The organism is Paraburkholderia sp. A1RI_3L (assembly GCF_048957895.1).
Lineage (GTDB): Bacteria > Pseudomonadota > Gammaproteobacteria > Burkholderiales > Burkholderiaceae > Paraburkholderia > Paraburkholderia kururiensis.
The window spans coordinates 1-100,605 of sequence record NZ_JARCHA010000018.1 but is presented as its reverse complement, the minus strand read 5'-3'; the positions used below and the strand labels follow the sequence as shown (position 1 = coordinate 100,605).

General features: G+C 67.7%; 93 protein-coding genes and 1 pseudogene. 48 read left to right on the top strand and 46 right to left on the bottom strand.

Annotated features, from left to right (window positions below; all coding sequences use genetic code 11):
- From PXJ20_RS29990 to PXJ20_RS29975, 4 genes and pseudogenes are all read right to left on the bottom strand, one after another.
- Positions 1 to 440 (bottom strand): T6SS effector phospholipase Tle3 domain-containing protein (locus tag PXJ20_RS29990; protein ID WP_421057464.1); only part of this gene is annotated, 440 nt, incomplete at its 3' end.
- A gap of 3 nt (positions 441 to 443) precedes the next feature.
- Positions 444 to 758, bottom strand: a complete 315-nt coding sequence (locus PXJ20_RS29985) for a hypothetical protein (protein ID WP_421032694.1) — start codon at positions 756 to 758, stop codon at positions 444 to 446.
- A gap of 55 nt (positions 759 to 813) precedes the next feature.
- A pseudogene (locus PXJ20_RS29980) lies at positions 814 to 1,212 on the bottom strand (DUF2345 domain-containing protein); the annotation flags it as partial.
- A 577-nt stretch (positions 1,213 to 1,789) separates the two neighbouring features.
- The gene (locus PXJ20_RS29975) at positions 1,790 to 2,254 is read right to left on the bottom strand and encodes a universal stress protein (protein ID WP_199541857.1); all 465 of its coding nucleotides are present in this window, start codon (positions 2,252 to 2,254) and stop codon (positions 1,790 to 1,792) included.
- Between the two features lie 535 nt (positions 2,255 to 2,789).
- On the opposite strand from PXJ20_RS29975, the gene PXJ20_RS29970 reads away from it, so the two are divergent.
- The 4 genes from PXJ20_RS29970 to fnr all read left to right on the top strand — a co-directional run bounded on the left by PXJ20_RS29970 (position 2,790) and on the right by fnr (position 7,144).
- The gene (locus tag PXJ20_RS29970) at positions 2,790 to 4,880 is read left to right on the top strand and encodes a PAS domain S-box protein (protein ID WP_421032267.1); all 2,091 of its coding nucleotides are present in this window, start codon (positions 2,790 to 2,792) and stop codon (positions 4,878 to 4,880) included.
- Positions 4,877 to 5,524, top strand: coding sequence for a response regulator (locus PXJ20_RS29965; protein WP_017775735.1), 648 nt, complete (start codon positions 4,877 to 4,879; stop codon positions 5,522 to 5,524). The genes PXJ20_RS29970 and PXJ20_RS29965 overlap by 4 nt, the downstream gene beginning before the upstream one ends.
- Positions 5,525 to 5,920: 396 nt before the next feature.
- Positions 5,921 to 6,328: a response regulator gene (locus PXJ20_RS29960; RefSeq protein WP_026121649.1), complete on the top strand. Its 408-nt coding sequence runs from the start codon at positions 5,921 to 5,923 to the stop codon at positions 6,326 to 6,328.
- 9 nt (positions 6,329 to 6,337) lie between these two features.
- A complete protein-coding gene (fnr, locus tag PXJ20_RS29955) occupies positions 6,338 to 7,144 on the top strand; it encodes a fumarate/nitrate reduction transcriptional regulator Fnr (protein ID WP_413214913.1) in 807 nt (268 codons plus the stop codon).
- Positions 7,145 to 7,363: 219 nt separating this feature from the next.
- Here the strand turns inward: fnr and PXJ20_RS29950 are convergent, their stop codons facing one another.
- Together PXJ20_RS29950 and PXJ20_RS29945 are read right to left on the bottom strand one after the other, a co-directional pair.
- Complete coding sequence (locus PXJ20_RS29950; protein WP_421032266.1) at positions 7,364 to 8,158, bottom strand: DinB family protein; 795 nt, start codon at positions 8,156 to 8,158, stop codon at positions 7,364 to 7,366.
- Positions 8,159 to 8,317: 159 nt separating this feature from the next.
- Entirely contained in the window at positions 8,318 to 9,100 is a 783-nt protein-coding gene (locus PXJ20_RS29945) for a YkgJ family cysteine cluster protein (RefSeq protein ID WP_421032265.1), read from the bottom strand.
- Positions 9,101 to 9,433: 333 nt separating this feature from the next.
- Between PXJ20_RS29945 and PXJ20_RS29940 the strand changes: the two genes are divergently transcribed.
- The 4 genes from PXJ20_RS29940 (at position 9,434) to PXJ20_RS29925 (ending at position 13,430) form a co-directional block, all read left to right on the top strand.
- On the top strand, positions 9,434 to 9,976 hold the full coding sequence (locus PXJ20_RS29940) for a helix-turn-helix transcriptional regulator (RefSeq protein ID WP_421032264.1): 543 nt from the start codon (positions 9,434 to 9,436) through the stop codon (positions 9,974 to 9,976).
- Complete coding sequence (locus PXJ20_RS29935) at positions 9,973 to 10,389, top strand: VOC family protein (RefSeq protein WP_421032263.1); 417 nt, start codon at positions 9,973 to 9,975, stop codon at positions 10,387 to 10,389. The genes PXJ20_RS29940 and PXJ20_RS29935 overlap by 4 nt, the downstream gene beginning before the upstream one ends.
- Positions 10,390 to 10,604: 215 nt before the next feature.
- The gene (locus tag PXJ20_RS29930) at positions 10,605 to 11,801 is read left to right on the top strand and encodes an MFS transporter (RefSeq protein ID WP_421032262.1); all 1,197 of its coding nucleotides are present in this window, start codon (positions 10,605 to 10,607) and stop codon (positions 11,799 to 11,801) included.
- A 195-nt stretch (positions 11,802 to 11,996) separates the two neighbouring features.
- The gene (locus PXJ20_RS29925; RefSeq protein WP_421032261.1) at positions 11,997 to 13,430 is read left to right on the top strand and encodes a tetratricopeptide repeat protein; all 1,434 of its coding nucleotides are present in this window, start codon (positions 11,997 to 11,999) and stop codon (positions 13,428 to 13,430) included.
- Positions 13,431 to 13,513: 83 nt separating this feature from the next.
- On the opposite strand, the gene PXJ20_RS29920 is transcribed toward PXJ20_RS29925, so the two are convergent.
- Positions 13,514 to 14,500 carry a zinc-dependent alcohol dehydrogenase family protein gene (locus PXJ20_RS29920; RefSeq protein ID WP_199541852.1) on the bottom strand — a complete coding sequence of 329 codons (987 nt, stop codon included), beginning with the start codon at positions 14,498 to 14,500 and terminating at the stop codon, positions 13,514 to 13,516.
- 178 nt (positions 14,501 to 14,678) lie between these two features.
- On the opposite strand from PXJ20_RS29920, the gene PXJ20_RS29915 reads away from it, so the two are divergent.
- The 3 genes from PXJ20_RS29915 (at position 14,679) to PXJ20_RS29905 (ending at position 16,704) form a co-directional block, all read left to right on the top strand.
- Positions 14,679 to 15,710 (top strand): Acg family FMN-binding oxidoreductase, encoded by a 1,032-nt coding sequence (locus PXJ20_RS29915; protein ID WP_017775727.1) that lies wholly within the window; start codon positions 14,679 to 14,681, stop codon positions 15,708 to 15,710.
- A 216-nt stretch (positions 15,711 to 15,926) separates the two neighbouring features.
- Complete coding sequence (locus PXJ20_RS29910) at positions 15,927 to 16,301, top strand: c-type cytochrome (protein WP_421032260.1); 375 nt, start codon at positions 15,927 to 15,929, stop codon at positions 16,299 to 16,301.
- A gap of 34 nt (positions 16,302 to 16,335) precedes the next feature.
- The gene (locus PXJ20_RS29905; protein WP_017775725.1) at positions 16,336 to 16,704 is read left to right on the top strand and encodes a DUF3564 domain-containing protein; all 369 of its coding nucleotides are present in this window, start codon (positions 16,336 to 16,338) and stop codon (positions 16,702 to 16,704) included.
- A gap of 128 nt (positions 16,705 to 16,832) precedes the next feature.
- Here PXJ20_RS29905 and PXJ20_RS29900 read toward each other — a convergent pair whose 3' ends face one another.
- Together PXJ20_RS29900 and PXJ20_RS29895 are read right to left on the bottom strand one after the other, a co-directional pair.
- Entirely contained in the window at positions 16,833 to 17,153 is a 321-nt protein-coding gene (locus tag PXJ20_RS29900) for a hypothetical protein (RefSeq protein WP_421032259.1), read from the bottom strand.
- A gap of 65 nt (positions 17,154 to 17,218) precedes the next feature.
- Positions 17,219 to 17,458, bottom strand: coding sequence for a hypothetical protein (locus tag PXJ20_RS29895; protein WP_421032258.1), 240 nt, complete (start codon positions 17,456 to 17,458; stop codon positions 17,219 to 17,221).
- Between the two features lie 16 nt (positions 17,459 to 17,474).
- On the opposite strand from PXJ20_RS29895, the gene PXJ20_RS29890 reads away from it, so the two are divergent.
- The 7 genes from PXJ20_RS29890 (at position 17,475) to arcC (ending at position 27,180) form a co-directional block, all read left to right on the top strand.
- Positions 17,475 to 18,392, top strand: a complete 918-nt coding sequence (locus PXJ20_RS29890; protein WP_421032257.1) for a TIGR00730 family Rossman fold protein — start codon at positions 17,475 to 17,477, stop codon at positions 18,390 to 18,392.
- A 143-nt stretch (positions 18,393 to 18,535) separates the two neighbouring features.
- Positions 18,536 to 21,601, top strand: a complete 3,066-nt coding sequence (locus PXJ20_RS29885) for an AMP-binding protein (protein ID WP_421032256.1) — start codon at positions 18,536 to 18,538, stop codon at positions 21,599 to 21,601.
- A gap of 187 nt (positions 21,602 to 21,788) precedes the next feature.
- On the top strand, positions 21,789 to 22,097 hold the full coding sequence (locus tag PXJ20_RS29880; RefSeq protein ID WP_277598235.1) for a hypothetical protein: 309 nt from the start codon (positions 21,789 to 21,791) through the stop codon (positions 22,095 to 22,097).
- A gap of 255 nt (positions 22,098 to 22,352) precedes the next feature.
- Positions 22,353 to 23,843 (top strand): arginine-ornithine antiporter, encoded by a 1,491-nt coding sequence (gene arcD, locus PXJ20_RS29875; RefSeq protein WP_026121645.1) that lies wholly within the window; start codon positions 22,353 to 22,355, stop codon positions 23,841 to 23,843.
- A 15-nt stretch (positions 23,844 to 23,858) separates the two neighbouring features.
- The gene (locus PXJ20_RS29870; RefSeq protein WP_421032255.1) at positions 23,859 to 25,076 is read left to right on the top strand and encodes an arginine deiminase; all 1,218 of its coding nucleotides are present in this window, start codon (positions 23,859 to 23,861) and stop codon (positions 25,074 to 25,076) included.
- A 130-nt stretch (positions 25,077 to 25,206) separates the two neighbouring features.
- Positions 25,207 to 26,205, top strand: coding sequence for an ornithine carbamoyltransferase (argF, locus tag PXJ20_RS29865; protein WP_017775717.1), 999 nt, complete (start codon positions 25,207 to 25,209; stop codon positions 26,203 to 26,205).
- A gap of 66 nt (positions 26,206 to 26,271) precedes the next feature.
- Positions 26,272 to 27,180 (top strand): carbamate kinase, encoded by a 909-nt coding sequence (gene arcC, locus PXJ20_RS29860; protein WP_126877113.1) that lies wholly within the window; start codon positions 26,272 to 26,274, stop codon positions 27,178 to 27,180.
- A gap of 133 nt (positions 27,181 to 27,313) precedes the next feature.
- Here the strand turns inward: arcC and PXJ20_RS29855 are convergent, their stop codons facing one another.
- The 3 genes from PXJ20_RS29855 to PXJ20_RS29845 form a co-directional block, all read right to left on the bottom strand.
- The gene (locus PXJ20_RS29855; RefSeq protein WP_017775715.1) at positions 27,314 to 27,763 is read right to left on the bottom strand and encodes a CBS domain-containing protein; all 450 of its coding nucleotides are present in this window, start codon (positions 27,761 to 27,763) and stop codon (positions 27,314 to 27,316) included.
- Between the two features lie 612 nt (positions 27,764 to 28,375).
- Positions 28,376 to 28,669 carry a hypothetical protein gene (locus tag PXJ20_RS29850; protein ID WP_017775714.1) on the bottom strand — a complete coding sequence of 98 codons (294 nt, stop codon included), beginning with the start codon at positions 28,667 to 28,669 and terminating at the stop codon, positions 28,376 to 28,378.
- Between the two features lie 158 nt (positions 28,670 to 28,827).
- Positions 28,828 to 29,478 (bottom strand): BON domain-containing protein, encoded by a 651-nt coding sequence (locus PXJ20_RS29845; protein WP_017775713.1) that lies wholly within the window; start codon positions 29,476 to 29,478, stop codon positions 28,828 to 28,830.
- Positions 29,479 to 29,957: 479 nt separating this feature from the next.
- Between PXJ20_RS29845 and PXJ20_RS29840 the strand changes: the two genes are divergently transcribed.
- The gene (locus PXJ20_RS29840; protein ID WP_017775712.1) at positions 29,958 to 30,617 is read left to right on the top strand and encodes a nitroreductase family protein; all 660 of its coding nucleotides are present in this window, start codon (positions 29,958 to 29,960) and stop codon (positions 30,615 to 30,617) included.
- 256 nt (positions 30,618 to 30,873) lie between these two features.
- Here PXJ20_RS29840 and PXJ20_RS29835 read toward each other — a convergent pair whose 3' ends face one another.
- Positions 30,874 to 31,842, bottom strand: coding sequence for an acetyltransferase (locus tag PXJ20_RS29835; protein WP_421032254.1), 969 nt, complete (start codon positions 31,840 to 31,842; stop codon positions 30,874 to 30,876).
- A gap of 71 nt (positions 31,843 to 31,913) precedes the next feature.
- Between PXJ20_RS29835 and PXJ20_RS29830 the strand changes: the two genes are divergently transcribed.
- On the top strand, positions 31,914 to 33,053 hold the full coding sequence (locus PXJ20_RS29830; protein ID WP_421032666.1) for a ribose-phosphate diphosphokinase: 1,140 nt from the start codon (positions 31,914 to 31,916) through the stop codon (positions 33,051 to 33,053).
- On the opposite strand, the gene PXJ20_RS29825 is transcribed toward PXJ20_RS29830, so the two are convergent.
- From PXJ20_RS29825 to PXJ20_RS29805, 5 genes are all read right to left on the bottom strand, one after another.
- The gene (locus PXJ20_RS29825; protein WP_421032253.1) at positions 33,014 to 34,132 is read right to left on the bottom strand and encodes a hypothetical protein; all 1,119 of its coding nucleotides are present in this window, start codon (positions 34,130 to 34,132) and stop codon (positions 33,014 to 33,016) included. The two genes, PXJ20_RS29830 and PXJ20_RS29825, sit on opposite strands and share 40 nt — an antisense overlap.
- Before the next feature lie 110 nt (positions 34,133 to 34,242).
- On the bottom strand, positions 34,243 to 36,078 hold the full coding sequence (gene polX, locus PXJ20_RS29820; protein ID WP_421032252.1) for a DNA polymerase/3'-5' exonuclease PolX: 1,836 nt from the start codon (positions 36,076 to 36,078) through the stop codon (positions 34,243 to 34,245).
- Positions 36,065 to 38,089: an ATP-dependent zinc metalloprotease FtsH gene (gene ftsH, locus PXJ20_RS29815; RefSeq protein WP_413215940.1), complete on the bottom strand. Its 2,025-nt coding sequence runs from the start codon at positions 38,087 to 38,089 to the stop codon at positions 36,065 to 36,067. Before ftsH ends, polX begins: the two co-directional genes overlap by 14 nt.
- Positions 38,090 to 38,175: 86 nt before the next feature.
- Positions 38,176 to 38,688 (bottom strand): BCAM0308 family protein, encoded by a 513-nt coding sequence (locus tag PXJ20_RS29810; RefSeq protein ID WP_017775706.1) that lies wholly within the window; start codon positions 38,686 to 38,688, stop codon positions 38,176 to 38,178.
- Positions 38,689 to 38,862: 174 nt separating this feature from the next.
- Positions 38,863 to 39,513 carry a BON domain-containing protein gene (locus tag PXJ20_RS29805; protein ID WP_026121643.1) on the bottom strand — a complete coding sequence of 217 codons (651 nt, stop codon included), beginning with the start codon at positions 39,511 to 39,513 and terminating at the stop codon, positions 38,863 to 38,865.
- Positions 39,514 to 40,136: 623 nt separating this feature from the next.
- Between PXJ20_RS29805 and PXJ20_RS29800 the strand changes: the two genes are divergently transcribed.
- The gene (locus PXJ20_RS29800) at positions 40,137 to 40,982 is read left to right on the top strand and encodes a polysaccharide deacetylase family protein (RefSeq protein ID WP_421032251.1); all 846 of its coding nucleotides are present in this window, start codon (positions 40,137 to 40,139) and stop codon (positions 40,980 to 40,982) included.
- Positions 40,983 to 41,037: 55 nt separating this feature from the next.
- On the opposite strand, the gene PXJ20_RS29795 is transcribed toward PXJ20_RS29800, so the two are convergent.
- Complete coding sequence (locus PXJ20_RS29795) at positions 41,038 to 41,340, bottom strand: hypothetical protein (protein WP_421032693.1); 303 nt, start codon at positions 41,338 to 41,340, stop codon at positions 41,038 to 41,040.
- Between PXJ20_RS29795 and PXJ20_RS29790 the strand changes: the two genes are divergently transcribed.
- The 3 genes from PXJ20_RS29790 (at position 41,255) to PXJ20_RS29780 (ending at position 46,869) form a co-directional block, all read left to right on the top strand.
- Complete coding sequence (locus PXJ20_RS29790; RefSeq protein WP_240658987.1) at positions 41,255 to 42,493, top strand: putative glycoside hydrolase; 1,239 nt, start codon at positions 41,255 to 41,257, stop codon at positions 42,491 to 42,493. The two genes, PXJ20_RS29795 and PXJ20_RS29790, sit on opposite strands and share 86 nt — an antisense overlap.
- Positions 42,494 to 42,612: 119 nt before the next feature.
- Positions 42,613 to 45,096, top strand: coding sequence for a serine hydrolase (locus PXJ20_RS29785; protein ID WP_421032665.1), 2,484 nt, complete (start codon positions 42,613 to 42,615; stop codon positions 45,094 to 45,096).
- A 72-nt stretch (positions 45,097 to 45,168) separates the two neighbouring features.
- On the top strand, positions 45,169 to 46,869 hold the full coding sequence (locus PXJ20_RS29780) for an AAA family ATPase (RefSeq protein ID WP_421032250.1): 1,701 nt from the start codon (positions 45,169 to 45,171) through the stop codon (positions 46,867 to 46,869).
- Between the two features lie 69 nt (positions 46,870 to 46,938).
- Here the strand turns inward: PXJ20_RS29780 and PXJ20_RS29775 are convergent, their stop codons facing one another.
- The 8 genes from PXJ20_RS29775 to PXJ20_RS29740 form a co-directional block, all read right to left on the bottom strand.
- Positions 46,939 to 47,223: a DUF1488 domain-containing protein gene (locus tag PXJ20_RS29775; RefSeq protein ID WP_277598244.1), complete on the bottom strand. Its 285-nt coding sequence runs from the start codon at positions 47,221 to 47,223 to the stop codon at positions 46,939 to 46,941.
- Between the two features lie 294 nt (positions 47,224 to 47,517).
- The gene (locus tag PXJ20_RS29770; RefSeq protein WP_026121642.1) at positions 47,518 to 48,981 is read right to left on the bottom strand and encodes an efflux transporter outer membrane subunit; all 1,464 of its coding nucleotides are present in this window, start codon (positions 48,979 to 48,981) and stop codon (positions 47,518 to 47,520) included.
- Positions 48,959 to 50,056: an HlyD family secretion protein gene (locus tag PXJ20_RS29765; RefSeq protein ID WP_421032249.1), complete on the bottom strand. Its 1,098-nt coding sequence runs from the start codon at positions 50,054 to 50,056 to the stop codon at positions 48,959 to 48,961. Before PXJ20_RS29765 ends, PXJ20_RS29770 begins: the two co-directional genes overlap by 23 nt.
- Complete coding sequence (locus PXJ20_RS29760) at positions 50,053 to 50,751, bottom strand: ABC transporter ATP-binding protein (RefSeq protein ID WP_413214934.1); 699 nt, start codon at positions 50,749 to 50,751, stop codon at positions 50,053 to 50,055. The genes PXJ20_RS29765 and PXJ20_RS29760 overlap by 4 nt, the downstream gene beginning before the upstream one ends.
- Positions 50,752 to 50,760: 9 nt before the next feature.
- Positions 50,761 to 51,897 carry an ABC transporter permease gene (locus tag PXJ20_RS29755; RefSeq protein ID WP_413214935.1) on the bottom strand — a complete coding sequence of 379 codons (1,137 nt, stop codon included), beginning with the start codon at positions 51,895 to 51,897 and terminating at the stop codon, positions 50,761 to 50,763.
- Positions 51,898 to 51,939: 42 nt separating this feature from the next.
- Complete coding sequence (locus PXJ20_RS29750; RefSeq protein ID WP_026121641.1) at positions 51,940 to 52,131, bottom strand: DUF2964 family protein; 192 nt, start codon at positions 52,129 to 52,131, stop codon at positions 51,940 to 51,942.
- A 68-nt stretch (positions 52,132 to 52,199) separates the two neighbouring features.
- Complete coding sequence (locus tag PXJ20_RS29745; RefSeq protein WP_126877127.1) at positions 52,200 to 52,673, bottom strand: universal stress protein; 474 nt, start codon at positions 52,671 to 52,673, stop codon at positions 52,200 to 52,202.
- Positions 52,674 to 52,728: 55 nt separating this feature from the next.
- A complete protein-coding gene (locus PXJ20_RS29740; protein ID WP_421032248.1) occupies positions 52,729 to 53,775 on the bottom strand; it encodes a universal stress protein in 1,047 nt (348 codons plus the stop codon).
- A 306-nt stretch (positions 53,776 to 54,081) separates the two neighbouring features.
- On the opposite strand from PXJ20_RS29740, the gene PXJ20_RS29735 reads away from it, so the two are divergent.
- Complete coding sequence (locus PXJ20_RS29735) at positions 54,082 to 54,888, top strand: DUF72 domain-containing protein (protein ID WP_421032247.1); 807 nt, start codon at positions 54,082 to 54,084, stop codon at positions 54,886 to 54,888.
- Here PXJ20_RS29735 and PXJ20_RS29730 read toward each other — a convergent pair.
- Positions 54,872 to 55,582 (bottom strand): TetR/AcrR family transcriptional regulator, encoded by a 711-nt coding sequence (locus PXJ20_RS29730; protein WP_421032246.1) that lies wholly within the window; start codon positions 55,580 to 55,582, stop codon positions 54,872 to 54,874. The genes PXJ20_RS29735 and PXJ20_RS29730 overlap by 17 nt on opposite strands.
- A 287-nt stretch (positions 55,583 to 55,869) precedes the next feature.
- On the opposite strand from PXJ20_RS29730, the gene PXJ20_RS29725 reads away from it, so the two are divergent.
- The 3 genes from PXJ20_RS29725 to PXJ20_RS29715 all read left to right on the top strand — a co-directional run bounded on the left by PXJ20_RS29725 (position 55,870) and on the right by PXJ20_RS29715 (position 58,182).
- Positions 55,870 to 56,649 (top strand): amino acid ABC transporter substrate-binding protein, encoded by a 780-nt coding sequence (locus PXJ20_RS29725; protein ID WP_017775688.1) that lies wholly within the window; start codon positions 55,870 to 55,872, stop codon positions 56,647 to 56,649.
- Positions 56,650 to 56,740: 91 nt separating this feature from the next.
- On the top strand, positions 56,741 to 57,415 hold the full coding sequence (locus PXJ20_RS29720) for an amino acid ABC transporter permease (RefSeq protein ID WP_421032245.1): 675 nt from the start codon (positions 56,741 to 56,743) through the stop codon (positions 57,413 to 57,415).
- The gene (locus PXJ20_RS29715; protein ID WP_413214940.1) at positions 57,415 to 58,182 is read left to right on the top strand and encodes an amino acid ABC transporter ATP-binding protein; all 768 of its coding nucleotides are present in this window, start codon (positions 57,415 to 57,417) and stop codon (positions 58,180 to 58,182) included. The genes PXJ20_RS29720 and PXJ20_RS29715 overlap by 1 nt, the downstream gene beginning before the upstream one ends.
- Positions 58,183 to 58,400: 218 nt before the next feature.
- Here the strand turns inward: PXJ20_RS29715 and PXJ20_RS29710 are convergent, their stop codons facing one another.
- On the bottom strand, positions 58,401 to 59,876 hold the full coding sequence (locus PXJ20_RS29710; protein ID WP_421032244.1) for an RNA polymerase factor sigma-54: 1,476 nt from the start codon (positions 59,874 to 59,876) through the stop codon (positions 58,401 to 58,403).
- Between the two features lie 333 nt (positions 59,877 to 60,209).
- On the opposite strand from PXJ20_RS29710, the gene PXJ20_RS29705 reads away from it, so the two are divergent.
- The gene (locus tag PXJ20_RS29705; RefSeq protein ID WP_277598251.1) at positions 60,210 to 60,554 is read left to right on the top strand and encodes a BON domain-containing protein; all 345 of its coding nucleotides are present in this window, start codon (positions 60,210 to 60,212) and stop codon (positions 60,552 to 60,554) included.
- Positions 60,555 to 60,722: 168 nt separating this feature from the next.
- Here PXJ20_RS29705 and PXJ20_RS29700 read toward each other — a convergent pair whose 3' ends face one another.
- From PXJ20_RS29700 to PXJ20_RS29685, 4 genes are all read right to left on the bottom strand, one after another.
- Positions 60,723 to 61,163: a ferritin-like domain-containing protein gene (locus PXJ20_RS29700; RefSeq protein WP_421032243.1), complete on the bottom strand. Its 441-nt coding sequence runs from the start codon at positions 61,161 to 61,163 to the stop codon at positions 60,723 to 60,725.
- A gap of 145 nt (positions 61,164 to 61,308) precedes the next feature.
- Positions 61,309 to 61,884, bottom strand: a complete 576-nt coding sequence (locus PXJ20_RS29695; RefSeq protein ID WP_017775681.1) for a glycine zipper family protein — start codon at positions 61,882 to 61,884, stop codon at positions 61,309 to 61,311.
- A 159-nt stretch (positions 61,885 to 62,043) separates the two neighbouring features.
- Positions 62,044 to 62,331, bottom strand: coding sequence for a DUF1488 domain-containing protein (locus PXJ20_RS29690; protein WP_017775680.1), 288 nt, complete (start codon positions 62,329 to 62,331; stop codon positions 62,044 to 62,046).
- 69 nt (positions 62,332 to 62,400) lie between these two features.
- Positions 62,401 to 62,955 carry a type 1 glutamine amidotransferase domain-containing protein gene (locus tag PXJ20_RS29685; RefSeq protein ID WP_421032242.1) on the bottom strand — a complete coding sequence of 185 codons (555 nt, stop codon included), beginning with the start codon at positions 62,953 to 62,955 and terminating at the stop codon, positions 62,401 to 62,403.
- Between the two features lie 280 nt (positions 62,956 to 63,235).
- Between PXJ20_RS29685 and PXJ20_RS29680 the strand changes: the two genes are divergently transcribed.
- Both PXJ20_RS29680 and PXJ20_RS29675 read left to right on the top strand, forming a co-directional pair.
- On the top strand, positions 63,236 to 64,039 hold the full coding sequence (locus PXJ20_RS29680; RefSeq protein WP_421032241.1) for a superoxide dismutase: 804 nt from the start codon (positions 63,236 to 63,238) through the stop codon (positions 64,037 to 64,039).
- A 125-nt stretch (positions 64,040 to 64,164) separates the two neighbouring features.
- The gene (locus PXJ20_RS29675; RefSeq protein ID WP_421032240.1) at positions 64,165 to 64,443 is read left to right on the top strand and encodes a hypothetical protein; all 279 of its coding nucleotides are present in this window, start codon (positions 64,165 to 64,167) and stop codon (positions 64,441 to 64,443) included.
- A 143-nt stretch (positions 64,444 to 64,586) separates the two neighbouring features.
- Here PXJ20_RS29675 and PXJ20_RS29670 read toward each other — a convergent pair whose 3' ends face one another.
- The gene (locus tag PXJ20_RS29670; RefSeq protein ID WP_277598254.1) at positions 64,587 to 65,651 is read right to left on the bottom strand and encodes an aldo/keto reductase; all 1,065 of its coding nucleotides are present in this window, start codon (positions 65,649 to 65,651) and stop codon (positions 64,587 to 64,589) included.
- 542 nt (positions 65,652 to 66,193) lie between these two features.
- On the opposite strand from PXJ20_RS29670, the gene PXJ20_RS29665 reads away from it, so the two are divergent.
- The 4 genes from PXJ20_RS29665 (at position 66,194) to PXJ20_RS29650 (ending at position 75,226) form a co-directional block, all read left to right on the top strand.
- Complete coding sequence (locus PXJ20_RS29665; protein WP_421032239.1) at positions 66,194 to 71,035, top strand: Lhr family helicase; 4,842 nt, start codon at positions 66,194 to 66,196, stop codon at positions 71,033 to 71,035.
- Positions 71,036 to 71,296: 261 nt separating this feature from the next.
- On the top strand, positions 71,297 to 72,664 hold the full coding sequence (locus PXJ20_RS29660; protein WP_421032238.1) for an Nramp family divalent metal transporter: 1,368 nt from the start codon (positions 71,297 to 71,299) through the stop codon (positions 72,662 to 72,664).
- 175 nt (positions 72,665 to 72,839) lie between these two features.
- Entirely contained in the window at positions 72,840 to 73,577 is a 738-nt protein-coding gene (locus PXJ20_RS29655; RefSeq protein WP_421032237.1) for a DUF3455 domain-containing protein, read from the top strand.
- Positions 73,578 to 74,095: 518 nt separating this feature from the next.
- Complete coding sequence (locus tag PXJ20_RS29650; protein WP_421032236.1) at positions 74,096 to 75,226, top strand: response regulator transcription factor; 1,131 nt, start codon at positions 74,096 to 74,098, stop codon at positions 75,224 to 75,226.
- A gap of 71 nt (positions 75,227 to 75,297) precedes the next feature.
- Here the strand turns inward: PXJ20_RS29650 and sctC are convergent, their stop codons facing one another.
- From sctC to PXJ20_RS29595, 11 genes are all read right to left on the bottom strand, one after another.
- Positions 75,298 to 77,157, bottom strand: a complete 1,860-nt coding sequence (gene sctC / locus PXJ20_RS29645) for a type III secretion system outer membrane ring subunit SctC (protein WP_421032235.1) — start codon at positions 77,155 to 77,157, stop codon at positions 75,298 to 75,300.
- 125 nt (positions 77,158 to 77,282) lie between these two features.
- The gene (locus PXJ20_RS29640) at positions 77,283 to 78,749 is read right to left on the bottom strand and encodes a helix-turn-helix transcriptional regulator (protein ID WP_199541827.1); all 1,467 of its coding nucleotides are present in this window, start codon (positions 78,747 to 78,749) and stop codon (positions 77,283 to 77,285) included.
- A gap of 163 nt (positions 78,750 to 78,912) precedes the next feature.
- Positions 78,913 to 79,731, bottom strand: a complete 819-nt coding sequence (sctT, locus tag PXJ20_RS29635; protein WP_126877139.1) for a type III secretion system export apparatus subunit SctT — start codon at positions 79,729 to 79,731, stop codon at positions 78,913 to 78,915.
- On the bottom strand, positions 79,728 to 80,321 hold the full coding sequence (locus PXJ20_RS29630) for a type III secretion protein (protein ID WP_421032234.1): 594 nt from the start codon (positions 80,319 to 80,321) through the stop codon (positions 79,728 to 79,730). The genes sctT and PXJ20_RS29630 overlap by 4 nt, the downstream gene beginning before the upstream one ends.
- A 55-nt stretch (positions 80,322 to 80,376) precedes the next feature.
- Positions 80,377 to 81,750, bottom strand: a complete 1,374-nt coding sequence (gene sctN / locus PXJ20_RS29625; RefSeq protein WP_017775667.1) for a type III secretion system ATPase SctN — start codon at positions 81,748 to 81,750, stop codon at positions 80,377 to 80,379.
- Positions 81,747 to 82,613 carry a type III secretion system stator protein SctL gene (sctL, locus tag PXJ20_RS29620; protein WP_421032233.1) on the bottom strand — a complete coding sequence of 289 codons (867 nt, stop codon included), beginning with the start codon at positions 82,611 to 82,613 and terminating at the stop codon, positions 81,747 to 81,749. Before sctL ends, sctN begins: the two co-directional genes overlap by 4 nt.
- Entirely contained in the window at positions 82,598 to 83,395 is a 798-nt protein-coding gene (locus tag PXJ20_RS29615) for a type III secretion protein HrpB4 (protein WP_421032232.1), read from the bottom strand. The genes sctL and PXJ20_RS29615 overlap by 16 nt, the downstream gene beginning before the upstream one ends.
- Positions 83,396 to 83,483: 88 nt before the next feature.
- Positions 83,484 to 84,350: a type III secretion system inner membrane ring lipoprotein SctJ gene (gene sctJ / locus PXJ20_RS29610; RefSeq protein ID WP_421032231.1), complete on the bottom strand. Its 867-nt coding sequence runs from the start codon at positions 84,348 to 84,350 to the stop codon at positions 83,484 to 83,486.
- Positions 84,351 to 84,352: 2 nt separating this feature from the next.
- Positions 84,353 to 84,736 (bottom strand): type III secretion protein HrpB2, encoded by a 384-nt coding sequence (locus tag PXJ20_RS29605; protein ID WP_017775663.1) that lies wholly within the window; start codon positions 84,734 to 84,736, stop codon positions 84,353 to 84,355.
- A 119-nt stretch (positions 84,737 to 84,855) separates the two neighbouring features.
- A complete protein-coding gene (locus PXJ20_RS29600; protein ID WP_026121634.1) occupies positions 84,856 to 85,440 on the bottom strand; it encodes an HrpB1 family type III secretion system apparatus protein in 585 nt (194 codons plus the stop codon).
- Positions 85,441 to 85,738: 298 nt separating this feature from the next.
- Positions 85,739 to 86,737 carry an alpha/beta hydrolase family protein gene (locus PXJ20_RS29595; RefSeq protein ID WP_421032230.1) on the bottom strand — a complete coding sequence of 333 codons (999 nt, stop codon included), beginning with the start codon at positions 86,735 to 86,737 and terminating at the stop codon, positions 85,739 to 85,741.
- A 327-nt stretch (positions 86,738 to 87,064) separates the two neighbouring features.
- On the opposite strand from PXJ20_RS29595, the gene sctU reads away from it, so the two are divergent.
- The 11 genes from sctU to PXJ20_RS29540 all read left to right on the top strand — a co-directional run bounded on the left by sctU (position 87,065) and on the right by PXJ20_RS29540 (position 97,626).
- On the top strand, positions 87,065 to 88,141 hold the full coding sequence (gene sctU, locus PXJ20_RS29590) for a type III secretion system export apparatus subunit SctU (RefSeq protein WP_017775660.1): 1,077 nt from the start codon (positions 87,065 to 87,067) through the stop codon (positions 88,139 to 88,141).
- A gap of 18 nt (positions 88,142 to 88,159) precedes the next feature.
- Positions 88,160 to 90,334 (top strand): FHIPEP family type III secretion protein, encoded by a 2,175-nt coding sequence (locus tag PXJ20_RS29585; RefSeq protein ID WP_421032229.1) that lies wholly within the window; start codon positions 88,160 to 88,162, stop codon positions 90,332 to 90,334.
- A gap of 29 nt (positions 90,335 to 90,363) precedes the next feature.
- Positions 90,364 to 91,044 carry a type III secretion system protein SctP gene (gene sctP / locus PXJ20_RS29580; RefSeq protein WP_421032228.1) on the top strand — a complete coding sequence of 227 codons (681 nt, stop codon included), beginning with the start codon at positions 90,364 to 90,366 and terminating at the stop codon, positions 91,042 to 91,044.
- Between the two features lie 104 nt (positions 91,045 to 91,148).
- Positions 91,149 to 92,681 (top strand): type III secretion system cytoplasmic ring protein SctQ, encoded by a 1,533-nt coding sequence (gene sctQ, locus PXJ20_RS29575; protein WP_421032227.1) that lies wholly within the window; start codon positions 91,149 to 91,151, stop codon positions 92,679 to 92,681.
- The gene (gene sctR / locus PXJ20_RS29570; protein ID WP_199541819.1) at positions 92,665 to 93,315 is read left to right on the top strand and encodes a type III secretion system export apparatus subunit SctR; all 651 of its coding nucleotides are present in this window, start codon (positions 92,665 to 92,667) and stop codon (positions 93,313 to 93,315) included. The genes sctQ and sctR overlap by 17 nt, the downstream gene beginning before the upstream one ends.
- 22 nt (positions 93,316 to 93,337) lie before the next feature.
- Positions 93,338 to 93,601 carry a type III secretion system export apparatus subunit SctS gene (gene sctS / locus PXJ20_RS29565; protein WP_017775655.1) on the top strand — a complete coding sequence of 88 codons (264 nt, stop codon included), beginning with the start codon at positions 93,338 to 93,340 and terminating at the stop codon, positions 93,599 to 93,601.
- Positions 93,598 to 94,749, top strand: coding sequence for a hypothetical protein (locus tag PXJ20_RS29560; RefSeq protein ID WP_421032226.1), 1,152 nt, complete (start codon positions 93,598 to 93,600; stop codon positions 94,747 to 94,749). Before sctS ends, PXJ20_RS29560 begins: the two co-directional genes overlap by 4 nt.
- 255 nt (positions 94,750 to 95,004) lie before the next feature.
- Positions 95,005 to 96,459: a secretion protein gene (locus tag PXJ20_RS29555; RefSeq protein ID WP_421032225.1), complete on the top strand. Its 1,455-nt coding sequence runs from the start codon at positions 95,005 to 95,007 to the stop codon at positions 96,457 to 96,459.
- Between the two features lie 10 nt (positions 96,460 to 96,469).
- Complete coding sequence (locus PXJ20_RS29550) at positions 96,470 to 96,712, top strand: hypothetical protein (protein WP_017775652.1); 243 nt, start codon at positions 96,470 to 96,472, stop codon at positions 96,710 to 96,712.
- 145 nt (positions 96,713 to 96,857) lie between these two features.
- On the top strand, positions 96,858 to 97,049 hold the full coding sequence (locus tag PXJ20_RS29545; RefSeq protein WP_413214958.1) for a hypothetical protein: 192 nt from the start codon (positions 96,858 to 96,860) through the stop codon (positions 97,047 to 97,049).
- Positions 97,050 to 97,161: 112 nt separating this feature from the next.
- On the top strand, positions 97,162 to 97,626 hold the full coding sequence (locus PXJ20_RS29540; protein WP_017775650.1) for a CesT family type III secretion system chaperone: 465 nt from the start codon (positions 97,162 to 97,164) through the stop codon (positions 97,624 to 97,626).
- Positions 97,627 to 97,783: 157 nt separating this feature from the next.
- On the opposite strand, the gene PXJ20_RS29535 is transcribed toward PXJ20_RS29540, so the two are convergent.
- Positions 97,784 to 98,383 carry a hypothetical protein gene (locus PXJ20_RS29535; RefSeq protein ID WP_421032224.1) on the bottom strand — a complete coding sequence of 200 codons (600 nt, stop codon included), beginning with the start codon at positions 98,381 to 98,383 and terminating at the stop codon, positions 97,784 to 97,786.
- Positions 98,384 to 98,631: 248 nt separating this feature from the next.
- On the opposite strand from PXJ20_RS29535, the gene PXJ20_RS29530 reads away from it, so the two are divergent.
- Together PXJ20_RS29530 and PXJ20_RS29525 are read left to right on the top strand one after the other, a co-directional pair.
- Entirely contained in the window at positions 98,632 to 99,249 is a 618-nt protein-coding gene (locus PXJ20_RS29530; protein ID WP_421032223.1) for a GNAT family N-acetyltransferase, read from the top strand.
- A gap of 273 nt (positions 99,250 to 99,522) precedes the next feature.
- Positions 99,523 to 100,605: winged helix-turn-helix domain-containing protein (locus PXJ20_RS29525; protein WP_421057463.1), on the top strand; the 1,083-nt coding region annotated here is incomplete at its 3' end.

Here is a 100,605-nt window from a genome sequence, read left to right as displayed (position 1 = left end):
GGTTCGGTACCCGAAGCCGCGCTGTAACCCCAGTAGAAGCGGATCACGGGCGAATGTCCGCGCTTTGTCGGATCGAGCTGGCGTGGAATGGGGCGACCATCGGAGTCCGCAGTGATATACGCATTCGCCTTTAGCTTCGTTTCTTCTGTTCGGTGCAGACGATCATTCAGTCCGGCGCACAACGCCTTTTCCGCCGCGTCATACCACTCGCCCGTGGAATTGACGCCATGCACGAAGATGATGACGCCCGGCATGTGCGGCGGTATCAGGCACTCGGCGCGCACCTCGAAGCTCGACGGCGTGTGATAGGACTCCCAGTACGGCCGCCCCAGGTGATCGCGTTGCATCGGCACCACGCGCGTGGCGATTGAATGCCGGTAGGGTTTCGGCGCATCGGCACTGTCTGCCGCGCTATCGTGCGGATTGGTCTTGTCGTTCATGAATCAGACTTCCTTGTGGTTCGGCAGGGTCAGCTTGAGTCCCTGGGCAACGTCCTTGCGGCTCAGCGAGGTCTCGCCCTGCTCGCCGGTGACGCCCTCAACGATCTGCCCATCGGCAAGCTCGATCCGGTAAGGGCGGTTCGCGACAGGGCGGCCCGTAATGCCGTCGCTCAGGATGAACCGCTCGTCGTTCGCGATATCCATCCGCCCCAACTTCGGCACCGGCAGCGACAGCGCCCCCGGCCCCTGCTTGCTGATGTCCGGCACCTTCAGGATCAGGCTGCCAGCCCCGCCGATCTCCACGTGGTCGCCGTGCACCGTGCACCTTGATATAGGCCGTGCCGCCGCCGCTCAACACCACACCATTGGCCGCATTGACCGTAGCCGTGCCGTCCGCACTCGTGATCTGCACGTTTTTCTGCGCCACCAGTTCCATCGCATCGGACTGCGCCTGTATCTGTACCTTCCCGCGCGCCGCGAACATCCTGATGCCGAGCCGGTGCGCGAACAGCGACAGCACCTCGCCCGCCGCAACCGCCACGTTGCGCAGCGCCGTGACGTTGAACCGTGAATCGCTACGCGACAGGTCGTGCCGGGGATGGGTGAACTGGATCGTGTACTTCGTCGGCTCGCCGATGCCGCGCTCGCCGTCGAACGCGTAAGCGTCCGCGAGCGCTGCGGCTGGTGTGCCCTTCAGGTCCAGGCTGTAGAACGGGTGGATGTTGATGCCCGCGCGTGCGGCGGCATCGGAATACGCTGTTGCAGGAGTCAACGGTGCTCTCCCTGTCCGGCAGGAAATGAATGACAGATCAGCTGCCAGTCATACCGGAGCAGGTGCGGGGGTGTCTATGGCCGCTAACCATCTTTGACAAAGACGGCGCCCGTTGCATCGGACGGCGCGCCATCGGGACGCATGGTCCGTTCGCGGGGAAAGGCGGAAGACGGCCTGGCTCCCTCGCAGCCCCATGCGTCAGCGCGGGGCCTCGCGGTCAGCCAGGTCGCAGGCCAGCCGTATCAGGTCCGCGCGTGCCGCCTGAATCTGCTCATGCAGTTCATCCGTGGAGAGGGAGGCCCCGTCAGGCGCAGCCGGACTGGCCGGAATGCCGGGGATGGGTAGTCCCCTCTTTGATTTGTATGGGTCGTAACCGAGTCGCTTCGCGAAGCGACGGCGGCGCCGAGCGTTCGGCCCCACGTCGCGGCTCAAGTTAACGATCGATTCGTCTGAGGCCTTAATCAACCTAATCAACCTAATCAACCGCCAAAGCCGGGGAGGCCCACCCTGCTCACATCTCCCGAAACGCGGCCCCCATCAGCCGCGTTCCACGCACCATCCGCCGTCCTGCACACACTCAACGGCTGGCCTCCGCCTCCGCGTCATACCGCACCACCAGCACCGGCCTGTCCACGGTCCTCAGCACCGCCTCGGCCACGCTGCCCAGCAGCAGGCGCCGCAAGCCGTGCAGCCCGCGCGTGCCCATCACGATCAGGTCCGCCTCGGTTTCATCCGCGGCGCGGCGCAGCACCGTGGCCACGTCTTCGCCGTAGGCGTCCACGGCGCGTGCCGTACCCTGCACCTTCTGCTGGCGGAAGCGTTCTTCGGCGTCCTCGAGCGCGGCCGTTGCCGAGCCCCCGCGCGTATCCGCCGGCACGTCCTCGGCGAACGGCGTGTTGACGTCCACGAGTTGCGCGTGGTGTTCCGCCACATAGACGGCCGCCACCACGGCCCCGCTCGCCTGAGCAATCTTCACGGCCTCGTCCAGCGCCCGCCGCGCGCTGCGGCTGCCGTCGATCGCTACCAGAATCCGCTTGTACATCTTGCCTCCCGGGCCAGGCCCTTGACGGTGAATGCAGAGGGCGCGTCGCATCTCTCATCACGACGCGATGATGCGCAGTGCGCTTAACGAGCAGTCTGGCGATGGGGCCGGCCGCGTCGTTGACGAGGATCAAGCGGCAAGAGGGGTCAAGGCCCTCGCGTGCAGCCCGCAACGAACCAGAACAGAAATGCGGCAGATATGTATTCCCTATGCATCCGCTTTCCGGCAGACCGCCGGCGCGCCCCCGCGCAAAGTGCGCCGGAAGCCTGCGAAAAGCCGCCCGATCTCCCGCTGACCGGCGCGGGGCGGCCTTCGGACTGGCGCAAGCCGTGTAAAACAGTCACAATTCGCTCACAATTTCCTTGATCGAAGCGGGTATTGCATTCGCAAACCCGCGAAGACGTACATTCACACCGCATCCAGACATGAGACTGCGTCCCTATGAGCTCGATACGGCGGGAATCACATGACCGCTAGTCCCCAATCCGCCGGCCCCGCGGCGGCCAGAAACGGCCCGCGGTTGTCGCGGCAACCCATGCTGGCAGCCACCGTGGCACTCGTGGCGGGGCTGCTCGCTACGCTCGCGACCTTGTGGGTCGTGCAGCAGGAACTCTCGCATGCCGGAGAAACGCGCTTCGAGCAACGCACGACGCGCGTCACCGCAGTCCTTCAGCAGAAACTCGCAGCCAGCGCCGCCGTGCTGAACGGCGCACGCGGGCTGATGGGTGCCGTCCCGGCGCCCACGTCGGCCGCATGGCGCGAATATGTCAACCGGCTCGACCTCGAGGGCAGCCGGTCGCCCGTACGCGTGCTGGGCTACGCCGACGTGCGCGGCCGCACCTTCCCCGGCGCCGCGTCCGAAGCATCCGCGCCCCTCACGGCTACGCTCGTCGCCCCCGCGGCCGAAGACGCCCCGGCTTTCGCGCTGCCCAATACGCCTGACAGCCGCGTCGCGCTTTCGCGCGCGGTGGAATCGGCGCAGGTAGCGCTGGCCGCGCCTGGCCCCGGCCAAGGGCCGCAGGACAACGCCGACGAGCGCCCCCCGCTGTGGCTCTATCTGGCGGTGTACGGCACCCCGGCCACGCCGGCAACGGCCACGGACCGGCAGGCCAACCTCGCCGGCATCCTGTTCGCCCGGCTCGACCCCGACCGCTTGTTCGACCCCGCCCGCTTCGGCGAGCGCGGCCTCGACCTGCAGGTCTACACGGGCCAGGCGTCCGCGCCCGTCTTCGCGACCGCGAGCGGCGACGAAGAGAACACGTCGTCCACGAATGCGCTGCATCGCTCCACCGTGCTCTCGTTCGGCGGCACGACGTTTACGCTGGCCTGGTCGGCGGCCGGCAGTGCGGCTGCGGCCGCCAACGCCAGCGTGGAGACCACGGTAGCGGTGGCCGGCGTGGTCGCTTCGCTCGTGCTCGCAGCGCTCGTCCTCGTGCTCGCGCGCCTCTACGCCGACTCGCGCAAGGTGGCGGGCGAATCGCGCACCCAGTCGACGCTCAACGAGGCCCGCATGATGGGCATCATTCGCTCATCGATGGAAGCCATCATCACTATCGATGAATCGCAGCGCATAGTGATCTTCAATCCCGCGGCGGAACGCGTGTTCGGTTGTTCCGCGATGGATGCCATCGGCGCCCCGCTGGCGCGCTTTCTGCCCGAGCGGTTCCGCGAAGGCCATGCGCGGCACGTCGAGCAGTTCGGCGTGACAGGCGTCTCCGACCGTCAGATGGGCCGCCAGCGCGTGCTGTATGGCCTGCGCGCGAACGGCGAGGAATTCCCCATCGAAGCCTCGATCTCGCAGATCCGCGACGCCACCGGCAAGCTCTATACGGTGATGCTGCGCGACGTGACCGAGCGCGTGCGCGCTGAAAACGATCTCAAGCAGTCGCGCGAGGAATTGCGCGAACTCTCCGCCAACCTCCAAAACGTGCGCGAAGAGGAAAAGACCCGCATCGCGCGCGAGTTGCACGACGATCTGGGCCAGCAGCTCACCGCCCTGAAAATGGATCTCTCCGCGCTGGAACACATGGTGGGGCCCGATTCCGGCGCAAGCACCGACACGCTGGAGCAGCTTCGCAGCATGCGGCGGCTCATCGACGCCACCGTGGCTTCCGTACGCCGCATTGCCGCCGACCTGCGTCCGGTGATGCTCGACGACCTGGGCCTGTTGCCCGCCATCGACTGGCTCGCGGGCGACTTCACACACCGCTACGGCATCGAGGTGGACCGGCGCATCGCCCCCGGCGACACGAATTTCTCACGCACGAGCGCGACCACGCTCTTTCGCATCGTCCAGGAAGCCCTCACCAATGTCGCCAAGCATGCCGAGGCCACGCGCGTGGAACTCATGCTGCGCGTGGAGGGCAACTTCTGCGTGCTGCGCGTGAGCGATAACGGACGCGGCGGCCACCTCGCCGGCGCAGACGGCGCCAACGCCCCGGGCAGTACCCACTTTGCGAATGGGACGAACGGTCGCGCCGGCAAGTCGTTCGGTATCATCGGCATTCGCGAGCGCGCCCATATGCTGGGCGGCTCGGTTGCGATCGACACGGCCGACGGCAAGGGCTTCGCCCTCACCGTCACCTTCCCTCGCGAGGCCGTGCAACAGGAAGAGACACTTTCATGATCAAGGTACTGATCGCCGACGACCATACGCTGGTACGCGACGGGCTGCGCCATATCCTGCAGAACGCCAGCGGCTTCGAGGTGGCCGGCGAAGCGTGGGACGGCGCGACGACGATTGCGCTCACACGCTCCACCGAAGCGCAGGTGCTCGTGCTCGACCTTTCCATGCCAGGGCGCAACGGCGTCGAACTGATCCGGCAGATCAAGGACGAGAAACCGAATCTGCGCATTCTCGTGCTCACCATGCATGCCGAGCAGCAATACGCGGTGCGCGCCTTCAAGGCCGGCGCGTCGGGTTATCTCACGAAGGAAAGTGCCAGCACGGAGCTTGTTTCCGCCGTGACGAAGGTGGCCGCGGGCGGTGTCTACGTGAGCCTCGCCATGGCCGAGCGCTTCGCGCAGAGCCTCAACGAGCCCGCGGACACGCTGCCGCACCAGCGCCTCTCCGACCGCGAGTTCGACGTGTTCCGCCGCATCGCGGCGGGCCAGAGCATCTCCGAAATCGCGCAGGAGCTATGCGTGAGCGCGAAGACCGTGAGCACCTACAAAACGCGCATTCTCGAAAAGATGCAGATGCCGCACGAAGCCGCGCTGGTGCGCTATGCGATGCGGCACAAGCTGTTCGACGATAACGACGAAGTCTGACGAAAACCGCAAGGCGCGAAGGTATGCCCTGCGTCGTCGCTTTGCGTTCTGCTGCCCACTCTCCTGCCGTTGCGCGGGCAACCTGTTCCGGTTCGTTTCACGCTCGCCTGCGCAACACTCATCAAGGCGCTCATCAAGGCGCTCATAAAAGCGCTGATTAAAAGACCGACTAAAAAGATCGACCAAAGCGCTGATGAATCGCGCATGAAGTGCAGTAAAGCGCGAGCCAGCCGAACGGCGGCATATCGCCGCATTCAAGGCCTCACAGGGCACACCGGCCGCCCGGCAAACACCCCGCCCGCTGTAGGAATCGACCTACACGCATTCCTTCCGCCCTACTGAAAGTTCAACCGTCGCCGATTTAAATTCCGTGAATCGCAGACCATACTTGCACCCATGAAATCAGAACGGTCCGCCAAGCTGAAAGTCTTCCTCGCGGAAGACTCGGTACCGGTGAGGCGAAGAATCTCGCTCTCGCTCGGCAGGATCGACGGAGTGTGCGTGGTGGGAGAAGCGGAAGACGTATCCGCCGCGCTCGAAGGAATTGCAACATCCTGCCCGGATCTCGTGATCGCCGATCTACGGCTCGCGCAAGGCAACGGCCTCGAACTGATTGAAGCCGTTACCGCAGCGAACCAGCCTGTGGTCACGATGATGTTGACGAATCACGCAGGTCCGGCATTTCGCGAAGCAAGCCTCGCGGCGGGAGCGCAGTACTTCTTCGACAAGACAGCCGAATTCGAAGAAGCCCGCAGCGCCGTTGAAGCAATTGCCCGCACGCATCGCACGCGTGCTGTCGCCTAGGAGATTGACATGTATTCGAGTACCGCCTGCGACGTAGCTGTTTCGTCTGGCTCGCCCCACACCGGCTATCAGACGTACCCGATTGCCCCTGTCGACGCACCGGCCGATACGCGTGCCGACACCGCCAGGCGCGCCGTGACGCGCTGCTCCACCTGCTCGATGCGCGCCATCTGCCTGCCGCCCAGCCTGACCACGGCGGAGCTCGAACGGCTCGACTCGATCATCTGCACCACGCGCAACGTGCGCCGCGGCGAAGCGCTGTATCGCGGCAACGATGCGTTCCAGAGCATCTACGCGGTGCGCGTCGGTTCGTTCAAGACCGTGGTGATTCATCGCGATGGCCGCGAGCAGGTAACGGGCTTCCAGATTGCCGGCGATGCGATGGGCCTCGACGGTGTCTACGCGGGCCGCCACAGCTGCGACGCCGTCGCGCTGGAAGACAGCCAGGTCTGCATCATTCCGTTCGGCCTGCTCGAAGTGGTGTGCCGCGAAGTGAAGTCGATGCAGCATCACGTGCACCAGATGATGAGCGGCGAGATCGTCCGCGAGTCGGGTCTCATGATGCTGCTGGGCACGATGAGCGCGGAGCAACGCCTCGCCACGTTCCTGCTGAATCTGTCGAGCCGCTTCAAGTCGCGTGGCTACTCGGCCTCCGAATTCCACCTGCGCATGACGCGCGAAGAAATTGGCTGCTACCTGGGCATGAAGCTCGAAACGGTCAGCCGGATGTTCTCGAAGTTCCAGCGCGAGAAGCTCGTCGATACGCACGGCAAGCAGATCCGCATCACGAATATGGAAGGATTGGCTCGCGTGTGAGCGTTGCACGCGGCAGTACGCAGCATGTCTGTTGGCCGCGCATGACAGTGCGGCCAATGTTGAGGACGTAAGGTTAGCCGGATGGTTCCGGCGAATGAGTGGGTGCAAGTGCCTCGAAAGAGGTGTGTGCTTTGACGGCGCAGCAATGCGCCGTCTTTTTTTTGGCTGTTGATTTTGTCGACGGAGATTCTCGTAGCTCTTGAATCGCCGGCCAAGGTCTCAACTCGCGCCGGCAAGCGCATCGAGTTCGACTTCCAGCTCCTCGAGTTCGAGCCAATGCGTGCGATCGTGGTCGAGTAGTTCTCGCACGAGTTCTTCGAGCGTCATTCTTCGTACGCCGTCGCGCAGTCCGCAGCGAACAAGCTCCGCAGGCTTGAGCTTCCTGACCGAGTCGCACAGGCGCTGACGTGAGCGAACGAAAGTCGCCTCGGCCTCGCGCAGATTCGCGGCCAGATAATTCCTTTCCTCGGCGAGCGCCGTGCCGTCCACCGATTCGATGCGTGGCAACGCTCTTGTGCGCACAGCGCGGATTCTCTCGGCAAATACTGCATCGAGGTCGCGAAGATGGCATACGTGTTCGACGAGCGAAAAGCCCGTTCCGCGCGGCCGAAGCGTCCAGCGCATTTCCGGTACGCGCGAAACGAAGCCGGATAGCTTCTGCGGCATGACCGCCAGCGCGTCGGCCACTTCCGCGAACGGCAGCGCCACGGGCCGCTGACTGAACACGGCGCCGTAGCTGAAAAGCGGTTGCCCGACGCGCCCTCGCGCCTGAACCACTTCATGGCCGTGGCGCCGCATCACCTCGGCCACCATCGCCCCGCAAAACTGCCGCGCGGTGGTGTCCTCCTCTATCTCGGGAAATTTCTCGGCGAGTTCGTCCGCGATTGCGGCGATGGCGGCCATTCCAACGCGGGAAAGCGCTGCGAACTCGATATAGCGGTCGGGTGACTCAATTAGCGCTTCGAGTTGTATCCCGATCGGGGTGGTGCGAAAGCGGTCAAAGCGTGAATGCATGGGAGGCAGCCCGGCTTAATAACGTCGCACAACGATACGTTACAAAAAGCCGCGGGTCAAGAAACCCCATTAGCCGGAAGGGCCGTCGATGAACGCGGCACAGGCGCGCTCACGGGCAATAACCGACCTACCGGCCATTCGCCCATCGCCCCCGCCCAATCACTCGCCGCTTGCCGCGTGAAACCCGAGGTATTCGTGCAGGTCGGGCAAGGCGTCCGGTGCGCGTGCCTCTGCATCGACGGAAGCCAACGTGTCACGTGTGCTGCGACGGTTCGAAATCAAGATCCACGATGCCGGGTTCGCATCTTCGCCAACGACTTCGTCCTCGCGCATTGCCGCAGCGATTGCGTTCGCCATCGCCTCCCGCCTCGGCGCGATCACCACAAAGCCCTCGTTCGCCAGCGCCGCCGTGCGCACGCCCAGCACGTCGCAGAGTTTGCGTTTAGCCCCGACGTCGTGGATATCGGCCTCGCGGAAAGCCTCGATAGTCGCCACGAGCGACGGGTCCGCATAACGCCCCGCCACTTCGAGCACGGGATGACGTTCGTCCCATGCCTCGGGCGGACACAGTTTGGCGGCCGGCTGAAGCTCGATGAACGGATTGATCTCCGCCGGATAAATGCGACATACGCGCGGCCGGCGATCGTACGCACCGCAGCGCAGGTCGGCTTGCAGATGCGGGCATGGCCCGTCGAACGCGGCCACGACGGTCACGATTACGCGTAACGGCAGCGTGCCGCTCATCGCCGGGAAGGAACGCCTGAACTTGTAGGCCGCGAGGCGATCGTCTGCGGCCGGCTCGACGGGCCACGGAATCGCGTCGCAGAGCAACTGCGTTTCTCCGCCGTCGCGCAGCCAGCCCGCCGCTTCGGCAAGGCTCAACGGAAGACGCAGATCCCGGCAGCAGCGGCTGCACATCGTGCAGGAGAAATGTGAGGGCATGGCGGTCCAATTCGGGAATGACAGGCGGGCAGGCTCTGGCGCGAAGCGTACTACGTGCGGCGCGATCGCGCCGCCGGCAGTACAAGGCCGTGCAAAACGCCGGGCTGCTGCCATTCGGCTGGGGCTGATCTGGGGACAACTGGTGCTGTCTGGTGCTGCGCGGCATAGGCCCCGAGGCCCGGCCAGCTTCGGCGGCCCCTGCCACCTTCACTCCTGCCGCACGATGCAGCCTAAACTACGGCAGCCCGCCAGCCCACTGTCCGAAGACGCATGCCCGCCCGATCAGACCGTCGTGCCGCCTCGCCTGCTTTGTGCCCTGCTTTGTGCCCTGCTTTGTGCCCTGCCTCGCGCCCCGCTTCGTGCCCCGCTTCGGCAACCGACGGCGCCCTCGAAGACCCCGCCCTGCTGCGCCGCCTGCTGCGCGCCAAAGACCGCATGGACGCCGCCTCGCACGAGGCCTGGCCCGTCGGGCGTCTTGCGCAGGTCAGCGGCGTCTCCGAAGCCCACTTCGCGCGCTCGTTCAAGCGTGCCTTCGGCGTGCCGCCGCACCGCTATCTGCTCACGCGTCGCATCGAGCAGGCCATCGCCCTGCTGCGCGACACCGAACTGAGCGTCACCGAGATCGCCTTCGCCACGGGCTGGGAGAGCCTCGGCACGTTCGGACGCGTGTTTCGCGACGTCACGGGCCAAAGCCCCGGCACCCTGCGCGCCGCGACACGCACGGAGCAGGCCGGCACGCGCGAACTGGAGCGCATCCCCGCCTGCGTGCTGAAGGCCGCGCAGCGTCCCGACCTCACCATCGCAGTTTTGGAGAAGCGCCGCCGCGCGGCCGGCGCTACATTCGCGCCATCTACCCAGGAGGAGGAGGCGTCATGAATCAGGGCATCAACGTGGTGGGGCTGTACGTCGATAACCAGGACGAAGCGCTCGCGTTCTACGTCGACAAACTCGGCTTTCGCGTGCATACGGACGTAAGCAACGGCCCGTACCGCTGGCTGACGGTGCAGCACCCTGACCAGCCGTCGTTCCAGTTGGGTCTGTTTCTGCCGGGGCCGCCCATCCACGACGCCGCCACCGCGCAAACCTTGCTCGCCATGGTGGCCAAGGGCGCCATGCCGCCGCTCGTGCTTTCCGTCGACGACTGCCGGGCCAGCTACGCCCAACTCAGAGCCCGCGGCGTGGAGTTCAACCAGGAACCGGTAGACCGCTTCGGCAGCGTGGACGCCGGCTTTCGCGACCCCGCCGGCAACGGCTGGAAGATGATTCAGCCGGCAAAAAGCACCGTCTGAGCGCGGGCCGTGCCGGGCGTGGCCCCGCAGTGCCGGGCCGGGGGGCCACGCCACGCCGCGTGGCGCTGCGCCAAGCCAGGCGCCAGGCCCCGCCGGGCCATGCCGGGCCATGCCGCCCGCCCACGGGGCCATACCGCGCCAGCTACAGGCCTGACGCGCCGCGGCGGAACAGGCCTTGCTGCCTTCGTCGGGGTATCTACACCGCGGAGGACGCCATGCACGCACGCCTCTCGCAGCCCGCGGCGCTGAGCGGTCACGCATCGCTCGTCGCGGCCGCCGTGCTGCTCGGCACGCTCTATGCCGGCAGTACCCTCGTCACGCCGCTCTACCCGCTTTATCAGCGCGCATTCGGCTTGTCCGACCTGACCATCACGCTCGTCTATGCGACGTATGTGGTGGGCAATCTGGGCGCGCTGCTCGCAATGGGACGCGTGTCCGACCAGGCCGGCCGGCGGCCCGTGAGCCTGCTGGTGCTCGCCGTGGGCGGCACGAGTGCGCTGCTGTTCCTGCTGGCCATCCATCCCGCGCTGCTTTTCATCGCGCGGGCCGCGAGCGGCCTCGCCATCGGCGTGGGCGCGGCGACGGCAACCGCGTGGATCGCCGACCTGCACTCGGCCAAAGACAAGGCGCCAGCGAGCCGGCTCGCCGCAGCCGTCAACCTGGCCGGTCTCGCCGGTGGCGTGGCGGTGGCGGGCCTGCTCGCGCAATTCGCGCCGTGGCCGCTGCGCACCGTCTACGGGGTCTACCTGCTGATCCTGTTCGTGACCGCCGCGCTCACCCTGCGCACGCGCGAGACCGTCGAGCACTCGACGCACGCCAGCCAGCCGCTGTCTTTCAGGCCCCGTATCGGCGTGCCTGGGCAAGCGCGCGCCGCGTTCGTGGCGCCCGCTGTCACGGCGTTCGCCACCTTCGCGCTGCTCGGCTTCTACGCCGCGCTGCTGCCCAACCTGCTCGCGAACAGCATGCACGTGCATAGCCCCGCACTCAGCGGCGCCGTGGTGGCCGAACTGTTTGCAGTGGGCGCGGCCACAGTCGTCCTGACGCCCACGCTCACGGCCCGTGCCACGATGTTCGCCGGCTTGTGGCTGCTCCCGCCGAGCCTCGCGCTGCTGCTGTGGGCGCAGGTGGCCGGATCGATCGCGGTGCTGATCGGGGCGACCGCCCTCTGCGGGATCGCCTCCGCCTACGGATTTCGCGGCAGCCTCCAGGAGGTCAACCGCATCGCGCCGCCGGAGCATCGCGCTGAACTGCTGTCGGCGTATCTGTTGTGCTGCTATAGCGGCAATTCGCTGCCGGCGGTGGGCGTGGCGGTGCTGTCGAGGTACGTAGGGCACCTCTGGGCGGACGGGATTTTTGCGGCGGTTTCGGTGGGTCTGGTCGGGGTGGCGTTGGGGGTAGGCAGGCGCAGGTGAGACGAGGCGCAGTTCGTGCGGCGGCCTGATGGCGAAACTGCGTAGAATCCCGATCCATCACGTTCGACGCACACAACGAGACCATCGATGGACCCCGCACAATCGAATCTGCCCTCGGGCGCCGACCGATACCAGGCGGCGGTCTCGCTTTATTCAAGCGGCAACGTAGCTGCGGCGTTGAGCGCACTCGAGCCGGTGCTCGAAGCGGGCGTGCCCGATGGCGCTGAGCGGGCGCAAGCGTTGAATCTGGCCGCGGCTTGTGCATTGCATCTGGATCACAAGCTCGATGCCGAACGCTATTGGCGGATGGCGATCGAAGCCGACCCGCACTGCGCTCAAGCGCATTACAACCTGGGCGTGCTGCTGCATGGTCTCGGTCGATCTGCCGAGGCGCAGACGTGCTACCGCGCGGCGCTGGCGGTGCGCCCCGACTACCTCGAGGCGCACCACAATCTGTGTGCCTTGCTGAAGACGTGCAGCCGCTTGTCGGATGCCGAGGCCGCCTGCCGCCAGGCCCTTTCGCTGTTTCCCGATCATCCGGCTCTGCTTCACAGTCTCGGGACGGTGCTCGTCGAACTGGAGCGCTTGCAGGAAGCGGAAGCCACCTACCGGAAAGCGCTCGCAATCGACCCCCACTACGCCGACGCCCGGTGCAAGCTCGGCGCGCTGCTGTTGAGCCTCGGCCGGTTCGAAGAAGGCTGGCCGCTGTTCGAAGCCCGCTACGACGCCGCTTTGACGGACCGGACCGCGGTGCCGCCCGGCGTTGCCTACGGGCAATGGCAGGGGCAATCGCTGCAAGGCAAGGCCGTGCTCGTCTGGCAGGAACAGGGCTTCGGCGACATGATCCAGTTCGGGCGCTATCTCTCGTTGCTGAAAGCGCGCGGCGCGGCGTGGATCACGCTCGCCTGCGCGCCGGCGCTGCACCGGTTGTTCCGCAACCTGCCGGGGATCGACGCAGTGGTCGATGGCCATTCCGATCTTGCGCGCGCCCCGCACGACTACTGGACGTTGCCGCTCAGCATCGCGCACCTTGCCGGTACCACGCTCGGGTCCATTCCCGCCGCCGCGTACCTGCAGCCGGATGCGGCGCTCGTCGAGACATGGCGGGCTCGGGTGGCGCCGCTGAAGGGACTCAAAATCGGCCTCGTCTGGAAAGGCCACGCCGGTCACGGCAATGATCGCAACCGGTCCCTGCCCTCGCTCGAAACGTTGCGGCCGTTGCTGAACGTGCCGGGCGTCAGCTTCGTGAGTTTGCAGAAGGGGCAAGGGGAAGCCGAGGTGAGCGCGCTCGAGGGCGGCCCCTTCGTGCTCGATGCCGCACCGGACATCACCGATTTCGCCGATAGTGCGGCGCTCATCGCGCAGCTCGATCTGGTGATCAGCGTAGACACCGCGGTCGCGCATCTTGCCGGTTCGTTGGGCAAGCCGTGCTGGGTCATGCTTCCGGCGCTGGGGCTCGACTGGCGATGGGTGCGCGGGCGAACGGATTCGCCCTGGTATCCGCGAACGATGCGCTTGTTCCGGCAAGCGGAGCCGGGACAGTGGACACCCGTGGTCGAACAGATCGCCGCGGCGTGCCTGGATGCTGCCGCGGGGTATGCGGCGGCGTCTCATCCCGAGGGCGTTTGACTGCAAGTTCAGCGCGGTGCCCGGCCCATCGAGCTTGCCGCGGCTATCGAGTTTTTAAGCGAAGCAGGCCGCGCCTGCCACGCTCACCTCATCACCAGCACCGCCGCTCCCGAAACGCGCCCCGCTCTCAAATCGTCCAGTGCCCGGTTTGCGTCCGTTAGCGCGTACGGCGTTGTCTCGATGGCGAGCGGCACTGCGCCGGCAATGCGCATGAAGGCCTGGCCGTCTTCGCGCGTGAGATTCGCCACCGACACCACACGCCGCTCGCCCCACAGGAACGCGTAGGGAAACGACGGGATGTCGCTCATATGGATGCCGCCGCAGACCACCGTGCCGCCCTTCACCACCGCTTGCAACGCGAGCGGGACGAGTGCGCCCACGGGCGCGAAGATCAGCGCGGCGTCGAGCGGTGCGGGCGGCGTCTCCTCGCTGCCACCCGTCCATACGGCCCCCAGACGCTGCGCGAGCCCCTGGGCGGCAGCGTCGCCGCTGCGCGTGAACGCATAGACTTCGCGGCCTTGATGGCGCACCACCTGCGCGACGATGTGCGCCGCCGCGCCGAAGCCGTAGATGCCGATACGTTGCGCGTCGCCCGCCATGCTCAACGTGCGATAGCCGATCAGTCCCGCGCAGAGAAGCGGCGCGGCTTCGACGTCGCTGTAACGCTCGGGTAGATGGAAACAGTAGCGGCTGTCGGCGACGGTGCGCTCGGCATAGCCGCCGTCGAGCGTATAGCCCGTGAAGCGCGGATCGTCGCAGAGGTTCTCGCGGTGCGCGAGGCAATAGCGGCAATGTCCGCAGGTGTGCCCAACCCACGGCACGCCCACGCGGTCGCCCACGGCGAAGCCCGTTACGCCCTCGCCCAACGCGGCCACGGTGCCCACGATTTCGTGGCCCGGAATGACGGGCCGTTTCGGTTCGGTGAGCTCGCCATCGACAACGTGCAGGTCGGTACGGCACACGCCGCACGCGTGGATGTCGATCAGCAGTTGCCCGGCTTCGGGCACCGGGTCGGGCAACGACATTTCCTTGAGATACGGTCCTGAGCCGTCGAATACCATCGCGCGCACGCTGTCTCTCCTTCGCTGACCTGCATCAACTCCGCCCCCACCGCGCGCTGCGACGATAAATCGAATGGCGGCGCGGTGCCTGCATGCATGCGGCGGCTTCGCATTCCGCTCGTTGCACTCATTGCGAAGATTCCGCACGTTCCGCTCATCTTCCGTATCAGCCGAGGGAGGCCGCAAGATGGACCATGTTACGCGTTCCGCCGCGTGGGATGTCGACGAACAACGGCTCGCACCGTCCGCCAGCGTCGAAGAAAAGGTGCGCTTCGCGCTCCAGTACGCAGTGCTCGCGCCGTCGAGCCACAACACGCAGCCCTGGCGCTTCATCGTGGACCGCGACGCGGTGACGCTATGCGCCGACCGCCTGCGCGCGCTGCCCGTCGTGGATCCCTTCGACCGCGAACTCATCATCAGTTGCGGCGCGGCGCTCTTCAATCTGCGCGTGGCGCTGCAGCACTTCGGCCTCGCTTACGCGATCACGGTGTTTCCGTCGCATGCCGACCCCGACGTGCTGGCCCACGTGCGCATCGTGCCCGGCGGCCATCGCGATGCCTCGCTCGAGGCGCTCTTTCCCGCCATCGTGCGACGCATGACGACGCGCGCCGCGTTCGCCGACGAACCGGTCCCGCCCGCCGCGCAGCGCCGTTTGATCGAAGCCGGCGCGGCCGAGGGTGCGGACGTCGCGTGCATCGACGCCCCCGCGGAACGCGAGCGCATTGCCGAACTCATCGCCGATGCCGACCGCGTTCAGTTCGCGGACGCGCGCTTTCGCCGCGAACTGGCGAGCTGGGTGCATCCGCGCCGCAGCGACGACGGCATGCCGGCCTATGCGGCGGGCGTGCCCGCGCTGCTCGACGTCGCGGCGCCGCTCTTGACCTCGGTGATTCGCACCTTCGACGTGGGCGGCGGCATGGCCGCGGCGCATCACCGGCTCGTGGAAGGCTCGCCGCTCCTCGTAGCCCTCTCCACCGGCGCCGACAACGCCGAAGCGTGGCTCGCCACGGGCCAGGCGCTCGAACGCCTGCTGCTGACCGCGGTCCACGAGGGCTACACCGCGTCGTATCTGAACCAGCCCATCGAAACGCCGGAGTTGCGCGAGCGGCTGCGGGCGGCGCTCGGCACGACGTCCACGCCGCAGTTGTTGCTGCGCATCGGCCGCGGACCCGATGCCGTGCACGCACCGCGGCGGCCGCTTGCCGACGTGGTGTCGTAAGGGCATCGCGCAACGTCGCGGCTTGCCGGCTCAGTGTCGGCTCTATGTTGGATCAAGGCCGGCTCGCTGTCAGGTTGGGGCCGGCGCCAGGCACCTTCAGGCCGGCTCCAACGCGCGCCTTCGCCGCGCCACAACCGCCTTGACGCGCATCAATGACTGAACCGGCGTCCCTTTTAGACTGGATCCGGAATCGAGCGTCATTGAGGAGCATGAGACATGAAGGCCACATACAAGAACATGAGCGCTTGCGCGGCGTTGCTCGCGGGCTTTGCGGGTCTGGCAGGGCTCGCCGGCAGCGGCGCGGCGCACGCGCAGCAAACGAAGCGTATGGCCGAACCCACTGAGCTGATCGATCAGCAGCACTGCATGTTCTGCCATACGTCGGACTCGCCGTTTCTCGCGCCTTCGTTTCATCAGATCGCCGAACGCTATCGCAAGGTGCCCGACGCCACCGTGATGCTCGAACAGAAGCTGCGCCTGGGCGGCCGCGCCCATTGGGGCGACACGCCGATGCCGCTGCCGCCCGAGCGCGGCGGTCCGCTTTCGCCCGAGGACGCCCATACGCTGATCCAATGGGTCATGACGCAGTAGGCGCACTGCACGCCCCACCACTGGAGAAAACGCCATGCGCATCACCATCCATCTCGACACGTTCGACAGCACCGATCCCGCGGTCTACGCGATCCTCTGGCTCGACAACGAGGCGCGCAAGTGGTCGCGCGAAGGGCACGCCGGCATGCATCTTCCCGAGTGGGGGAACCTGGCCACGACAGACGGCACCACGCGCATCGCAGACCCTGCGACAGAGCGCGTGCTCTGCGAACTCGAAGGGCTCGATCTGGGCGCGGCGAATGGTCCGTTCGAAGGCGAAACCGGGCGCGTGCTGTGGCACCGGCATTCGCATCACCCGGCCGTGAGCGGCCACTGGCACGTGCAATGCGTCGACGAGATGAAGACAGCGCCGGAAAGCGGCCTGTTCGCAGGGCCGGTCTGACTGTCGCTATCTTTCACCTCCTGTCATTACGCCTGTCGTTAGTCCTGTTGTTACATCAAGCGGCGAATCGGATGGAGAGGGGCTAACCGCCCCTTCGCGTTGCCGCTCTGTCGCACGCCGGCGCGGCGCTACCGCTTCCCCGAGTCCAACTCCAACTGCTCCAGTTGCTTCTCGGCTTCGTCGAAAGCCTGCCTGACCGCCGTATTGGGATCGTCGCTCGTGCAAGGGCGCACGGGCTTCAGTTCGTGGGAAGGCGTAATCAGATCGAGCCGCGCGTCGTAGCGTGGATGATCGCGATCGCCGTTCGAACGCATGAGTTCGATGGCGAGGTGGCAGCCCGCAAGCCCGCTCGCAAAGCGAAAAAGGCGCACGAGCTGGGCACCGGCCTCTGCTTCTATCTGTGCCGATCCAGCAAAGCCGAGATAGACGATCTGCATGCCGATTCCCATGGTTACCTCCCGCCATCCGATGCGGCGCTCTGTTGCTGCTCATGAGGGCTGCTCATGAAGACTGCTCATGAAGGCCGTTCAAGCATTGGATCGAACGGTTGAGCGTTGTAGACATCATTGCCGCTCACGCGCTTTTCCCGTTGATATGCGTCAAGCAGGCGAATGCGCGCAGGGAACGCCCGCAGCGCCATGCGTGCGCGCAGCACGCGCGCCCACGTGCATGCGGTGAGCCCTTGACGACGATCAATCGCGCGCAACGGATGCCTCGTATCGTGGAATTCGCCGCCGGCATCGGCGCCGGCCACGAACCTTGAAAAGCTCATGTTGAAGAAGCGCCTTAGTTCCGCGCCCGCTGCGTCCAACCGGCGTGCGGCGAGCACAGTGGATGCCCACGCGCTGCCGCTCGGGCTGCCGGCGCGCGTGCGCCGGCTCGTGACGAGCCCCACGTATCTGCAAGCCGACGAAGACGCCGCCTTCCTGCAAAGCCCCGAAATGTGCGGCGTGCGGTTGCAGCTCGACTACTGGAAGACCGAGCAGCGCCTCCAGCAGCAGGCCATCGAGCACACGGTCGTGGTGTACGGCAGCACGCGCATTGCGGCGCCCGCCGTCGCGCGGCGCCGGCTTGCCGAGGCGCGCGCGGCGGCGTCGGCGCAACCGGATGACGCCGAACAGGCGCGCGCCGTGAAAGTCGCCGAGCGCCTGCTCGCGCGCAGCCACTACTACGACGTGGCGCGCGAACTGGGCGAACTCGTGGGCAGTACCGCGGGCAGTTCGGTGCTACCCAAGCTCGCCATCATCACGGGCGGCGGGCCCGGCATCATGGAAGCCGCCAATCGCGGCGCCTTCGAGCAGCACGCGCCCAGCATCGGCCTCAACATCTCGCTGCCGAGGGAGCAATACCCCAACCCCTACGTCACGCCGGATCTGTGCTTTCGCTTCCACTACTTCGCGATCCGCAAGCTGCATCTGCTCGAGCGCGCGAAGGCGGGCGTCTTTTTCCCCGGCGGCTACGGCACCTGCGACGAACTCTTCGAAGTGCTCACGCTGCTGCAGACCGGCAAGATCCAGCCGCTGCCCGTCGTGCTCGTGGGCGAGGCGTACTGGCGTAGCGTCGTCAACTTCGACTTCCTCGTGGACGAAGGCATGATCTCGGAGGCCGACACGAAGCTGTTCGTCTTCTGCGAAACAGCCGCCGACATCTGGGCCGCCATCATGCGCTGGCACGAGGCGGCAACATGAAGCGGCAACGTCAAGCGACGGCACGAACAGGCGGCATATAGCGGCCACATAAAGCGGCCACATGAAGCGACCGCATGAAGGGGTGCACGCGCATGGTCCACGTGACTTACCCATGCGAGCGCCAACACCACAAGGAGGCTGCGATGGACGAGGTCCCGGCTCCATCACGACAATCGCCCGACGCGGCGACTGAAGCACCGCGGTGCTCACCTCAGCTTGCACGGCAGTTCTCACAGCTAGCCGACGTAATCGACCAGCTTGCCGGCGAACTGCGCGGCGAAGCTCACGTGCGAGGCCGCATTCGCCTCGATACGCAGTTCGAACGCGACCTCGGCTTCGACAGCCTCGCGCGCGCCGAACTGCTCACGCGCATCGAACAGACCTTCAATACGCCGCTGCCGGTGGAGACGTTCGCGTCGGCGCTCACGCCTGCCGACGTACTGCGTGCCCTGCAAGCGGCGAGCGCAGCCATAGCCACACCCACAACCGCAGCACCGAACGCCGCCACGCAGGCAACACCCGCTGAACCGCATATCGTCGCCGTTGCACCCGCCACGCCGCAGATCACCCCGGCGAAGCCCGCTCTCGACGAACCCGCCGACGCCCTCACCCTCACCGCCGCCCTCGCCTGGCACGCCGGGCGTCACCCCGAGCGCACGCACCTGATCGTGCTCGAAGACGGCCTCACGGAAACGCCGCTCACCTACGGCGAACTCGACCGCCGGGCGCGCGACATGGCAGGCGGCCTGCGCGCGCTCGGCGTCGACCCCGGCGACACCGTTGCGCTGATGCTCGCCACCGGCTGCGACTACTTCGTCTCGTTCATGGCCGTGCTGATGTGCGGCGCGATTCCCGTGCCTGTCTATCCGCCCGCGAGCCTCGCGCAGATCGAAGAGCATGTGCAGCGGCACGCCGCGATCCTCGTCAACGCCCAAGTCAAGGTGTTGATCGCATTCGAAGAGGTCGCCACCGTCGCACGGCTGCTGCGCATTCGCGTAGCAACGCTCCAGCACGTCGTCACGCCAGCGCAGATCGTGCCGCGGCCATTCGAAGCGCCAGCCGCCGCCTCGCCCGACGACATCGCGCTGCTCCAGTACACCTCCGGCAGCACGGGCGACCCGAAGGGCGTCGTGCTCACGCACGCGAACCTGCTCGCCAACCTCCGCGCCATGGGCACGCGCATGCGCGTGGACGCCGACGACGTGCTCGTGAGCTGGTTGCCGCTCTATCACGACATGGGACTGATCGGCGCGTGGATGGCGCCGCTCTACTACGGCCTGCCGTTCATCGTGACCTCGCCGCTCACGTTCCTCGCGCGGCCTCAGCGATGGCTCGCCATGATTGCGCGCTATCGCGGCACGATCACCGCCGCACCGAATTTCGCCTACGAGCGCTGCGCGCATCAACTGCCCGAGCGCGATCTGGAAGGGCTCGACCTCTCGTCACTGCGCTATGCATTCTGCGGCGCCGAGCCCGTGAGTCCGGCCACCATGCGCGCCTTCGCCGAGCGTCTCGCTCCATTCGGGTTGCGCGAGACCACCATCACGCCCGTCTACGGACTCGCCGAAAACACCCTCGGCCTGACCTTCCCGCAGCCGGGGCGCGGCTTGAGTGTGGACCGGATCGAGCGCGAGCCGCTCAACGCTCGGGGCATCGCGGTGCCCTCCCGCTTCGCAGATGCGAATGCGCTCGAACTCGTGAGCTGCGGCACGGTGCTCGACGGAACGGCGTTGCGCATCGTCGGCGACGACGGGCTCGAACTGCCCGAGCGGCGCGTAGGGCGCATCGAGTTTCGCGGCACGTCGGCTACGCGCGGCTACTATCGCAACCCGGCGCAGACGGCGCGGCTGATCCGCGACGGCTGGCTCGATACGGGCGACCTCGGCTACCTGGCCCACGCGGAGCTGTTCATCACGGGTCGCGTGAAGGACATGATCATTCGCGGCGGACGCCACTTCTTTCCCTACGAACTGGAAGACGCAATCGGCCGGCTGCCCGGCGTCGTGCCGGGCGGCGTGGCCGTCTGCGGCAGCACGGATACGCGCAGCGGCACCGAACGCGTGGTCATCGTCGTGGAGACCGCAGCGCCTTCGCCTGCCGATACCGCTACGGGAACCGATCACGCCGCGCTGCAGGCGCGGATCAACGCCGCGGCCATCGCGCTATACGGCGCGCCGCCCGAGGAAATCGGTTTCGTCGCGCCGCACAGCATCTTGAAGACGCCGGGCGGCAAGATTCGCCACGCGGCGACGCTGGAATGCTACGAGCGACACGGCAAACGGCTGCCCGAACACCGCGTGTGGCGGCAACTCGCCGATATCGCCGCAGCCAGCCTCGCGCCGCTCTGGCGTCGCGCGGTGCAACGCGTTGCGCGCACCGCGCGCGGCCTCTACTGCTGGATCGCCTTCGCGCTGCTCGCGCCGCCCGTCTGGTTCGCCATCGCGTTCAGCCGGAACGTGCCGCGCAACTGGCGTATCGCCTCGGGCGCCTGCCGGCTGTTCCTGCGCGTAGCGGGTCTCGATGTGAGCGTTGAGGTGAGCGTTGAGGTGAGCGTTGAGGTGAGCGTTGAGGTGAGCGCTGATGTGAACATCAAGGGCGAACCCGAAACCGAACTTCATGCAGGCGGCGCGAAAACCACAGCGGTTCGTCCTATTCTCGCGGCCAATCACGCAAGCTATCTCGATGCCGTGGTGCTGCTCGCCGTGCTGCCCACTGTGTTGCCCCCGCCCGTGAACTTCGTGGCCAAACGCGAGTTCGCGACGCGCCCCTTTGCGGGACGCCTGCTGCGCGCGCTCGGCACACGTTTCGTGGAACGGACAGACTACCGGCGCAGCCTGGAAGACGAGGCGAAGCTCGTCGAAAGCGCAACCGCACCGGGGCACGACACGCTGCTGTTCTTTCCCGAAGGCACCTTCACGCGCGCAGCGGGCTTGCGCGAGTTTCATCTGGGCGCGTTTCGCGCCGCGTGCCTCGCGCAGCGGCCCGTGGTGCCCGTCGCGCTCAACGGCATGCGTGCTGCGATGCGCGACGGCGAATGGATTCCGCGCGCCGGGTCCGTCACCGTCACGGTGATGCCGCCCATCTGGCCCGAAGGCCGCGACTTTGCCGCCATGACGCAACTACGCGACAGCACCCGCGCCGCCATTCTTTTGCACTGCGGCGAACCGGCGCTCGCCGTTGGCGCGCCGCAGACGCCGCCCGTCGTGTAGGGAAATGCTGAAGGCGTCGGCGATCCCCTACGCGAAGTTCAGCACGGTCTGATTTCGGTGGCGCACGCGCTATCCGATACTGGGTTCATGGAAAGAACGTTTTCGCCGCACCGCCTGCAACGCCTCCAATGCGCCTCGCTCCATTGACGTTGCCCGGCGTTCCCCTACGCGGCCAAGGAGACCTGCCATGTCCTACGCCATGTCCGTTGCCCGCTACAGCGATGCCGGCGCTGTCTATCCCGAACCGGAGCGCCGCGGTACGCCATACGCTGGCGAGCCACGCACGCAGGAACATGCCCAGCCGCAGCCTTCAAGCGCCGATGTCTGCGCCGAGGCCGATACGCTGCTCGCGCTTGCTCGCGAAGCGGGCATGCTCGTCACGCTCGACGGACAGATTGGCCGCGAGAAGTATCAGAGCGTGGCCGGGTCCGTGGCTTCGTTGCAGCGGTTTGCCGCTGCGTTGCGCGACATGCTGGTGGAGCAGGCGCCGGCCTGAAAGCGGTCGGGCGCAATGCTGCGCCTGCTCGCCGCCTCTTCCTCCTCTTCCTCCTCGCGCGACACAAAAGCACCATAAAAAAGGCATCTAAATGCACACGGCATGTCTCGTACACCGCCGCGCGCAATAGCTCCGCAGTGGTTCATCACGCCGCATCCCGAATCGGTCATCCCGACTAACCCTGACTGATCCACATCAAACGCCGCCCCGGTTTCGCATGACTTAATGAGACGTCTCCCCACTGGAGTACCTCTCATGAAACCCCTGGCTCGTCACCTGCATGGCACACCGCCTGGCGCGGCGCCCGTGCCGCCTGTTTCTTCAAGCACAACGTCCCCCCAACGTCTCAAACTCGGTCTGCTGACCGCGCTTGTCGTGGGTTCGATGATCGGTAGCGGCGTGTTCTCGCTGCCTCAAAACATGGCATCGGGCGCGGGCGCCGGCGCCGTGCTGATCGGCTGGCTCATCACCGGCGCCGGCATGCTGATGCTCGCCTTCGTCTACCAGACGCTCGCGCTGCGCAAGCCTCAGCTCGACAACGGCATCTATGCGTATGCGCGCGCCAGCGCCGGCGACTTCGTCGGCTTCAACTCCGCGTGGGGCTACTGGGTCAGCGCGTGGATAGGCAACGTCGGCTACCTCGTGATCGTGTTCGGTACGCTCGGCTACTTCTTTCCGATCTTCGGCGAGGGCAATACGCGCGCGGCCATCGTGGGTGCCTCGGTCGCGTTGTGGATCATGCACTTCGTGATCCTGCGCGGCGTGCGCAGCGCAGCCGTGCTCAACGCCGTGACCACCGTCACGAAGATCGTGCCGCTCGTGCTCTTCATCGCCATTGCGGCTGCGGCGTTTCACGCGCAGGAGTTTTCCGCGGGCTTCTGGGGTAACCCGAAGCTGCCCGGCGTGCTCGATCAGGTGAAGAGCACGATGCTCATTACCGTGTGGGTGTTCATCGGCATTGAAGGCGCGAGCGTGTATTCGGCGCGCGCGCAGCAGCGCTCGGACGTGGGCCGCGCGACCGTGCTGGGTTTTGTGGTCGTGCTGGCGCTGCTGATGGGCGTTTCGCTGCTCTCGCTCGGCATCGTCTCGCAGCCCGAGCTGGCGGGCATGAAGAACCCATCGATGGCCGGCGTGCTCCAGAAGGTAGTGGGTACCTGGGGCGCGGTGCTCGTCAACATCGGCCTGCTGGTTTCGGTGGGCGGCGCGCTGCTCGCCTGGACGCTGCTTGCCGCCGAAACGCTGTTCACCCCCGCAGGCGGCGGCGTGATGCCCGCGTTCCTCAAGCGCGAGAACGAGCACGGCGTGCCCGCGAACGCGCTGTGGGTCACCAACGGGCTCGTGCAGTTGTTCCTCATCGTCACGCTGGTTTCCAACGCGACGTACCTCGCGCTGATCTCGCTCGCCACGTCGATGATCCTCGTGCCGTATCTGTTCTCCGCCGTCTATGCGGCGCTGATCGCGGTGAAGGGCGACGGCTACACCGCGGGCGAAAGCGCGCGGTATCGCGACATCGGAATCGGGGCGCTGGCCGTGGTGTATTGCTGCTGGCTGCTCTATGCGGCGGGCCTCAAATACCTGCTGCTGAGCGCGCTGCTTTATGCGCCGGGCGTGGTGCTCTATGCGTGGGCCAAGCGCGAGCAGAAAGCGCGCATCTTCCAGCCGTTCGAAGCGGTGATTCTCGCTGCCATCGTCGGTCTCGCCATTGCCGCCGCGTGGCTGCTCGCCACCGGCAGCCTCAGTCTGTAACGCGGAGAACACATCGTGATATCTGGCGTCTATTCCGAAACCGGCAGGCTGCGCAAGGTGATCGTCTGCCGTCCGGGCCTGGCCCAGGCCCGGCTCACCCCGGCCAACTGCCGTGACCTGCTGTTCGACGACGTGCTGTGGGTCACCCAGGCCAAGAACGACCACTACGCATTCGTGAGCGCGATGCAGGAGCGCGGCGTCGAAGTGTTCGACACGCACGACCTGCTCGCCGACGTGGTGCGCAACCCCGAAGCGCGCGAATGGATTCTGTCGCGCAAGCTTGCGGCCGGGCAGATGGACGGCGAACTCGCGGCGCAACTGCGCCCCTGGCTCGACGAGATGAAGGCCGATGAACTCGCCACGCGTCTGATCGGCGGCATCGTGAAGGCCGAGCTGCCGTTCCGCCCGGCCGGCATCACCGCGGAGTGTCTGGATCATGCGGGCTTCGTGGTGCCGCCGCTGCCCAACGCGCTCTTCACGCGCGACAACAGCTGCTGGATCAACAACGGCGTCGTGCTCGGCTCCATGTACTGGCCCGCGCGCCGGCAGGAAACGCTGCTCACCACCGCGATCTACCGCTTCCATCCGCTCTTCGAAGGCGGCCCGCGCGTCTGGTGGGGCGACCCCGACGTGGACCACGGCGGCGCCACGATAGAAGGCGGCGACGTGATGCCGCTCTCGCCCGAAGTGGTGGCCATCGGCATGGGCGAGCGCAGTTCGCCGCAAGGCGTGGCGCAGCTTGCGCGCGCCCTCTTCGCGCAGCAGGGCGTAAAGCGCGTGATCGCGGCACAACTGCCGCGCTCGCGCGGCGCCATGCATCTGGACACCGTGTTCACGTTCTGCGACCACGATCTCGTCACGATCTTCCCGGAAGTGGTGAACAGCATTCACACCATCAGCCTGCGCCCCGGCGACCGCGAAGGCGAACTCGACGTGCGCGCTGAAACCGCGCCGTTCCTCGACGTGGTGGCCGGCGCCATCGGCGTGCCCAAGCTGCGCACGGTGGCCACCGGCGGCGACGAGTGGGAAGCCGAACGCGAGCAATGGGACGACGGCAACAACGTGATCGCGCTCGCACCCGGCGTGGTGGTGGCCTACAACCGCAACGTCTACACCAACACGCTGCTGCGCAAGGCCGGCGTGGAAGTCATCACCATTCCGAGCGGCGAACTGGGCCGCGGGCGCGGCGGCGGCCATTGCATGACCTGCCCCATCGAGCGCGACCCCATCTGACTTCACGCGGCCGGCGCACGGTTCACGTCGCACCTCGCACGTCACCTCGCACGTTCGTTGTCGTTCGTTACGGAAACGTTGTGCGCCGGCCTCTTCAAGACGCCCCACCAGGCTCAAGGAAACCGACACCATGGCATTCAATCTTCGCAATCGAAGCCTGCTCAACATGCAGGACTTCAGCCCACGCGACATCCGTTTTCTGCTCGACCTCGCCGCTGAACTCAAGCGCGCGAAGTACGCGGGCAACGAAGTGCCGCGCCTGAACGGCAAGAACATCGCGCTCATCTTCGAGAAGACCTCCACGCGCACGCGCTGCGCGTTCGAAGTCGCGGTGCACGACCAGGGCGGTCACGTCACGTATATCGATTCGGCCGGCTCGCAACTGGGCCGCAAGGAATCGCTGAAGGACACGGCGCGCGTGCTGGGCCGCCTTTATGACGGCATCGAATACCGCGGCTTCCATCAAACCGCGGTGGAAGACCTCGCGCAGTATTCGCACGTGCCGGTGTGGAACGGCCTCACCGACGAATTCCACCCCACCCAGGTGCTGGCCGATCTGCTCACCATGGAAGAGTTCGGCGAACGTCCGTTGGACACCATGTCGTTCTGCTACCTCGGCGACGCCCGCTTCAACATGGGCAACTCGCTTCTGATAGGCGGCGTGCAGATGGGCATGGACGTGCGTATCGCCGCGCCGCGCGCGCTGTGGCCCGAAGAGCATCTCGTCGCACAGATGCGCGAGCTGGCTCAAACCACGGGCGCGCGCGTGCAACTGCTCGAAGATCCGGCCGAAGCGGTCAAGGGTACGGATTTCGTCTACACGGACGTGTGGGTTTCCATGGGCGAACCCGTGGATGCCTGGGGCGAGCGCATCGCGCTGCTCAAGCCCTATCAGGTGAACTCGGCTTTGATGCGCGCCACCGGCAAGCCGCGTGCGCGCTTCATGCACTGCCTGCCGTCGTATCACAACCTCGAAACGGAAACGGCGCGCCAGGTCCACGAAAAGTACGGCCTCACGGAACTCGAAGTGACCGACGAGGTGTTCGAGTCCGAAGCGTCCATCGTGTTTTCGCAGGCGGAAAACCGCATGCATACGATCAAGGCCGTGCTCGTCGCCACCCTCGCCTAGCACGGCGCCGGCGTGCCACGCGAAGGCGTGGCGCGCCGGCGAGCACAAGCCAACGAAGGAATCCTCATGCGAATTCTCGTCGCCCTTGGCGGCAACGCGCTGCTCAAACGCTCGGAGCCGCTCACCATTCCGAACCAGATCGCCAATACGCGGCGCGCGGCGTCGCAGATCGCGAAGCTCGCCGCCGGCAATCAGCTGGTGGTCGCGCACGGCAACGGGCCGCAGGTCGGCATGCTCGCGCTGCAGTCGGCAGCGGGCGGCAACGCCTCGGCCACGCCGCTCGACGTGCTCGATGCCGAGTCTGAAGGCATGATCGGCTATCTGCTCGAACAGGAGCTGGCGAATGCGCTGCCGCGCGAGCGCGCGGTGGCCACGCTGCTCACGCGCGTGGAGGTGGACCCCGAAGACCCGGCGTTCGGCCATCCCACCAAGCCGATCGGCCCGGTGTACCCGAAGGAGGACGCCGAACGGCTCGCCATTCGCAACCGCTGGTCCATTGCGCCGGACGGCGCCGGCTTCAGGCGCGTGGTGGCGTCGCCGAAACCGCAGCGTATCGTGGAGATCGACCCGATTCGCTGGCTGCTCGCGCACGACACGGTAGTGATCGCCGCGGGCGGCGGCGGCATTCCGGTGGCCACCGCGCCGGACGGCAAGGGGCTCACGGGTGTGGAAGCCGTGATCGACAAGGATCTGTGCAGCAGCCTGCTCGCCCAGCAGCTCGAAGCCGACCTGCTGCTGATCGCCACGGACGTGGACGCCGTCTACCTCGACTGGCACACGCCGCGCGAGCGTGCGCTACGCGAAGTCGCGGCGTCGGAGTTGCGCAAGATGCCGTTCGCGGCGGGATCGATGGGACCGAAGGTGGAAGCGGCCTGCGCGTTCGCCACGCAGACGGGGCGCCCTGCGGTGATCGGCGCGCTGGATCGGATCGAAGAGATGGCGAAGGGCACGGCGGGCACGCGGGTCACGGGGTAACGTTCAGGGCTTGATGCGGGGCTTGATGCGGGGCTTGATGCAGGGCGCGGCGTGGCGCTCCGTATCTCGCCACGCATCTCTGTCTCGCATGTCCGCCTCGAATCTCCGCGTCGCAACTCGCCGCCTAAAACCCTCAAGTACGGTGCTTTTCCTCGAAGTGCGATTGCCGGCCTGTCACGAGCCATAGCTCGGAGAGAAATCCCGAGGCCGCTTCGAGCAGGTCGTCGAACGCGACGATGCCGATCAGTTCATCCGCGTCGCCCAGTACCGGCAGGCGGCGAACGCCATGCAGCCGCATACGGCGCAGCAGTTGCCACTCGTCTTCCCATTCGTATGCCGATACGACGGGCGTAGACATCATCTCGCTCACAAAGAGCTTCGCGGGATCGACCTCTTTCGCGACGACGGAAAGCACGATGTCGCGGTCCGTAATCACGCCGAGCGGAATGCGGCCCGACGCCGACTCCTCCACCACGATCAGATCGCCCACGTGGTGATTGCGCATGAGCCGCGCCGCTTCGAGCACCGTGGTGTCCTGACGGCACGTGACGACATCGCGGGTACAGATGGTTGCTGCATTCACTTCACGCCTCCTGGATACGTTTTGCCCGCTTGATGCCGGGCTTTCGTGCGACCTTTCGTGCAACTTTTCGTGCGCCCTCGCGCCCGGTCTTGCTTTCGTGTGCGTGCACACCAATGGGTTGAGTTCCATCAACAGCCACCGCGGCTCGCTTCGTAAATTGAAGCTATTGCGACGCTTTCCACGCATCCCAGACCTTCCGTCATGCGGCGTCGCTCACTCGAGGAGAGCAACATGGTTGCCGGTGTTCTGCTATGGATTGCCCTTGCGGCATTCGTCCCTTACGTCCTGACGCCCGGTGTCGAACATGCCATTCGACAGGACGGCAAACCCGCGGCTTCGATGCCGCAAAACGCGCCGGGCAGTTCGCCCGCCGATGCGTCGCCCGCGGTGTCGCCTGGTGCGACGGCGCCTGGGCCATTGCCTTCCGCATTGCCTGCGGCCTCGCCTTCCTCATTGACCAGGTCCGCTACCGCAACCCGCTTGCCTGCCCCGGCGCGCAACGAGGGCTGACGCGATTCCCGCGAAGCGCGCGGCGCTTGCAGCCCGCTTGTAGCCCGCTTGTAGCCCGCTTTTAGCCCGCTTGCCGCGCGCTCGCCTCTCGAACGCGTCTTCTCACATGTCGAACGCGTTCGCCATCTTCAGTTCGATCCACGTCATCCCTTCGCGCAGGCCCTCCAGCACCGCCTCGCGCTCGCTCGCGAACGTGCGGGCGTGACGGAAGCGGTGCTCGAACAGCTTGTCGCCGGCCCGCTCGTGCGTCACACAGATCTCGCACACGTAGCCGTGCGAACCGTCTGCGCCATGCACCTCATGCGCGCCATGCACCCCGGGCGCGCCGCCCGGCGCCGGCGCCGTCTCCACCGCCACGGACCAGTGCCCTTCGTGTACGTTGCCGAGGATGGTCATGGTTGGCCTCTGCGGCAGGCGCGCCGCTGCGTCACCACACTCACCGCATGCACTGCACGCACCACACTGGCCGTGCCGGTTGCTTCAGTGGCATCGCGGGTTGCGTGGCGAGGTGCGCGATGCGTTGCATGATTCATGTCGATCCGCTGCACGGCGTATCACTCCACGACGAGGTTGTCGATCACGGCGCGCACGCCCGGCGCGGACCACGCCGCGCCGCGGGCCACCTGCCGCTCCGCGTACGAGCCCACCTTGCCCGAGAGCGTCACCGTGCCGTCCTGCACCTTGATCTGGATGTGCTTCGTCTCGCGTTCCGCGTGCCGCTGCATCGCCTTGGCAATGTTCGTACCGATGTCTTCGGAATCCACGTCGCCGCGCACGTCGATGCGGTTCGACACACCCGTGACGCCGCGCATCTGCGAAACCGCGCGATTCGCAATGTGGCTCTGATACGCCCACTCCACCTCGCCGCTCAACGTGACCCAGCCCTTCTCGACCTGCACCTTCACGTCGTCCTCGCGCAGGCCCACGGTCCAGCGCAGCACGGAACGCACGGCGTTGGCGATATCTTCGTCGGTGCGCACGTCGTCGCCGAGCAGCCGCACGTGCATCTCCACCACCACGGCCTTCACGCCGGCCACGCGATGCGCGGCCTTCTCGGCCGCCACCTTTTCCGCGTAGCTCGACGGATGCCCCGAGAGCGTCACGATGCGGTCCGACACTTCCACGCCGATGTCCGTCGCCTTCACGGCCGGGTCCCACTCCAGTTCGTCTTCCACGTCCTGCTTCAATTGCGCGTCCGTCTTCATCGCCTTCTCCTCGCTGCCGCCGCAGTTACCAAATGAGTTGCCAAATGAGTTGCCAGATAAGTTGCAAGATGACTTGCCAAATGAGTGAGCCGGATAAGTGCACCCGTTCACCCGGGCGGTCTGCCTGCGAAATCCAGGCACGCAGGCTCGCCCATGCAGACCCAGCTTTGCATGCGGGTGGGGGCCTGTTTCTGATGCAGGTCAACGGCGCCCCCAGCGCCTCATTTCGGCCTTCTGGCGACAATTGGCCCATCACGCGACGCACACAAAACGCGATGCGCACGCGCGGTCGCAACCGGCTCGAATCGGGGCGACACCCGCCCCCTCTACGGCGCGGGTGCTTCGATGGAAAGGTCTTTTACGCCACCGGGCGGTTGACTGAAATCAAGCGCGCCGGGGCGCCAACCCGCTATCGTGAAAAGGCAGCGCGCGGCGCTCGCGCGCACCAATATCCACCGTCACGCACAACGGAGTGGGACATGAGCCAGAAGCAACTCCTGACATACAAGCCGGCGCCTGCCACACAGCCGCCGAAGCCGCAAGGCGAAACCCCGCCGGTCATCGAGCTGCCGCAACCCGACCTGCGCTCGGGCCTGCCGCTCATGACGGCGCTTTCGTTTCGCACGAGCACGCGCGAGTTCGCGCCCACGTCGCTCTCGCCCGCCATACTCGGCGAACTGCTCTGGGCCGCGGACGGCGTGAACCGGCCGCTCACGGGCGGGCGCACCGCGCCCTCGGCGCACGCATTCAACGAGGTCGACATCTACGCGGCGCTGCCCAACGGCGTGTACCGCTACGACGCGCCGCAACACCGGCTGGTGCTCAAGCACGCCGTGGACGCGCGCAACATGACGGGCTATCAGGACTTCGTGGGCGCGGCGCCGCTCGATCTCGTCTACGTAATCCGTATGTCGGCGCTGCTCAGCATGCCGCAGTCGCAGCGTGAAACGTTCGCCGCCGTGGCCGCGGGCGCCATCGCGCAGAACGTGTCGCTGTATTGCGCATCGGCGGGGCTCGCCACGGTGGTGCGGGGCTGGATCAACCATCGCGTGCTGTCCGATGCGTTGAGCCTCAACGAAGACGAGCTGCCCATCCTCGCGCAGACAGTGGGCCTGCCTGCGGTGCAGGCAGCGCGTTGAGGTGCCGCAGGTGAGATGCCGGGGGTGAAATGCCGGAGGTGAAATGCCGCAGGTGAAATGCCGGAGGTAGCGCGGGGCCGAGTGACCGAAGCGGCTCAAGCGGGACTCCGGCGAAACCCCCGCGAGATCAACGCGAAACCCTGGCGTGATTCAGACGCGGCTGCGGACGCAGTTCAAACCCGGTCCAAGCCAGCTTCAAGCGGGGATGCAGGCGGAAGTCAACCGCGCGTCAAACGGGCTTGTCTCACGTCACGTTTCAGGCGGCCTCGAACACATGCCGGAACATCTGCACGAATTCGTCGAAGCGCTCGCGCGCGAGCCTGTTGATGCCGCCCGCGGCCATGCGTCCGCCGCCTGTCGCGAAGCTGCGGCACAGCCGGTCCGCGCCGTAGGGCAAGCCGACGGGCGCGCGCACGCTCACGGTGAAATCGCCGCACTGCGTCGCGGAAAGCACCGCATGTGCCCGCTGCGGCTCCGCGTTCGCCAGCGCATTCGCGAACGCACCGCGCACGCGGCGCGACCACGCCGCGTCGGGCAGCACATACACGCTGCCGCACGTCAGTTCCGCGGCGGGCCGCTGCTGATGCGCAAGCGCCATGTCGCGCCGACGGCTGTCGGCAAGCTGCTCCACGAGCGAGGTGGCCGCAATGAATTCGAACGGGTCCGTGTAGGGGCGCACGGCGCGATAGAGCGCGGCGGGCGGCACGATGAGATCGGCCTCGCTGTCGCCGTAGGCGTTGTAGTTCATGGCCTCGCCGAGTTCGCGCAACTGCTGCTCGTCGCGCTCGGCAAGCCTCGCCTGCACAGCCAGTGCATGCGCCGGTCCCATGAGGTTGTCGCCGAACGCGCCCGCAATGGCCCACAGGCGGTGCTTGCCGCGCAGGTGTCGGTCCACGATCAGACTGGTGCACACGTCCGGGGCCGGATCGATATGGGCCGCAAGCAATGCGTGCACCGGCACGGCGCCGGCATAGTGATGATCGAAGAACTCGATGTCCACGCCCCGGTCGAGCAGCGCGACGAGCGGCGCGTGGTTCGTCTCGAGCGAAACGTCGAGCACGGTGACAGAGTCTCCCGCCGCGGCCACGGCTTCGACGCGCTGCAGCAGCGCCACGTCACGCTTCGCGCCGGTGACGAGCGTAGCCTCCATGGGCTGCTCGAGCCGCAGCTGATGGAGAGCGCAGATACCGTCGGCATCGCCGTTGAATACATCGAAGTGCTTCATGAACAGGAACGCGTCAATGCAGTGAGCGCAGCAAGCGCAGGCAGGCCAATCGAAGCGAGGCAATCTTCATGATGGACCAGACGGACCTGAAATTGTTCGCGCTCGGTGCGACGCGCGAGTTCGGCGCGCGCATTGCCGCGCAGCTGGGCATCGCATTGAGCGAACACGAAGAGCGCGCATTCGAAGACGGCGAGCACAAGACGCGCCCCCTCGTGAACGTGCGCGGCAGCGATGTCTATGTCGTGCATTCCCTCTACGGCGACGCGCACGAAACCGTGAACGACAAGCTGTGCCGCCTGCTGTTCTTTCTCGGCGCATTGAAAGACGCTTCGGCCGCGCGCGTCTGCGCGGTCGTGCCCTATCTCGCCTACGCGCGCAAAGACCGCAAATCGCAGCCGCGCGACCCTGTCACCACGCGTTACGTCGCCCAGCTGTTCGAAGCGGTCGGCACGGACCGCATCGTCACGCTCGACGTGCACAACCTCGCCGCCTGGCAGAACGCGTTTCGCAGTTGCCGCACCGAGCATCTGGAGGCCAACGGTCTCTTCGCCGCGTGGTTCGCATCGCGTCTTGCGAACGAGGACGTCGTGGTGGTCTCGCCCGACGCGGGCGGCATCCGGCGCGCCGAAGACTTCCGGCTGCGGCTCGCGGCGCACCTCGGCCGGCCCGTGGAGGCCGCCTTCGCGGGCAAGCTGCGGGCGGGCGGCGTGGTCACGGGCAAGCCGATCGTGGGCGACGTGAACGGGCGCTGCGCCGTGATCGTGGACGACCTGATCGGCACCGGCACCACGCTTGCGCACGTCGCCGCGGACTGCCGCGCATTGGGCGCGCGGACGGTCTACGCCGCGGCCACGCACGGGCTCTTCATTGGCGCGGCGGCGCAGGTGCTGGGCACGGGCGTGCGGGCTGGCTCGCAGGATGGCGCGCGCTCGCAGAGCACCGCGGTGCCGGTTCACGATGCCGCCTCCACCGAACCGATGCCCACTCGCAGTTCCGCCTTCACCTCCGCCGAACCGGCGCCCGCTCGCGACACCCCCTGCGCACAACCGGCGTTCGAGCAGGTCGTGATTACCGATACCGTGCCGCCGTGGCGCGTGCCGCCCGGCGCGCTTCTCGACAAGCTCACCGTACTCGATACCGCGCCGCTCTTCGCCGAGGCCATCGCGCGCATTCACACGGGCGGCTCGATCGTGGAGTTGTTGCAGCACTGAGGCGTCTCGGCGAACGCACGCGCGCCGCGCTGCGCGTGCAGTTGCGCGAGTGCCAGGTATTGCGCCGCGCGCTCGCGCCAATGCACGACCGCCTGCGACCCCGACCGGAACGCGCGCTCGCGCAGGTGCCACGCGGCAAGCCGCGCGCGCACCGCCCCGCGGTAGCTCTGATAAAAGTTCACGAGCGCCGCATCGACGCGCGCCCCGCCCGCCTCCCCATAAGCCTCGCCGTACGCCTTGAGCAATGCCCGCGCGAAAACGGGCGCGCCCAGCCGCTCGCATTCCAGCGCGAGGTAGCCAATTTCGTCGAGCACGTCGAGCGTTCGCAGGCTCTGCGAAAACTCAAGGCAATCGATCACGGCAACCGGTGGCGCAAGGCATACGTGTTCGGGGCGCAAGTCGCCGTGCCCTTCCACCACCCAGCCGCCGTGCACGCGCTCGTCGAAGCGCGCGGCGTGGTTGGCCAGCATGGCGCGCTGCTGCGCGCAGAGCGCGGCCACCTCGTCAGCGGGCAGGCCGAACGCGGGCCTGCAGAGTTCGCGCTCGTTTTCGTCGATGCCTTCGCGCAGCGTGTTTCGATAGGTCTCGGGCGTCCATGGCGCGGCGGCGAGCGAGCGATGAAACGCGGCGAGGCGCTCCGCGATGTTTCGCGCGTCGCGTGCCGTGGCGGTCTGGTGGGCGAGCGCCCAGTCGAGCATCTGATCCGCGCGCAGGCGTTTCATCTTCACGAGCCAGTCCACCACGGTGCCTTCGCCGCCGGGACGCAGCACGCCCTCGGCGTCGAGCGTGAGCGGCACCACGCGCTGATAGACGCCGTTCGCGAGCCGCCGGTTGAGCCGCAACTCTTCCTCGCAGAAGTGGCGGCGGGCCTCCAGCGTGCGGAAATCCAGCTGTTCGTAGCGCACCGGCTTCTTGAGCTTCCACGCGTGACCGTTGGTGAGAAAGACCCACGACATATGGGTTTCGATGCATTGCACGGCCTGCGGCCGCTCGGGCCAGGCGGCCGGATCGCGCAGCCGTTCGACCTTCGCGTCGAGCGTCAGGGTGGCGGGGGCGCGGGGCTTTCGCGGTCTCGTCATGATGGGCGGCGGGTCATGTCAGACGATGCGGACGATGGTGGCAACGCACGCGGTGAAAGTACACGGCGCCTGCCGGCCTCACGAAACGGCAGCGCGGCATGCGGACCACGTCAGCTCCGCGTGACAGGGAGGGGTCCGCGAGCGTCTTGCGGCACGGCGGCGGCGTGACCAGCCGACCTGGCGCCGGCGTCCGCGGATGCGCCATGCCCGCGCCCCTTGCCCATCGTGCGCGCCAGCAGCGGCCGCAACTGTGCGAGCGTGCGCGTGTTGAGCACGTCGCGCTTCGTCAGCCAGCCGCGCCGTGCCTGGCCGATGCCGGTATCGAGATGGCGAAAGTCGTCGGTGCTGTGCGCGTCGCTGTTCACCGAAACGAGCACGCCCGCCTGCGCAGCCTCGCGGCACGCAACGTCTTCCAGGTCAAGCCGCTGCGGCTGGGCGTTGAGTTCCAGGTAGCAGCCGCGTTCGTGCGCGTGCGCGATCACGCGCGCAAGGTCGAGATCGTAGGCGTCGCGTTCGCCGATCAGCCGCCCTGTGGGGTGCGCGAGGATCGTGAAGTGCGGGTGGTCCATGGCGCGCAGCACGCGTGCGGTCTGGGCCTCGCGCGAAAGGTTGAAGTGGCTGTGCACCGCGCCCACCACGAGGTCGAGCCGCGCGAGCACGTCGTCGGGCAGATCGAGCCGGCCGTCTTCGAGAATGTCCACCTCGATGCCTTTCAACAGCACGATGCCGCCGAGTGTTTCGTTCAGGCGGTCGATCTCGTCGATCTGCTGCGCGAGGCGCGCGGCGTCGAGCCCGTGCGCCACGCCGAGGCGCTGCGAGTGGTCGGTGATGGCGAGATAGTCGAGGCCGCGTTCACGCGCCGCGAGCGCCATCTCGCGCAGGCTGTTGCGGCCGTCCGTAGCGTTGGTGTGCGCGTGCAGGTCGCCGCGCAGGTCTTTGCGCTCTACCAGCGCGGGCAGCCGGTCTTCGCGCGCTGCGTCGATCTCGCCGCGGTCTTCGCGCAGTTCGGGCGGCACCCATGCCAGCCCAATCGCGGCATACACCGATTCCTCCGTCGTACCCGCGATGCGGCGCTCGCCGCGAAACACGCCGTACTCGTTGATCTTCAGATCGCGGTCTTGCGCCATGCGGCGCATCGCGATGTTGTGCGCCTTCGACCCCGTGAAGTACACGAGCGCCGCACCGAAGCACTCCGGCACCACCACGCGCAGATCCACCTGGAGCCCGCACTTGAGCACGATGCTGGCGCGCGTCTCGCCACTCGCGAGCACCTGTGCCACCTCGTCGTACTGCGCGAAGCGCGCCGTGACCGCGGCGGGCTGATGCGCGGTCACAAGAATGTCCAGATCGCCCACGGTTTCGCGCATGCGCCGGAAGCTGCCGGCTGCCACGGCCTGCACGACGCCGGGCGTCGCGCGCAGGTACGCGAGCAGCGGCTCCAGATATTGCGCTGCGAACGGCAACAGGAACCGCCGCTCGCGATGCTGGAGCCGCCTCGCCAACGCTTCGCCGATATGCGCCTCGGTCTTCTCGCCGAAGCCGGGCAGCGTGCGGATGGCGCCCGACTGCGCGGCTTCGCGAAGCTGCTCCAGCGTATCCACATGCAACGCGTCGTGGAGCATGCGCACGCGTTTGGGGCCAAGGCCCGGCACGTCGAGCAGTTCCACGATGGCGGGCGGCAATTCCTTCCTCAGTCGCTGAAGCAGACTGCACGAGCCGGTGGCGGCGATCTCGCGCAGCTTTGCGGCGAGGTCGGTGCCGATGGCCGGGATGTCGTCCAGCGCCTCGCCCTTTGCGATCATCTGCGCCACGTCGCGTCCGTAGCCGCCCACGGTGCGCGCCGCGTTGCGGTAAGCCCGCACGCGAAACGGATTCGCGGCTTCGATTTCGAGCAGGTCCGCGATCTCGGAAAACACCGCGGCGAAATCGGCGTTATGGACCGGCATGGTGAGGCTCGTTCGGGGAACTGGCCATGGCCGGTTCGGGCGCGGCCCCGGAGGCTGGCTCAGCGGGCGATGCGCTTGCCGGTTCCGCGTAAGGTTGGGCCCCGGATTGAGCGCCGGGTTGGGCCGCAAGCTCCGCGGCGGGCGGCGTCGCGGTGGCAGTGGCGCCAGCGGGGTCGGCGGCCTCGCCTTCGCTCTCGCCCGCTTTCGCGTCTTCACCCGCAATCAACCGCAACAACGTCTCGTGATCGAGCACTTCCTGTTCGAGCAGCCGCTGTGCGATTCGCTCCAACGCGTCGCGGCGCGCCATCAGCGTACGCATCACGCGCTCGTGCGACTCGGCGAGCAGCCGTCGCACTTCCTCGTCGATCAATTGCGCCGTGCTCTCGCTGCAACGCTCGCCCGAAGCGCCCGGCGCGAACGGGAACGGCGCATTGCCGTCGGCGTCGCCGAACGTGGCGAGGCCAATGCGCTCGCTCATGCCGTAGCGCGCCACCATGTGCCGCGCCATCGCGGTGGCGCGCTCCAGATCGTTCTCGGCGCCCGTGGAGACGTCGCCGAACGCGATTTCTTCAGCCACGCGCCCGCCCAGCAGCGCATCGAGCCGGTCGAGCAGTTCGCTTCTGCGCAGCACGTAGCGGTCTTCCGTAGGCACCTGCTGCGTGTAGCCGAGCGCCGCCACGCCGCGCGGAATGATGGACACCTTCTTCACGGGGTCGCAATGCTCGCGGCTTTGCGCCACCAGCGCGTGGCCTGCTTCGTGGTGCGCGATGATGATCTTCTCGTGCTCGTTCATCACGCGGCTCTTGCGTTCCATGCCGGCCATGGCGCGGTCGATGGCTTCGTCGAAGTCCGCCATCTCCACGGCCGGCTTTTCGAGTTCGGCGGCGTGCAGCGCGGCCTCGTTCACCACGTTCGCGAGGTCGGCGCCCACGAAGCCCGGCGTGCGCGCCGCGAGTTCGCCCAGATCGACGTCCGCCGCCAGCTTCACGTGCTTCACGTGCACCGCGAGAATCTGGCGGCGCCCGGTCACGTCGGGGCGGTCGATGGCGATGTGGCGGTCGAACCGGCCCGGACGCAGCAGCGCCGGGTCGAGTATCTCGGGCCGGTTGGTGGCGGCCATGATGATGACGCCCGAGTTCGGCTGGAAGCCGTCCATCTCCACGAGCAACTGGTTGAGCGTCTGCTCGCGCTCGTCGTTGCCCGAGGTCACGCCCGCGCCGCGCACCTTGCCGAGCGCGTCGAGTTCGTCGATGAAGACGATGCAGGGCGCCTTCTGCTGCGCCTGCTCGAAGAGGTCGCGCACGCGCGCGGCGCCCACGCCCACGAACATCTCCACGAACGCCGAACCGCTGATCGAGAAAAACGGCACCGCCGCCTCGCCCGCCACGGCCTTGGCGAGCAGCGTCTTGCCCGTGCCCGGCGCGCCCACGATCAGCACGCCCTTCGGAATCTTGCCGCCGAGGCGCCGGTAGCGCTCCGGGTTGCAGAGGAACGCGACGATCTGCTGAAGCTCGGCCTTGGCCTCGTCGATACCGGCGATGTCGTCGAAGGTGATGCCGGTTTCCTTCTGCACGTAGACGCGCGGCTTGCTCTTGCCGATGCCCGTGAAGTCCTGCAGACCGCCTGGCCGGCGCATGAGCAGCGTCCAGAACAGGAAAAAGCCCACGAGCGGCAGCACCCAAGAGAGCAGCGAGCCGAGCCACGTGCTCTCCGCCACGCCGCGATAGCGGATGCCCGCCGCAGTGAGGTTGTCGATCAGGTGGTCGTCGGGCACGCGCGTGGTGGAAAAGCGCCACGGCGCGCCGCCTTCCTTGACCGCGGCGGCGTCGGATGCAGGCAATGCGGCTGCCGCGTCCGGCATGCGCAAGGTGCCCGCGATCGTCGTCGGACCGATTTCAAGGTCTTGCACCTGAGCGGACGCCACGAGCCGGTGAAAGTCGCTGTAGGCGATGGTGGTGCTCGTCGTCTTCAGCATCAGCAGTTGCACGATGACGATCGCGACGAACGTCATCGTGATGAGCACGCCCGTGTAGTCGCTTTTCTTTTCCATGGACCTCTGCCGTTTTCCGCCTCGTTGCGGTGGTCTCGTCGCGATGCCTATTTACCCGCCGCGCCGCGCGACCACGCGCCGCGCAACAGGGCTTCGTTCTCGCCGTAGCTGATGGTGAGTTCGCCCTGGTGGGCTCTGAGCATCGCTTCGCCCAGCCGGCGCACGAGATGCGGGCCCGTGGTGCGCACCACCACCTGGCCGTCGGCGGAATCGATGGCCATGATGCGTTCGAGCGGATGCTCCTTTTCCTCGCCCGCGGCCTGGTTGCGCAAGAGGCCGAGCACGTCGTCGACGTGAGCCTGCAGGTAGTCGCCCGAGAGCACGAGTTCGCCTGCGGGCGCGCCTTCCAGAATGCGGCGGCACGCGGGGCAGACGATCTGTCGCGCGTCGTCCGCGGCAGCGTGCCAGGTCCAGCGGCCGTTTTCGCAGGTCGCGCCGCACTGGCTGCAAGTGGTTCCGCCTGCCTCACGCTTCGGCTGACGGTAGCTGTCGTCGGTACGGGCGCCGGGTTGATGGTCGCGGCGCATTTTCGTGCCGCCGGGTTCAGTGGAACGGGTCATGATGTGTGTCCTCTTCCTCTATATCTGATTCGACTATCTGCTTTGGCATCGGCCTGCGTATCTGCCTGTGCATGCGCTTCGGTACCGGCTTCGATACCGGCTTTGATGCCCTCTTTGACCAGCCGCGCAACGGCGGACCGGTGAAACTGCTGACGGCTCAATGCCGCGCCCGCGTCACGCCACGTTGAGATGGTCCACCACCGAGCGCACGCCTCTTGCCGACCACGCCGCCCCGCACGCCGCGCGCTTCTCGGCGAGCGAACTCACGGTGCCGGTGAGCGTGACGATGCCGTCGCGCGCGTCGATGGCAATGCCCGCGAATTCGCGTTGCGCGCGCCGCGCAAGCGCCGCGGCGATCTGCGTGCCGACGTCCGCGGCGGCCTCGTTCGCGCGCACCGCGATCTGGTTCATCACGCCCACCACGCCGCGCATGCGCGAGACGAGCATTTCGGCCGCGTGGCGCTGGTAGCCCCAGTCGACCTCGCCCGAGAGCGTCACGCAGCCGCGCTCCACCTCGACCTGGATGGACTCTTCGTCGAGCCCCTCCTGCCACTTCAGTGCGGAGACGATGGCCTGCGCCAGTTCCTCGTCGGAACGTGCGCCCGGCGGCGGCTCAGGCACGTCGAGTTCGAGCACGAGCGCGCGGCAGCCGCCCACGCGTTGCGCGGCCTTCTGTGCCGCGATCTTCTGCGCGCAACTCGACACCGAGCCGCGCAGCGTGACGATGCGGTCGTGGACCGCGACTTCGATGCTGCGCGCGTCGAGCGCGGGGTCCCAGTACAGCTCCTGTTCGATGTCCTGCTTGAGTGTTGCATCGGACTTCATGAGGCGTCTCCTGCGCGGTGAAGTGCACGTGAATGGAAGAGCAAGGCGCGAGAAATGCGTGAGCAACGAATGCGTGAGCAACGCGCGAGATTCGGCCTCCAGCATCGCGCACACGCCCTGGCAAATGTTGATACCGATCAAGCGGGCGCCACCCTGCTCAAACGGCCGCGAAACGCGAATAACGGGGATACGGCGCTGCGCGCGCCGCCGCTGCGGGGCGCGCGCGGCCAGAGGCGGCCTCTCGTGGGCGCGTAACCGTTTTCACGGGGGCGGACCCGCTTGACTCAGATCAAGCCAGCAAGGGCGCTCGACGGGTCGAATACGTCCAACGCGGCGAAATGCGGCCTCGTGCCGCTTGCCCGATAGTGATTGACCGAAGCGGCAATGAACCGGCCATTCGGGCGCGCAACCGCCGCGCGGGTGCGCACAAGCGCGCCATGGCAATGAGACATCGACGAAACGTCGGCAGAACGCGGTAACGGGCATACCCAGGCACACCGAGGCACACAGCAAGGCACAGAGCAAGGCACACAGCGGGCAAAGAACAGGCAGAGGCTTGAATGCAACAATTTTTCGGACGGGGGTGGCGTATGTTTGCGGCAGGTATTGGCTGGACGACCTGCATGGCCTGGGCCGGCGGCGCGGGTGGCGCGCCGGTGGGTAGCGCACCGGACCCGCAGGGCACACGGGAAGTCGCGATTCTCGTTTATCACCGCTTCGCCGAAACGGCGGACGATTCGATGACGGTGCGCACACAAACCTTCGAGGCGCAGCTGCGCTTCCTGCGCGAGCACGGCTATCAGTTCGTGCCGCTGCGCGACGTGGTGACGTGGCTGCGCGCGCAGCAGGACGAGGCGAAACGTGCGCCCGCGAATGCATCTGCGGGCGGGCCGGCCAGCACACCCGTCACGCTGCCGCTCAAGGCCGTGGCCCTCACCGTGGACGATGGGCACCGTTCCGTCTACGACGTGATGCTGCCCATCGTGCAGCGCGAGCATTTGCCCGTCACGCTGTTCGTCTATCCGAGCGCCGTTTCCAACGCGCCTTATGCGCTGACGTGGAACCAGCTGCGCACGCTGCACGACACCGGACTCTTCGACGTGCAGTCACACACGTGGTGGCATCCGAACTTCAACATCGAACGCCGCCGCCAGGCACCGGACGAGTTCCGGCGCTTCGTGCTCACGCAGTTCAAACATTCGCGCGAGCGAATAGAGGCCGAGGTCGGCACGGACGTGGACATGCTCGCGTGGCCGTTCGGCGTCTACGACGAGGAACTCGTCACACTTGCGGGCGAAGCGGGTTACAAGGCGGCCTTCACGCTCGAGGCGCACAAGGTGACGCCTCGCGCGCGGCTCCTCGCCATGCCGCGCTTCCTGATGGTGGATGCCTGCACGCCCGCCGTGCTCGCGCGGCTGCTGGGCGAAACGGTGACGCCGGCAGTGTCGTCCGGGGAGTCCGCACGATGAGGGCCAAACCGGGCAGAAGGGGGACGCCTTTGCGGGCGAGCGTGTTGGCCTGGGTTCATGGCGTGCTCGACAGGGGCTTCGCCGGCGGTCGTGCCGGGTCTCGCATCGACGCCCGTGCGGGCGCGAGGCCCGGCGCGCTCGCCGCCACCCTGGCAGCCGCGCTTGCGGCCAGAATCACAGCCGGATTCACAGCCGGATTCACAGCCAGGTTCACAGCCAGGTTCGCAGCCAGGTTCGCAGCCAGGTTCGCAGCCACCTTCGCCGCCGCTTTCATCGCGGTCTTTGTCGCCGCACTCACGCCGTCCCTCGCACTCGCCGCGACTGCCGCCATCAGCGGCGTCGTGATCGACGCGTCCACGCACGCGCCCGTGCCCGGCGCAACCGTCACCGTGGGCGGGGTTTCGCAGCACACGGACGCCAACGGCGCGTTTTCCAGCACGCTCGCCGCGCCCATCGTCGAAGCGCGTGCGCCTGGGTATCTGCGCGGCCAGGCCACCTCGGCCGGCGGCGAACCGGTGACGGTCGCGCTCACGCCGTTCCGGCCGCGCGCGGTCTATCTCTCGGTGTACGGCGTGAACAACGAAACGCTGCGCGAGGGCGCCGTGCGCCTCAAGGAAAGCAACGGCATCAACGCACTCGTGATCGACATGAAAGGCGATCGCGGTCTCACGCCCTACCCGAGCGCCGCGCGCGACGCGATTGGCGCCACCGCGCAACTGACGGAGCACGCGCCCATCCGGCGCGACTTCGCCGCACTCGTCGCTCAGCTGCACGAACAGGGCTTTTATCTGATCGCGCGCATCGTGGTGTTCAAGGACGATCCGCTCGCGAGCGCCCACCCCGAACTCGCCGTGCACGACGAAAGCGGCCACGTGTGGCGCGACCGCGAGCATCTGCAGTGGGTGGATCCGTCTTCGCACGCGGTGTGGGCGCACAACCTCGACGTGGCGGAGGAAGTCGCGCGTCTCGGCTTCGACGAAGTGCAGTTCGACTACGTGCGCTTTCCCGATGCGAGCGGCCTGCGTTTTGCCGAGCCCAACACGCAGGCGAACCGCACGGCGGCCATCGTCGGCTTCCTGCAGGCGGCGCGGGCCCGCCTTGCGCCCTACAACGTGTTCGTGGCCGCGGACATCTTCGGCTACGTCTGCTGGAATACCGACGACACCGCGATCGGCCAGCAGCTCGAACTGCTGGGCGGCCCGCTCGACTACATCTCGCCTATGCTCTACCCGTCCGGCTTCACGTGGGGCCTGCCTGGCTGCACGAAACCGACCACGGACCCGGGGCAGATCGTGCGGCGGTCGCTGGCCGAAGCGAAGGCGCGCACCGGGCTGCCGGGCGTGCGGTTCCGTCCGTGGCTTCAGGCGTTTCGCGACTACGCGTTCGACCACCGCGAGTTCGGCGCCGACGAGGTCCGCGCTCAGACCGACGCTGCCGACAGCGCGGACACCGACGGCTGGATGCTATGGAACCCGCGCAATCACTACGATCCGGCGCAGTTGCCGCATTGAGCGGGGTGCGCGTGCGACGGGACGCAGGCGCCACGCGAAGCCATGCGCGGCGGGGCGTTGCTGTGATCGCGGCGGCGCTCGTGAAGCGCCTGGGGCTCGTGGCATTCGCCACGCTGTGGATGTTGACGAGCGCGAGCCACGCTGAAACGCAGGGTGAGACCCGGGCTGATACCCGGGCTGATACCCGGGCTGAGAACCGGGCCGATACCCAGCCCCAGCCCCAGACCGGGAACGCCGCGCCGCCCGCCACCACCGCGACACGCGAAGCCGCCCCGCCCGCCCTCACCGCATCGGCTTCTTCCCCAGCCGACTTCGACGCCGCCACCCGCACCCAGCTTGCGCAGATCGTCGCGGGCCAGATCGCCGCGCATCGCGTGCCCGGCGCAGTGGTCGTAGCGGGGGATGCTACCCACATCGCGCTGCATGAAGCGTACGGCGACCGCATGGTCACGCCCGAGCGCGAGCCGATGACCGAAGACACCGTGTTCGACCTCGCCTCGCTCACCAAGGTCATCGCTACGACGACGGCGGTCATGCAGCTCGTGGAGCGCGGCCGGCTCGAACTCGATCAGCCCGTCGCGCATTACTGGCCCGCGTTCGCCGCGGGCGGCAAAGACGCCATCACCGTGCGGCAACTGCTCACGCATACCTCGGGGCTGCCGCCCGACCCACCGCTGCCCGCGCCCGCCGCACCGGACGAAGCCCGCGCCGCGCTGCTGCGCGGCATCGCGGCGAGCACGCCCGCAACGCCACCCGGCGAACGCGTGATCTATAGCGACATCAACTTCATCGTGCTCGGCGAACTGGTGGCGCGCGTGTCGGGCATGCCGCTCGACGCGTGGTGCCGCAAGCACGTCTTCGCCCCGCTCGGCATGCGCGACACGATGTTCCTGCCCGACGCGGCGCACATTGCCCGCACGGCACCCACGACGATGGACCATGGGAGCCTGCGGCGCGGACGCGTCCACGATCCCATCGCCGCGCGCGCGGGCGGCATGCTGGGCCACGCGGGCCTTTTTTCGACGGCTGCGGACCTCGCGCGCTTCGCGCAGATGCTGCTGAACGGCGGGCAGCTTGGCGGCGTACGCGTGCTCACGCCGCAAAGCGTGGCCGCGATGGCCACACCGGACACGCTGGACACGCTGGGCCGGGCCGGCTCGTGGCGCGGCCTTGGCTGGGAAACGGGCGCGCCGCTCGTCGCGAACCGCGACCGCCTGCCGGCGGTGGGCACGATGAGCCACACGGGCTACACGGGCACCGCGCTCTGGATCGATCTGGCCACGGGCCGTTTCGTCGTGATCCTGACCAACCGCGTGCATCCCGACGACAGCGGCGACGCCCGGCCGCTGCGCGACCAGATCACGTCGCTGTTCGCGAGCCGCCGGGCGCCGCTGTCCGCCGCGGCCCTCGCGCAACGCGCGCCATGGGCCGCGCCGGCGCTCGCGTTCGCGGCCGTGTTGCCGGCATCGTACGGACCCGTGGCAACCGGCATCGACGTACTCGAAGCCCAGCAATTCGCGCCGCTCGCGGGTTTCAACGTGGGGCTCGTCACGAACCGCACCGGCTTCGACGCGCAAGGCCACCGCACCGTCGACGTGCTGGCGCGCGCACCCGGCATGCGGCTCGTGGCCCTCTTCGCGCCCGAGCACGGCCTCACCACCGACGTGGACGAACGCGTAGCCGACGCGCGTGACGCCGCCACGGGGCTCGTCGTGCACAGCCTTTACGGACGCGGCCAGCGCTTCGCGCCGGAATCGCTCGACGGCGTGAGCGCGCTCGTCTTCGATCTGCAGGACGCGGGCGTGCGCTTCTTCACCTACGAGACCACGCTCGGCTACGCGCTGGAAGCCGCGGCCGCGCGCGGCATTCCGCTCTTCGTGCTGGACCGCCCGGACCCGCAGGGCGCGGACCGCTTCGGCGGCCCGGTGCTGGATGCCGGACGCGAATCGTTCACGGGCTACTTTCCGCTGCCGCTGCTGCCGGGCCTGACCGTGGGCGAACTGGCCGCGCTCTTCAACGCGGAACGGCACATCGGCGCGGACCTGCGCGTGATTCCGATGGCAGGCTACGCGCGCGCCATGCGCCCTGCCGACACGGGACTCGGCTGGGTGCCGCCGTCGCCGAATCTGCGCACGCCCGCGCAACTCGACCTGTACCCCGACGTGGCGCTGCTGGAAGGCGCGAACGTAAGCGTGGGGCGCGGCACGGCGCATCCGTTCGAGTGGATCGGCGCGCCGTGGATGGATGGTGCGAAGCTGGCAGCCGCCTTGAATTCGGCGCAGACCGACGTCCGCTTCGAGCCCATCGACTTCGTGCCCACCGAATCGCGCTGGCACGGTGTGCTGTGCCACGGCGTGCGCGTGGTGAAGGCGAACCCGGCACGCGAGCCCGCGCGCGTGGGCCTCACGATGATCGCGGCGCTTCATGCGCTCTGGCCCGACACCTTCGACCTGGCCGCGACGCGCGACGCGGTGGGCTCGACGCTCGTCTCCAACGCCCTGCGCGACGCCGCAGTGGACGCCGCGGTGGACACCGCCGCCACCATCGCAGCCGCCGACAGCGCACGCTTTCGACGCGTGCGGGCACGCTATCTGCGCTACTGAACCGAGCCCCTGCCCATCATGACGATGCCACGCCGCCGCCCGCCTTTGCCTCGTCCGTCTTTGGCTCGTTCAATGCACTCGCTTCATCGACGCACAGGCACGCGCTTCGTGCCACGCGAGGCGCGGCACGAAGCGCGCGCCGTGGACGCTGCCCTGCGCCGCGCCGTGACGTACCGGCATCCGGCGGGACGCATCCGGCGCGTCGAAACGCACATCTCCGTGATCTACCTGGCCGGCCGTTTCGCCTACAAACGGATGAAACCCGTCAACTTCGGCTTCGTGGATTTCGGCTCGCTTGCCGACCGGCTGCGTTGCTGCGAGGCCGAGTTGAAGCTGAACCGGCCGCTCGCGGGGCCGCTCTATCGCGCGGTGGTGCCGGTGGTCCGCACGGGGCGTCGGTGTGCGTTGCCTGCTGCCGGCCACGACCGCGGCCGCACGGTCGACTACCTGGTGCAGATGCGCCGCTTCGACGAGTCGCAGCTGTTTTCGAAGCTCGTCGCACGAAACGCGCTGGCTGCCGTGGATATCGACCGCGCCGTGGACCGGCTCGCCGCCTGGCATCTGCGTGCGCCGCGCCACTCGCCGCATCCCGGCTACGGCGGTGCTGAGCGGCTTCGCGCGCAGGTGCAAGCGGTGCTCCCGCCAAGTACCGACGAGCCGGGCGGCGCGGCGCTGCACGCGTGGATCGAGCGCCAGTTCGCGCGCCTTGCGCCGCTGCTGGAAGCGCGCCGCGCCGCGGGCTTCGTGCGCGCCTGTCACGGCGATCTGCACCTCGACAACGTCGTGCGCCGTGGGCACGACGCGCTGATGTTCGACTGCATCGAATTCAACGACGCCCTGCGCTGGAACGATGTCGCGAACGACCTCGCCTTCTTCCTGATGGACCTCGAAGCGCATGGCCGCGCCGATCTCGCACGGCGGGCGCTGGACCGTTGGCTTCAGGCCACGGGCGACTTCGCGGCGCTGGCCCCGATGCCGCTCTACCTCGCTTACCGGGCGCTCGTGCGAGCCATGGTGGCGAGGCTGAAAGCGCAGACCGTGCGCGCGGCGCGCGGCGTACGGGGACAATCGCCGGGCGCGTCGGCCCCACCCGACTACGCGCAGGTGGCCATGCGCATGACGGCCCCGCGCCGGCCCTTTCTGCTGCTCTGCCACGGCTATTCGGGCTCGGGCAAGTCGGTGGCAAGCCGCGCGCTCGCACGGCTGAGCGGCGCGATCCGCGTGGCGAGCGACACGGAGCGCAAGCGCGCGCGCCCGCTCTCGCCGGTAGTCGAACGGACGTTGCCGGCCGGCGCCTACACGCCCGCGGCCATCGACGCCGAATACGCGCATCTGCTCGACATCGCCGAACAGATTCTCGTGGCCGGCTACCCCGCGCTCGTGGATGCCACGTTCCTCAAGCAGGCGCACCGCGCACGCTTCGTCGCGCTGGCGCGCAAGCTCGGCGTGCCGGTGGTTCTGCTCGATTTCGACGCGAGCCGCGCGTGTCTGGAAGCGCGCGTGACGACGCGCTCGGCAACGGGACGCGACGCATCCGATGCGGGTCTCGCCGTCCTCGCGGCCCAGCTTGCGCAGGCGGAGCCGTTCACGGCGGACGAGGCAGCGCTCGTGGTGCGTTTCAACACGGAAGTAGCGCCGGCGCGCTTCGAGACGGCCGAATGGTGGGCGCCGCTCTTTGCGCGCCTGCGGGCGGTTGCGGGGGTGGCGCCACGTGCCGTTGGCGCGGGCGGTGTGCCGTCAGACTCGTCAATGCTGGACGGGGTCTGCGAATGACGGTCGTGCGCTGAGGTGCGCTCGCTTATCACCCGAGGCGGCCGAGGTCGGGCGCTTTAGCTGGACGCTTCAACCCTGCGATTCGTAGAAGCGGAAATAGCCGCTATGCAGCAGCACGGGCTTCGCGCCTAGTTCGCCGAGCAGCGTCCTTGCTGCGCGTTCGATTGCGGGCCGGTTCGCGTTGAACGCCTGGATCAGGTCTTCCTCGCGCGGGGACGCGGCACCGAAGTGGTCTTCGAGCGCCTCGGCCGTGATCGTGCACTGCACGTAGGTGTCGTCCACGATGGCGGGGAACGTGAGAACGAGATCCCGGCCGGCGTACTCGGGGGGCTCGGGAGGAAAGGAAATCTGCATGATCGCGGCCTGTGGGTAGCGGGCTGTTCAGACGGAGGTGCCGGGATGGCGGGTCGTTCCGGCGAGGGTTCGTCGCATGCCGCGGCGCGCCTCGCACGCCGTGGCTCTGAAACCAGCATAGGGGGCGTGTGCGGCACGCGCTTGACCTGAGTCAAGCGCGGCGGAGTCGGTCGCGGCCCTTGCGGCTGCGAGCGAAGGCAGGCTCCGTGTGCGCGACGGCATCGCCTTTGGTGCCACCTTTCGTGCCACCTCTCGCATCGTCACGCGTGGGCGCCATCGCTTCCCTCCCCCGTCCTATCGCGCCTCGTTCCATCCGCCGCCCAGCGCCGCATAGAGCGCCACGGTGTCCTGAAGCCGCTGCGCGTTCGCCTGGAGCCAGGCAATGCGCGCCTGGTGGTACTGGCCGTCCGCGATGAGTATTTGCAGGTAATCGACGGTGCCCACCTCGTAACTCACCTTCAGGAGCCGCAGCGCCTCCGACGACGACTCCACCGCCCGCGTCTGCGCCGCGAGCGCCTCGGCGTCGTGCTGGAGCGCGCGCAGCGTGTCGGCCACCTGCTGGAACGCCGCCAGCACCACCTGCTGATACGCGGCGCGCGAAGCGTCGTAGGCGTCTTTCGCGGCTTCGCGCTGAAACCAGAGCGAGCCGCCGTGAAAAAGCGGCGTGGTGGCGTCGGCGCCTACCGTCCAGGCCTTGCCCGCGCTGCCGAAGAGCGTTGGCACGGTCGTGCCGTTGAAGCTGCCCGACGCCGATAGCGTGACCGAAGGCAACAGCGCCGCCGTCGCCACGCCGATGTTCGCGCTCGCCACATGGAGCGCCGCTTCGGCCTGAAGAATGTCGGGCCGGCGCGCGACAAGCGCGGACGGCACGGTCTCGGGCAGCGTGGCGGGCAGCGCGATGTCGCTGAGCGACACCGGCGGTGCCTGCCAGTCCGCGGGCAGCCTGCCGGCGAGCGTGGCGAGCAGGTGTTCGGTCTGCGCGCGCTTTTGCGCGAGCGCGGGCAGCGAGGCCTGCAGCGTCGCGCGCTCGTTTTCGAGCGTGAGCACCGCCGTCCACGCCGCCGTGCCGGCCTCGTACTGCGCCTGAGTGAGCGCGATCTGTTCGTCCACGAGGCCGATCATTTCCTGGGTGGCCGTGATCTCGTCGCTGTAGGCCGCGCGCGCGATCATCGCGTTGACCACGTTCGAAGTGAGGGTGAGCCACGTGGCGACGAGGGCGTAGCGGTCGGCATCGACCTGCGCCGCGAGCCCTTCCACGGCGCGCCGCTCGCCGCCCCAGATGTCGAGCGCGTAGCTGATGCTCGCCGACAGCGTGAAGAGATTGAAGATCGTGGGCGCGGCGCCGCTGCCCAGACGCGCGCCGACGTAGCGCTCGCGCAGGGCGCTGGCGCCGGCATCCACCTGCGGGAAGAACACGCCTGCACCGGCGCGCAGTTCGTGCTCGCTGCGCCGCAGCGACGCCTGAGCGCCCGCGAGCGTCGCGTTGCCGGTGAGCGTCTCGTCGACGGCGGCGTCGATGGCCTTCGACTGGAACAGCGTCCACCAGTCGTCGCGCAGCGGCGCGCCGGGCGAAAACGTCTGCGCGGCGCCGGCCGCGGTGAGCGTGGCGGGCAGCGGTTCGCCGGGCAGATAGCGGTCCACGTGCGGCGTGCCGGGCTTCGAGAAATTCGGGCCCACCATGCAGCCCTGAAGCGCAAGCGCACTGAGACAGGCGGCGAGCGCAAAGCGCGCGCGCCTACTGGGCAGCAATGTACACATCGACGAGTTGTCCCGGATAAAGCCGCACGGCGTTCTGCGGCGCAACGCGGAAAATGACCGGCAGCACGCGCACGTCCACGCGTTCGGTGCGCTGGTCCGAAAGCTGGATCTTCGGCGTGACGTAAGGCTGGATGCGTACGAACTCGAGCGGCACGTCCACCTGGGTGCCGCGCACGAACATGCGCGCCTTCAGCTTGTGGGCCGCCGTGTTCGCATCCGGCAACCGGTTGATGAGAATCTCGTCCACGTAGCAGCGCACGTTGAGCCGGTTCGACGGCGTGCCGAGCACCACGACGGGCGCGTAGCCCTGCGAATAGGTCTCGTAGACGCCCTGCGACGAGACGTAACCGCCCGTCGCGGCATTGACGGCGAGCGCCACGCCGTCTGCCGGCGCACGCAGCGTGTAGCGGTCGAGCAGCGCGCCGGCCGCCGCCGCGGCCTTGCGCAGCGCCACGACCTGGCGCTCCTGGTTGCGCACGTCGAACGTCCAGGCGCCCGCACGCGTGAGCTGGTATTGCCTCGTCACTACGTCCAGATTCGCGCGCGCCACTTTCACGCCGTTCGCGGCGTTGTCGAGCGCGTCGCGGCTGATGGCCTTCGGGTCGATGTCATGTGCGCGCTGCTGTTTCGCGTACTGGTCTTCGGCCGTCTTGAGCGTGGCGGCAGCGGCCGTGACCTGCGCGCTTGCCACATTGAGCGTTTCGGGACGCGGCTGCGCGTGCAGTTCGTCGAGCATGGCCTGGGCCGCGTCCGCCTGCGCCGCCAGTTGCTCGGCCGTGGCGCGCTGCACGGTGTCGTCGATGGTGAGCAGCACGTCGCCGGCTTTTACGGCGGCGCCGTCGCGCACGAGAATGCGCGTCACGCGCCCCGAGACGTCCGGATACACGTTGACGTTCGCGCCTGCAGGCTGATCGCTTTCCACGATGCCTTCGGCGTACACGCCCTGCGCGTAGGGATTCGACGCCGGTTTGAAGACGGGCGGCTGCGGCTGCTGCTGGATGCCGTACACCCACGCCGCGATCATGGCGGCCACGAAGCCCACGAAAGCCGCCGCGAACAAGAGCTTCTGCCTCACTCCCCGCCTCCCATTTCAATGCCCTTGAGCTGGCCGTCCTCCATGCGCAGGATGCGGTCCGCGTAATCGAAGATGCGGCTGTCGTGCGTGACGATGACAATGCAGCGCGTGTCGCTCAGCACCTGGTGCTTCACGAAGTCGATGATCGAGCGGCCCGTGTCGCCGTCGAGCGACGCCGTGGGCTCGTCGAAGATCAGGATGTCGGGCTGGCTCACCACGGCGCGCGCAATCGCCACGCGCTGCTGCTCGCCGCCCGACAGCTTCACGGGTGCAATGCCCGCGCGGTTGCCAAGGCCGACGATGTCGAGATACTTGCGCGCCTCGGTCATGGCTTCGTCCCAGGGGCGCCGCTTGAGGATCAGGGGAATCGCCACGTTTTCCGCGGTGGTGAGACGCGGGAACAGGTGGTAGTCCTGAAACACGAAGCCGATGCGGTTCAGGCGAAAGTCAGCGATTGCGTCGTTGGGCTGCTTCCAGAGGTCCACGCCGTCCACCACCACGTCGCCGCCATCGGGCCGCAGGATGCCGGAGATCACGCTCAGGAGCGTGGTCTTGCCGCTGCCCGACGGTCCCACGATCAGCAGCATCTCGCCGTAGCGCGCCTGCATGCTGACGTTCGCGAGCGCGCGCGTGCGCGCCTCGCCTTCGCCGAACCATTTGTCCACGCCGTGCGCGTCGATTGCGAGTTTCGTCATCGCCCGTACCTAGCCGCGGAAGATGTCGAACGGCTCGATGCGCAGCACGCGGCGCACGCCGAGGTAGCTCGACAGCGCGGCGATCACCACGACCATGCCGAACGCGAGCAACAGGTTGAAGTACGTGATGAGCGCCGCGTAGTCGGGAATGCGCAGCCGCACAAGGCTGATGAGCCCCACGCAGATCCCGACGCCAAGGCCGTAGCCCGTCAGCGCCGTGAAGGTGGCCTGAAACAGGATCATGCCCACCAGTTCGTGGCTCTTCGCGCCGATGGCCTTGAGCGCGCCGAATTTCTCGAGGTTTTCGAGAATGAACGTGTAGAACGTCTGCCCCGAAATGGAGAGGCCCACGATGAAGCTGATCACCGTCATCAGCAGGATGTTGGTGCCGAGCCCCGTCTCGTACTTGTAGAAGCGCGAGATGCGCTGCATGAACTCTTCCTTGGTGTAGGCCACGTAACCGAGCGACTTCACCACGGCCTGAATGTGGGCAATGTCCGCATCGGACTTCGGCTCCACCAGCACATACGACGTCGTGTAGCGCGCGGACGGAATGTATTCGACGGCGCGCGTGTACGTGGTGTAGAGCGTGGGCGTGCCGAAGAGGCCGCTGCTCGCCACCGTGGCGATGCCCACGATCTTGCCGCGGTGGTCGTTCAGTTCGAAGTCGGTGCCGAGCGTGGGGTTGTTGAGCTTGACGAACTCGGCGTCGTCGATGGCGATGAAGCCGTTTTCCGCGTAGATGTCTTCGATGTGGCCCGTCTTCATGCGCGGCCAGCCGTAGAGGCTCGCGTCGTCGAGGCCGATCACCGTCACCGCCTGGTAGGTGCCGTCGCGCAGCTTGACGAGCGCGCCGCCCGAGTAAAGCGGCACGGCGTACTTCACGCCGTCTATGCTGCGCACCGCGTCCAGCACGTAGTCGGGCATGCCGATGCTGTTGGCGATGGTCTTCACCGCCGGGTCCATCACCCAGACCTTCGCGCCCACGTTAATGACCGTGGCCGACGAGCGGTTCAGCACGCCCGAGAACAGCGAGGTCATCTGCACCATCAGGAACACGGCGAACGTGATGCCGACGATCAGCGCGGTGAACTTCGCGCTGTCGTTCACGAGCAGCTTGAACGCCAGCCGCAAGATTCCCTTCATGTCGTGGTGCTCCTGCGGCTTCGTTTCATCGCGTATGGCGTGTCAGGCGTCGTCCTTCGGCGTGGGGTTGAGCAGCATGACGAACCCCGCGATCCCCACCACGACGGCCGCCATGCCGTAGCGGAACGACGCGCCGGCCTCGAACAGCAGCCCATGAATGACGAAGCCGAGGCCGGCCAACGCTGTGAACACGGCAATCGCCGCGAGAACGATCCGATACTCCTTGCGCACCATGGCTGGCTCCCCGTGCTTCGCGCCGTCTTTGGGTCCGTTGAATAGCCGCTGGGCCTTACCGATGTAGCTCATGACTTCGCCGCCGCCTTTTCCACGTCGTCGCTGCGCACGAGCAGCACCGGGCAGGTCGAGAAGCGCAGGAACCGTTCGGCCACGCTGCCCAGCACCACGCGCCGCACGCCGCGCCGGCCGTGCGTGCCCATCACCACGAGTTCGGCGCCGTAACGCTGGGCGCAGCGCTGCAGGCAGGCCGCCACGTCGTCGCCGGCGCTTTCGGTTTCCACGAGTTCGGTGTCGCCCGCAAGGCCTGCGGCGGCTACCGCCTTGCCGGCGGCTTCGAGCGCTTCGGTGCCGTCGCGGCGAAACGCGTCGAGCAGCGCGACCGGGTCGTAGTAACCCGCGTAAGTGAAGAGCGCGGACTTGTCCACCACGTAGACGCAATGCACGCTGCCCTTGCCGAGCGACGCCATGCGGACCGCCTCGTTCAACGCGCGTTTGGACGATTCGCTACCGTCAACCGCCACCAGAATCTTTTGATACATGACTCACCTCTGTCTCTTTGTTGATGTGTGCGCCCGGCGCGCAGGACTGCTGGCACTACAGGAAAACGGTGGGCTGGACGGCCCTCGGTGCTTCACCCGGTATTTCAGCGGGCGACTCCGCTTCGGGTGCGCTGGCGGTGCTCGCACGCGCTTCGACTGCATGCGCCTGCGCCACGCTCGTCGGCGGACACACCAGCACCGCGCAGGGCGTGTCGCGCAACGCGCGCGCGGCCACGTTGCCCGCCATCCAGTGGCCGGGACCGCGCCCGCCATGCGAGCCGATCACGACGAGGTCGGCGTGCCACTGCTTCGCCTCGCGCGTGATCGCGCTGGGCACGTCGTCGTCGGTCTCGCCGGTTTCGATGCTGCCGACCGGCGCCATGCGCCCGCAGCCTTCGATCAGCGCCGCAGCCGCCTTCAACGCGCGGCGCCCCTCTTCATCCACGATGGCCTCGCGCCAGCGCCTCGGCACGCCGAGGGCGCGGTCGGCCACATGGATGGCGCGCAGTTCGGCTTGCGGCGGCGTCACCGCCAGGGCGATGCGCAGGGCGAGCAGCGACGTTTCACTGCCGTCCACAGCCACGAGCACGCGCTCGAGCTTCAGGTCGTCGCCGGCCAGCCGTTGTGCGGGCACGTAAAGCACCGGGCAATGCGTGCCTGCGGCCACTTCTTCGGGGTCGAGCCGGCACGCCCAGCGGTGCCCGTGCGGATGCGCCGAGACGGCGACGAGGTCCGCGCCCCACGCCGCCGCGGCGTGACGCAACGCGTCGGGTGCATTCGTGCGGCCGGCCGACAGGTCGATCAGATCGGCCTCGGGCACGACACCTCCGTGCGTGAACTCGCGGGCCGCATCGCAAAGCGCCGCGTGCGCCCCGTACACCATGGTCCGGTGCGCGTCGTCCCAGTCGGGATAACTGAGCATCAGCGTCGGGAAAAGCGTGACGGGATTGCAGACCACGTCCGTGAGCCGCACGCGTGCATCCGCGGCGGCGAGCCGCAGCGCGAACCGCGTGAGCGGCCGCAGTCCGCTGCCGCCTTCTGTTGCGACCAGAAGCCGCCTGAAGGCGAACGGTGTTCCCCCATCGTGTGCTGAATCGTCCATGACTGACCTCGTGCCGTGAAGCTCGCTGCGCCTGGGCGCGTTCGATCTTTCGATGCAGGACACGCGCAGGCACACCACTCATGCGTTCATGATCGGTGCTGGCGGCCGGCGGGGGTTGACGTGGGTCAAGTTACCTTTTGGCGCGTGGCCGACGAGGACGGTGGGGTCGCGATACGTGGGTCGTCGATGGGTAGCCGAAGGGCCGAAGAGCCGAAGGGCCGAAGGCGAGCCACGCCCTGGCTCGGCTACACTGCTCCACTCCTACAGCACGGCCGCAGCGCCACCGTTGCGCGGCACATTCCACCCATGAAAAACACGCCTCAATCGCGTATCCGCATCGGTATCGGCGGCTGGAATTACGAGCCGTGGCGCGGCGCCTTCTACCCCGAAGGACTCACCCAGAAGCGCGAACTCGAATATGCGAGCCGCGTGCTCACGTCCATCGAGATCAACAGCACCTACTACGGCTCGCAGCGCCCCGAGAGCTTCATGAAGTGGCACGACGAAACGCCGGACAACTTCGTGTTCGCCGTGAAGGCGCCGCGCTTCGCGACGAACCGGCGCGCGCTCGCCGAAGCGGGCGCGTCCATCGAGAAATTCTTCGCGAGCGGCGTGATGAACCTGAAGGCGAAACTGGGCCCCGTGAACTGGCAGTTCGCGCCCACCAAGGCCTTCGACCCCGACGACTTCGCGGCCTTCCTGGCGCTGCTGCCTGCAAGCGTGGAGGGCCAGCCGGTGCGCCATGCGCTGGAGGTGCGCCACGAGAGCTTCCGCTCGCCGGCGTTCATCGCGCTCGCGCGCGAGCACGGCGCGGCGGTGGTGATTGCAGGGGATTCGGACTATCCGCAGATCGCGGATCTGAGCGCGCCGTTCGTCTACGCCCGCATCATGGGCACCGCCGAAGGCGAGCCGGAAGGCTACACGGACAAGGCACTCGACCGCTGGGCCGAACGCGCCCGCACGTGGGCTGCGGGCGGCATGCCGGACGATCTCGCAACGGCGGGTGCGAAACCGCTGCCGGCGAAGCACCGCGACGTATATCTCTACGTGATCAGCGGACACAAGGTCCGTAATCCCGCTGCCGCCGCGGCGTTGATCAGGCGGCTGGCGTAGGCGCGCCGGGGGCGGGCGTCTTCTGCCCGCCCGAAGGCGCAGGCCACCGGCCGTCCTGCCGGAACAGGTAGCCCACCACGGCGCGCATCACGCGCTGCTCCAGCGCGGCGGCGGCGCTGTCTTCCTGGATGTCGTCCTGTTCGCCGGCGGCGTCGATCATGCCGCGCGTCATCGCGAGCACGTCGGCTGCGGCGGTAGCGGGGTCGGCCAATGGAGGCGCATCGGCGCGCGTGAACGCCTCCCGAAGAATCGCGACGATCGTGTCCGCCACGTGCTGTTCGCGCTCGCCGAGCGGCAGACGGCGTTCCTCGAAGTCGATCAGGCGAGCCAGCACGGGCCGCCGCGTCTGGTGCCGCACCGCACCGCGAATCAACAGGCGCAGCGTGCCTTCGCAGCTTGGCGCCTTGCCCGCTTCTTCCACATCCGCCACGAGCGTGGCGGTTTCGCGATCGATCAGCGCGGCCGTGAGCGCGTCGCGATTCGGAAAGTACTGATACAGCGAACCGATGCTGACACCCGCGCGCTCGGCCACGGCATTGGTCGTATAGCCTTCGAAGCCCGCCGTTTCCAGGATGCGCGCCGCCGCTTCCAGAATCGCCTCGACGGTCGCGGCCGAACGGCGCTGCGCGGGCCGCTTGCGCGGGGCCAGCGAATCGGCTCGACGGGACGCGGCAGCGGACGAAGAACGGTTCATGGCAAGGGGTGGCGAAGGGAGCGAACGGAAGACGCGAAGCCGCAAGCGGGTGGGTCTGAATACGAGCGAACGCTCGGATTTTATTCGGTTTCACGGCCAAAGCAGGCATCCGGCATGCGCGCCCACGCCTACGCGGACGCTTCTTTATTACCGCAAGGCATATTAATCAGGTACCAAATGCTTTGTGGAAATAACCGGTTTTTGCTACAGTCCGCTCCACCAGCGCGACCGCTGACATTGCAGAGGCCGGGCGCGCGGGACATTACTCATCACGGAGCCACGCAAACATGAAAATCATCCGCTCTCTTCTGTTGATCGGCCTCCTGCAGGCAGCCGCGGTCACCGCCGCGTTCGCCGCCGACGACCTCGCCCAGATCAAGTCGGCCGGCGCCATCAAGATCGGCACGGAAGGCACCTACGCGCCGTTCACGTTTCACGATGCTTCGGGCCAGTTGACCGGCTTCGACGTGGAGATCGGACGCGCCGTGGCCCAGAAGCTCGGCGTCAAGGCCGACTTCGTGGAAGGCAAGTGGGACGGCCTCATCGCGGGCCTCGATGCAAAGCGCTACGACGCCGTGATCAACGAAGTGTCCGTCACGCCGGCGCGCAAGGAGAAATACGACTTCTCCGACCCGTACATCGCCTCGCACGCGGCCCTCATCGTGCGTGCCGACAACACCACGATCAAGAGCTTCAAGGACCTGAAGGGCAAGAAGTCGGCCAACACGCTCACCAGCAACTTCGGCAAGATCGCCAAGGACAACGGCGCCGAAGTGGTGCCGGTGCAGGGCTTCAACGAATCGATCGACCTGCTCACCTCGGGCCGCGTGGACGCCACGGTGAACGACAGCCTCTCGTTCCTCGACTTCAAGAAGCATCGCCCGGATGCGAAGGTGAAGATCGTCGCCATCGACGATTCGCCTGACAGCGACAAGTCCGCCATCCTGATCCGCAAGGGCAACCCCGAACTGCAGGCCGCGCTGAACAAGGCGCTCGCCGAGCTCAAGGCCGACGGCACCTACCAGAAGATTGCCGACAAGTACTTCGGCAAGGACGTTTCGAAGTAAGCTCCCGACACTGAGCGCATGACGGGCCGTGCCGCCAACGCACGGCCCGTCTGCATTGGAGCAACGAACAAGAGAGGAGCGAATCCGCACCATGCCCGCCACGCTGCACCTGATGGCAGACTCCCTGTGGCCCCTGCTCTACGCGGGGCTCGTCTTCACCGTTCCCCTCACGCTGATCTCGTTCGCACTGGGGCTCGCGCTTGCCTTCGTGGCGGCGCTCGTCCGGCTGTTCGGCCCGAAGTGGGCCGTGGCCGTGGTGCGCTTCTACGTGTGGCTCGTCCGCGGCTCGCCGCTGCTCGTGCAGCTCTTCGTGATCTTCTACGGCCTGCCCAACGTGGGCATCGTGTTCGACCCGCTCACGGCGGCCATCATCGGTTTCACGCTCAACGTGGGCGCGTACAACTCCGAAGTGATTCGCGGCGTGATCGAGTCCATTCCGAAGGGCCAGTGGGAAGCCGCCTACTCCATGGGCATGACGCGCAGCCAGGCGCTGCGCCGCGTGATCCTGCCGCAGGCCACGCGTGTGGCGCTGCCGCCGCTGTCGAACTCGTTCATCTCGCTCGTGAAGGACACGTCGCTGGCCGCCGTGCTCACGGTGCCGGAGATTTTCCAGGCCGCGCAGCGCATTGCCTCCGTCACGTACGAGCCGCTCGTGCTCTACACCGAGGCCGCGCTCATCTATCTCGTGTTCAGCTCCGTGCTTTCGTCGGCGCAGGTGCGCCTTGAACGGCGCTTCGGTCAACATGCAGTGTTTCAGGGTCAGTGATGATCAGGCTCGAGAAAATCGAAAAGTATTTCGGCGACCACCAGGTGTTGAAGCCCGTGGACCTCGCGCTCGAACAGGGCACGGTGACGGCACTGATCGGACCGTCCGGCAGCGGCAAGAGCACGCTGCTGCGCTGCGTGAACCTGCTCGAAATTCCGGACGCGGGCACGCTCGAAGCCGGCGACGAACGCATCACCTTCACGCGCGGCGGCAAGCCCGCGCGTGAAGCCGTGCTGCGCGTGCGCCGGCGCACCGGCATGGTGTTCCAGAACTTCCAGCTGTTCCCGCATCTGCGCGTGATCGAGAACGTGATGGAAGGCCTTATCACCGTGCAGAAATGGGACCGCGAGCGCGCGCGACAACGCGCGCTGGACCTGCTCGCGAAGGTCGGGATCGATCACAAGGCGGATGCCTGGCCCATGACGCTCTCGGGCGGGCAGCAACAGCGCGTGGCGATTGCGCGGGCACTGGCGCCCTCGCCCGACGTGCTGCTCTGCGACGAGCCCACGTCGGCGCTCGACCCGGGCCTCGCGGCTGAAGTGGTGGACGTGCTGCGGCAACTCGCGCGCGAAGGCATGACCATGCTGATCGCAACGCACGACCTGCGGCTTGCGGCATCGATCGCGCGCAGCGTGGTGTTCCTGCAAGGCGGCGTGGTGGTGGAAGCGGGCGCCGCGCGCGACGTCTTCACGCGGCCGCGCGAGGCCGAGACGGCACGTTTCGTCTCGACGCTCACGCAGGGGTTGCCGGAGGAATGGGCGGACTGAGGGCGGATAGAGCGGACCGGGGGCCGACTGAGGGCCAACTGAGGACCGACTGAGGGCCAACCGAAGCCCCTCTGCCAGCGGCGAAGAGTGGAGCCCGGCCGCAAGCAACCGCGCAAGCGGCCCTCGTGGGCTCCGCAGACGCCAGGCGCGCCGGCCTCTTGCCCGATAACGCGTTTGCGCAACGCAACGCGCCGCGCCTCTAACTCTCCACGTTCCGCCTACAGATTGCGCCGCAAATCCGCCGGCGGCACCTTCATCTGCCGGCGGTACTTGGTGACGGTACGCCGCGCCACCATCACGCCCTGATCGGCCAGCATCTTCGCGAGTGCCACATCCGACAGCGGCTCGCGCGCGTTTTCCGCCTCGATCATTTCCTTGAGCAGTGCCCGCACGGCGGCCGCCGAACACCGGCCGCCGCTTTCCGTTTCGAGTTCGCGCGGGAAGAAGTGCTTGAACTCGAAGATGCCGCGCGGCGTGGCCATGTACTTGTTGCCCGTAGCGCGCGAAATGGTGGATTCGTGCAGACCCAGTTCCTCGGCGATGTCGCGCAGCACGAGCGGCTTGAGCGCGATTTCGCCGTACTGGAAGAACGCGCGCTGGTGCTGCACGATGCACTCGCCCACGCGCAGGATGGTTTCGAAACGCTTCTGCGCGTTGCGGATCAGCCAGCGCGCTTCCTGCAACTGCTGCGCGAGCGGCGAATGGCTCGACCCGGCCGACTGCGCGAACAACTCCGCATAGAGCCGATGGATGCGCGCACGCGGCAGCACCGCGGGGTTGATCGTCACGACCCACTTGTTGCGCACGGGGCGCACGATCACGTCGGGCACCACGTAGCTGTCTTCGGCGCGGCCGTAGTGATTGCCGGGCTTGGGGTCGAGCTTGCGCACGAGTGCACAGGCCACGCGCAGCGCGTCGGCATCGCAGCCCAGCTGCTTTTGCAGTTCCGCCTGTTCGCGACGTGCGAGCCGTTCGAGATGGTGAGCCGCGATCTCGCGTGCGATGTCGCGGCCCGGCGTCGCGGCCGGCATGGCATCGAGCTGCAGCGTGAGGCATTCGGAGAGCGAGCGCGCGCCGATGCCCGGCCGGTCGAGCGACTGCACGAGCCGCAATGCGATCACGAGTTCGGTTTCGGTGAGCGGCGGCGCGAAGTCCGCCACCGCGGCGAGTTCGTCCAGGTCCTGGCGTAGATAGCCATCGTCGTCGAGGGCTTCGATGATGATGCGGGCCGCTTCGCGGTCGCGCGGACCCAGCGGATAGAGACGCAGTGCCTCGTGCAACTGCTCGCGCAGTGTGGGCTGCATGCGAACCCAGTCCGCGGGATCGGAGCCCTGGCCGTCGTCGTCCTGATTGCTGCGGCGCAGGCCCATGCGCTCGGGCGCGTCGGCCATATAGCCGCCGGCCGGTTCGTCCTGCAGGGTGCGCTCGGCGCCCGACTCTTCGGCTACGCCCGGCATGTCAGTGGAAGCCGGCAGCTCGGCGGGCGCCGCGAGCCCGTCCTCGCGGGCGGGGGGCGGCGTGTCGCCGTCTTCGCCTGGCGCGGGCGTGTATTCGAGAAACGGATTGGTGTCGAGCGCGTTGCGCAGCTCCTGCTGGAACTCGAGCGACGACAGCTGCAACAGCCGTACGGATTGCTGCAGCCGGGGCGTGAGGGCGAGGTGTTGTCTTGTACGTAGCTCAATTGAAGGCGGCATGGCAGTCCTGAGTGAGTCATATCGATGACAGGCCTCTTTAAAGCAACTGCTATACCAGTGCAGGCAATGCGTTGTTCCGTAAAGCGTTGGCGCGCGCGCGACGGCTGCTAACGTGTGTGCGGCATCGCGCTTTTTACAAACGTCTGGCAAGAAGCGTGCGCCGGCGTGCGGGACGCCGCATCGCGCAGCGCGCCATGGGCGGAAAACGCCAAAGGCACGGGCCGCGCGGCGTTGCGCCGGTAAGGCTTGCTGCGGGCGCATGACATGCCGCGGCGCGGCACGCGGCTTGCGGTAAAGGTGACTGCCAGTTCAGCACTCCGGGAGGAACGCACAATGAAAATCTCTCCAATGATTCAGTCCGTCAGCGTGATCGCCTGTACCGCCTGCGCCCTCTTCGCGCTCAATGTGAGCGCACAGGAAAGCTCGGCACCGCCCGCCGGGTCCGAAACGATGGGTCAGCGGCTCGACGACGCCACCATCACGACGAAAGTGAAGGCCAGCCTGCTCAGCAAGAACGTGAAGTCTTCGCACATCCACGTGAAGACGCGCAACGGCGTGGTGTGGCTCACAGGCAGCGTGCCTACCTCGGGCGACCGGACAGCTGCGTCCGAAGTCACACAGGGACTCTCGGGGGTGAAGGTGGTGAAGAACGAACTGAAGGTGTCGGCGTCGGATTGATGACGGACGGCGGCACGGGTCGTGGGCTCGATGCCGCTACGTTGCTATGCCGCTACCGCCGCCATGCCGATGTCGCCGACACGTCGCCGACACGCCGCTGCCGCCGATACGCGAAGCTCCACGCGCCAGGTTCCGTGCGGCGAACAGCAGGCTGCCGGTTCGGCTCCGCTAGCTTGACGCCTCATCGCGCAGCGCCCGGATGCGCTCGTGCGTGCGTATCAACACGTCGTAGTGACGCTTGACGACGGGTCGCACGTCGTCGGGCAGGTCGGCCGCGAGCGCGGCCTCGTAACGCTCTTTCGCGACGTCCTCGGCTTTCTCGCATTCGACGAGGATGCCGCGGTCCGTGCGCCCCCGAATGGAAAGCCGCACATCGACCCAGCCGCGATGCAACGTGCCGACGAGCGACCCGCCCGTGCCCGGCTTGCCGCCCATGCCCTGAATGGCGTCCTGGAGTTCGCGCGCGCCGCGTGCGCAGAGGTCGGCGCGGTCGAGAAACAGGGCCTTGAGTTCGGCGCTCTGCGCGTCTTCGGCGGCCTTGCGAAAACCGCGGTCGCCGTCTTTCGACGTTTCGACGAGATCGTTGAGCACTGCCATGACGTCAGCCATGTGAACGCCTCCTTGCGAGAATGGGCAACGCGCGCCGCCCTTCTCCGATCACCCCGAACGCGCCGGCATCGGCGCACGTGGAGCACGCCCGGCGTCCGGCTTTGAATGCGCTTTGAACCGGCTTTGAATCTGCTTTGGCCCTGCCTCAAACGCGCGAGTCTTGCGCCGTCTGCATGGTTTGCGGCGCGTGCGTGGGGTCGAAATCGACCCAGCGGCGCTGCTGCCAGCGGCCGTTTGCACGTTCGATCTCTTCGGCGCCGCCTTCGCGCAAGAGGCGCGCAGCCTCCTGCTGGTTCTCCGCGGTGACGTGCACGGCGAGCAGCACGCCGGAAGGATGCGAGCCGCCGTGCACGGTCTCGCGTCGTTTGCCGCCGCCGCTCGTGTGCGACATCGCCCCCGCAAGCGAGCCGACATAAGCGCCCACGCCCGCGGCGGCGATCCAGATGATCACGGGCGCAGCGAACAGGCTGAAAATGGCTACGCCCACCGCAGCCCCGATCACGGACCCGATGACGACGCCCTTGCCCGCGCCCTTCGAGCTTTGCGCGGCCTGCGGGTCGGCGTACTCGTCGCCGCCCACGGGAAAGCGCGCGTGCTGCCCGCCCGGGTTCACGTAAAAGAGCGACACGTCTTCTTCGATGAAGCCGTGGTCAAAAAGCCGCTGGGCGGCAGCCTCGGCGGCGGGAAAGGTGGTGAAACGGCCGGCGACGATCAGTGACATGGCGTCCCCCTTTGCGCTTTAACCTGCATTGAGCCTGCATCCGGGCCCGCATTCGAGCGGGCATCGCAGTCCGCATCGTGAATCGCATGCAGAGACTTACAGCATATGCAATGCCCGGCCGCGCCCCACCCCGTTGTTACCCGCACCGCTAGCACGCACTCAGTTCCGGTCGATGCGAAAGAGCCCGCTGTGCAGTGCAGCGCCCCCGCCGCCGGTCTGTTCGAGCGCGTCACAGCAGACGCGATGAATCGATTCGCGGCCGCGCTGGAACGCGCCCACCAGCTCGGCTTCCAGCACGGAGCGCGCGCCGAAATGGTCTTCGAGCGCCTCGGCCGTTACCGAGCAGACCACCGGCTCGCCGTCCACTTCGGCCACGAACCGCAGCGCCAGGGCGGAACCGTCGAAGACCGGTGCTTCATCGGGAAAACGGATGTTCATCTCGGGCATCTCCGCACGAAGGGGCCGGGTCGGGAATGCACCCGGCGAATGCGCTCATTGAAGACTCACGCTGAAGACTCACGCGCGCTGATGCTGCTGCGAGAGCCGGGCGATCAGCGCCTTGTTGAACGCAGGCAGGTCGTCGGGCTTGCGGCTCGTGATGAAGTTGCCGTCTTCCACGACTTCCTTGTCCACCCACGTGGCGCCCGCGTTGCGGATGTCGTCCTGCAGCGAAGGCCAGCTCGTCATGGTGTGGCCCTTCACGATGCCGGCCGACACGGGCAGCCATCCGCCGTGGCAGATCACGGCGACGGGCTTCTTCGCGGCGTCCACGGCTTTCACGAAGGCCTGCGCCTGCGGTATCAGCCGGATCGCATCGCCATTCACCACGCCGCCGGGCAGCACCACGGCGTCGTACTCGTCGGGCTTCGCATTGTCGAAGGTCTTGTCGACGGCGACGCTATCGCCCTTGTCGACGTGCTTGAACCCCTGGATCTTGCCGGCCTTCGCGGAGATCACGTGCACCGTTGCGCCAGCGCCTGCCAGCGCGCGCTGCGGCTCGACCAGTTCTGCCTGCTCGAAACCGTCCATGGCCAGCACGGCCACCTTGCAACCTTGAAGTGTGTCGGACATCAGTCGAACTCCTCAAAGAGTGGGAATACAGAGAGAAGCAGCTTGAAGCGGCACCGCACGCGCAACGCCGCTGCAGCGCATGCAGCCTGCCACCGACGTTCAGCAAGGGGTATGCCCGCGGCGCGGCGGAACACGCGAGACCTGGCGCTTATTCCATCGGGCGCGCGAAATATTCCCGAAAAATCGGCAGCGCACAATGGAACAACCCGAGGGAGTCAGCTGTTTTCGGGTGGCGATCCCTATTCGCTCAACCGCCGCTCCACTCCCATTCGAGGTTTCCATGAACGAACAGACGCTCGCGGCACGCCGCGCCTTCCTCACGAAAACCGCCGCCAGCGGGGCCGGGCTCGCGCTCGCCGGAATCGGCAGCGCGGCGGGGCTCGTGGGTACGGCGGGTACGGCCGCCGCGCAGACACCGGGCGGCGCCGCGCACGTGGGCGGCACTGCGGTCGCATCGGCAGCATCGGTCATATCGGGCGCATCGCCGCAAACGCTGCCGCCGCTGCCTTACGCCGAGAACGCACTGGAGCCCGTGATCTCCGCACAGACCGTTTCGTTTCACTACGGCAAGCACCACCGCAGCTACTTCGACAACCTCGCGAAGCTCACGCCGAACACGCCGTTCGCGGGGCAATCGCTCGAAGCGTTGATCGTCGGCAGCTATGGCGTGCCCGAGCACGAGGCCGTGTTCAACAACGCGGCCGAGGCGTGGAATCACAACTTCTACTGGCAGTCGCTGAGCCCGTCGCCGACGCGCCCGTCGGAGGCGCTGAACGCGGCCATCGTGCGCGACTTCGGTTCGGTGGACCAGGTGACGTCGAAGCTCGCCGCCGTGAGCGCCTCGCAGTTCGGCAGCGGCTGGGGTTGGCTCGTGGCCCAGCGCGGCAAGCTCGCCGTCATCAAGACCGCCAACGCAGACACGCCGCTCGCCCACGGACTCGTGCCGCTCCTCACCGTGGACGTCTGGGAGCACGCGTACTACCTGCAATACCAGAACCGCCGGCCCGAGTATCTCGAACACGTCATGGCGAAACTCATCAACTGGGATTTCGCGAGCGCGAACTTCGCGCGCATGAGCGCATGAGCGCGTAAGCCCGCGAGGCGATGGGTTGCGCGAGGCCACAGCGTATCGATCGAGAGAGACATCCACGAGGAACGGAAAGCACGCGGGCCATGCGTGCTCCCACAAGCCACCAAGGAGCATCCACGATGAAATTTTCGGCGAAACACCGGCACGCGCGGCATCGGTTCAAGGCCACCGTGATGGGCCTGCGCGTGCCGAGCCTGATGAGCGGCGCCGGGGAGCCCGGGGGCTCGGGCAGTTCGGGCGGGTCGGCCAAACAGGGCGGCACGAGCCATTCGAACCGCACGAATACCGCCGGCGCGGCTCAAACGGGCGACGACGAGTCGTCTGAACCGGAGCCAGAGTCTGCGCGGTGGTATCGGCGACTGGGGCTGGCGTTCGGGGCGAGCTTTGGGAGCGAATGACCGGTGCCTACATCCAAAGCCGGCGACGGACGCCAACCGTCGACGCCCACATCCGGAGCCGGCGACCAGCGTCGAAGGTCGAAGAAGCCAGCATCCGGTGCGGGCAACCGGCGCCAGGCCGCGAGGCCGCTGTTAAAGACGCATTACTGCCCGCCGGCTCCGCGCGGATGCCGCGACTGCGCAATCTGCTCGCGGCGCGGATCGCCCTGGCGCGTGAGCATCCAGCCCGGGTACTCGGCGGGCAGCCGGCTCACTGCGTCGAGCTTCGCGAGTTCGTCGGCCGTGAGTTCCACCTGGGTGGCCGCGATGTTGTCGTCGAGCTGTTCGAGCCGCTTTGCGCCCACGATCACCGTGGTCACCACGCGCTGATGCAGCAGCCAGGCGAGCGCGATCTGCGCGACCGAAACGCCCTTGCTCTGCGCGATGCCGCGCATCGCATCCACGCAGTCCCACGCGCGCTCGCGATTCACGGGCGGAAAGTCGAACGTGGTACGGCGGCTGCCGGCTTCGCCTTGCTGATCGCGTCCGTACTTGCCTGACAGCAGGCCGCCCGCGAGCGGACTCCACACCATCAGGCCCACGCCCTCGCTTTGCAGCATCGGCACGATCTCACGCTCAAGGTCGCGCCCCGCGAGCGTGTAGTACGCCTGCAGCGTCTCGAAGCGCGCGAGGCCCAGGCGCTCCGCAATACCCAGCGCCTTCGCGATCTGCCACGCGGCCCAGTTCGACACGCCGACATAACGCACGTGGCCCTGCTGCACGAGCGTATCGAGCGCACGCACCGTCTCTTCGATAGGCGTAGCGGGATCGAAGCCGTGAATCTGGTAGAGGTCGATGTGATCGAGCTGCAAGCGCGTAAGGCTCGCCTTCACGCCGTCGAGGATGTGGTAGCGCGACGCACCGCGCGAATTCGGCCACTCGCCGACCTGGCCGTACACCTTGGTCGCGACCACCACCTTGTCGCGCGGCACCTGGAGGTTTTTCAGCGCCTGCCCCGTGATCTGCTCGGAACGGCCCTGCGAATAGACGTCGGCGGTATCGATGAAATTGATGCCTGCATCGAGCGCGCGACCGATAAGCCGCTCCGCATCGCCTTGCTGCACTTCTCCAATCTGCTGCCACATGCTGCCTTCGCCGCCGAACGTCATCGTGCCGAGACACAGCTCGGAAACGAACACGCCTGTGCGGCCCAGCTGGTTGTAACGCATCGTAGAACTCCATGGTGGGAGGGAGGGAATGAACAACTGAGGAACAACTGAGGAACAACCCAGGGAGCAACCGAGCATACTGCAGGCCCGCGCGACGCGCAGAGCCGCGGACACGCTGAAAGGCGATGGTCAGGAGACGGTGCGGCAGGCGATGAGCGCGGCATGTGCGTCGAGCGCGGGGGGACAGAAGCGGCGAATGCATCCGAAGCATCCGAAGCATCCGAAGCATCCGAAGCACCAGAAACACCAGAAGCACCAGAAACACCAGAAGCACCAGAAGCACCAGAAGCACCAGAAGCACCAGAAGCACCAGAAGCACCGGAAGCACCGGAAGCATCGAACCACAATAAGCCGCAAGGCGCCCCTGGCAGCCCCTCGCAAAACCTGCGAGACTCTTTTTCGCGTTCCACGCCGCTGAGGCGTCCCATGCGCGCCACATTTGCGCGCCGCCACCCCGCGCGCCACACGCCACGCGCCGAACGCAAACAAGGGCCATAGCACTGGCATTGGATATCGCGAGCCGCACCCCCAACTACGCGACCATGAACTCTCGTCCTGCTCCCGCCGACGCGCTCGCCGGTTTCCACCCCGCAGTGGCCAGCTGGTTTCGCAAGCGCTTCACTGCGCCCACAGCGGCACAGGCCGCGGCGTGGCCGCTCATCCGCAGCGGACGCTCCACGCTGGTCGCAGCGCCCACGGGCTCGGGCAAGACGCTCACGGCGTTCCTCTCGGCGATCGACGAACTCGTGCGCGAAGGGCTCGGGAATGCGGCGAAGCATCCGGCTAACGCGACGCAGCCTTCGGCTAAGGCAGCGAACCATCCGGCGAAGGCCGCGCCTGCGAAGCCGGCTGATCCGGCCGCCAGTCCCGATGCCGCCGAAAACACCGCGGCCGCGGCCCTGCCCGACGCCGCACTCGTGCTCTACGTGTCCCCGCTCAAAGCGCTTTCCAACGACATCCGGCTCAACCTCGACGCCCCGCTCGCCGGCATCGCCGACGAACTCGCGCAGCGCGGCCTGCCGCCCGTGGAAATTCGCACCGCCGTGCGCACCGGCGACACGTCGCAGCAGGAACGCACCGCCGTGCGCAAGCGCGCGCCGCACATCCTCGTCACGACGCCCGAATCGCTCTATGTGCTGCTGGGGTCGGCCTCGGGGCGCGCGATGCTCTCCACGGTGCGCACGGTGATCGTCGACGAGATTCACGCGTTGGCCGGCAACAAGCGCGGCTGTCATCTCGCGCTGAGCCTGGAACGCCTCGATGCGCTGTGCGGCCGGCGCCTGCCGCGCATCGGGCTTTCCGCCACGCAAAAGCCGATCACGACCGTGGCGCGTTTTCTGGTGGGCAGCGCGGCGGCGGCCGGGCACGTCGCCGACGCAAGCAGCAAGACGGAGAGCGCTGCAAGCCGCGATACAAGCAGCAATACGAGCCGTGAGACAAGCTGCAATACGAGCCGTGACACAAGCCGCGATCCAAGCCGCGGTACAAGCAGTAACACGCCCGCCCAGCGCCACACGGGCCGCCATGCTGCCCGCCGCAGCACAAAAGCCGACGACAGCACCGCCACCGCCCTGCCGCTCGACCCCGAAGGGCACCCCATCGACTGCGCCATCGTCGACGTGGGCCACGTGCGCGAGCGCGACCTCGCCATCGAGATTCCGCCCGAGCCGCTCGAAGCCGTCATGGCCAACGACGTCTGGGAGCGCGTCTACGACCGCCTCGCCGAACTCGTCGCGCAGCACCGCACCACGCTCGTGTTCGTGAACACGCGCCGCATGGCTGAGCGCGTGGCGCGCCATCTCACCGACCGGCTCGGCAAAGAAGCCGTCGCCGCGCACCACGGCAGCCTCGCGAAAGAGCACCGCTTCGACGCCGAACAGCGGCTCAAGGCGGGCGCGCTGCGCGTGCTGGTGGCCACGGCGTCGCTGGAGCTGGGCATCGATATCGGCGACGTCGATCTGGTCTGCCAGATCGGCTCGCCGCGCACCATCGCCGCGTTCCTGCAACGCGTGGGCCGTTCGGGCCACCAGGTGGGCGCCGTGCCCAAAGGCCGGCTCTTTCCCACCTCGCGCGACGATCTGATCGAATGCGCCGCGATTCTGGACTGCGTGCGCCGCAACGAACTGGACCGGCTCGTCATGCCGCACGCACCGCTCGACGTGCTCGCGCAGCAGATCGTGGCCGAAGTGGCCGCCGCCGAGTGGAACGAGGACGCGCTGTTCGAACGCCTGCGCCGCGCGGCGCCCTACGCGGCGCTTACGCGCGAGCAGTACGACGCGGTGCTGCGCATGCTCGCCGAGGGCTACACAGGCCGCCACGGCGTGCGCGGCGCGTGGCTGCACCGCGATGCCGTCGCCCGCACGCTGCGCGGACGGCGCGGCAGCCGGCTCGTGGCGCTCACGTCGGGCGGCACGATTCCCGACAACGCCGACTACGCCGTGCTACTCGAACCGCAAGGCGTCAACATCGGCACCGTGAACGAGGACTTCGCGGTGGAAAGCCTCGCGGGCGACGTGTTTCAGCTGGGCAACGCGTCGTACCGGATTCTGCGTGTGGAGGCGGGCCGCGTGCGCGTGGAAGACGCCCAGGGCCAACCGCCCAACATCCCGTTCTGGCTGGGCGAGGCGCCGGGGCGCAGCGACGAACTCTCGGCTGCCGTTGCACGGCTGCGCGAGGAAATCGAGCGGCGGCTCGCGGCAGCGGAGCCTGGCGCGGAAGGCGATGAACGTGGCGAAGTCGATGAAGTTGACGAAGGCGCCGATGGTAGCGAGCGCGCCAATGACGCACACGCTGGCCGCCGCGCCGCCGCGCTCGCGCCCGCCATCGGCTGGCTCGTTTCGACGCTCGGCCTCAGTGAAGGCGCCGCGCGCCAGATCGTCGAATACCTCGCCCGCGCGCGGGCCGCGCTCACCGTGCTGCCCACGCAGCACACGCTCGTCATGGAGCGCTTCTTCGACGAATCGGGCGGCATGCAGTTGGTCATTCACGCGCCGTTCGGCAGCCGCATCAATCGCGCGTGGGGCCTCGCGCTGCGCAAGCGCTTTTGCCGCAGCTTCAACTTCGAACTTCAGGCCGCCGCGACCGAAGACGCCATCATCCTCTCGCTCACCGGTAGCCACAGCTTCGCGCTGGACGAAGTGTGGCGCTATCTGCGGTCCAACTCGGCCGAACACATCCTGATCCAGGCACTGCTCGATGCGCCGCTCTTCGGCGTGCGCTGGCGCTGGAACGCCACCACGTCGCTCGCGCTGCCGCGTCAGACGGGCGGGCGCAAGACGCCGCCGCCCATCCAGCGCATGCGCAGCGAAGACCTGCTCGCGGCCGTGTTTCCGGACCAGGTGGCGTGCCTCGAAAACATCGTGGGCGAGCGCGAGTTGCCCGACCATCCGCTCGTGAACCAGACCGTGGACGACTGCCTGCACGACGCGATGGACACCGACGGCTGGCTGCGCCTGCTGCGTCGCATGGAGGCGGGCGAAGTGAAGCTCGTGGCGCGCGACCTGCCCGCGCCGTCGCCGCTCGCAGCCGAGATTCTGAGCGCGCGGCCGTATGCGTTCCTCGATGACGCGCCGCTCGAAGAGCGCCGCACGCAGGCCGTGCTGAGCCGCCGCTGGACCGACCCCGAATCCGCCGACGACCTGGGCGCGCTCGACGCCGCCGCCATCGAAAGCGTGGCAGCCGAAGCCTGGCCGCTCGTGCGCAACGCCGACGAGATGCACGAGGCGCTGATGGGCCTTGCCTGCATCAACGAACGCGAGGCCGAAAAAAGCGACGGCTGGCCCGCGTGCCTCGCTGCGCTCGCCCAGGCGGGCCGCGCCACGCGCATGAAAGTGGCGCTCGGCGACGCACTTTGGGTGCCCGTGGAACGCCTCACGTGCCTGGAAGCGCTCTACCCGCAGGCACCGTGCGAGCCCGCGCTGCGACCGCCCGTGGGACACGACGCACCGTGGCACGAAGAAGACGCGCTCGTCGAAGTGATCCGCGCGCGGCTTACCGGCTTCGCGCCGCAACCGGTGCCCGTGATCGCGCGGTCGCTCGCGCTGCCCGCTTCGGCCGTTGCGCTCGCGCTGACGAAGCTCGAAGCCGAAGGCTACGTGATGCGCGGCCGCTTCACGCCCGGCGCCGCCGACGACGAATGGTGCGAGCGGCACCTGCTCGCGCGCATTCATCGCTACACGGTGCGGCGGCTGCGGCGCGAGATCGAACCCGTGCAGCGCCACGACTTCATGCGCTTCCTGTTCGAATGGCAGCACGTAAGCCCTGCCACGCGCGTGGAAGGCCGCGATGCGCTCGCCGCCGTGCTCGACCAGTTCGAAGGCTGGGAAGCCGCGGCGGGCGCGTGGGAAGAAGAGATCCTGCCCGCGCGCGTGAAGGACTACTCGATCACCTGGCTGGACGAAGTGTGCCGCGCGGGCAAGGTGGTGTGGGCACGGCTCGGCGCGCGCACGCGCACGGCAGCGGGCCCCGTGCGCGCGACGCCCGTCGTGCTGCTGCCGCGGCGGCATCTGCTGCACTGGCAAGCGCTGGTCGGCGAGGCGGACGGCGAACTCTCGGCGCGCGCCCAACGCGTGCACGACCTGCTGGCCCAACACGGCGCGATGTTCTTCGACGAACTCGCGCAGCACGCGCATCTGCTGCCGGTGGAACTGGAAAATGCGCTCGGTGAACTCGTGGCCGCGGGGCTCGCGAATGCGGACGGCTTTGCCGGCCTGCGTGCGCTCATCAAGCCCGTGGCGAAGCGCAACGCCTATTACGGCAGCCGACGGCCACGCGGCGCGGGCGCGCTGATCGGCGGCATGGAGGACGCAGGGCGCTGGGCGCTGCTGCGCCGGCCGGTGGCCAATGCAGAAAACGCGGCGAACGCTGCAAGCACGGCGCAACGCGAAACCCAGGCCATCGCGCCCGTGATCCGCAAGCCGCAGACTGAACCCGAGCTGCTCGAACACGTCGCCCTCACGCTGCTGCGCCGCTATGGCGTGGTGTTCTGGCAACTGCTCGCGCGCGAAGCGCCCTGGCTGCCGCCGTGGCGCGACCTGCTGCGCGTGCTGCATCGCCTCGAAGCGCGCGGCCACGTGCGCGGCGGACGCTTCGTGGAAGGCCTTTCCGGCGAACAGTTCGCCCTGCCCGAAGCCATTCCGGTGCTGCGCGAGGTGCGCCGTCATGCCAACGACGGCGTGCTCGTCTGCGTTTCGGCGACGGATCCGCTGAACCTGGTCGGCACCGTGCTGGCCGGCGACAAAGTGCCCGCGGTGGCCGGCAACCGCGTGCTCTTTCGCGACGGCGTGCCCGTGGCGACGCTGGCGGGCGGCCGCTTCGACTACCTCGGCGACTTCGACCCCACGACGAAGAATCAGATGCGCATGCGGCTCGCCCAGCGGTACTAAAGCAGCGGTATTGAAGCGGCGGTATTGAACTCGTGCCGTGCAAACGGCACGTCCGTTTGTTCTTTCTGCATGGCGTCGGCGGTCATGAACCTTGACCGGCACCGCTTCGCCGGTCGCATCGGCCGCCACGCCTCGCTCCATGCCAGCAAGGCTTCACGCACCCACGCAGAGCGCCGCAAGCAGACTCGCGAGCCGCGCAGGATAATCAGGCACCAGTCTTGCCACTTCGAGGCACATTGAGTTCAAGACGAGGTTCACGCGATGGGCACGCCCGCAGCACCACCCGCACGACCCGCACCACCCGCACGACCCGCACGGCGACCAATCAGGCCAGGCCTCACGCAACGCACGACGCTCGCCATCGGCGAGGCGCTGGGCGGAAGGAGCCGCGGCCTGCGTTCGGTGCTGCTGTTCGCGGGGCCGGCCGTGGTGGCGTCCATCGCGTACATGGACCCCGGCAACTTCGCCACCAACCTGCAAGCCGGCGCGCGCTACGGCTATGCGCTGCTCTGGGTGGTGCTCGCGGCGAACGTCATTGCCATGCTGTTCCAGGCGCTCTCCGCGAAGCTCGGCATCGTGACGAACCGCAATCTCGCCGAAATCTCGCGCGACCATTTCCCCCAGCCCGTCGTCTACGCGATGTGGGGCGTAAGCGAAGCGGCCGCCATGGCCACGGACCTCGCCGAATTCCTCGGCGGCGCCATCGGGCTCTCGCTGCTGTTTCATCTGCCGCTGCTCGTCGGCATGGCCATCACGGCCGTCGTGACGTTCGCGATTCTCAGCGCCGGGCGGCGCGGCTTTCGGCCCGTGGAGCTGATCATCGGCGCGTTGATTGCGGCTATTGCGCTCTCGTACGTGGTGGAACTGCTCATCGTGCCCGTCGACCTGCGCGCCGCGGCCCAAGGCGCCTTCGTGCCGCAGTTGCCCGACTCCGGCGCGCTCGCGATTGCGGTGGGCATTCTGGGCGCCACGGTCATGCCGCACGCCATCTATCTGCACTCCGGACTCACGCAGGCCCGCGCCCCGGCCCGTGACGACGCCGGGCGTCGCAAGCTCGTGCGCTTCTCCAACCGCGAGGTGATCGTCGCGCTCTCGCTCGCGGGGCTCGTCAACATGGCGATGGTGATCATGGCGTCGGGTGCGTTCCATGCCGGGCATCGCGACGTGGCCGAGATCGGCGCCGCGTTCCACACGCTGACGCCGCTGTTCGGTGTGGCGGCGGGCGCGGTCTTTCTCGTCTCGCTGCTCGCGTCGGGCATGTCGAGTTCCGCCGTGGGCACGCTCGCCGGACAAATCATCATGCAGGGCTTCACGGGCTATCGCATTCCCGTGTGGCTGCGCCGCGTCGTGACGATGGCGCCCGCATTCGTGGTGGTGGCGGCCGGCGTGAACGTCACGGACGCCCTCGTCTACAGCCAGGTCGCGCTGAGCTTCGCCCTGCCCGTGCCGATGATCGCGCTCGTGATCTTCACGAGCCGGCGGGCCGTCATGGGGCCGTTCGTCAACAGCCGGTTCATGACGATCGTCGCGACACTCGCCACCGTCGTGGTGCTCGCACTCAACACGGTTCTGCTGCTGCACGTTTTCGGCGTGCCGGTGCCGGCGCTGCCGCCGCTGCCGGCCGCGTGAAGCGATCCATGCTCGCCTCATTGCGCGCGAGCGTTCAAGAGTTCGGGTCGGTCCGCATCCGCCGTGCGCGTTTCGGGTCTCATTCAAGCCATGCGCGCCCGCTCACCCGTCACCTCGCGCGCCCGTTGCCCGTGCCGGGACGTTTCGACGTTTGGCCCGCGCGGACCTTCGCGGCATGACCCGAACTGCGATCACACCGTCGATGAAAAAACCGCCTGCTGCCTGCGAACCCGTTGCCCCGCGCCGCCGTCTGTCGCGCGGTGCGCGCTTCGCCATGCCCGCGTGCTTCGCGTTCATGGCGGCGGCCTGCACCACGCCGCCCACCGCGCAGCTTCCGCCCGCCAACGACACGCTGCCCGAAGCCCTGCGCGCCACGCAAAACGAAGTACTGCAGGACGTGCTGACGGCAGTGGGCGATACGACCTACACGTGCCGGCGCAACGGCGACGTGCTCACCTGGGTCGCGACGGGTTCGGACGCCACGCTAGTGGACCCCGCCCGGCGCAGCGTGGGCACCGTGGCACCGGGCCGCTACTTCGTGGGCTACGACGGCAGTTACGTGGTGGGGCGCGTGGTGGGCGAGGAAGTGGTGGCCGCGAACGCGCTGCCGTGGCAACGGCTCGTTGCCCGCTTCAATGCCGGCGAGCGGCGCGGCGAAGGCCGCTTCGCTCGCACGAGTTCGGTCCAGCGCGTACAGACGACAGGTGGCATGCCGCCCGACCCCGCATGCGACCAGGAAGGCATTTCGCTCTTCGTGCCTTATTCGGCCACGTACCTGTTCTATCGCAACGCGGAGCCCACCGCGAGCAACGCCGTGACGACGCCCGTGCCCGCGCCTGGCGCAAGCGTCTCGCACGCCGTGGCGTCGAGCGATGTGCCCGCCAGCGCGAGCGGCGATGCCGCGCGCGAGTGATGGTGCGGCACCCGGCAGACTGTCCTCCATGTCTGCCGTTTTTGCAGAACATGGCAATAAGGTGTCAGCAGCAGTTATGCATATCGACTTCGCCACGACGCCACGTTCATGCAAATGGCGCAGGAATGAGCAGCGCAAAGCTCAATAAGCTTAAACGATCCTTTCATATTCGTAATATCTAACGGGAACGCTTGCCCAGCGCGCCTCTCACGGCATGTCAGGTCGAATTGACCGAAAGCTGCATGCAATCGCGCAAAATCTACGTGACGCGATTTTCTATCGATTTTGCGGTTAACTTTGCGCGAATTGCGCTGAAACGCGCATAGGCGTTTTTCGTTACGCCTCTTCAGGTCTTACCAGGGTGACATAAGGCAATCGGTATGAAACAAACCGTTACAGCCTTGAAACACCCGCCGCTCTACCTTCCGATCATTCGCTGCGACGGCTATGGTCTCGATACGGTTTGCATTGCGTGCGAGTGCAGGGGGACGCCGGGCGACAGGACAACCGGAGGAAAAATGAAACTAGCCGTAATGACCAGGAGCACCGCGCTGTTCAGGTTGATCTGTCAGTGTTTCGAGGCCGACGGCGCCACCTGCAGCCAGTTCGCCGACGACGTTACGCTCGCCCGCGCCGTCTATCGCGAAGACTTCAGTGCGATCCTGATCGACGCCGACACCGGCGTGAACCCGCTGCGCCCCGTGCTCGCGCGCCGCGCCTGCTATGCGGACCGCCGTGCGCCGCTCATCGTGGTGGGCGCGCGCAGCGACCGCGCCAGCATTGCCCGCACCTTCGACGCGGGCGCCGACGACGTCGTGCTCTCTCCCATCGATTCGCGCGAACTCGTCTTACGCGTGCATCTCGCGCTGCGCCGCTTTCAACCCGTCCAGCCTTCGGACGCCGACGACCGCCTGGAGTGTGGCGTCTACCGGCTCGACCGCCGCTCGTGCGTGGTTCACGTGGCGGGCGATACGGTGCGCCTCACGTCACGCGAGTTCGCCACCGCATGGCTCCTGTTCTCGCGTCCCGGCGAATACGTGAGCCGCCGCCAGATTGCGGGCGCGGTGTGGAGCAGTTCGGAAGACATCGTGGGCCGCACGCTCGAGCAGCACATCTACAAGCTGCGCAAGAAGCTCGAACTCAACGGCGCGCACGGCGTGCATCTGCGCACGATGTACGCGCACGGCTACCGCATCGAGCTGGCGGAGACAGCCGTGGCGGAATGCGAAGACGAGGCGCACGAGTTGAACGGCACGGGCGCTGCACGTCACAACGAGGCCACACGCGACACCGCGCGCGAGCCCGAAAACGTGATGCGCACGGCCACGCCTCGCCATGTCGCCGTGCTTGCCGCAGTCGTGCAGCGCAAGGAAGCCGCCGCGGTGACGAGTGCAGCACCCGCCGACCCGGCCGAATCGCTCGTGCTCGAAGAAGCGTTGCGGCCCCAGGTGCATCCCGCGGGCAGCGCGGCGGCGCTCGATGCACGCCCGTGGTCCGATACCGACAGCGACGCCTACGTACCGCCCGCCGCCAGCCTCACGGCGTGTGCGCAGACGGCTGCGCGTATGGTGCGCACGCCGTGGGCCGGTACGACGCACACCCCGCACACCCCGCACACGCCACGCACGCCGCGCAGCAGCCGCAACTGAGTCGCCGAAGCGTCGACGCATCCGCAGAAAGAAAAGCGGGCGCAGCCGCCCGCTTCCCCTTTCTCTACGCTTCAGAACTCGATGATGCGCGGCGAGAGCAGAAAGAGCCGTTCCATATGGCTGTGCTCGTCGCTGCGATAGCGGAACAGCGCGCCGATGAGCGGAATCTTCGACAGGCCCGGCACGCCCGACTCGCCGTTCGTCGTGCTGTCCACGCGATAGCCGGCAATCAGCAGACTCTCGCCCTCGCCCACGAACGATTCGGTGTTGATGGTGCTCGTCGTGATGATCGGGATGTTGTCCACCTGCTGGCCCGTGAGCGTGCCGTCTTCGATGTGCACGTTGAGCTTGATGCGCTCCTTGCCGTCCTCGTCCACCACGAGCGGCAGCACGCGCAGCGACACGCCGGTGGAGACCTGATAGAGATCCGCCGACGTGTAGCCCGACACGCGCACGAAGAAGCGCGTCTTGTGGTCCATCACGGCCTCCACGTTGTCGAGCGTCGCGACCTTGGGGCTCGCATCGATGCGCGCGAGGTTGTTGTTCTGCAATGCGTTCACGCGCGCCAGCAGGTAGCGGCCCGCGTTGCCGATCACGGCTGTGAGCGACCCGCCTACCGGCGACGTGTCGATCACCGTGGTGCCGTCCGAGAGCGTGCGCGTATCGAAGGTCGGGTTGATGTTGCCGTTGTAGCCGTTCTGCTGCGTGATGCCGTTACCCGTTTGCAGGTCGATGTGGCTGTTGTGCGCGCGCCAGTCCACGCCGATCTGCTTCAACGCGTCTTCGTCGATCTCGATGATGTGCGCCTCGATCTCCACGAGCCTCGGCTTCACGTCGAGCTGGTCGATCAGCGTCTGGTAGAGCGGCAGGCGCTGCGGCAGGTCGCGCACGAGCACGGAGTTCGTGCGCGGGTCCGCAACGATCACGGGCAGGTTGTCCGTGCCGCCCATGGGCGTTGCGCCATAGCCGCTCTGCGAGGCGTTGGCGCCGTAGCCGCCATATGCGCCGCCGTATGCGCCGCCGGCCCCGCCATAGCCCGGCAGCGGCGCACCACCGCCACCATTACCGCCTCCGCCCATGCCCGCGATGAGCCCGCCCAGCGCCGTCGGCGTGCCCGCGCCCGCCATGCCCGGCGGCAGCGGCGGATTGCCGGCGCCTTCATAGCCGCCGCCCGAGGTGCTGCCCGTCACGTCCTGCATGGGTTGCAGACGCTGCATGGTGGGCTGCACGGCATTGCGCTGGCCGCCCGCATCGGTGCCGTCCGAACCGCCGTTGCCCTGCGGGTGGTACATCTTCGCGAGCACGTTCGCCACGCCCGGCACGTTCACCGTATTGCCGTCGATCTGCACCTTGTGGTCCGCGGCCCACGCGTGGTGCAGCGGGAACACGCGCACCATCGACCCGATACGCTGCTCCGCGTTGTCGTCGAGCCGCTTCGCTACGTCGGCCACCATCTGCACGTAGGCGGGCGGGCCGCTCACGAGCGCCGTGCCCTGCTCCGCGTCGAACATGATCGGGAAACGCGGGTTGGAAATGTGCAGCTGATCGAGCGACGCCTTCAGGTCCGACACGCGCGCGTGGTCGAGCTTGATCACCTGGCGCGTCACGCTGTTGGCGTCGCTGATGGACAGCACGTTGCCGTCGTAGAACCAGACGAAGCCGAAGGTGGACGCGAGCGTATCCAGAAAGCGCTGCGGCGACATGTCGAACTGGCCTGTCACCGTGCCGTGCACGTCGCCGGAGATGGTGGCGGGCACGCCCTGCCCCGCGGTGAAGTCGCGCAGCACGTCCTTGAGATCTTTGCCTTCAACCGAAATATGAACCGCCGAATTGCGCCACCGGATGGGCGCCGCATCGGCGCTGGGCCCCGGCATCGCCGTCGCGACGAACACCGCCATCCAGACGGCGCAGACGAGTTTTTTTCTATTCATGGGGACAACGTCGTTCGTTGGGAGGTGGGACGTCTCGACCGCCACGGCCGCGCGCGCTGTGACCAGCAGCGGCGCGAACCGTGGAGGGCCATGCCGGGCGCAGTGCGCCTGCGATGCGAAGGCGGCTAGCGTTCCAGCGTTTCCGAAGGCGCTTCGTGGAATTGCTTGCGGTAGCCGTTCACGAGCGTGGAGCGGTTCTGCACGCCCCACTTGTTGGCGGCAATGAGCACGCTGCGGTCGCTCGTGAACGAGTCGCGCAGCAGCTCGGCGCGAATGCGCTCCATGCGCTGCCGGCGAATCAGCTCCGTAGGCGAGAGCCCGAGGAAGTTTTTGAACGCGCTTTGCAGCGCGCGTTCGGTCACGCCGACTTCGGCGGCCACCTCCCGCACCGAGAGATCGCGGCGATCGAGGTTTTCCTGCAGATAGCGATACGCGCGCCGGTACTTCGCAGGCAGCCGCGCGCCCACGTCGTCGAGCTGCGCGCCGTGGCGCGGCGCGCGATTCGCGAACGGCACGATGGCCGCGGCGTCGTCGCGCAGACACTGCGCGCAGATCAGCGCGTAGCGGCTGTAGAACTGCATCGATTCGCGCGTGCGGCCCTGGGTCTGGCGCACCTTCGCCACGCAGTAGAGATATTCGAGCTGCCGGTGCCCCGTAGAGGCCGCATAGTCGATGCGATGCAGCGGCTCGAGCATCGTCTCGGCCAGTTGCGGCGACTCGGAGGCGAGCGCAGCCAGCACGATTTCCAGCCGCGCCGTGCGCAGGTATTCGTGCAGCCCCGTGTGCTGCGCCCACGTCAGATGCGCAGTAAGCGCGTCCATCGCATTACGGTTGCCGCGCGTAAGCGCACGCAGCTGGCGCAGATAGTCGATGCGCTCGCGCAGCAGCGGCACCCGCACGCGCAGCGCGGCGACCTCGTGCAGATCCGCGGTTTCGGTCACTTCGCCGCTGCCCGGCGTGCGGTCGTCGGTCATGCCCGATTGCCAGTACGCGTGGTCCGAGAGCGCCGCCGCCGAGCGCAGTTCGCGCTGCACGGCGAGATCGAAGCGCAGCGTCGTGATGACGTCGCGCCAGTACGAAGGCTCGCCGTTCACGGCGCCGCCCGCGGACGACGCGGCCATCGCCGCGAGTTCGTCCAGGGCTTCGGCCGCGGCACGCGATTGCCCCAGTTCGTGCAGCGCGCACACGATACCGAGCCGCGCCTCCATGCGTTGCAGCGGGTCGATGCCGGTCTCGTCCACCACGCGCGCAAAGCACGAGAGCGCCGTGGCAAGCCGGTGCCGGAACAGCGCCTGCCAGCCCGCGTTGCGGCACGACGCGGCGCGAATGGCTTCGCGCGGCGTGCGGATCACCTTCTGCGCGCGACGGTACTGCTCTTCGGCTTCGTCGCCGATGCCGAGCGTCATCTGCATGTCCGCGTGCAGTTGCAGCAGGTACGGCATGTCGGTGCTCTGATGCGCGTCTTCCGCCCAGCGGTTGGCCTGTGCGCCCGCCGCGCCGAGATTGCCTTCGAGCACCTTGTCGAGAAAGCCCGCGGGCAGGCGGCGCACGGTAAGCGCAGCGGCAAGCGGGAAATAGGGTGTCAGGAACATCGTGCACTCCTTGTTGAAGGGCCAGCCCGACAGGCGACCATGTGAGCCCAATGTATCGGAGCCCCTCGCCCACATCTTCAACAAATCTTATTGGCGCGCGCGATTTGAGAACTGTTGAGGTTCGATGCGTGATGGGTGGTGGCGCAAGCAGACGCCCGCGGCATCAATGGTGCGGCTGCGCGGCCGCGATGGCGCGCAGTTGTTCGCCGAGGCTCGTGAGCACGAGCTGGTCCTTCACCTGATCGACGAAGATGCCCACCAGCAACGCGAGCATCAGCACGGTCATGGCGCCCTTCACGGGCTGGCTCAAGGTCATGAGGTCGAGCTTCTGCGCCGACTTCGACACGAAGCCGAATGCGAAGTCGATCATGAGCAGGATAAAGAGCATGGGCGCGGCGAGCTTCGCGGTGGTCTGCATGAGCGTATCGGTCTGGCGCAGCACGAAGCTTTCGAAGATGTTCGCGGCCACCGGCGTATTCGAGGTCAACGGCCACCAGTGATACGACTCGTAGACCACACCGAGCAGGAACGTCATGCCGCCCAGCGTCCAGAACGCGACGATGGCCACCTGCGAAAGCAGCGCGCCCGTGGGCGTGGACTGCTCCTCGCGCAACGGGTTGGTGACCTGCATGTTGTTGTAGCCCGTGAGGTCGTCCACGTAGGTGCCTGCGCTTTCCGCCACCCAGAACACGGTGGAGGCCGCATAGCCCAGCACGAGCCCGATCACGGCTTCGCGCAGCCCGAGTTCGATCAGATGCACGCCGGAGAGCGTGGTCATGAGCGAGGCCGGCTGACCGTAAGCCACGAACGTACTGAGCAGCATCGCCACACCGTTGCGCACCACGCCTTGCAGCACGCCGTCGGCCGTGGGCGGAAACATCGACATGATGACGAGGAGGCGCACCGAGCAGATGCCGAGCAGCGTCATGTAGCCAACGAACGTGGTGCCCAGTTGCGGCAGCGCATTGAAGAGGTCGTTCATGCGGGTTCATGCGGGCGGGTGGCGTTGTTGTCGAGCCTGTCGCCCCCGTCGCGGCGCAGGTCGCGGCTCTCGTGCGCTTCGCGCGCGGCCCGTGCCGCCGCGGCGAGGCGTGCGAGCGCGGCTTCTTCGGCTTCCTCGTCGGCGGCGTCGCTCGCGGCTTCGTCGTCGCGGCGGCGCAGCGCCGCAATGCGCTCGTTGCAGAGTTCGATGCGCCCGCGGTTGTTGGCAATGGCGCGCACCGCTGTGACGATCTCCTGCTGTTTCGCCTCACAGGCCGCAACGAGCGCGGCCAGATCCGCTTCGAGCACGCGCACGCGGTCGGCCACCACTTCGGCGTAGCGCATGGCCGCGTTGAGATCGGCCAGCGAAAACGCCGCGCTGCCGCCCATCATGTCGCCGATGCTCGCGTGGCATTGCGCCAGCGTTTCGCGCGCCTGCTGCACCTCGGCGGCCTTGTCGTCACGCTGCGCCGCCAGTTGCACAGCCTCCTCGCGCCGTGCCGCGAGCGCGGCGCGCAGCGTCTCCTCCAGCCGCTCGCGGCGTTCGGTGGTGCGCGTGAGGGCAGCGATGCGGCGTCGGTTAGCGGTCATGGCGCTAGGTTCGTTCCTGGGCTTGCTGGCGGCATAAGGCATAAGGCATAAGGCGTTAGCCGTTCGCGAGCGCGAAGAGTTGCGCGCCGGTCTCGTCGGGCGAGGCGAATTCGTCGGTGCCCTGCGAGAAGAACGCGCGAATCGCGTCGATCTTGCCGATGGCCTCGTCCGCCACGGGGTTGCCGCCCGGCTGGTACTCGCCGATCTGCAACAGCATCTCCACTTCGCGGTGCTTCGCCATCAGTTCGCGCAGCCGCGCCGACGCGGCCACGTACTCGCGCGGCACCACCTGGGGCATGACGCGCGAGAGGCTGCCCAGCACGTCGATGGCCGGATACTGATTTTTTGCGGCGATTTCGCGCGAGAGAATCATGTGGCCGTCCAGAATGCCGCGCACTTCTTCGGCAATGGGATCGCTGCCCGATTCGTCTTCGGCCAGCACCGTGTAGAGCGCAGTGATGGAGCCGCGCGCACCCATGCCCGCGCGCTCCAGCAGGCGCGGCAACTCCGCGAAGATGGAGGGCGGAAAGCCGCGCCGCGCGGGCGGCTCGCCCGCGGCGAGGCCGATTTCGCGCTGGGCGCGCGCAAAGCGCGTGAGCGAATCCATCATCAGCAGCACGCGGCAGCCTTCGTCGCGAAAGTGCTCGGCAATCGCGGTGGCCACATAGGCGGCCTTCGCGCGTTCGATGGAAGACCGGTCCGACGTCGCGCACACCACGACGGAACGCGCCATGCCCTCCTCGCCCAGAATCAGCTCGATGAACTCGCGCACTTCGCGGCCGCGTTCGCCGATCAGCGCGATCACCGTGACGTCGCACTGCGCGCCGCGCGCGAACATGCCGAGCAGCGTGCTCTTGCCCACGCCCGCAGGCGCGAAGATGCCCATGCGCTGCCCTTCGGCGAGCGTCATCATGGCGTCCACCACGCGCACGCCGGTGGCAAGCGGCGCCTCGATCAGGCGGCGGCTCATGGGGTCGGGCGGGTCCGCGAAAATGGGGCGCTCGCCGGTGGCGTCGATGGGACCGAGCCCGTCGATGGGCCGCCCGAGGCTGTCGATCACGCGCCCCAGCAGCGCCGTGCCCACGGGCACCGAGAGCGGCCGGCCGAGCCCCACCACCTGGGTGGAGCGCGAGACGTCGGCGAGCCGCGAGAACGGCGAGAGCAGCGCAACGTCGCGCGTGAAGCCGATCACCTCGGCGTACTGCAGCAGCGCGCCGTTCGGCGCGCGCAACTCGCACAGCTCGCCGAGCGAGACGTCGAGGCCGCCCACCTTCACGAGCGTGCCGATCACTTCGAGCACCTTGCCCGTGCGCGCAATGCTGCGCGTGGCAAGAATCTCCTGCTCGATGGCGTCAGTCAGGCGCTCGACGTCGAGCAGCCGGCGCGAGACCGCGGCGCGGGTAGCCGAGGTGTCCTGGGGCGTGCTCATTGCGGGTCGGGGTCGGGGTCGGGGTCGTGCAGGGCGCGGTCTTCGAAGTCGGGCGCGGCTTGTTCTCCTCTATCGGCGTTGCCCGGTTCATCGGACGCCTGCTGCCACGCCAGCCCGTCGATTTCGCCTGCCGAATGCTTGAGCGCGCGCGACACCGCTGAACGCATGGCGCGCAGCTGCGTGGCGAGGCTTGCGTCCACGGCACCGAAGTCCGATTCGCAGATGCAACTGCCGGGCGCCAGCCGCTTGTCCGCCACCACCGAAAGCGGGAACGGCCGCCCCAGTTCGCGCCAGCGCGACGAAAGCCGCTCGAACGCGACGCAAGCCTTGTCGTAGTCGCCAGGGCTCACCGCCACGCGCAGATACGTGGCCCCTTCGACGATGCGGTCCACGGTGGCGAGCGCGCGCTCGAACAACTGCTCGGACTGCTGCACGTGCACGATCTGCTCGACCGCGACCGTCACGATTTCGGCCAGGCGCTCGCGCATTTTCAATTGCGTGCGGCGCTGGTCGTCGCCGGCATCGGCCTGGCGCGCCATCCAGTCGGCGAGCGCGCGCGCTTCGCCGTCGCGATAGCCGCGTTGGGCCGCCTCGTCGTATTGCGCGCGGGCGTCGGCAAGAATGGCCGCGGCCTCGTGCTGCGCGGCCTCCATGATGGCCTGCGCTTCGGCCTGTGCCTGCCCGAGCATCGCTTCGCGGTCGGCCGCAAGCTGGGCGTAGCCCGCTTCCAGCGACATCAGCGCGCCGAACGCGGCACGCGGCACCACGTCGCCGTGCACGCCGATGTGCTTCACACCATTCACGCCAGCCTGCACCTCGGCCGGGTTCGGCAGATGGCGGTCGGATCTCAGCCAGATAACCATGCCCACTCCGGAAGCAGTTCGGGAAAGCGCGCGATCAACTGCGGCGTGCCCAACGGATCGGGCTCGCGCGCGGCGGCGTCGAGCCACGGCACGGGCGGCAGTTCACGCGGCAAGGCGAGGCGCAGCAGCGGGCACGGTGCGTCGGCCGGGCCGGCAAGGTTCGCTGAAAGCGCCGTGCGGGCGTCATGGGCGTCGCGCGCCATCAGCGCGTAGCCTTCCAGCGCGAGCGTGCCGGCGTCGAGCGCATCGAGCGCCGGCATCGCGCCGCGCGCGACGAGCCGCGCCGTGTCCGGTGCGTTCGTTGCCGCAGTGCCCGGCGCCTGGGCGAGCAGACGGTCGAGCGGCACGCCGACCCATTGCGCCAGCTGCATGCGGCTGCGCTTGTCGATGAGCCGCCGCACGTCCGCGCGGCGAAACAGCAGCGCGCGCATGCGCAGCACGTTCAGACCGAGCACGGCCGGCAAGGCGTCGAGCACCTGCGGGCCGGGCCTGAACCACGTGTCGAATGCGGGCGGCGGCACCTGAAGTGAGCGGAGCAAGGCGCGCGACGCGGTATCGAGGGCGTTGCGGCGCAGCCCCTGGCCGTTTGCGTCGGCACGCGGTTCGGCATTCGTGTTGCCGCCCAGCGCCGCGTAGAAGGTATCGAGCGCCGCGGGCGCCACGCCCAACGCGCCCGCGAGCCACGACGGATGCGCCCATTGCACCGCCGTACGCGCGTTGCGCTCCCACGCCGCGAATGCGGCGGCAGCTCGTGCGAAAGGAAAGCCGGTAGAAGCACCCATGGCGTGTGCAATATGTGCCCGAATCCCCGCCTGAATCCTGATGGTTCCGGTGTTTCCGCCAGTTCCGGGCGTTTCGATAACCACGCCCTCAGGCCGTGGAAGAAGGGCCCGCCCGCCGCAGCCGCGCGAGCAGCGCATTGACCTTCGCGCCCAGCGCGTCGCCCGTGCCGCCCTTGGGCGAACCGCCGCCCGCCTTGTGCGGCACGCCGCGCTTCATCCAGAGGAAGAGGCCTGCGGCGCCGATCACCAGCACCAGCACGGCGCCCACAATGACGGGCAGCGGCGAATGCGATTGCGGCAGCTTCGAGAGTTCGACCGGGTCTGCCGGCACGGCCGTGACGCTCACCGCGTCGTAGGTCAACCCTTCCACGCTGTGCATGACGAGCGTCTTGATCTGCGGGATGAGCGCGCCCGCGTCCGAATCCGGGCGGTACTTGATGAACACCGACGCCGAAGACGGCTTGATCTGCTGCGCGAGCGGATCGTTGTTCGGCAGCACGATCTGCACGCGCGCGACGATCACGCCGTCGATCTTCGAAAGCGTCGACGAAAGTTCCTGCGAGAGGCCGTAGATGAAGCGCACGCGCTCTTCGGTGGGCGTGGACACGAGCCCGTCCTTCTTGAAGAGACTGCCCAGATCGTCGTACTTGCTGTGCGGCAGGCCGCGCGAGCGCAGCACTTCCACGGCGCGCACGATCTGGTTGCTGTCCACGTCGAGCGCCCAGGTCTTGCCGTTGTCGGGCGTCGCCTTCGAGGCGTCCACGCCCTGCTCCAGCAACGCCACCAGCATCTCGTTGACGTCCTGCTCCGTGAGATTGCTGTACAGCTCCTTCTGGCAACCGGCCAGCGCCGCGCAGAGCGCGAGCGTGGCCACGAGCGTGGCGCCGCGCGCGCGGCGCCGCCGGGGTTCCGGCTGCCGGAGGGATCGTGCCGCGTGGCCCGTCGTGGCGTGCATGGCTACTGGTTCTTCATCAACGTTTCGATAGCGGACTTGGACGAGTCCACCACGCCCATCTTCGCTTCCATGTCGAGCTGCGTGCTCGCCATTTCGAGCGTCATCTTCGTCGTAGCGGCCATGATCTCGTTCATCGACATCTGCGGCGCCTGCTGCGAGAACTGCACGACGTCGTTGACCGACTGCTGGATCTCCGCGTCCTGCGCGGCCACGAGCTTCGACACCACGTTGGTGTTCTCGCCGTCCGCGTGCTCGGGCTTCGCCATGCGAGGGTTCTTCATCATCGAACTGAACTTCTCGCCTTGCTGCGCGAGCGACGGGTCGCTCGCCTGCTGGGTGGCCTGCAAGGCGCTTTCCACCTGTTTGGCCGTCACCGATACGCTCATTGCCGCTCTCCTGCGGGAAGGTTGCTTCTACGCCGTTGCAAGTCACGGCATGCGATTGCGTGCGATTACGCGCAACGGCTAGACGTAGAGGCGTGACGCCGTCGCGCGCTCAGGTCCATTCAAGCGCGCAGATAGCCCTGGTAGCCCTGCTGCGCGAGCGGGTCCTGAGGCTGACGCGTGCTCTGCTGAGGGCTCGCCGTGGCGGCGCGCTCTTCCTCTTCGTCGTTGAGCGTGGTGACCGAGAGCGGAATTTCAAGCGGGCCGCCGTTGCGATGCTTGCGCACTGCGTCGAGCAGATCCTCGCGGGCTTCCAGCGCGCGCACGAGCTGTTGCGTGTCGCGGCTCGGGTTGGCCTGCACGGCCTCGGCCGCGCTTTGACGCCAGTTCGGATCGCCCTTCACCGAAAGGCAGAACGCGAGCAGCGCCTTCGCATACGCGAAGTGCGGCGCGTTCTCCACCACGCGCGAAAACACGCGCACGGCGTCGTCCCAGTGGCCGCGGGTCATGTGGATGATGCCCTCGAAGGTGTCGATCTCGGCCACCTTCGGGCGCAGCACGCGCAAGGCGTCCAGCACGAGTTCGATGTCGTACGGGTCCGCCTCCACTTTCGGGAAGTTCGAGAGCAGCGCAGTCGAGACGGTCTCGATCAGCCCACCGACGATGTCCGGACTGCAGTTGAGATAGTTCGGCGAGGTCACGCTCATGTCGAAAGGCTCCTGCACAGGGTGAAAGAAGACCACGATGCGGCGCGACGGGTCGATCCACGACCGCAATGGTTCACGCCCGCCGCAATGGTTCACGCCAACGATACGCAGCGCCGTCCCGCCAGAGCAGCGGCAACGCGAAGCGAGCGCAACGGGTGCGAAGCGGGTACGCCGCGAGGCAACGGGTGGGGCAACGGGTGGGGCAACTGCGGGCCAACTGCGGGCCAACCGGGAAGCGCAAGTCACGACAGGCGGCGGCGAAACGAGCGATGACGGCGGTCTCGCAACCCGCCGTTCGCTACGGAAGCATGGCCCTGAAAAAACGCACCACGTCTGCGTTGAACCAATCGTGGAACGCCGCACGGTCGAACCCAGGCAGGCTGCTGCAGAGTGCAGGCTGCGTCCGCGAAAGGCGCGCGCCGCACGGCGGCAGGAAGTCGTAGTGGCCGGCGTCGGCCACGAGGCGATAGTCGGGTGCGCGAGGCAAACCGTCGCGTACCGGTTCGTCGTAGTACGGATGCGGCTGATGGCGATCGTCGGCGGCGCTCCAGAGCTGAAGCGGGACGCGCACGCCGCTGAGCCCTGCGCGGCCGAAGGCGAAGCCGAACGCAGGCGCTGCAATGACCGCCGCGCGAATGCGCGGATCGTGCACCCACGCCCGTGCCGGCACATTCGCCGCGAAATGAAGATCGACGCCGGCATGGTGCAGCGCTTCACAGAGGTCCTGCCCGGCGTGGGCTTCGCAAAACGGGGCGATAGTAGAAAGGTCCGGCACGCCGCCCGCCGCCACGAGCACCGTGAAGCCGCCGTTGGAAAAGCCGAACGCGCCGATGCGCTTTCCGTCCAGCCGCTCGTGCCCGTGCCACGTGTCGAGCATGTAATCGATCAGGCGGTGTAGCTGTTCAGGACGGCGCCACAGTTGCAGGACGCCGCTCTGGTCATTGACGGTGTCACCGGCGTGACTCACGGCCGCCGCAACGAAACCCGCATGAGCCAGCGCGAGCGCCGTGTCGTAATGGGCGCCATACCAGCCGGCGCCGCCATGCGACAGCACCACCAGCGGCAAATGATCGCCGGCGATGGGCGCATCGGGCGCATCGGGTCCCGCGGCCTGCGTGAGTGCGTCCACGGAATGCGGCGCGGCCGGCCCATCGGCCGGATACCAGATGCCTGCGGTGAGCGGCGGCTCGGCCCCGTTCGGTATCTTGATCTGCTCGAAGCCGACATCGGCGGCGCGTCCCGGCACGGGTACGGCGACGAGCCCGATAAGCACCGCAACAACGGCCAACCCTCTCACGGCGCCCTCCGTCATGGTCATTGCCCGAGCGGGGCAGGTGCGGCGCAGCTGCGAAGCAGGTGCAAGACAGGTGCAAGGCAGTCGCGAAGCAAACCGCCGCGAAACCGCAGTATGGTCCAGCCGACCCTCCGCACGGCCCGCCCCTTCGCTTGCCCGCCAGCCGCTTCGCTTCGCCCGCACCCGCACCGCATGCAGCCGATATCGTCGAACATCGGCGCACAAGGCGTGCGCCTTTTGCGTATCTCGTGACGCATCCGTCACCCGGCAATCAGTCACCCATCAGTCACCCATTACCCGCGGGGCCTTCGCCGCCCGGGGCACCAGGCGATGAGCGAGGAAAAGACCGAGAAACCCACATCGAAGCGGCTACGCGATGCACGCAAGGACGGCCAGGTCTCGAAGAGCACGGACCTGGTCGATGCCGTCGTGATGGTGGCCGTGGCCGGCACGCTGCTGCTTGCCGCGGGCGTCTTCGCGGGTGCGTTTCGCACCATCGTCACGCTCACGCTCGACTTCGTTTCCGGCGACCACTCGCTGCCCGCGCTCGTGGCGCGCCTCTACAAGATTGGCGGCGAGACCTTGCTCGTGGTCGTGCCCTGCGTTGCCGTGGCCGCTGCCGCGGGCGTGGCCGCGCTGATCCCGCAAGTGGGCTTCCAGATCGCGACCAAGCCGGTGGTGCCCAACATCCAGAACGCGAGCCCGATGGCGGGCTTGAAGCGCATCTTCTCGATGCGCACCATCATCGAACTCGTGAAGATGGTCATCAAGGCCGCCATCGTCGGGGCCGTGATGTGGTTCACGATCCGCTGGATGTTCCCGCTCATGGTGGGCTCGCTCTATCAGCCGCTGCCCGAGCTCTCCACCATGCTCTGGAGCCTGCTCGTGAAGCTCTGCCTGATTGCGGCGGCAGTGTTCGTCGTGATCGGCGCCGCGGACGTCAAGCTGCAAAGCTTCATGTTCATGCGGCGCATGCGCATGTCGAAAGACGAAGTGAAGCGCGAGTACAAGCAGCAGGAAGGCGACCCCAAGATCAAGGGCGAGCGCAAGCGGCTCGCACGCGAATTGATGACCGCCGCGGCGCCGCAGCAGCGCGTGACGCTTGCCAACGCGATGATCGTGAACCCCACGCACTACGCGGTGGCAATCCGCTACGCGCCCGACGAGCATCCGCTGCCGCTCGTCATCGCCAAGGGTATGGACGAGCAAGCCGCGCAATTGCGGCGCTTCGCGCAGGACGCCAACGTGCCCATCATCGGCAATCCCCCGGTGGCGCGCGCGCTGTACAAGGTCGCGCTCGACGAGCCGATTCCCGAAGAACTGTTCGAAACGGTGGCCGCGATTCTGCGCTGGGTGGACGCGCTCGCCGTGAAGAAGCCCGAAACAGGCAGCGCGCTGCCGAACTGATCCCACGGAGAAAGCCGCATGTTCAAGTCCCTGAAGCTGCCGGCAGGCGGGGAAATCGGCATCGCGATGCTGGTGGTGGCGATCATCTCGCTCATGATCCTGCCGCTGCCGCCCGAGCTGATCGACGTGCTGCTCGCGGTGAACATCACGATCAGCGTGACGCTGCTGATGATCACCATGTACGTGCCGAGCGTGGTATCGCTCTCGGTGTTCCCCTCGCTGCTGCTTTTCACCACGCTCTACCGGCTCTCGCTCAACATCGCGTCCACGAAGTCGATCCTCTTGCATGCGGACGCGGGCCACATCATCGAAAGCTTCGGCGAACTCGTGGTGGGCGGCAACCTCGTGGTGGGGCTCGTGGTGTTCGTCATCATCACGACGGTGCAGTTCATCGTGATCGCGAAGGGCTCGGAACGCGTGGCCGAAGTGGGCGCGCGGTTCACGCTGGACGCGCTGCCCGGCAAGCAGATGAGCATCGACGCCGACCTGCGCGCGAACATCATCACGCCCGAAGAGGCGCGCAGAAAACGCGCGACGCTCGCCGTGGAAAGCCAGCTGCACGGCGGCATGGACGGCGCCATGAAGTTCGTGAAGGGCGACGCCATTGCGGGGCTCATCATCACGCTCATCAACATCGTGGCCGGCATCGCGGTGGGCGTGGCGTATCACGACATGTCGGCGGGCGAGGCCGCGAACCGGTTCTCGATTCTTTCGGTGGGCGACGCGATGGTTTCGCAGATTCCGTCGCTGCTGCTCTCGGTTGCGGCGGGCATCATGATTACGCGCGTGGCCGACGAGCGCGAGGCGAAGCAGCTTTCGCTCGGCGACGAGATTGGCCGCCAGCTTTCCACGAGCGCCCGCGCGCTCTACTTCGCGAGCCTGCTGCTGGTGGGCTTCGCCGCCGTGCCGGGCTTCCCCACTTCGCTCTTTCTGCTGCTCTCGGGCACGCTCGCGTTCTGCGCGTGGCGGCTCGGCAGGAAGCAGCCCGCGTCCGCCTCGCATGCCACCGAAGCGGTCAACGCCATGCAGCGCGCCGGCTCGAAGGTGGACGTGCCCGCCATTCTGGCGCGCCCGCCGCAGTTCGCCTGCCCGCTCGGCGTGCGCATCGCGCCGGACCTCGTGGCGCGGCTTTCCACCGCGGCGCTCGACAGCTCGTTCGAAGCGGAGCGCAGCAAGCTCCAGGAGTATCTGGGCCTGCCCTTCCCCGGCATCACGATGTGGACGAGCGACGCACTGCCGCCCTCCACCTGCGAGCTGCTGATGCACGACGTGCCGTACTGCTCGTTCGAATTGCCCGCAGGCAAGGTGATGCTGCCGGAGCCGGCGAGGCTGAGAGGAGTGAATGCGGCCAATGGTGCGGGCAATGGCGCGACGGACGGCACAGGCACCGGCCAGGCCACATCGCCGAACGCGCCCACTCCACTCAAAGGCGAACTCACCGCCGCCGACCTCGCCACGCTGCGCGAACGCGCCGAACAACGCCCCGGCCTCGACGGCGGCCCCGGCCCCACCTACTGGATCGAAGAAAAAGCGCTGCCCGCGAAGACCCAGGCCTGGCGCGCGGAGCAGGTCATCGCGCATGCGTCGGTCGCGATGCTGCGCCGCCACGCGTCGCTCTTCCTCGGCATTCAGGAAGTGCAGTGGATTCTCGACCAGCAGAACACCGACTACCCGGGCCTCGTCGCCGAGGTGCAGAAGGTGCTGCCGCCGCAGCGCATTGCCGACGTGCTGCGCCGCCTGCTCGAAGAACAGGTGCCTATCCGCAACATTCGCAACATCCTGGAAAGCCTCATCGTGTGGGGCGCGAAAGAGAAAGACATGCTGATGCTCACGGAGTACGTGCGCGGCGACCTCGCGCGCTTTCTCGCGCATCGCGCGGCAGGCGGTGCGCGGCAGCTGCCGGCCGTGCTGTTCGACCTGCCCGTGGAGCAGCACATCCGCCAGGCCATCAAGCAGACGCCCACCGGCAACTTCCTCGCGCTGCCGCCCGACGAGGCCAACTACCTCATCGACAAGATCCAGTCGTTCGTGGGCCAGGTGCCGCGCGAAGGCGTGGCGCTCGTCACGTCGATGGACATTCGCCGCTACGTGCGCCGGATGATCGAGGCACGGCTCAACTGGCTTTCGGTGTACTCGTACCAGGAGCTGGGTGAGCACGTCGAGCTGCAACCGCTCGGCCGCGTCACGATCTGAGCGCGCATTCAATCGCGCCCACCACGCTCATGGCCCACATCGAGTCCCGACCGCTGCGCATCATTCCGGGCGACGCCGAACCGCAGCCGCTCCCTGACGAAGCCCGCGCGAAACGCTTCGACTACGCCGCGCTCGCGCGCCGCGTGCGCGCGCGAAGACCGCCGGGCCGGGATGCGGGCGCGTCGGGCGACACGAGCGCATCAGAAGACCACGACACGCCCGCGCACAACCGGCTCAAGCACGACGACACGCCGGACGACGCAGCAGCCAACACAAGCGAAACGCACGGCGGCAGCCCAGGCGCGCCGCTCGCCGGCCACAGCAACGCCGCGCCGCCCACGAGCGACGACCTGCTGCCCGAGCGGCTCGCGCACGTCACGCTGCCCATCGTCGATTCGATGTTCCGCACGCAGAGCCATTTCCTCGAACTGGCCACGTCGCTTGCCACCGAAGTGGCCGCCTTCGCGAGCGACCAGGCCATTGGCGATGCGGGCAACTGGGAAGTGCAGATGCCGCTCGACCGCGCCATCCTGCCCGACACCACGCTGTATCTTTCGCTTTCGCGTTTCAGGCTTTCGCTTCGGTTCGATACGCCGGACGCCGATACGAAGCAGCTACTGTTGCACCACAGTGCGCTGCTCGAGCGCGAACTGGACCAGTTGCTGCGCGCGTGGGGCACGCCGCGCGACATCGAGCTTTCGGTCTGGTGAGCGTCACGGCTTCCCTTCTTACCCGTCTCAGTGGTTTCACCCGCTGGGCAGCGGCGCAACCCTCAACGCTCGACGAACGCGCCCGCCTTGCGGGGCCACACTGCATGGGCCATCTGACTGCTGAAATGCCGGCCGGCGAGCCCCACCTGGAGGCAACGCCGCGCACCGCGTACGAGACCGGGCATCCGGCCCGCGCGCGTCATGCGGCGAACCTGCCTGAGAACGTGCCCGACCTGGGGCGCAGCGCAGCGGCAGGCGACGGCACGCAACGCCTGCCGTTGCGCGCCGTCGCCCACCTGGCCGCGCGTGCGTCGCGCGTGCTCTGCGATGCACGCACGCCGGTCGTGCTGGGTCATGGGCTGAGCATCGTGGACTGGCAGGCGTCGGTGGAAGGCATCGCGCCGCGCGATCTGTCCGCGCAGGCGTTGGCCGCGTCGTTCGAGATGCCCGGCGTGCTCGAACTCGCGCACGCCGCCGGCCCCCTGCACGTAGCATTCGACCTCGCCGCGCATCCCGCGCTGGCCATCGCCGCGTCGCCTGCGCGTGGGGCCACGTCCGCATCCGCCGACAGCGACCGCGCGTTGCGCGCCGCGATTCTCGGCGTGCTGCTCGAGCCGCTGTTCCAGCGCATTGCCGCGTTAGGCCTCGGCGATCTGCACGTCGTGCGGCTCACACGCGGCCTGCTCGCAAGCGATGCGCAGGCTGCATCGGTGGCGTTGGCCTTCACGCTCGACGGCCGCCGCGTCGCCGCGCAAATCGCGCTCACCCCGGCACTGCTCGCCGTGCTCGAAGAGGCGCACGCCACGCAGATGTCCGCGCTCGCGCGCCGTGGCTTGCCGGCGCTGCTGGACGTTGGCCAGAACGCCGACAAGAACGCGAGCCTTGCGCCCGATGCCGCTGCGGCACTGCGCGCAAGGCTCGGCGAGTTGCGCGTGCCCGGCCGGCTCGTGCTGGGCGCACGCCGTCTTTCCATCGAAACGCTGCGGGCGCTCGCGCCCGGCGACGTGCTGCTGCGCACGTTCACGGCGAGCCTTGCGCCGCTGCTGGCCGCGGCCGCGCGCGCGGCACGAAACGCGGCGACGGCGGACGGCTCCCACGCCGAACCCGGCCAGCACGCCCCGAACTCAGCGCACGCAGCACAGGCCGCATTCACGGACCCGAACGGGCCCGCCAGCCACGACAGCCACACCAGCCACGCCGGCCCGGGCGCGCCTCACCCCGCCGGCACTGCCCTCGCGATCGCCGCCTGGGGCACGCCTGGCCTCATCCGTCTGCACGCGCCCGCGCAATTCGACGGGCACACGCTAGTCATCACGAAGGAGCCGACCATGTCCGACGAACTGGACCCCGTGCGCGCCGACGACGCGCTCGCCGACGATCAAGCGCAGAACCCGATCGAAATCGGCGAGCTGGATCTGCCGGTCCAGTTCGAAGTGGATACGGTCGCGCTGCCGCTTTCGCAGCTCTGCGCGCTGCGGCCCGGCTACGTGCTCGAACTTCCGACGCCCGTGGCCGACGCGCAGTTGAAGCTCGTCACGCACGGCCAGACCATCGGCTACGGCGAACTCGTCACGGTGGGCGAACACCTCGGCATCCGGATTCTGCGCATGGCGCACGGCGATGGTCCAGTTCAGTGACATCACCGGGCTGCTGCTCGTCGTCGTTGCGATCAGCCTGTTGCCTTTCGTCGCGATGGTGGTCACCTCCTACGCCAAGATCGTGGTCGTGCTGGGCCTCCTGCGCAACGCGCTGGGCGTGCAGCAGGTGCCGCCCAACATGGTGCTCAACGGCATCGCGATACTCGTGTCGCTTTACGTGATGGCGCCGGTGGGCATGCAGGCCGCGCACACGCTGGAAGGCCAGCAGATTTCGGGGCAGCCTTCGCAGGCGCTGATCCAGGCGTTCGGCGCGGCGCGCGAGCCGTTTCGCAGCTTCCTGCAAAAGCATGCGAACGAACGCGAGAAGCGGTTTTTCATCCGCTCCGCGAACGTGGTGTGGCCCAAAGACGCCGCCAGCAGCCTGCACGAAAACGACCTGATCGTGCTTGCGCCCGCGTTCACGCTGAGCGAGCTCACGGACGCGTTCAAGATCGGCTTTCTGCTCTACATCGCGTTCATCGTGGTGGACCTCATCATCGCCAACGTGCTGCTCGCGATGGGCTTGAACCAGGTGCAGCCCACCAACGTCGCCATTCCGTTCAAGCTGCTGCTCTTCGTGGTGATGGACGGATGGTCCACGCTCATTCACGGCCTCGTGCTCACCTACAAGTAGCGGGACAAGCGGGAAAAAGCTCATGGACGTCGATACGCTCGTTCGCTTCACTACGCAGGGCATGCTGCTGTGCATGTACGTGTCGCTGCCCATCGTGATCGTGGCCGCGGTGGTGGGCCTTGGCGTGTCGTTCCTGCAGGCCATCACGTCGATGCAGGACCAGACGCTCTCGCACGGCGTGAAGCTCGTCGCGGTGACGGTCGCGATCGTGATTGCCGCGCCGTTTTCGGCGGCCGCCATCCTGCACTTCGCCAACGAGATCATGCAGACGGCGGTGCCGCAATGACCCGCATCGGCGGACCACCGCAGACGCCGCAACCGGCGCAGACGTCGTCGATCAACCAGGCGCAGACGAACGCCACGCCGAGCTCGAACGACAGCAGTGCGGCACGCTTCGCGGTGCAGTATCGCGACACGACCTTCGGCTACCAGGCCCAGCCGCAAGGCCCCACGCGCAGCCAGCTGCGTGCGCGCAAACTCGCGGATTCGCTCGCGCGCAAACGCCGCGCGGAGCGCAGGACGCGCCGCAACGTGAGCGGCGGTTCCGACGACATCGACGACGGCGGCCACGCGCCCGAAGAACACCGCCGCGTGACGCGCGACGGCGGCGGAGGGGGCAGCGGAAGCGGCCAGCAACATCATGGCGACGGCGATGGTCATGGCGAAGCGGCAACGGATCTGCCCGCCGTGAAGAGCCGCCCGGGCGCCACGGTGCCGCCGCTCGCGCAAGGCGCGCTGCAAGGCATCGCGGCCGCGGCGCCGAACGAGCGCGCGCGCGAGAACGCGGTACTCGATGCCTTCAGCGATACGTTGCTCGATTTGCGTCAGCGCATGAGCGCGAACCCTCAGGCGCCGCTCGATGCGCGCATTCACGAAGCTATGCTCGATCTGCTCGCCGTGCAGCGCGCCTACGGCCCGTTCTCGCCGGCCACGCTGGGGGCGGCGCGGCAGCGGTTGATCGAGGCGAGCGAGCGGCGGCCAGGCGGCGGGCGAACGGCTGGCGCCGTTGCGTCGATGGGCGCGAGTTCGCCTCGGACGGGCGTGGCCGCGCACGCCGCTTTGAGCACGGCCGCTTTGAGCACGGCATTACGCGCGGCGCCGGGCGCCTTGCCGGCGAGCGGCGCGGCGCTTGATTCGTCGGTTCGTGGCCCCGGTATTGGCCCTGCTGTTGGCCCCGGTATTGGCCCCGGTATTAGCCCCGCTGCTAGCCCGGCCATTAGCTCCCCAGCCAGCCCGCCTTCCGCCGAGCTTCCGGCATCCGCCAATGGCGATGCTGCGCAAACGCTGCTCGCCGACCGCGTCGGCCGCTTCAATCTGCTGCTCGGGCTGCTGATTTTCAGCGCATCGCGGCCCACCACTTCCACGCGCCTCGCCCATCAGACCGACACGCTACAGGTGCTGCGCGGCGGCATGCTCGCGCTTCGGCGGGGGTGAGTACATCCGGGCATACCTGAGCGCAAACGAGCGCAAACGAGCGCAAACGAGCGCCACCGAGCCGAGCGTGGGTCGCGCGCCGTCGCCCGCGCCACGGCGCATGAAAAGCGGCGCATGCCCAATCGATTCGCCTCGCCGCTGAGCGCTTCGCATCGCGGGCCGGCGCGCCATATCAGGCGGCTAGAGTAGCGTCAGACGCGTGCGCCACCGTGCACGCATTTGCCTCACGCTTACAGGGTCGGGTCCGTCCACACGATGAAACTGCTGCGTATCCTGACGGGTGTTCATGCAGGCGCCGAGCTGCGTCTGAGTCCGGGCACGCACCGCATCGGCCCGGACGACGACGCCGACATCCGCATCTCCGACTGGCGCGGCGCCGACGTGCTGCTCGCCGTCGACGCGGACGGCGTGGTGAGCGCGCGGCGCGTCGTGGCCGAGACGGCGGATGCGGCGGAAGCGGTCGAGGCGGAAGGCGGTGCGGCCGGCGCGAGCGCCGGTGAAACCGGCAGGTTCGAAACCGGCGGCACGCGTGGCGCGAACCCGGCGTCAAACCTGGCCGCAGACCCGGCGACTGGCGTCACGCTCGCCGACGCCAGCAGCCCCATCGACCCGGGCACCGTGTTGCTCGTCGACTTCGTGCCCATGCAGTTCGGCGAGACCGTGCTGTGCGTAGGCTGGTCCGATGCGGCCTGGCCAAGCGACCTCGATCTGCTCTCCACGCTGCTCATCAAGCCCAGCGAGGAACGCCGCGAGGCGGAACGCTCGCGCCGCCGCAAGATTGCGGGCATCGCGCTCGCCTGCGCGATGCTGGGCGCCGTGATCGTGATCGGCTCCGTGCTGATGACCACGATGGTGAGCCGCGCCGCGCTGCCTCACGACGCGGGCGGCCTCGCGCAGCGCGTCAACGACACGCTCGCCGCCGCGCACCAGAACGAGTTGCGCGCGCACGCCGAGGGCAACACGGTGCTCGTCACCGGCATGGTGGCGACGCCCGAGGACGACGTCGCGGTACGCCGCCTGCTTTCGCGCTTTTCGCAGACGTCGATCTATCGACGCTACGACGTGGCGCAGAACGACGTGCACAGCATCGAAGATTCGCTCGGCGTACGCGGCGCCCGCGTCGCGTACGCGGGCAACGGTGCGTTCGACGTGACAGGCAGCGTGTCGAATCCAGCCGATCTCGACGCCGCCATCGCGCGCGTGCGCCACGATCTGAGCGAGAACGTGCGCGCCATTCGCAGCCACGTGACGCAGTCCACGGAGAACCAGCCGCTGCCGCCGTCGTTTTCGATGCTGATGACCTCGGACACGGTGCGCTACGCGGAAACGCCGGATGGCGTGAAGCACATCTATGCCCAGCCCGATCCGCCGGATGCTGCCTCGGACACGGCAGCCGCCAGTGCAGACGGCGCCGGCGGCGCCCCGGGCGCGGCCGCGGCGCAGGCGAACAGCGCGAGCGGCGTGCCGCCCACCGTGACCACCGGCGCGGCGACGGGCGTGATGGAACCGGCGCCGGGGCCGGGCGCGGCTTCAGGGATTGCTTCCGGGGCCGCAGCAGCAGGCTCCGGAGCCGCCGCCGCATCGAATACCACATCGAATACCACATCGAATACCGCTCCGAATGCCGCTTCGCATGCGGCATTGAGCGCCGCCTCGAACAGCGCTTCGAGCACCGCCGCTGCAAGCCGCCCCACCCCGCATACCCCGTAGGAGAGACGACATGTACGAACCCCTGCAAGCCTGCGCCGCCGACTTCAACGATCTGCAGAAGACGCTGGCCGATCCGAACGGCGGCCCGCGCATCGCGGCGATTCGCACGGCGCTGGATGCCACCGCGAAGAACATCAGCGAAACGGTGGGCGCCACGGCGACCGACCGCGACAACCTCGGCAAGCTCTATCGCGGCATGCTGGCGGCGAGCCGCATCGTCGCGCACCTGCAGGAAAAACGCGGCGCTGCGTAAGACACACGCGGCGCAGCTACCGGCACACCGCGGGCGCAACACGGCACGCGGCGCCGGGCACGAGGCTTTTCCGGCACAGCAGCACGGCTGCGCTGCTGCCGCCGTGCCGGAAGGCAATCTTGTCACTTCAACGAGGAGTAACGTTATGGCTCAAATGCTCACCGGCGCTCTCAGCAGCGCCTCCACGATGGGCGAGATGCAAGGCATCACCGACCAGATGAACCAGATGACGCTCGCATCGGCGCAAATGCAGCTGCAACAGTCCATGGCGTCGTCGCTCGCGAACGTCACGAAGAGCGGCGCAAGCAACGTGAAGGACGCGTCGCGCGCAGGCTGACGGACGGCCTGGCCACCCCAGCTTCGCAAACTGCATCACCGGCCGGTACGCGCCGCCGCTCGCGACGCACGCCGGCCGCTCTTCGTTTCCGCTTCGCCTCTTTCGGCCGCCTGTGAACCTGAATCCATCGGAGCGCTACGCGCAACTTGTCGAGGACCTGTGCCGCACCGTCGGACTCGCCGATGCGGCCCACGTGCTGCGCACGCGGTCCATCGAAGTGGAAGGCTTCGACGTGCGCCTCGAACACTTCGAGAACGACCTCGAAGCGCTCTACGCGAATTTTCACTACGGCGCGGTCACGGCGGGGCGCACGCTCACGGTGTTCCGCCTGATGCTCGAAGCGAACCTGCTGATCTACGCGCAGGACCAGGCGCAGCTCGGGCTCGACACCGACACGGGCGGCATCGTGCTCGTGCTGCGCGTGCCGATGACGCCGGACGTGGACGGCGCCGTACTCGCCGATCTGCTCGCGCACTATGCGGAGCACGGACGCTACTGGCGCCAGAACATCATCGAATCGACGGACGAGATGTTCGAGGGCGTGGTGGCGGGCGAATATATGTGGCTGAGGGCGTGACGGTTCTTAGGCGCGCCGTGGCGCCGGCGCTTATGTCGCCTGCTTATGTTGCCCGCTTATGTCGCCGGCTTACGTTGCCCGCTTATGCCGCCTCTCAGGCGATCTCCTGTGCGGCTTCTTCTGCATCGTCGTACGCAGCCTCTTGCGCAGCCCCCTTTTACGCCGCCTTTGACGCCTCCACGACCATCTCCACCCCCTTCTCGATGATCTTCGAGAGAGCCTGCGTGCAGTGCTCGCTCAGTTGACGGCGCGCCTCCGCGAGCTTGTGCAGCGCCGCCATCTCGTGCAGTCCCGCAGGCTGCTCCGTCTTGCCCGCGGCCTGAGCGCCGTCGGCCGTGGGCGTGTCTTCGTGCGGCGGCGTCAGCACCTCTTCGAGCGGCGGCGGCGGTTCGTGGGTGCTCGAATGCGTGCTGTCGGTCACGGGCTTCGCCACGCTGCCCTTGGGCCGCAGCGCGAGCGCGGCGCGCTTCGCCTGTGCATCGTCAAGGCCGCGTTTGCGCAGCGAGGGCGCGGCGCCGATAGCCGTCACGTCCGAGGCCCCCGCCGCGAAAGTAGCCTTCCGGTGCTTGCCGTGCGTCGCGCCCGTCGAGTCCAGTCCTGCCAGCTGCGCGCCAGGCACGGCCTGCGCGGAGGGCGGCAGCACCGTGCCCGTGAGCGTGCCCGGCTGCTTCGAACTCGCCGGCTCGGGTTTCGCGGGGCCCGGCGTGATCGGGATGGAGCCTGGCAAGGACGTGGAGACGCCGTCGAGTTTCGTCATCGGATGGAACCTCGTTCGTTCTGGGCGGATCGGGCCGCGCTCGCGCACGACCCGGCACAGCAGACAGATAACGCAAGCCGCCCATTCGCACGCACCGGTTCACGAAGCACTCGACCGCAGGACGAACCGCGTGAACGCGCGGCAGCACGCCCCTTGCGCTTCGTCCCCCACCGCCTGCGTTCGCACCACGGCGTGGCACGCGGCGCAGCGAGGGACATAATCGACTGCCCCATCCGGTGGAGTTCACGATGCTGCAGTTCCGTCCGCCCGAGCGGTTCGAGACCGACACGCTGCTGCTGCGCGCGCCCGAAAGCCGCGACGCGCAGGCGCTGTTCGAAGAAATGCTCGGCGACGAGGAAACCACGCGCTACATGCGCATGCCGCGCCATCGCACGCGCGAGGAGACGCTCGCCTACATCGAGGCCGTGCGCGCCGACTGGGAAAGCGGCAGCGCGTTCCGCTGGGTGATGGAGTACAAGGAAACCGGGCTGCTTGCCGGCGAGATCCAGATGCAGGCGACGCTGCCGCGCGTCGAAGTGGGCTTCATGATCAGCCGGCCAGGGCCGGCACGCCGGCGGCGCGCGTCGCTCGACGCGCTTCGCCGGCTGCTTCACTGGACCATTGCCCAGCCGAGCGTGTTGCGCATCTTCGCGTACTGCGCCGTGGACGGCAAAGCACACAGCGGGATGGAGCGGCTCGGCTTCACGCTCGAAGGCCGGCTCGTGAATCACGAGTGCCGGCCGAACCTCGGCCTCGCCGCCGGCGACAGCTACCTCTACGCGATGACGCGCCCCGTCGCTGCGCCGCCGCAAGCCGATGCGGCCACGGACTGGCTCGCGCGAAGCATCGACTGGGAGCCGGCCTGAGCGATACCTCGCGCGGGCAGCGGACAAAACGGCGTGTACGAGATGGCGCAGTGCAACGACGCGCGCCATGCGCGGCGCATCGCTGCAACGCGCTTCGCCGTGTGGGCGTTCTTGCCCATCCGCCTGCAACGCAATAAGCTTGCGGCATTTTGATCGAACCCGGACGTCTCAAGACGGCGGCCGGCGCATAAAGGCGCAACCCGGCGCGTTACCCCACACGCGCTGCGCGAGCCCCGGCACGACCCGGGCCGCCCTTCACGATGGAGAGCCACGATGTCGTTACCACGACCTACGGGGCCGGTCTTTGCATTCAACCGTTACCGGCTGTCGCCGCACCCTCCCCGCCTCACCGCCGACGGCGTGCCCGTCGAGATCGGCGCCCGCGCGCTCGAACTGCTGTGCGCGCTCGTGGAAGCCGAGGGCCGGCCGGTATCGCTTGCGCGGCTCGGCGAGCGCGGCTGGCCCTCGGATTCCGCACGCGCAGGCGTGGACAACAACACCGTGCAGGCCCAGGTGTCCGCGCTGCGCCGCGCACTGGGTGCCGACCGCGATCTCGTCGTGACCGTGCCCGGCTTCGGCTACCGGCTCGCCGCGCCGGTCCGAACGATCGAAACCGATGCGGCGCAAGACGATGCGGTAGCGCATGGCGCGCAGCAGCCGCTGCGCGCCGGCGAAGCAACGTCTTTGGCGGAACCCGCGCATGCGCTGCGCGTGCCCACGCGTCTCACGCCGTTCGTGGGCCGCCACGCGGAACTCTCCGAATTGCTCGGCCTCGTGCCCGCTACGCGCATCGTCACGCTGGCGGGTGCGCCCGGTATCGGCAAAACGCGGCTCGCGCGCGAGGTGGCGCGCCGGCTCGGGGCGCACTTCCCCGACGGCGTGCTCTCCGTCACGTTGCCGCGCGACGCGCAGGGCGAAGGCCTGGCCGAAACCGTGGCGCTCGCGATAGGCATTGCGCCCGAGCCCGGCATTGCGCCCGAGCCCGGCATTGCCGCATTCGAACGGCTCGTCGCGGCGCTCGCCACGCGGCGCCTCCTGCTGATCGTGGATTGCAGCGAGCAGTTGAGCGAGCCGGCCGGCTGGCTCGTGGATACGATCGTGGCCGCGACGTCGGTGCACGTCATTGCGACGAGCCTTGCCCCGCTCTTTCTCGCCGGCGAGCAGGTCGTGCCGCTCGGTCCGCTGCGCACGCCGGAACGCCTCGACGTGGGGCCCGTCGATGCGCCCGAGTTCGACGCCCTGCGCCTGCTGTTCGCACGAATCGCCACGCTGCCCGGCACGCCCTTCGCAGCGCACCCCGCCGACACGCGCCGCAGCCGCAGCGCAATGAGCGCCCTCGCGCTCTTCGACGCGGGA

Bases quoted from the DNA above. Each gene is read 5' to 3' on its own strand.
- sctP (WP_421032228.1), top strand. From the start codon at position 90,364: ATGGCCCACATCGAGTCCCGACCGCTGCGCATCATTCCGGGCGACGCC.
- ftsH (WP_413215940.1), bottom strand. From the start codon at position 38,089: ATGACGTTCGTCGCGATCGTCATCGTGCAACTGCTGATGCTGAAGACG.
- PXJ20_RS29760 (WP_413214934.1), bottom strand. From the start codon at position 50,751: ATGACGAAACTCGCAATCGACGCGCACGGCGTGGACAAATGGTTCGGC.
- PXJ20_RS29740 (WP_421032248.1), bottom strand. From the start codon at position 53,775: ATGGACGATTCAGCACACGATGGGGGAACACCGTTCGCCTTCAGGCGG.
- argF (WP_017775717.1), top strand. From the start codon at position 25,207: ATGGCATTCAATCTTCGCAATCGAAGCCTGCTCAACATGCAGGACTTC.
- PXJ20_RS29715 (WP_413214940.1), top strand. From the start codon at position 57,415: ATGATCAGGCTCGAGAAAATCGAAAAGTATTTCGGCGACCACCAGGTG.
- arcC (WP_126877113.1), top strand. From the start codon at position 26,272: ATGCGAATTCTCGTCGCCCTTGGCGGCAACGCGCTGCTCAAACGCTCG.
- fnr (WP_413214913.1), top strand. From the start codon at position 6,338: ATGTATTCGAGTACCGCCTGCGACGTAGCTGTTTCGTCTGGCTCGCCC.
- PXJ20_RS29680 (WP_421032241.1), top strand. From the start codon at position 63,236: ATGAACGAACAGACGCTCGCGGCACGCCGCGCCTTCCTCACGAAAACC.
- PXJ20_RS29685 (WP_421032242.1), bottom strand. From the start codon at position 62,955: ATGTCCGACACACTTCAAGGTTGCAAGGTGGCCGTGCTGGCCATGGAC.
- sctR (WP_199541819.1), top strand. From the start codon at position 92,665: ATGGTCCAGTTCAGTGACATCACCGGGCTGCTGCTCGTCGTCGTTGCG.
- PXJ20_RS29705 (WP_277598251.1), top strand. From the start codon at position 60,210: ATGAAAATCTCTCCAATGATTCAGTCCGTCAGCGTGATCGCCTGTACC.
- PXJ20_RS29970 (WP_421032267.1), top strand. From the start codon at position 2,790: ATGCTGGCAGCCACCGTGGCACTCGTGGCGGGGCTGCTCGCTACGCTC.
- sctQ (WP_421032227.1), top strand. From the start codon at position 91,149: ATGGGCCATCTGACTGCTGAAATGCCGGCCGGCGAGCCCCACCTGGAG.
- PXJ20_RS29840 (WP_017775712.1), top strand. From the start codon at position 29,958: ATGAGCCAGAAGCAACTCCTGACATACAAGCCGGCGCCTGCCACACAG.
- PXJ20_RS29880 (WP_277598235.1), top strand. From the start codon at position 21,789: ATGTCCTACGCCATGTCCGTTGCCCGCTACAGCGATGCCGGCGCTGTC.
- PXJ20_RS29915 (WP_017775727.1), top strand. From the start codon at position 14,679: ATGGACCATGTTACGCGTTCCGCCGCGTGGGATGTCGACGAACAACGG.
- PXJ20_RS29805 (WP_026121643.1), bottom strand. From the start codon at position 39,513: ATGAAGTCCGATGCAACACTCAAGCAGGACATCGAACAGGAGCTGTAC.
- PXJ20_RS29770 (WP_026121642.1), bottom strand. From the start codon at position 48,981: ATGTGTACATTGCTGCCCAGTAGGCGCGCGCGCTTTGCGCTCGCCGCC.
- PXJ20_RS29935 (WP_421032263.1), top strand. From the start codon at position 9,973: ATGAATCAGGGCATCAACGTGGTGGGGCTGTACGTCGATAACCAGGAC.
- sctJ (WP_421032231.1), bottom strand. From the start codon at position 84,350: ATGCACGCCACGACGGGCCACGCGGCACGATCCCTCCGGCAGCCGGAA.
- PXJ20_RS29905 (WP_017775725.1), top strand. From the start codon at position 16,336: ATGCGCATCACCATCCATCTCGACACGTTCGACAGCACCGATCCCGCG.
- PXJ20_RS29650 (WP_421032236.1), top strand. From the start codon at position 74,096: ATGAAACTAGCCGTAATGACCAGGAGCACCGCGCTGTTCAGGTTGATC.
- arcD (WP_026121645.1), top strand. From the start codon at position 22,353: ATGAAACCCCTGGCTCGTCACCTGCATGGCACACCGCCTGGCGCGGCG.
- PXJ20_RS29630 (WP_421032234.1), bottom strand. From the start codon at position 80,321: ATGACCGCTAACCGACGCCGCATCGCTGCCCTCACGCGCACCACCGAA.
- PXJ20_RS29560 (WP_421032226.1), top strand. From the start codon at position 93,598: ATGACCCGCATCGGCGGACCACCGCAGACGCCGCAACCGGCGCAGACG.
- PXJ20_RS29730 (WP_421032246.1), bottom strand. From the start codon at position 55,582: ATGAACCGTTCTTCGTCCGCTGCCGCGTCCCGTCGAGCCGATTCGCTG.
- PXJ20_RS29755 (WP_413214935.1), bottom strand. From the start codon at position 51,897: ATGAAGGGAATCTTGCGGCTGGCGTTCAAGCTGCTCGTGAACGACAGC.
- PXJ20_RS29710 (WP_421032244.1), bottom strand. From the start codon at position 59,876: ATGCCGCCTTCAATTGAGCTACGTACAAGACAACACCTCGCCCTCACG.
- sctU (WP_017775660.1), top strand. From the start codon at position 87,065: ATGAGCGAGGAAAAGACCGAGAAACCCACATCGAAGCGGCTACGCGAT.
- PXJ20_RS29965 (WP_017775735.1), top strand. From the start codon at position 4,877: ATGATCAAGGTACTGATCGCCGACGACCATACGCTGGTACGCGACGGG.
- PXJ20_RS29780 (WP_421032250.1), top strand. From the start codon at position 45,169: ATGCACTCGCTTCATCGACGCACAGGCACGCGCTTCGTGCCACGCGAG.
- polX (WP_421032252.1), bottom strand. From the start codon at position 36,078: ATGCCGGTCCATAACGCCGATTTCGCCGCGGTGTTTTCCGAGATCGCG.
- PXJ20_RS29745 (WP_126877127.1), bottom strand. From the start codon at position 52,673: ATGTATCAAAAGATTCTGGTGGCGGTTGACGGTAGCGAATCGTCCAAA.
- PXJ20_RS29700 (WP_421032243.1), bottom strand. From the start codon at position 61,163: ATGGCTGACGTCATGGCAGTGCTCAACGATCTCGTCGAAACGTCGAAA.
- PXJ20_RS29605 (WP_017775663.1), bottom strand. From the start codon at position 84,736: ATGAGCGTATCGGTGACGGCCAAACAGGTGGAAAGCGCCTTGCAGGCC.
- PXJ20_RS29725 (WP_017775688.1), top strand. From the start codon at position 55,870: ATGAAAATCATCCGCTCTCTTCTGTTGATCGGCCTCCTGCAGGCAGCC.
- PXJ20_RS29975 (WP_199541857.1), bottom strand. From the start codon at position 2,254: ATGTACAAGCGGATTCTGGTAGCGATCGACGGCAGCCGCAGCGCGCGG.
- PXJ20_RS29785 (WP_421032665.1), top strand. From the start codon at position 42,613: ATGTTGACGAGCGCGAGCCACGCTGAAACGCAGGGTGAGACCCGGGCT.
- PXJ20_RS29550 (WP_017775652.1), top strand. From the start codon at position 96,470: ATGTACGAACCCCTGCAAGCCTGCGCCGCCGACTTCAACGATCTGCAG.
- PXJ20_RS29615 (WP_421032232.1), bottom strand. From the start codon at position 83,395: ATGGGTGCTTCTACCGGCTTTCCTTTCGCACGAGCTGCCGCCGCATTC.
- sctT (WP_126877139.1), bottom strand. From the start codon at position 79,731: ATGAACGACCTCTTCAATGCGCTGCCGCAACTGGGCACCACGTTCGTT.
- PXJ20_RS29675 (WP_421032240.1), top strand. From the start codon at position 64,165: ATGAAATTTTCGGCGAAACACCGGCACGCGCGGCATCGGTTCAAGGCC.
- PXJ20_RS29950 (WP_421032266.1), bottom strand. From the start codon at position 8,158: ATGCATTCACGCTTTGACCGCTTTCGCACCACCCCGATCGGGATACAA.
- PXJ20_RS29670 (WP_277598254.1), bottom strand. From the start codon at position 65,651: ATGCGTTACAACCAGCTGGGCCGCACAGGCGTGTTCGTTTCCGAGCTG.
- PXJ20_RS29720 (WP_421032245.1), top strand. From the start codon at position 56,741: ATGCCCGCCACGCTGCACCTGATGGCAGACTCCCTGTGGCCCCTGCTC.
- sctN (WP_017775667.1), bottom strand. From the start codon at position 81,750: ATGAGCACGCCCCAGGACACCTCGGCTACCCGCGCCGCGGTCTCGCGC.
- PXJ20_RS29960 (WP_026121649.1), top strand. From the start codon at position 5,921: ATGAAATCAGAACGGTCCGCCAAGCTGAAAGTCTTCCTCGCGGAAGAC.
- PXJ20_RS29640 (WP_199541827.1), bottom strand. From the start codon at position 78,749: ATGTTCCTGACACCCTATTTCCCGCTTGCCGCTGCGCTTACCGTGCGC.
- PXJ20_RS29900 (WP_421032259.1), bottom strand. From the start codon at position 17,153: ATGGGAATCGGCATGCAGATCGTCTATCTCGGCTTTGCTGGATCGGCA.
- PXJ20_RS29825 (WP_421032253.1), bottom strand. From the start codon at position 34,132: ATGACGAGACCGCGAAAGCCCCGCGCCCCCGCCACCCTGACGCTCGAC.
- sctS (WP_017775655.1), top strand. From the start codon at position 93,338: ATGGACGTCGATACGCTCGTTCGCTTCACTACGCAGGGCATGCTGCTG.
- PXJ20_RS29530 (WP_421032223.1), top strand. From the start codon at position 98,632: ATGCTGCAGTTCCGTCCGCCCGAGCGGTTCGAGACCGACACGCTGCTG.
- PXJ20_RS29885 (WP_421032256.1), top strand. From the start codon at position 18,536: ATGGACGAGGTCCCGGCTCCATCACGACAATCGCCCGACGCGGCGACT.
- PXJ20_RS29775 (WP_277598244.1), bottom strand. From the start codon at position 47,223: ATGCAGATTTCCTTTCCTCCCGAGCCCCCCGAGTACGCCGGCCGGGAT.
- PXJ20_RS29600 (WP_026121634.1), bottom strand. From the start codon at position 85,440: ATGAGCGTGACCTCGCCGAACTATCTCAACTGCAGTCCGGACATCGTC.
- PXJ20_RS29800 (WP_421032251.1), top strand. From the start codon at position 40,137: ATGGCCTGGGCCGGCGGCGCGGGTGGCGCGCCGGTGGGTAGCGCACCG.
- PXJ20_RS29850 (WP_017775714.1), bottom strand. From the start codon at position 28,669: ATGACCATCCTCGGCAACGTACACGAAGGGCACTGGTCCGTGGCGGTG.
- PXJ20_RS29660 (WP_421032238.1), top strand. From the start codon at position 71,297: ATGGGCACGCCCGCAGCACCACCCGCACGACCCGCACCACCCGCACGA.
- PXJ20_RS29655 (WP_421032237.1), top strand. From the start codon at position 72,840: ATGACCCGAACTGCGATCACACCGTCGATGAAAAAACCGCCTGCTGCC.
- PXJ20_RS29585 (WP_421032229.1), top strand. From the start codon at position 88,160: ATGTTCAAGTCCCTGAAGCTGCCGGCAGGCGGGGAAATCGGCATCGCG.
- PXJ20_RS29890 (WP_421032257.1), top strand. From the start codon at position 17,475: ATGTTGAAGAAGCGCCTTAGTTCCGCGCCCGCTGCGTCCAACCGGCGT.
- PXJ20_RS29545 (WP_413214958.1), top strand. From the start codon at position 96,858: ATGGCTCAAATGCTCACCGGCGCTCTCAGCAGCGCCTCCACGATGGGC.
- PXJ20_RS29835 (WP_421032254.1), bottom strand. From the start codon at position 31,842: ATGAAGCACTTCGATGTATTCAACGGCGATGCCGACGGTATCTGCGCT.
- PXJ20_RS29690 (WP_017775680.1), bottom strand. From the start codon at position 62,331: ATGCCCGAGATGAACATCCGTTTTCCCGATGAAGCACCGGTCTTCGAC.
- PXJ20_RS29930 (WP_421032262.1), top strand. From the start codon at position 10,605: ATGCACGCACGCCTCTCGCAGCCCGCGGCGCTGAGCGGTCACGCATCG.
- PXJ20_RS29665 (WP_421032239.1), top strand. From the start codon at position 66,194: ATGAACTCTCGTCCTGCTCCCGCCGACGCGCTCGCCGGTTTCCACCCC.
- PXJ20_RS29845 (WP_017775713.1), bottom strand. From the start codon at position 29,478: ATGAAGACGGACGCGCAATTGAAGCAGGACGTGGAAGACGAACTGGAG.
- PXJ20_RS29945 (WP_421032265.1), bottom strand. From the start codon at position 9,100: ATGCCCTCACATTTCTCCTGCACGATGTGCAGCCGCTGCTGCCGGGAT.
- PXJ20_RS29750 (WP_026121641.1), bottom strand. From the start codon at position 52,131: ATGGTGCGCAAGGAGTATCGGATCGTTCTCGCGGCGATTGCCGTGTTC.
- PXJ20_RS29735 (WP_421032247.1), top strand. From the start codon at position 54,082: ATGAAAAACACGCCTCAATCGCGTATCCGCATCGGTATCGGCGGCTGG.
- sctL (WP_421032233.1), bottom strand. From the start codon at position 82,613: ATGGTTATCTGGCTGAGATCCGACCGCCATCTGCCGAACCCGGCCGAG.
- PXJ20_RS29555 (WP_421032225.1), top strand. From the start codon at position 95,005: ATGAAACTGCTGCGTATCCTGACGGGTGTTCATGCAGGCGCCGAGCTG.
- PXJ20_RS29910 (WP_421032260.1), top strand. From the start codon at position 15,927: ATGAAGGCCACATACAAGAACATGAGCGCTTGCGCGGCGTTGCTCGCG.
- PXJ20_RS29695 (WP_017775681.1), bottom strand. From the start codon at position 61,884: ATGTCACTGATCGTCGCCGGCCGTTTCACCACCTTTCCCGCCGCCGAG.
- PXJ20_RS29535 (WP_421032224.1), bottom strand. From the start codon at position 98,383: ATGACGAAACTCGACGGCGTCTCCACGTCCTTGCCAGGCTCCATCCCG.
- PXJ20_RS29810 (WP_017775706.1), bottom strand. From the start codon at position 38,688: ATGACCCGTTCCACTGAACCCGGCGGCACGAAAATGCGCCGCGACCAT.
- sctC (WP_421032235.1), bottom strand. From the start codon at position 77,157: ATGAATAGAAAAAAACTCGTCTGCGCCGTCTGGATGGCGGTGTTCGTC.
- PXJ20_RS29830 (WP_421032666.1), top strand. From the start codon at position 31,914: ATGGACCAGACGGACCTGAAATTGTTCGCGCTCGGTGCGACGCGCGAG.